The sequence below is a fragment of the Amycolatopsis sp. lyj-23 genome, assembly GCF_046549135.1.
GTDB lineage: Bacteria > Actinomycetota > Actinomycetes > Mycobacteriales > Pseudonocardiaceae > Amycolatopsis.
Genome location: NZ_JAJPWN010000003.1, coordinates 1 through 110,267, shown reverse-complemented (window position 1 = coordinate 110,267; position 110,267 = coordinate 1). Strand labels below are relative to the sequence as shown.

General features: G+C 72.1%; 120 protein-coding genes and 1 pseudogene (1 of these 121 running past the window's edge). 74 read left to right on the top strand and 47 right to left on the bottom strand.

Going from position 1 to position 110,267, the window contains the following annotated elements:
* A protein-coding gene (locus ACLJPY_RS06540; protein ID WP_410587122.1) for an EAL domain-containing protein crosses the window boundary here: on the bottom strand, positions 1–447 show its 5' portion. It extends 1,875 nt beyond the left edge of the window; the window shows 447 of its 2,322 coding nt (coding positions 1–447); its start codon is at positions 445–447; the stop codon falls past the left edge of the window.
* 67 nt (positions 448–514) lie between these two features.
* Positions 515–1,240, bottom strand: coding sequence for a rhomboid-like protein (locus ACLJPY_RS06535; RefSeq protein WP_410587121.1), 726 nt, complete (start codon positions 1,238–1,240; stop codon positions 515–517).
* 169 nt (positions 1,241–1,409) lie between these two features.
* Between ACLJPY_RS06535 and ACLJPY_RS06530 the strand changes: the two genes are divergently transcribed.
* The gene (locus ACLJPY_RS06530; protein ID WP_410587120.1) at positions 1,410–1,949 is read left to right on the top strand and encodes a hypothetical protein; all 540 of its coding nucleotides are present in this window, start codon (positions 1,410–1,412) and stop codon (positions 1,947–1,949) included.
* Here ACLJPY_RS06530 and ACLJPY_RS06525 read toward each other — a convergent pair whose 3' ends face one another.
* Positions 1,950–2,396, bottom strand: a complete 447-nt coding sequence (locus ACLJPY_RS06525; RefSeq protein ID WP_410587119.1) for a pyridoxamine 5'-phosphate oxidase family protein — start codon at positions 2,394–2,396, stop codon at positions 1,950–1,952.
* Positions 2,397–2,482: 86 nt separating this feature from the next.
* On the opposite strand from ACLJPY_RS06525, the gene ACLJPY_RS06520 reads away from it, so the two are divergent.
* A complete protein-coding gene (locus ACLJPY_RS06520) occupies positions 2,483–3,022 on the top strand; it encodes a TetR/AcrR family transcriptional regulator (RefSeq protein WP_410587118.1) in 540 nt (179 codons plus the stop codon).
* Here ACLJPY_RS06520 and ACLJPY_RS06515 read toward each other — a convergent pair.
* Entirely contained in the window at positions 3,009–4,340 is a 1,332-nt protein-coding gene (locus tag ACLJPY_RS06515; protein WP_410587117.1) for a nucleobase:cation symporter-2 family protein, read from the bottom strand. The genes ACLJPY_RS06520 and ACLJPY_RS06515 overlap by 14 nt on opposite strands.
* 129 nt (positions 4,341–4,469) lie before the next feature.
* Here ACLJPY_RS06515 and ACLJPY_RS06510 point away from each other — a divergent pair, with 129 nt between their 5' ends.
* The 4 genes from ACLJPY_RS06510 (at position 4,470) to ACLJPY_RS06495 (ending at position 8,042) form a co-directional block, all read left to right on the top strand.
* Positions 4,470–5,609, top strand: coding sequence for a 5-methyltetrahydropteroyltriglutamate--homocysteine S-methyltransferase (locus ACLJPY_RS06510; RefSeq protein WP_410587116.1), 1,140 nt, complete (start codon positions 4,470–4,472; stop codon positions 5,607–5,609).
* Entirely contained in the window at positions 5,609–5,929 is a 321-nt protein-coding gene (locus tag ACLJPY_RS06505; protein WP_410587115.1) for an NIPSNAP family protein, read from the top strand. The genes ACLJPY_RS06510 and ACLJPY_RS06505 overlap by 1 nt, the downstream gene beginning before the upstream one ends.
* A gap of 96 nt (positions 5,930–6,025) precedes the next feature.
* Positions 6,026–7,249 carry an NAD(P)/FAD-dependent oxidoreductase gene (locus tag ACLJPY_RS06500; RefSeq protein WP_410587114.1) on the top strand — a complete coding sequence of 408 codons (1,224 nt, stop codon included), beginning with the start codon at positions 6,026–6,028 and terminating at the stop codon, positions 7,247–7,249.
* 52 nt (positions 7,250–7,301) lie between these two features.
* Positions 7,302–8,042, top strand: a complete 741-nt coding sequence (locus tag ACLJPY_RS06495) for a Clp protease N-terminal domain-containing protein (protein ID WP_410587113.1) — start codon at positions 7,302–7,304, stop codon at positions 8,040–8,042.
* A 96-nt stretch (positions 8,043–8,138) separates the two neighbouring features.
* Here the strand turns inward: ACLJPY_RS06495 and gndA are convergent, their stop codons facing one another.
* A complete protein-coding gene (gene gndA, locus ACLJPY_RS06490; RefSeq protein WP_410587112.1) occupies positions 8,139–9,578 on the bottom strand; it encodes an NADP-dependent phosphogluconate dehydrogenase in 1,440 nt (479 codons plus the stop codon).
* Between the two features lie 85 nt (positions 9,579–9,663).
* The gene (locus tag ACLJPY_RS06485) at positions 9,664–10,584 is read right to left on the bottom strand and encodes an MBL fold metallo-hydrolase (RefSeq protein ID WP_410587111.1); all 921 of its coding nucleotides are present in this window, start codon (positions 10,582–10,584) and stop codon (positions 9,664–9,666) included.
* A gap of 235 nt (positions 10,585–10,819) precedes the next feature.
* On the opposite strand from ACLJPY_RS06485, the gene ACLJPY_RS06480 reads away from it, so the two are divergent.
* From ACLJPY_RS06480 to ACLJPY_RS06465, 4 genes are all read left to right on the top strand, one after another.
* Entirely contained in the window at positions 10,820–11,683 is an 864-nt protein-coding gene (locus tag ACLJPY_RS06480; protein WP_013222333.1) for a helix-turn-helix domain-containing protein, read from the top strand.
* A 102-nt stretch (positions 11,684–11,785) separates the two neighbouring features.
* Positions 11,786–12,637, top strand: coding sequence for an SAM-dependent methyltransferase (locus tag ACLJPY_RS06475; RefSeq protein WP_410587110.1), 852 nt, complete (start codon positions 11,786–11,788; stop codon positions 12,635–12,637).
* Positions 12,609–13,457, top strand: a complete 849-nt coding sequence (locus ACLJPY_RS06470) for an SAM-dependent methyltransferase (RefSeq protein WP_410587109.1) — start codon at positions 12,609–12,611, stop codon at positions 13,455–13,457. The genes ACLJPY_RS06475 and ACLJPY_RS06470 overlap by 29 nt, the downstream gene beginning before the upstream one ends.
* Entirely contained in the window at positions 13,454–14,062 is a 609-nt protein-coding gene (locus tag ACLJPY_RS06465; protein ID WP_410587108.1) for a class I SAM-dependent DNA methyltransferase, read from the top strand. Before ACLJPY_RS06470 ends, ACLJPY_RS06465 begins: the two co-directional genes overlap by 4 nt.
* Positions 14,063–14,123: 61 nt before the next feature.
* Here the strand turns inward: ACLJPY_RS06465 and ACLJPY_RS06460 are convergent, their stop codons facing one another.
* Positions 14,124–14,378 (bottom strand): hypothetical protein, encoded by a 255-nt coding sequence (locus tag ACLJPY_RS06460; RefSeq protein ID WP_410587107.1) that lies wholly within the window; start codon positions 14,376–14,378, stop codon positions 14,124–14,126.
* Between the two features lie 4 nt (positions 14,379–14,382).
* Positions 14,383–14,508: a hypothetical protein gene (locus ACLJPY_RS06455; RefSeq protein ID WP_410587106.1), complete on the bottom strand. Its 126-nt coding sequence runs from the start codon at positions 14,506–14,508 to the stop codon at positions 14,383–14,385.
* A gap of 299 nt (positions 14,509–14,807) precedes the next feature.
* Between ACLJPY_RS06455 and ACLJPY_RS06450 the strand changes: the two genes are divergently transcribed.
* Positions 14,808–15,062 (top strand): DUF397 domain-containing protein, encoded by a 255-nt coding sequence (locus ACLJPY_RS06450; protein ID WP_410587105.1) that lies wholly within the window; start codon positions 14,808–14,810, stop codon positions 15,060–15,062.
* Between the two features lie 141 nt (positions 15,063–15,203).
* Here ACLJPY_RS06450 and ACLJPY_RS06445 read toward each other — a convergent pair whose 3' ends face one another.
* From ACLJPY_RS06445 to ACLJPY_RS06425, 5 genes are all read right to left on the bottom strand, one after another.
* A complete protein-coding gene (locus ACLJPY_RS06445) occupies positions 15,204–15,749 on the bottom strand; it encodes a hypothetical protein (RefSeq protein ID WP_410587104.1) in 546 nt (181 codons plus the stop codon).
* The gene (locus tag ACLJPY_RS06440) at positions 15,742–16,884 is read right to left on the bottom strand and encodes a hypothetical protein (protein WP_410587103.1); all 1,143 of its coding nucleotides are present in this window, start codon (positions 16,882–16,884) and stop codon (positions 15,742–15,744) included. The genes ACLJPY_RS06445 and ACLJPY_RS06440 overlap by 8 nt, the downstream gene beginning before the upstream one ends.
* An 11-nt stretch (positions 16,885–16,895) precedes the next feature.
* Complete coding sequence (locus ACLJPY_RS06435) at positions 16,896–17,288, bottom strand: FixH family protein (protein ID WP_410587102.1); 393 nt, start codon at positions 17,286–17,288, stop codon at positions 16,896–16,898.
* A complete protein-coding gene (locus tag ACLJPY_RS06430; protein ID WP_410587101.1) occupies positions 17,285–18,682 on the bottom strand; it encodes a hypothetical protein in 1,398 nt (465 codons plus the stop codon). The genes ACLJPY_RS06435 and ACLJPY_RS06430 overlap by 4 nt, the downstream gene beginning before the upstream one ends.
* Before the next feature lie 95 nt (positions 18,683–18,777).
* The gene (locus ACLJPY_RS06425; protein ID WP_410587100.1) at positions 18,778–19,632 is read right to left on the bottom strand and encodes an alpha/beta fold hydrolase; all 855 of its coding nucleotides are present in this window, start codon (positions 19,630–19,632) and stop codon (positions 18,778–18,780) included.
* A 54-nt stretch (positions 19,633–19,686) separates the two neighbouring features.
* Between ACLJPY_RS06425 and ACLJPY_RS06420 the strand changes: the two genes are divergently transcribed.
* Positions 19,687–20,238: a CGNR zinc finger domain-containing protein gene (locus ACLJPY_RS06420; RefSeq protein ID WP_410587099.1), complete on the top strand. Its 552-nt coding sequence runs from the start codon at positions 19,687–19,689 to the stop codon at positions 20,236–20,238.
* Positions 20,239–20,302: 64 nt separating this feature from the next.
* Here the strand turns inward: ACLJPY_RS06420 and ACLJPY_RS06415 are convergent, their stop codons facing one another.
* From ACLJPY_RS06415 to ACLJPY_RS06405, 3 genes are read right to left on the bottom strand one after another with little or no spacing between them, the layout of a single operon-like run.
* Positions 20,303–21,169 carry an oxygenase MpaB family protein gene (locus tag ACLJPY_RS06415; RefSeq protein WP_410587098.1) on the bottom strand — a complete coding sequence of 289 codons (867 nt, stop codon included), beginning with the start codon at positions 21,167–21,169 and terminating at the stop codon, positions 20,303–20,305.
* Complete coding sequence (locus ACLJPY_RS06410; protein WP_410587097.1) at positions 21,169–21,744, bottom strand: TetR/AcrR family transcriptional regulator; 576 nt, start codon at positions 21,742–21,744, stop codon at positions 21,169–21,171. Before ACLJPY_RS06410 ends, ACLJPY_RS06415 begins: the two co-directional genes overlap by 1 nt.
* On the bottom strand, positions 21,711–23,087 hold the full coding sequence (locus ACLJPY_RS06405; protein WP_410587096.1) for an amidase: 1,377 nt from the start codon (positions 23,085–23,087) through the stop codon (positions 21,711–21,713). Before ACLJPY_RS06405 ends, ACLJPY_RS06410 begins: the two co-directional genes overlap by 34 nt.
* 85 nt (positions 23,088–23,172) lie before the next feature.
* On the opposite strand from ACLJPY_RS06405, the gene ACLJPY_RS06400 reads away from it, so the two are divergent.
* Positions 23,173–24,201, top strand: a complete 1,029-nt coding sequence (locus ACLJPY_RS06400; RefSeq protein ID WP_410587095.1) for a D-cysteine desulfhydrase family protein — start codon at positions 23,173–23,175, stop codon at positions 24,199–24,201.
* Between the two features lie 78 nt (positions 24,202–24,279).
* On the opposite strand, the pseudogene ACLJPY_RS06395 reads toward ACLJPY_RS06400, so the two are convergent.
* Positions 24,280–24,846 (bottom strand): annotated as a pseudogene (locus ACLJPY_RS06395) (DUF998 domain-containing protein); the annotation flags it as partial.
* 34 nt (positions 24,847–24,880) lie between these two features.
* Complete coding sequence (locus ACLJPY_RS06390; RefSeq protein ID WP_410587094.1) at positions 24,881–25,666, bottom strand: protein phosphatase 2C domain-containing protein; 786 nt, start codon at positions 25,664–25,666, stop codon at positions 24,881–24,883.
* Positions 25,667–25,757: 91 nt separating this feature from the next.
* Here ACLJPY_RS06390 and ACLJPY_RS06385 point away from each other — a divergent pair, with 91 nt between their 5' ends.
* Both ACLJPY_RS06385 and ACLJPY_RS06380 read left to right on the top strand, forming a co-directional pair.
* Positions 25,758–25,967 (top strand): sigma factor-like helix-turn-helix DNA-binding protein, encoded by a 210-nt coding sequence (locus ACLJPY_RS06385; protein ID WP_004559389.1) that lies wholly within the window; start codon positions 25,758–25,760, stop codon positions 25,965–25,967.
* Positions 25,967–26,506 carry a Clp protease N-terminal domain-containing protein gene (locus ACLJPY_RS06380; RefSeq protein WP_410587093.1) on the top strand — a complete coding sequence of 180 codons (540 nt, stop codon included), beginning with the start codon at positions 25,967–25,969 and terminating at the stop codon, positions 26,504–26,506. The genes ACLJPY_RS06385 and ACLJPY_RS06380 overlap by 1 nt, the downstream gene beginning before the upstream one ends.
* On the opposite strand, the gene ACLJPY_RS06375 is transcribed toward ACLJPY_RS06380, so the two are convergent.
* The gene (locus ACLJPY_RS06375) at positions 26,503–27,144 is read right to left on the bottom strand and encodes a YczE/YyaS/YitT family protein (protein WP_410587092.1); all 642 of its coding nucleotides are present in this window, start codon (positions 27,142–27,144) and stop codon (positions 26,503–26,505) included. The two genes, ACLJPY_RS06380 and ACLJPY_RS06375, sit on opposite strands and share 4 nt — an antisense overlap.
* 61 nt (positions 27,145–27,205) lie before the next feature.
* Here ACLJPY_RS06375 and ACLJPY_RS06370 point away from each other — a divergent pair, with 61 nt between their 5' ends.
* Complete coding sequence (locus ACLJPY_RS06370; RefSeq protein WP_410587091.1) at positions 27,206–28,654, top strand: PLP-dependent aminotransferase family protein; 1,449 nt, start codon at positions 27,206–27,208, stop codon at positions 28,652–28,654.
* Between the two features lie 501 nt (positions 28,655–29,155).
* Here the strand turns inward: ACLJPY_RS06370 and ACLJPY_RS06365 are convergent.
* Positions 29,156–30,505: a hypothetical protein gene (locus tag ACLJPY_RS06365; RefSeq protein ID WP_410587090.1), complete on the bottom strand. Its 1,350-nt coding sequence runs from the start codon at positions 30,503–30,505 to the stop codon at positions 29,156–29,158.
* A 751-nt stretch (positions 30,506–31,256) separates the two neighbouring features.
* The gene (locus ACLJPY_RS06360; RefSeq protein ID WP_410587089.1) at positions 31,257–32,432 is read right to left on the bottom strand and encodes a pyridoxal phosphate-dependent aminotransferase; all 1,176 of its coding nucleotides are present in this window, start codon (positions 32,430–32,432) and stop codon (positions 31,257–31,259) included.
* 29 nt (positions 32,433–32,461) lie between these two features.
* Between ACLJPY_RS06360 and ACLJPY_RS06355 the strand changes: the two genes are divergently transcribed.
* Positions 32,462–33,760: a DUF445 domain-containing protein gene (locus ACLJPY_RS06355; RefSeq protein WP_410587088.1), complete on the top strand. Its 1,299-nt coding sequence runs from the start codon at positions 32,462–32,464 to the stop codon at positions 33,758–33,760.
* Positions 33,761–33,972: 212 nt separating this feature from the next.
* Here ACLJPY_RS06355 and ACLJPY_RS06350 read toward each other — a convergent pair whose 3' ends face one another.
* On the bottom strand, positions 33,973–34,437 hold the full coding sequence (locus ACLJPY_RS06350; RefSeq protein ID WP_410587087.1) for a CGNR zinc finger domain-containing protein: 465 nt from the start codon (positions 34,435–34,437) through the stop codon (positions 33,973–33,975).
* An 83-nt stretch (positions 34,438–34,520) separates the two neighbouring features.
* On the opposite strand from ACLJPY_RS06350, the gene ACLJPY_RS06345 reads away from it, so the two are divergent.
* The 3 genes from ACLJPY_RS06345 to ACLJPY_RS06335 are packed head-to-tail and all read left to right on the top strand — an operon-like array spanning position 34,521 to position 35,881.
* Positions 34,521–34,889, top strand: a complete 369-nt coding sequence (locus ACLJPY_RS06345; protein WP_410587086.1) for a VOC family protein — start codon at positions 34,521–34,523, stop codon at positions 34,887–34,889.
* A 52-nt stretch (positions 34,890–34,941) separates the two neighbouring features.
* On the top strand, positions 34,942–35,268 hold the full coding sequence (locus ACLJPY_RS06340) for a zf-TFIIB domain-containing protein (RefSeq protein ID WP_410587085.1): 327 nt from the start codon (positions 34,942–34,944) through the stop codon (positions 35,266–35,268).
* Position 35,269: 1 nt separating this feature from the next.
* Positions 35,270–35,881 (top strand): nucleoside kinase, encoded by a 612-nt coding sequence (locus ACLJPY_RS06335; protein WP_410587084.1) that lies wholly within the window; start codon positions 35,270–35,272, stop codon positions 35,879–35,881.
* On the opposite strand, the gene ACLJPY_RS06330 is transcribed toward ACLJPY_RS06335, so the two are convergent.
* Entirely contained in the window at positions 35,878–37,023 is a 1,146-nt protein-coding gene (locus tag ACLJPY_RS06330; RefSeq protein WP_410587083.1) for a methyltransferase domain-containing protein, read from the bottom strand. The genes ACLJPY_RS06335 and ACLJPY_RS06330 overlap by 4 nt on opposite strands.
* A 144-nt stretch (positions 37,024–37,167) precedes the next feature.
* Here ACLJPY_RS06330 and ACLJPY_RS06325 point away from each other — a divergent pair, with 144 nt between their 5' ends.
* The 7 genes from ACLJPY_RS06325 to ACLJPY_RS06295 all read left to right on the top strand — a co-directional run bounded on the left by ACLJPY_RS06325 (position 37,168) and on the right by ACLJPY_RS06295 (position 42,234).
* The gene (locus tag ACLJPY_RS06325) at positions 37,168–37,584 is read left to right on the top strand and encodes a helix-turn-helix domain-containing protein (RefSeq protein WP_410587603.1); all 417 of its coding nucleotides are present in this window, start codon (positions 37,168–37,170) and stop codon (positions 37,582–37,584) included.
* The gene (locus ACLJPY_RS06320) at positions 37,581–38,270 is read left to right on the top strand and encodes a hypothetical protein (RefSeq protein ID WP_410587082.1); all 690 of its coding nucleotides are present in this window, start codon (positions 37,581–37,583) and stop codon (positions 38,268–38,270) included. The genes ACLJPY_RS06325 and ACLJPY_RS06320 overlap by 4 nt, the downstream gene beginning before the upstream one ends.
* Positions 38,271–38,354: 84 nt before the next feature.
* On the top strand, positions 38,355–38,648 hold the full coding sequence (locus ACLJPY_RS06315; RefSeq protein ID WP_410587081.1) for a DUF2516 family protein: 294 nt from the start codon (positions 38,355–38,357) through the stop codon (positions 38,646–38,648).
* Positions 38,649–38,661: 13 nt separating this feature from the next.
* The gene (locus ACLJPY_RS06310) at positions 38,662–39,204 is read left to right on the top strand and encodes a YbaK/EbsC family protein (protein ID WP_410587080.1); all 543 of its coding nucleotides are present in this window, start codon (positions 38,662–38,664) and stop codon (positions 39,202–39,204) included.
* Positions 39,201–40,208, top strand: coding sequence for an ornithine cyclodeaminase family protein (locus tag ACLJPY_RS06305; RefSeq protein ID WP_410587079.1), 1,008 nt, complete (start codon positions 39,201–39,203; stop codon positions 40,206–40,208). The genes ACLJPY_RS06310 and ACLJPY_RS06305 overlap by 4 nt, the downstream gene beginning before the upstream one ends.
* A complete protein-coding gene (locus ACLJPY_RS06300; RefSeq protein ID WP_410587078.1) occupies positions 40,205–41,653 on the top strand; it encodes an aromatic amino acid lyase in 1,449 nt (482 codons plus the stop codon). Before ACLJPY_RS06305 ends, ACLJPY_RS06300 begins: the two co-directional genes overlap by 4 nt.
* 17 nt (positions 41,654–41,670) lie before the next feature.
* Positions 41,671–42,234, top strand: a complete 564-nt coding sequence (locus tag ACLJPY_RS06295) for a cadmium resistance transporter (protein ID WP_410587077.1) — start codon at positions 41,671–41,673, stop codon at positions 42,232–42,234.
* A gap of 16 nt (positions 42,235–42,250) precedes the next feature.
* Here ACLJPY_RS06295 and ACLJPY_RS06290 read toward each other — a convergent pair whose 3' ends face one another.
* Entirely contained in the window at positions 42,251–43,105 is an 855-nt protein-coding gene (locus ACLJPY_RS06290) for a LysR family transcriptional regulator (RefSeq protein WP_410587076.1), read from the bottom strand.
* 94 nt (positions 43,106–43,199) lie between these two features.
* Between ACLJPY_RS06290 and ACLJPY_RS06285 the strand changes: the two genes are divergently transcribed.
* Positions 43,200–44,075 (top strand): aldo/keto reductase family oxidoreductase, encoded by an 876-nt coding sequence (locus ACLJPY_RS06285; protein WP_410587075.1) that lies wholly within the window; start codon positions 43,200–43,202, stop codon positions 44,073–44,075.
* Between the two features lie 37 nt (positions 44,076–44,112).
* On the opposite strand, the gene ACLJPY_RS06280 is transcribed toward ACLJPY_RS06285, so the two are convergent.
* Entirely contained in the window at positions 44,113–44,823 is a 711-nt protein-coding gene (locus tag ACLJPY_RS06280; protein ID WP_410587074.1) for an ABC transporter permease, read from the bottom strand.
* Positions 44,820–45,518: an ABC transporter permease gene (locus ACLJPY_RS06275; RefSeq protein ID WP_410587073.1), complete on the bottom strand. Its 699-nt coding sequence runs from the start codon at positions 45,516–45,518 to the stop codon at positions 44,820–44,822. The genes ACLJPY_RS06280 and ACLJPY_RS06275 overlap by 4 nt, the downstream gene beginning before the upstream one ends.
* A gap of 138 nt (positions 45,519–45,656) precedes the next feature.
* On the opposite strand from ACLJPY_RS06275, the gene ACLJPY_RS06270 reads away from it, so the two are divergent.
* The gene (locus ACLJPY_RS06270; RefSeq protein ID WP_410587072.1) at positions 45,657–46,580 is read left to right on the top strand and encodes an ABC transporter substrate-binding protein; all 924 of its coding nucleotides are present in this window, start codon (positions 45,657–45,659) and stop codon (positions 46,578–46,580) included.
* Position 46,581: 1 nt separating this feature from the next.
* Here the strand turns inward: ACLJPY_RS06270 and ACLJPY_RS06265 are convergent, their stop codons facing one another.
* From ACLJPY_RS06265 to ACLJPY_RS06230, 8 genes are read right to left on the bottom strand one after another with little or no spacing between them, the layout of a single operon-like run.
* A complete protein-coding gene (locus tag ACLJPY_RS06265) occupies positions 46,582–47,361 on the bottom strand; it encodes a class I SAM-dependent methyltransferase (protein ID WP_410587071.1) in 780 nt (259 codons plus the stop codon).
* 29 nt (positions 47,362–47,390) lie between these two features.
* Positions 47,391–47,861, bottom strand: coding sequence for a MarR family transcriptional regulator (locus ACLJPY_RS06260; protein ID WP_410587070.1), 471 nt, complete (start codon positions 47,859–47,861; stop codon positions 47,391–47,393).
* Positions 47,862–47,871: 10 nt separating this feature from the next.
* The gene (locus ACLJPY_RS06255) at positions 47,872–50,544 is read right to left on the bottom strand and encodes a fumarate reductase/succinate dehydrogenase flavoprotein subunit (protein ID WP_410587069.1); all 2,673 of its coding nucleotides are present in this window, start codon (positions 50,542–50,544) and stop codon (positions 47,872–47,874) included.
* Positions 50,541–51,260, bottom strand: a complete 720-nt coding sequence (locus tag ACLJPY_RS06250) for an ABC transporter ATP-binding protein (protein WP_410587068.1) — start codon at positions 51,258–51,260, stop codon at positions 50,541–50,543. The genes ACLJPY_RS06255 and ACLJPY_RS06250 overlap by 4 nt, the downstream gene beginning before the upstream one ends.
* Entirely contained in the window at positions 51,257–52,090 is an 834-nt protein-coding gene (locus ACLJPY_RS06245) for an ABC transporter permease (RefSeq protein WP_410587067.1), read from the bottom strand. Before ACLJPY_RS06245 ends, ACLJPY_RS06250 begins: the two co-directional genes overlap by 4 nt.
* Positions 52,087–53,475, bottom strand: a complete 1,389-nt coding sequence (locus ACLJPY_RS06240) for an ABC transporter substrate-binding protein (RefSeq protein WP_410587066.1) — start codon at positions 53,473–53,475, stop codon at positions 52,087–52,089. The genes ACLJPY_RS06245 and ACLJPY_RS06240 overlap by 4 nt, the downstream gene beginning before the upstream one ends.
* The gene (locus ACLJPY_RS06235; RefSeq protein ID WP_176173465.1) at positions 53,472–53,699 is read right to left on the bottom strand and encodes a ferredoxin family protein; all 228 of its coding nucleotides are present in this window, start codon (positions 53,697–53,699) and stop codon (positions 53,472–53,474) included. Before ACLJPY_RS06235 ends, ACLJPY_RS06240 begins: the two co-directional genes overlap by 4 nt.
* An 11-nt stretch (positions 53,700–53,710) precedes the next feature.
* On the bottom strand, positions 53,711–54,427 hold the full coding sequence (locus ACLJPY_RS06230; RefSeq protein ID WP_410587065.1) for a GntR family transcriptional regulator: 717 nt from the start codon (positions 54,425–54,427) through the stop codon (positions 53,711–53,713).
* 198 nt (positions 54,428–54,625) lie between these two features.
* Between ACLJPY_RS06230 and ACLJPY_RS06225 the strand changes: the two genes are divergently transcribed.
* A complete protein-coding gene (locus ACLJPY_RS06225; RefSeq protein ID WP_410587064.1) occupies positions 54,626–55,060 on the top strand; it encodes an SRPBCC family protein in 435 nt (144 codons plus the stop codon).
* A 93-nt stretch (positions 55,061–55,153) separates the two neighbouring features.
* On the top strand, positions 55,154–56,161 hold the full coding sequence (locus ACLJPY_RS06220; protein WP_410587063.1) for an NADP-dependent oxidoreductase: 1,008 nt from the start codon (positions 55,154–55,156) through the stop codon (positions 56,159–56,161).
* On the opposite strand, the gene ACLJPY_RS06215 is transcribed toward ACLJPY_RS06220, so the two are convergent.
* Together ACLJPY_RS06215 and ACLJPY_RS06210 are read right to left on the bottom strand one after the other, a co-directional pair.
* On the bottom strand, positions 56,158–56,781 hold the full coding sequence (locus tag ACLJPY_RS06215; RefSeq protein WP_410587062.1) for a haloacid dehalogenase type II: 624 nt from the start codon (positions 56,779–56,781) through the stop codon (positions 56,158–56,160). The genes ACLJPY_RS06220 and ACLJPY_RS06215 overlap by 4 nt on opposite strands.
* Positions 56,782–56,800: 19 nt before the next feature.
* Positions 56,801–57,394 (bottom strand): TetR/AcrR family transcriptional regulator, encoded by a 594-nt coding sequence (locus ACLJPY_RS06210; RefSeq protein WP_410587602.1) that lies wholly within the window; start codon positions 57,392–57,394, stop codon positions 56,801–56,803.
* 104 nt (positions 57,395–57,498) lie between these two features.
* Here ACLJPY_RS06210 and ACLJPY_RS06205 point away from each other — a divergent pair, with 104 nt between their 5' ends.
* Complete coding sequence (locus tag ACLJPY_RS06205) at positions 57,499–58,548, top strand: NAD(P)-dependent alcohol dehydrogenase (RefSeq protein WP_410587061.1); 1,050 nt, start codon at positions 57,499–57,501, stop codon at positions 58,546–58,548.
* 20 nt (positions 58,549–58,568) lie between these two features.
* Here the strand turns inward: ACLJPY_RS06205 and purU are convergent, their stop codons facing one another.
* From purU to ACLJPY_RS06180, 5 genes are all read right to left on the bottom strand, one after another.
* Positions 58,569–59,444, bottom strand: coding sequence for a formyltetrahydrofolate deformylase (gene purU / locus ACLJPY_RS06200; protein WP_410587060.1), 876 nt, complete (start codon positions 59,442–59,444; stop codon positions 58,569–58,571).
* A 15-nt stretch (positions 59,445–59,459) separates the two neighbouring features.
* Positions 59,460–60,029 carry a maleylpyruvate isomerase family mycothiol-dependent enzyme gene (locus tag ACLJPY_RS06195; protein ID WP_410587059.1) on the bottom strand — a complete coding sequence of 190 codons (570 nt, stop codon included), beginning with the start codon at positions 60,027–60,029 and terminating at the stop codon, positions 59,460–59,462.
* Positions 59,926–60,627 (bottom strand): DedA family protein, encoded by a 702-nt coding sequence (locus tag ACLJPY_RS06190; RefSeq protein WP_410587058.1) that lies wholly within the window; start codon positions 60,625–60,627, stop codon positions 59,926–59,928. The genes ACLJPY_RS06195 and ACLJPY_RS06190 overlap by 104 nt, the downstream gene beginning before the upstream one ends.
* 204 nt (positions 60,628–60,831) lie before the next feature.
* The gene (locus ACLJPY_RS06185; RefSeq protein ID WP_410587057.1) at positions 60,832–61,632 is read right to left on the bottom strand and encodes a class I SAM-dependent methyltransferase; all 801 of its coding nucleotides are present in this window, start codon (positions 61,630–61,632) and stop codon (positions 60,832–60,834) included.
* Positions 61,611–62,117 (bottom strand): DUF2505 domain-containing protein, encoded by a 507-nt coding sequence (locus ACLJPY_RS06180; protein WP_410587056.1) that lies wholly within the window; start codon positions 62,115–62,117, stop codon positions 61,611–61,613. Before ACLJPY_RS06180 ends, ACLJPY_RS06185 begins: the two co-directional genes overlap by 22 nt.
* 24 nt (positions 62,118–62,141) lie before the next feature.
* On the opposite strand from ACLJPY_RS06180, the gene ACLJPY_RS06175 reads away from it, so the two are divergent.
* The 7 genes from ACLJPY_RS06175 (at position 62,142) to ACLJPY_RS06145 (ending at position 69,288) form a co-directional block, all read left to right on the top strand.
* The gene (locus tag ACLJPY_RS06175; RefSeq protein ID WP_410587055.1) at positions 62,142–63,194 is read left to right on the top strand and encodes a UDP-N-acetylmuramate dehydrogenase; all 1,053 of its coding nucleotides are present in this window, start codon (positions 62,142–62,144) and stop codon (positions 63,192–63,194) included.
* Between the two features lie 159 nt (positions 63,195–63,353).
* Positions 63,354–64,532 carry a L,D-transpeptidase gene (locus ACLJPY_RS06170; protein WP_410587601.1) on the top strand — a complete coding sequence of 393 codons (1,179 nt, stop codon included), beginning with the start codon at positions 63,354–63,356 and terminating at the stop codon, positions 64,530–64,532.
* Between the two features lie 3 nt (positions 64,533–64,535).
* Positions 64,536–65,351, top strand: a complete 816-nt coding sequence (locus ACLJPY_RS06165) for an alpha/beta fold hydrolase (protein ID WP_410587054.1) — start codon at positions 64,536–64,538, stop codon at positions 65,349–65,351.
* Between the two features lie 22 nt (positions 65,352–65,373).
* On the top strand, positions 65,374–66,678 hold the full coding sequence (gene mshA / locus ACLJPY_RS06160) for a D-inositol-3-phosphate glycosyltransferase (RefSeq protein ID WP_410587053.1): 1,305 nt from the start codon (positions 65,374–65,376) through the stop codon (positions 66,676–66,678).
* Positions 66,675–67,187: a YbjN domain-containing protein gene (locus ACLJPY_RS06155; protein WP_410587052.1), complete on the top strand. Its 513-nt coding sequence runs from the start codon at positions 66,675–66,677 to the stop codon at positions 67,185–67,187. The genes mshA and ACLJPY_RS06155 overlap by 4 nt, the downstream gene beginning before the upstream one ends.
* Positions 67,188–67,257: 70 nt before the next feature.
* A complete protein-coding gene (locus ACLJPY_RS06150; protein WP_410587051.1) occupies positions 67,258–68,118 on the top strand; it encodes a DUF4349 domain-containing protein in 861 nt (286 codons plus the stop codon).
* A gap of 420 nt (positions 68,119–68,538) precedes the next feature.
* Positions 68,539–69,288, top strand: a complete 750-nt coding sequence (locus tag ACLJPY_RS06145; protein ID WP_410587050.1) for a phosphoglyceromutase — start codon at positions 68,539–68,541, stop codon at positions 69,286–69,288.
* Positions 69,289–69,342: 54 nt separating this feature from the next.
* Here ACLJPY_RS06145 and ACLJPY_RS06140 read toward each other — a convergent pair whose 3' ends face one another.
* Positions 69,343–70,215 carry a hypothetical protein gene (locus tag ACLJPY_RS06140; protein WP_410587049.1) on the bottom strand — a complete coding sequence of 291 codons (873 nt, stop codon included), beginning with the start codon at positions 70,213–70,215 and terminating at the stop codon, positions 69,343–69,345.
* Positions 70,212–70,850, bottom strand: a complete 639-nt coding sequence (locus ACLJPY_RS06135) for a DNA-binding response regulator (RefSeq protein WP_410587048.1) — start codon at positions 70,848–70,850, stop codon at positions 70,212–70,214. The genes ACLJPY_RS06140 and ACLJPY_RS06135 overlap by 4 nt, the downstream gene beginning before the upstream one ends.
* A gap of 67 nt (positions 70,851–70,917) precedes the next feature.
* On the opposite strand from ACLJPY_RS06135, the gene ACLJPY_RS06130 reads away from it, so the two are divergent.
* The 12 genes from ACLJPY_RS06130 to ACLJPY_RS06075 all read left to right on the top strand — a co-directional run bounded on the left by ACLJPY_RS06130 (position 70,918) and on the right by ACLJPY_RS06075 (position 82,660).
* Positions 70,918–71,778 carry an aldo/keto reductase gene (locus ACLJPY_RS06130; protein WP_410587047.1) on the top strand — a complete coding sequence of 287 codons (861 nt, stop codon included), beginning with the start codon at positions 70,918–70,920 and terminating at the stop codon, positions 71,776–71,778.
* A 146-nt stretch (positions 71,779–71,924) separates the two neighbouring features.
* Positions 71,925–73,166 (top strand): sensor histidine kinase, encoded by a 1,242-nt coding sequence (locus ACLJPY_RS06125; RefSeq protein WP_410587046.1) that lies wholly within the window; start codon positions 71,925–71,927, stop codon positions 73,164–73,166.
* Complete coding sequence (locus ACLJPY_RS06120; protein WP_125310281.1) at positions 73,163–73,852, top strand: response regulator transcription factor; 690 nt, start codon at positions 73,163–73,165, stop codon at positions 73,850–73,852. Before ACLJPY_RS06125 ends, ACLJPY_RS06120 begins: the two co-directional genes overlap by 4 nt.
* A gap of 111 nt (positions 73,853–73,963) precedes the next feature.
* Positions 73,964–74,947 carry a Ppx/GppA phosphatase family protein gene (locus tag ACLJPY_RS06115; protein WP_410587045.1) on the top strand — a complete coding sequence of 328 codons (984 nt, stop codon included), beginning with the start codon at positions 73,964–73,966 and terminating at the stop codon, positions 74,945–74,947.
* Positions 74,948–75,104: 157 nt separating this feature from the next.
* Positions 75,105–76,796, top strand: coding sequence for a hypothetical protein (locus ACLJPY_RS06110; protein ID WP_410587044.1), 1,692 nt, complete (start codon positions 75,105–75,107; stop codon positions 76,794–76,796).
* A gap of 78 nt (positions 76,797–76,874) precedes the next feature.
* The gene (locus ACLJPY_RS06105) at positions 76,875–77,687 is read left to right on the top strand and encodes a sugar phosphate isomerase/epimerase family protein (protein WP_410587043.1); all 813 of its coding nucleotides are present in this window, start codon (positions 76,875–76,877) and stop codon (positions 77,685–77,687) included.
* 144 nt (positions 77,688–77,831) lie between these two features.
* Complete coding sequence (locus ACLJPY_RS06100) at positions 77,832–78,650, top strand: thioesterase family protein (protein ID WP_410587600.1); 819 nt, start codon at positions 77,832–77,834, stop codon at positions 78,648–78,650.
* Between the two features lie 157 nt (positions 78,651–78,807).
* Positions 78,808–79,620 (top strand): pyrroline-5-carboxylate reductase, encoded by an 813-nt coding sequence (gene proC, locus ACLJPY_RS06095; protein WP_410587042.1) that lies wholly within the window; start codon positions 78,808–78,810, stop codon positions 79,618–79,620.
* Positions 79,621–79,813: 193 nt separating this feature from the next.
* Positions 79,814–80,029 carry a helix-turn-helix domain-containing protein gene (locus ACLJPY_RS06090; protein WP_013222402.1) on the top strand — a complete coding sequence of 72 codons (216 nt, stop codon included), beginning with the start codon at positions 79,814–79,816 and terminating at the stop codon, positions 80,027–80,029.
* A gap of 155 nt (positions 80,030–80,184) precedes the next feature.
* Positions 80,185–80,286: a 30S ribosomal protein bS22 gene (locus ACLJPY_RS06085; protein WP_007030867.1), complete on the top strand. Its 102-nt coding sequence runs from the start codon at positions 80,185–80,187 to the stop codon at positions 80,284–80,286.
* A gap of 257 nt (positions 80,287–80,543) precedes the next feature.
* On the top strand, positions 80,544–81,587 hold the full coding sequence (locus ACLJPY_RS06080; protein WP_410587041.1) for an NAD-dependent epimerase/dehydratase family protein: 1,044 nt from the start codon (positions 80,544–80,546) through the stop codon (positions 81,585–81,587).
* A gap of 98 nt (positions 81,588–81,685) precedes the next feature.
* Positions 81,686–82,660 carry a lysophospholipid acyltransferase family protein gene (locus tag ACLJPY_RS06075; protein WP_410587040.1) on the top strand — a complete coding sequence of 325 codons (975 nt, stop codon included), beginning with the start codon at positions 81,686–81,688 and terminating at the stop codon, positions 82,658–82,660.
* A gap of 32 nt (positions 82,661–82,692) precedes the next feature.
* Here ACLJPY_RS06075 and ACLJPY_RS06070 read toward each other — a convergent pair whose 3' ends face one another.
* From ACLJPY_RS06070 to ACLJPY_RS06060, 3 genes are all read right to left on the bottom strand, one after another.
* Entirely contained in the window at positions 82,693–83,595 is a 903-nt protein-coding gene (locus ACLJPY_RS06070) for an HAD family hydrolase (protein WP_410587039.1), read from the bottom strand.
* 93 nt (positions 83,596–83,688) lie between these two features.
* Complete coding sequence (locus tag ACLJPY_RS06065; RefSeq protein WP_410587038.1) at positions 83,689–84,768, bottom strand: DUF5667 domain-containing protein; 1,080 nt, start codon at positions 84,766–84,768, stop codon at positions 83,689–83,691.
* 115 nt (positions 84,769–84,883) lie between these two features.
* Positions 84,884–85,576, bottom strand: a complete 693-nt coding sequence (locus ACLJPY_RS06060; RefSeq protein ID WP_410587037.1) for a sigma-70 family RNA polymerase sigma factor — start codon at positions 85,574–85,576, stop codon at positions 84,884–84,886.
* 314 nt (positions 85,577–85,890) lie between these two features.
* Here ACLJPY_RS06060 and ACLJPY_RS06055 point away from each other — a divergent pair, with 314 nt between their 5' ends.
* The 15 genes from ACLJPY_RS06055 (at position 85,891) to ACLJPY_RS05985 (ending at position 100,630) form a co-directional block, all read left to right on the top strand.
* Positions 85,891–87,402 (top strand): AMP-binding protein, encoded by a 1,512-nt coding sequence (locus ACLJPY_RS06055; protein ID WP_410587036.1) that lies wholly within the window; start codon positions 85,891–85,893, stop codon positions 87,400–87,402.
* Between the two features lie 10 nt (positions 87,403–87,412).
* A complete protein-coding gene (locus ACLJPY_RS06050; protein WP_410587035.1) occupies positions 87,413–87,652 on the top strand; it encodes a glutaredoxin family protein in 240 nt (79 codons plus the stop codon).
* Between the two features lie 57 nt (positions 87,653–87,709).
* On the top strand, positions 87,710–89,266 hold the full coding sequence (locus ACLJPY_RS06045) for a molybdopterin-dependent oxidoreductase (protein WP_410587034.1): 1,557 nt from the start codon (positions 87,710–87,712) through the stop codon (positions 89,264–89,266).
* A 241-nt stretch (positions 89,267–89,507) separates the two neighbouring features.
* Positions 89,508–90,422, top strand: a complete 915-nt coding sequence (locus ACLJPY_RS06040; RefSeq protein ID WP_410587033.1) for a redox-sensing transcriptional repressor Rex — start codon at positions 89,508–89,510, stop codon at positions 90,420–90,422.
* Positions 90,419–91,726, top strand: coding sequence for a glutamyl-tRNA reductase (locus ACLJPY_RS06035; RefSeq protein ID WP_410587032.1), 1,308 nt, complete (start codon positions 90,419–90,421; stop codon positions 91,724–91,726). The genes ACLJPY_RS06040 and ACLJPY_RS06035 overlap by 4 nt, the downstream gene beginning before the upstream one ends.
* A gap of 20 nt (positions 91,727–91,746) precedes the next feature.
* Positions 91,747–92,676, top strand: coding sequence for a hydroxymethylbilane synthase (hemC, locus tag ACLJPY_RS06030; RefSeq protein ID WP_410587599.1), 930 nt, complete (start codon positions 91,747–91,749; stop codon positions 92,674–92,676).
* A 119-nt stretch (positions 92,677–92,795) separates the two neighbouring features.
* Positions 92,796–94,328, top strand: a complete 1,533-nt coding sequence (locus tag ACLJPY_RS06025) for a uroporphyrinogen-III synthase (RefSeq protein WP_410587031.1) — start codon at positions 92,796–92,798, stop codon at positions 94,326–94,328.
* Positions 94,329–94,461: 133 nt separating this feature from the next.
* Complete coding sequence (hemB, locus tag ACLJPY_RS06020; protein ID WP_410587030.1) at positions 94,462–95,433, top strand: porphobilinogen synthase; 972 nt, start codon at positions 94,462–94,464, stop codon at positions 95,431–95,433.
* A 17-nt stretch (positions 95,434–95,450) separates the two neighbouring features.
* The gene (locus ACLJPY_RS06015) at positions 95,451–95,987 is read left to right on the top strand and encodes a hypothetical protein (RefSeq protein ID WP_410587029.1); all 537 of its coding nucleotides are present in this window, start codon (positions 95,451–95,453) and stop codon (positions 95,985–95,987) included.
* The gene (locus tag ACLJPY_RS06010) at positions 95,984–96,424 is read left to right on the top strand and encodes a hypothetical protein (protein WP_410587028.1); all 441 of its coding nucleotides are present in this window, start codon (positions 95,984–95,986) and stop codon (positions 96,422–96,424) included. Before ACLJPY_RS06015 ends, ACLJPY_RS06010 begins: the two co-directional genes overlap by 4 nt.
* 13 nt (positions 96,425–96,437) lie before the next feature.
* A complete protein-coding gene (locus tag ACLJPY_RS06005) occupies positions 96,438–96,776 on the top strand; it encodes a hypothetical protein (RefSeq protein WP_410587027.1) in 339 nt (112 codons plus the stop codon).
* Positions 96,777–96,838: 62 nt separating this feature from the next.
* Positions 96,839–98,128, top strand: a complete 1,290-nt coding sequence (locus ACLJPY_RS06000; protein WP_410587026.1) for an efflux RND transporter periplasmic adaptor subunit — start codon at positions 96,839–96,841, stop codon at positions 98,126–98,128.
* Positions 98,125–98,838: an ABC transporter ATP-binding protein gene (locus ACLJPY_RS05995; protein ID WP_410587025.1), complete on the top strand. Its 714-nt coding sequence runs from the start codon at positions 98,125–98,127 to the stop codon at positions 98,836–98,838. The genes ACLJPY_RS06000 and ACLJPY_RS05995 overlap by 4 nt, the downstream gene beginning before the upstream one ends.
* Positions 98,835–100,037 carry an ABC transporter permease gene (locus tag ACLJPY_RS05990; protein WP_410587024.1) on the top strand — a complete coding sequence of 401 codons (1,203 nt, stop codon included), beginning with the start codon at positions 98,835–98,837 and terminating at the stop codon, positions 100,035–100,037. Before ACLJPY_RS05995 ends, ACLJPY_RS05990 begins: the two co-directional genes overlap by 4 nt.
* Positions 100,038–100,048: 11 nt before the next feature.
* The gene (locus ACLJPY_RS05985) at positions 100,049–100,630 is read left to right on the top strand and encodes a hypothetical protein (RefSeq protein WP_410587023.1); all 582 of its coding nucleotides are present in this window, start codon (positions 100,049–100,051) and stop codon (positions 100,628–100,630) included.
* On the opposite strand, the gene ACLJPY_RS05980 is transcribed toward ACLJPY_RS05985, so the two are convergent.
* Positions 100,627–101,103, bottom strand: coding sequence for a TspO/MBR family protein (locus ACLJPY_RS05980; protein ID WP_410587022.1), 477 nt, complete (start codon positions 101,101–101,103; stop codon positions 100,627–100,629). The two genes, ACLJPY_RS05985 and ACLJPY_RS05980, sit on opposite strands and share 4 nt — an antisense overlap.
* Positions 101,104–101,163: 60 nt before the next feature.
* Between ACLJPY_RS05980 and hemL the strand changes: the two genes are divergently transcribed.
* The 8 genes from hemL to ACLJPY_RS05940 all read left to right on the top strand — a co-directional run bounded on the left by hemL (position 101,164) and on the right by ACLJPY_RS05940 (position 109,931).
* The gene (gene hemL / locus ACLJPY_RS05975) at positions 101,164–102,465 is read left to right on the top strand and encodes a glutamate-1-semialdehyde 2,1-aminomutase (protein WP_410587021.1); all 1,302 of its coding nucleotides are present in this window, start codon (positions 101,164–101,166) and stop codon (positions 102,463–102,465) included.
* Positions 102,462–103,088, top strand: a complete 627-nt coding sequence (locus ACLJPY_RS05970; RefSeq protein WP_410587020.1) for a histidine phosphatase family protein — start codon at positions 102,462–102,464, stop codon at positions 103,086–103,088. Before hemL ends, ACLJPY_RS05970 begins: the two co-directional genes overlap by 4 nt.
* Entirely contained in the window at positions 103,085–103,648 is a 564-nt protein-coding gene (locus ACLJPY_RS05965; protein WP_410587019.1) for a TlpA family protein disulfide reductase, read from the top strand. Before ACLJPY_RS05970 ends, ACLJPY_RS05965 begins: the two co-directional genes overlap by 4 nt.
* An 11-nt stretch (positions 103,649–103,659) precedes the next feature.
* Positions 103,660–104,430 carry an aminoglycoside phosphotransferase family protein gene (locus ACLJPY_RS05960; RefSeq protein ID WP_410587018.1) on the top strand — a complete coding sequence of 257 codons (771 nt, stop codon included), beginning with the start codon at positions 103,660–103,662 and terminating at the stop codon, positions 104,428–104,430.
* 638 nt (positions 104,431–105,068) lie between these two features.
* The gene (locus ACLJPY_RS05955; protein ID WP_410587017.1) at positions 105,069–105,842 is read left to right on the top strand and encodes a cytochrome c biogenesis CcdA family protein; all 774 of its coding nucleotides are present in this window, start codon (positions 105,069–105,071) and stop codon (positions 105,840–105,842) included.
* The gene (locus ACLJPY_RS05950; RefSeq protein WP_410587016.1) at positions 105,839–107,434 is read left to right on the top strand and encodes a cytochrome c biogenesis protein ResB; all 1,596 of its coding nucleotides are present in this window, start codon (positions 105,839–105,841) and stop codon (positions 107,432–107,434) included. The genes ACLJPY_RS05955 and ACLJPY_RS05950 overlap by 4 nt, the downstream gene beginning before the upstream one ends.
* Before the next feature lie 3 nt (positions 107,435–107,437).
* Entirely contained in the window at positions 107,438–108,406 is a 969-nt protein-coding gene (gene ccsB, locus ACLJPY_RS05945) for a c-type cytochrome biogenesis protein CcsB (RefSeq protein WP_410587015.1), read from the top strand.
* Between the two features lie 76 nt (positions 108,407–108,482).
* Positions 108,483–109,931, top strand: coding sequence for an AAA family ATPase (locus ACLJPY_RS05940; protein WP_410587014.1), 1,449 nt, complete (start codon positions 108,483–108,485; stop codon positions 109,929–109,931).
* Positions 109,932–110,267: the final 336 nt, after the last annotated feature.

Here is a 110,267-nt window from a genome sequence, read left to right as displayed (position 1 = left end):
CGGGTTCCAGCTGGTCACGACGCCTTCGCCGGTGGTCGCGATCAGCGCGTCGCTGACGTGCGACACGAGCGCAGCCTGGTAGCGGAGGGCGTCGGCGGCGGCCTTCTTCGCCGTGATGTCGCGCATGACGACCTGGTACGCGGCCCCGCCGAGGCGCACCAGCACCGTCTCGACGGCGAACTTGCTGCCGTCCAGCCGGGACATCAGCGCTTCAAGCGGCTCGCTGGCCTGGCCCGGTTCCGTCAGTTCCGCCAGCTTGCCGAGCAGCACGGCCCGGGCGTCTTCGGCGACGAGGTCGCTGAACCGGCGGCCGACGACCTCCTCGGCCGAACGCGCGGCGAACGCCTCCAGGGCGGCTGCGTTGGCGTAGGTGAGCACGTCGTGCTCGTGCACGCAGATCGCGTCCGGACCCAGCTCGACCAGTGCGGCGAGCGAGTCGGCCTCCATGTGCGTCCCGTCCCCCGGTGAAGTCGGCGTGTGGCTCGTCGATTACACCACCGACTCCGGTCCGTGCCTACCCGGCGGAATCCGGGCTCGGCCTGCGGATGCCTTCCCGCAGCCACGGTCCGCAGACCAGCAGCCCGAAGTGCGCGGCGAACGCGTGGCCGAGCAGCGTGACGACCGAGTCGAGGCTCGCCGGGTCGTCGCTCAGCCAGATCGCGGCGATGAACGCCTCCGTCGCGGCCAGCGCGGCCAGGCGCACGCGGCCGGGCAGCAGGAACACCAGCGCGCCGGCGGTGGTGAAGAAGCCGTAGCTGACCCCGATGTCGAGCCAGTGCCCGGCCGAATTCGGCAGCACGTGGGCATTGATCAGCGCCATCACCGGCAGTTCGGTGGCGAGCGTGGCGACGATGTGGCCGGCGAAGAAGACCAGCGCCGTGCGGCGGGCGCCGAACCGGCGTTCCAGCGGCGCGACGGCGACCGCGAAGATCAGGGCGTAGGGCAGCCAGCTTTCGCCGGGCAGCCAGATCGCGCTGCTCAGCAACGAGGTCAGCGGCCGTCGCCACAGGTTGTGGGCGTCGGTGCTGGACAGCTGGAGCAGCCGGTCCGTCACCACCGGGTCGGCGAACACGAGCACGAGCGTGGTGGCCAGCAGGACGACCAGGTAGCCGAAGGTGAACGGGGTCGTCTTCGGGTTGGGGAGGTACCGGAGCATCGACCGCGGGCTGCGGCGCGCGAACGCGATCGAGGTGATCGGCCGTTCGGCTCTCAGCAGCATGGACTGAGCTTCGGTCGTCATGCTGGGAGTATCACGAGTGTCAGCTTAGAAAACGCTGTGGATGTCACTCACCGTCAGATCTTGCGTTACGTGACGAATTTTTGCCGCCCCTTCACCCGTTCGGGGGGCTTTTACGGTAAGAATACGGCCACGCTGTCGGCCGAAAGGCCTTTCGGGAGGGTCTGCCGGGGTGAACGACGAGGTATCGGTCGCCGAGCTGCTCGTGCGCGAGGGCTGGGGCGACCGTCCGGGACCGGGCCAGTCACGTTGGCGCGTGGTCGCGGTGATGCTCGCCGTCATCGTGGGCTGCGGCGCCGCGGCGGCCCTGGTCGCCTTCGGCGGCAAAGAACGCCAGGACGCCTCGCCGGTCGACCAGATCCAGGTCATCCCCTTCCCGCAGCGCACCACCGGGCTGGGTGGCGCCGACCAGGCCACGGACTCCCCGCCCGACGGCGGGATCGGCGGCGGCACCGGCGGCGACGTCGTCACGGCGGCGAACGAACACCGCGGCACCGTCACCGAGGTGCCGGGCCGCGACCCGGCCACCGGGAGCAGCAGCGCCGCCACCGCGACCCCGACCGCCACGTCGTCCGGCGCCGCCCCCTCGACCACGGGCAACGCGACGACGACACCGCCGGGGAACCCGCCACCGCCGTCCGGCGGGCACACGCCGACCCCGACCCCGACACCGCCTCGGCCGACGACGTGCTTCCTGGTCATCTGCTGGTGATCAGGCCAGCTGTTCGGTGAGGTCGCTGAAGTCCGAGGTGTTCCAGCGCTCCGGCCGCATCACGATGGCGATGTTGTTCCCGTGGGCTTCGTCGGTCGCGTCCGTGTAGGCCTCGCTCACCCCGGGCGGCAGGTAGCGGGCCGCCATCTCGTGCCGTTCCGCCTTGGTCATCGGCCACGACTCCACGACCGGACCCTCGACCGAGACGTACTTGTAGACCCCCTCCTGCTGCTGGACGCACAGCGCGAACCGGCCGGCCGCCTCGATCAGCCGGGCCTTCCGCGCGCCGGGTGACGTCATCACGACGACGTCGCCGCCCGGCTCGTAGCGGTACCAGATCGGCGTGGTCAGCGGTGCCCGCCCGGCTTCGGCCGCGACGCTGAGCACGCCGACCTGCGGCTGGGCGAGGAACGCTTCGCGCTCGTCCTTGGTCATCTTGCGGGCCATTCCGACTCCTTAAGGCAAATCGATTTGACTTAAGAGTAGCCGGGAGTCGCATCCTAAAGCAAGCAACGTTGCTTTAAGATGCGGTCATGACCCGACCCGGCGGCCGCAGCGCCCGTGTCCGCGACGCGGTGCACGACGCCGTCGTCGAGCTGCTCGCCGCCGGCGAGATCGACGCGGCGATCCCGAAGATCGCCGAACGGGCGGGCGTCAACCCGACCAGCATCTACCGGCGCTGGGGCAGCCGCGACGCACTGCTGCTCGACGCCGCGGTGACGCGCCTGCGGTCGACGTCCCCGATCCCGGACACCGGTTCGCTGCGGGGCGATCTGCTCGGCTGGGCCGAAGGTGTCGAGCGCGCGATGCGCGACCGGCACGGCCAGATCCTCCTCCGTGCGCTCGTCGCCACCCTGCGCCCGGACGAGAAGCCGATCGAATACCTGCGGGCCCGCGGCGAAGACCTGCAGGCCGCCCTCGACCGGGCCGCGGCCCGCGGCGAACCGGTGCCGTCGGTCGACGAGGTGCTCGACTACGTGCTGGCCCCGCTCTACCTGCGCGTGCTGTTCCGGCGCCCGGTCGAGCCGGGCACCGCGGCCGAGCTCGTCGGCCGGCTGCTCAAGGCGCGTTGAGCAGGTCCGGCTCCGCGCGCCGGCCGAGGTGGTTGAACAGCAGGTTCAGGACGAAGGCGAGCACCGCCGCCACGGTGATCGAGCTGCCGCAGATCGTCTGCAGCCACGCCGGGAAGTGCTTGAAGAAGCCCGGTGCGAACGCCGGCAGCAGGCCGACGCCGAGGGCCACCGCGACGACGAAGGTGTTGTGGTTGCCGGAAAACTCGACCGTCCGGAGGTTCTGGGCGCCGACGGCGGCGACCATCGCGAACATCACGACCGCGACCCCGCCGACCACCGGTTCCGGGATCGCCGCGATGAACGCGCCGACCTTCGGCACCAGGCCCATCAGCACGAGGATCCCGCCGGTCACCGCGACGACCCAGCGGCTGCGCACGCCGGTCATCCGCACCAGGCCGACGTTCTGCGCGAACGCCGTGTCAGGGAAGGAGTTCATCACCCCGCCGAGCACGGCCGAGACGCCGTCGGTGGCCAGGCCGCGCGCGAGGTCGGCGTCGGTCGGCGGGCGGCCGGTGATCTCGCCGACGGCGATCATGTCGGCGGTGGACTCGGTGAACGTCACCAGCATGACCACGCACATCGACAGCACCGCGGCGACGGGGAACGTCGGTGCCCCGAAGTGGAACGGCGAGGCGAGCCCGAACCAGCTCGCCGCGCGCAGGCCGTCCCAGTGCACCAGCCCCATCGGGATCGCGGCGACCAGCCCGATCGCCAGCGCCAGGAGCGGCCCGATCTGGTTGGCGAACCCCCGCAGCACCCGCGTGAACAGCACGAGCAGCGCGAGCACGCCGAACGCGAGCAGGATGTGCGACAGGGCCGCGTAGTCGGACGCCGTCGGGTCGTTGCCCGCGATCAGCCCCGCGCCCGGGCCGAGCAGCGAGACGCCGATGACCAGCAGCAGCGTCCCGGTGACCAGCGGCGGGAAGAACCGGATCAGCTTCGCGAACGGCTTCGCGATGAGCAGCCCGAACACACCGGAGGCGATCATCGCGCCGTAGACGGCGGGCAGCCCGTACTGGGACGCGATCAGGATCATCGGGTTCACGACGCTGAACGTCGCGCCCGCCACCACCGGCAGCCGGATGCCGAGCAGCTTCCCGATGCCGACGGCCTGTATGAGCGTCGCGATGCCCGCGACCAGCAGATCGGCGTTGACCAGCAGCCCGATCGTGGCCGGGTCGAGCTTGAGCGCGCTGCCGACGATCAGCGGGACCGCGACCGAGCCCGCGTACATGATCGACATGTGCTGGAGGCCGAGCAACGCGAGCCGGCCGGCGGGCAGGCCCTGGTCGACCGGGTGGACCGCGGTTTCCGTCATGAGTGCCCCCGTTCGTCGAACGCCCCGGTGGCACAGCCAACGCGGTGCCGGTGACCGTAGCAAGTCCCGGACGTGATGATCGTGTTTCGGGGGGCGGCGCGAAGGCCGGGAATGTGTGACCATCGGTGCATGACTTCGGGTGGCAGTTCCCAGGTGGGCCCGCCGTTTCGCGCCGATCACGTGGGGAGCCTGCTGCGGCCCCCGGTGCTGCGCGACGCACGGAGGCGGCACGAAAGCGGTGAGATCAACGCGGAGCAGCTCCGCGCGGTCGAGGACGACGCGATCCGCGACGTGATCAAGATGCAGAAGGCGGCCGGGCTGAGCTCCGCGACCGACGGCGAGTTCCGCCGCGCGTCGTGGCACATGGACTTCATCTACGCGCTCGGCGGCATCTCCAAGAGCGACCAGCGGCTGCACGTCAAGTTCCACAACCTGGCTGGTGACCTCGAGTTCAGCCCGCCGGGGCTGCAGGTCGACGGCAAGGTGCGGCTCGAGGAGCCGATCTTCGCCGACCACTTCCGGTTCCTGCAGTCCCATGTGGACCCGGGCGTGACGCCGAAGCTGACCATCCCGTCGCCGAGCATGGTCTACTACCGCGGCGGCCGGGCGGCGGTCAGCGAGAGCGTCTACCCGGACCTCGAGGAGTTCTTCGCCGACCTCAGCGCCGCCTACCGGCAGCAGGTCTCCGCGGTGCACGGCCTCGGCTGCCGGTACCTGCAGCTCGACGACACGAGCCTCGCCTACCTCAACGACCCGGCGCAGCGGGAGCTCGTCGCGCGGATGGGCGGCGACCCGGACACCCAGCACCTGCGCAACATCGCGACGCTGAACGCGGCCCTCGAAGGCCGTCCCGGGGACCTCACGGTGACGACCCACCTGTGCCGCGGCAACTTCCGGTCGTCGTGGGCCGCCGAAGGCAGCTACGAGTTCGTCGCCGAAGCGCTCTTCGGCGAGCTCGCCGTCGACGGGTTCTTCCTGGAGTACGACGACGAACGCTCCGGCGGGTTCGAACCGCTGCGGTTCGTGCCGAAGGACAAGAAGGTCGTCCTCGGGCTGGTCACGACCAAGCGGCCGGAGCTGGAGGACCCCGACGTCCTGGTGCGGCGGATCGAGGAGGCTTCGCGGTACGTCGACGTCGACCGGCTCTGCCTGTCGCCGCAGTGCGGGTTCTCCTCGACCGAGGAGGGCAACGACCTGACCGCGGACGACCAGCTGCGCAAGCTGGAGCTCATCGTCGCGACGGCCGACCGCGTCTGGGGCGGCCACTGATGATCACCTGCGTCGTCGACTACGTCATCGACCCCGCGAAGCTCCCCGACTTCGAACGCTTCGCCGCGGCGTGGATGCGCCTGGTGCAGCGCGAAGGCGGCGTCCACCACGGGTACTTCCTGCCGGCGGAGGGCGCGAGCGACGAAGCCCGGGCGCTGTTCAGCTTCGAGAGCCTGGCGGCGTACGAGCGCTACCGGGGGCTGTTCGGCGTCGACCCGGACTTCATCGAGGCGGACAAGATCCGCGACGAAACCGGGTGCGTGGTCCGGTACCGGCGGACGTTCATGCGCCCGCTGCTGCCGGACGACGAAGAAGTGTGAGACACGCGCGCGGCGGCCGCCCGCCCGGAGCGGTGCTGCGCGAGAGCGCGATGCCCTTCCTCGACGGCTCGCGGTCGTTGTGGTCGGATGGCAGGCATGGGTGTACAGAACACGGTGCTCGTCGTCGGGGCGGGGCAGAGCGGGTTCCAGGCCGTGGCTTCGCTGCGGGACCGGGGGTTCGACGGCCGGGTCGTGCTGGTCGGGGACGAGCCGGGCGTGCCGTACCAGCGGCCGCCGCTGTCGAAGGCCTACCTGGCCGGGACCGCCGGGCTCGAACACCTGCACCTGCGCGGTGAAGACTTCTTCGCGGAGAAAGAAATCGAGCTGGTCGAGGGCCGGGTCGGGACGATCGACCGCGCCGGGCGGAAGGTCCGGCTCGAGGACGGCCGCGAACTGGACTACGACCACCTCGTCCTGGCCACCGGTGCCCGCAACCGGACGCTGCCCGTACCGGGCGCGGACCTCCCGGGCGTGCTGACCCTGCGCACCCGTGCCGACGCCGACCGGCTCCGGGCGTCGCTCGAACGGGCCGAGCACGTCGTCGTGGCCGGTGGCGGGTTCATCGGGCTGGAGTTCGCCTCGCACGCGGGCCGTCCGGTGACCGTCGTCGAGGCGCAGGACCGCCTGCTCAACCGCGTCGCGACGCCGGAGATCTCCGCGTACTTCGCCGCGTTGCACCGCGAAGCCGGGCACACGGTGCTGCTGGGCCAGGGCGTCACGGCGTTCCACGGCGACTCGCGGGTGCGCGAAGTCGAGCTGTCCGACGGCCGCCGGCTGCCCGCCGACCTGGTCGTCGTGGCCGTCGGGGTCGTGCCCGAGACCTCGCTCGCCGAAGCCGCCGGGCTGCCGGTGGACAACGGCGTGGTCGTCGACGCGCACCTGAGGACCGCCGACCCGGGGATCTTCGCGATCGGCGACTGCGCCAACTTCCCGTGCGTGCAGGCGGGCGTGGCGACCCGGCTGGAGTCCGTGCAGAACGCCGTCGACCAGGCCCGCTGCGTGGCCGCGGCGATCACCGGCACCGAAGAGCCGTACGCGAGCCTGCCCTGGTTCTGGACCGACCAGGCGGGCGCGAAACTGCAGATCGCCGGAATCCTCTCCGGCGCCGACCGGACCGTGGTGGCGGGCGACCGGGCCACCGGCAAGTTCTCGGTGCTGTCGTTCCGCGACGACGTGCTGATCGCGGTGGAGTCGGTGAACAAACCCGCGGACCACATCGCGGCCCGCCGCCTGTTCACCGCCGAGCCGAAGCCCGCGTACGCCGACCTCGAAGCCAGCGCGTTCGACCTGAAGGCGCACGTGAAGTCGCGAGCCGCCTAAGATCGTCAACCCATGGTTGACGACGGCGTATCGTCAACCTAGAGTTGACGACATGACGCTTCCCGAATACTCCGTCAAGCTCGACGACCTCATCTCCGCGATCAAGAGCAACAACGACAAGGACGCGCTGGCTCAGCTGTCCGATGCCGTCTACATGGGTGAGCACCTGGGCGAAGTGGCCGACCACCTGATCGGCCACTTCGTCGACCAAGCTCGCCGGTCCGGCGCCTCCTGGACCGAGATCGGCCAGAGCATGGGCGTGACCAAGCAGGCGGCGCAGAAGCGGTTCGTGCCGAAGGTCGACCCCGGCGGCGACCCGGCCGGGACGATCGAACGGGTCTACGGCCGCTACACCGACCGGGCGCGGCACGTCGTGGTCGAGGCGCAGAAGGCCGCCGTCGACCACGGCAGCCCGCACATCGACACCGTGCACATCGTGCTGGGCCTGCTGACCGAGCCCGCCGCGCTGGCGGCCGGGGCGATCCTGGCCCAGGGCGTGCAGCTGGACGCTGTCCGCGAAGCCGCCGAAGCGCGGCTGCCCGAGGCGGTCGTGCCCGTGCCGAACCCGATGCCGTTCAGCGGCGCCGCCAAGAAGACCCTCGAGCTGACCCTGCGCGAAGGGCTGCGGCTGGGCCACAACTTCATCGGCACCGAGCACATCCTGCTGGCGCTGCTGGAACAGCGCGAAGGCACCGGCTTCGAGGTGCTCGACGGCCTCGGCGTCAAGAAGGACAAGGCCGAAGCGAAGATCCAGGAGGTGCTGGCGGAAATCCTCGCCGCACGCGGGCAGTGAGACTCCTCCTGGCCGCCGTGCTCCTCGCGGTGCTGCTGGTGACGCTGCTCTGATCGGGATGGACCAGGGGGTTTTCCCGATCAGAGCAGCACCGGCTCAGGCGTCGGACTCCGGGCGGCCGTCGGCGGCCCAGGCCGTGTGGAACGAACCTTCGCGGTCCACCCGGCGGTAGGTGTGCGCACCGAAGAAGTCCCGCTGGCCCTGCACCAGCGCGGCCGGCAGGCGGTCGGCGCGGAGGCCGTCGTAGTAGGCCAGCGCCGTCGAGAAGCCCGGCGTCGGGATACCCAGCTTGACCGCCGTCGAGATCACCGAACGCCACGAATCCTGCGCGTCCTCGACCGCCTTGCGGAAGCCGCCCGACGTCAGCAGCGTCGGCAGCTGGGGCTCGTCGGCGTAGGCCGCGGTGATGTCGTTGAGGAACTTCGCGCGGATGATGCAGCCGCCGCGCCAGATCGAGGCGACCTTGCCCAGGTCGATGTCCCAGCCGTACTCGGTCGCGCCGGCCTGGATCTGGTTGAAGCCCTGCGCGTACGCGACCACCTTCGACGCGTACAGCGCCTGCTCGACGTCGTCGGCGAAGCGCTCCAGCGAAGAGCCCGACAGCGGCGCGGCCGACGGACCGCCGAGGCCGCGGGCCGCCGCGCGCAGCGACTTCGACCCCGACAGCGAACGCGCGAAGACGGCTTCGGCGATGCCCGAGATCGGCACCCCGAGGTCGAGGCCGATCTGCACGGTCCAGCGGCCGGTGCCCTTCTGCTCGGCCGCGTCCTCGACGACGTCGACGAACGGCTTGCCGGACGCCTGGTCGACGTGCGCCAGCACCTCGGCGGTGATCTCGATCAGGTAGGAGTCGAGCCGCCCGGTGTTCCACGTGCGGAACACGTCGGCGATCTCGGCCGGAGCGTAGCCGCCCGCGTGCCGGAGCAGGTCGAACGACTCCGCGATCAGCTGCATGTCGGCGTACTCGATGCCGTTGTGCACCATCTTGACGAAGTGGCCGGCCCCGTCCGCGCCGATGTGCGTGCAGCACGGCTCGCCGTCGACCTTCGCCGAGATGTCCTCGAACAGCGGGCCGAGCGACTCGTACGACTCCTTCGAGCCGCCGGGCATGATGCTCGGCCCGTGCAGCGCGCCTTCTTCACCGCCCGAGACGCCGCTGCCGACGAAGTGCAGCCCGCGCTCGCGCAGCGCCTTCTCGCGGCGGCGCGTGTCGGCGAAGTGTGCGTTGCCGGCGTCGATGATGACGTCGCCCTCTTCGAGCAGCGGCGCGAACTCCTCGATGACGGCGTCCGTCGGCCCGCCCGCCTTGACCATGATCACGACCTGCCGGGGCCGCTCCAGCGCGTCGACGAAGTCCTGCGCGGAGTACGCCGGGATGAAGTCGCCCTCGTCGCCGAACTGCTCCACCAGCGCGCGGGTCCGCTCTTCGGACCGGTTGTGCAGGGCCACCGTGTGCCCGTGCCGGGCCAGGTTGCGGGCCAGGTTGCGGCCCATGACCGCCAGGCCGGTGACCCCGATGCTCGCCTTCTTGCTCATCCGCATCCTTCCAACGACTCATTCGATTCAGACACTAGTCCGATCGACGCCTCAAGGGAGGCCACGGAGGAGCAGCTCACCTAGTTCAGGAGAAGCAGCGGATGGGTCCCTTGTTGTAGGCGAGCATGTCGGTGATCGCCGCGACCAGGTCGATGTCGGCGCCCCACTCGGCGCCGTCGAGCTCGGCGTACGCCCGGTGCAGGTTGCCCGGCAGCCGCTCCTGCTCGCTCAGCGACGCGAAGTCGCCCAGGTCGGTCTCCTTCGCGACCTCCAGCGGCGACAGTCCGGCGGCCTTCCCGCGCTCGGCCGTCTTCTGGACGAACTGCAGGTACTCGTCCACAGTGTCCACGACGTCGAGCCCGCACGGGCCGCCGTGACCAGGCAAGATCACTTCTGGCGAAAGCTCCCGGATGACGTCGAGGCCCTTGCGCCACCCCGCCACCGAGCCCATCAGCGCGAACGGGCTGCCGCCGTGGAACACCAGGTCACCGGCGTAGAGGACGCGCTGCGCGGGCAGCCAGACCAGCACGTCGTTGGTCGTGTGCGCCGCGTTGCCCGGGTGGATCAGCTGGATCTCGACGTCCCCGGCGTGGAGGGTGAGCCGGTCGTCGAAGACGATCTCGGGCGGCCGCGACTCCAGCGTGCCCCAGTCGTTGCCGACGAAGACGCCCTCGTAGGTCTGGATGCCCTCGGCGACCATCAGCTCGCGTGTCTTGCGGTGGCCGATCACCGTCGCGCCTTCGACCAGGTAGTTGCCGTTGGTGTGGTCGCCGTGGTGGTGGGTGTTGACCAGCGTCGTCACCGGGCGGCCGGTGGCGCCTTCGACGGCCTCCAGCAGGGCGCGGGTGCGGCGCTCGGTCGCGCAGGTGTCGATCAGCACGGTGTGGTCGCCGGCGTCGACGAGCCCGCAGTTGTTGATGTACCAGGAGCCGTCCGGCTGGACGTAGCCGTGGGCCTGGTCGGCCAGCCGGGTGACGGCGGCGGCGGAGGGGGAGCGATCGGTCACGGCGTCACTATGCCCGAGACCGGGCTCCGCCGGTTGGCGGAATAATTCGGAATTTCACTGGTCCAGGCGAGTGATACCGCAGGTGACTGGCATTCTGCGGCGTTTCCTGGAACGCTGCGCGATGTCATCATCGAGATCCGCAAGGTGAAGCACTAGCCTGGGTGGGTTCGATAGTTCGCGTGCGACGGCGGCCGGTGGCCGCCGTTGCTTGGTAGTGGTCCGGGAGAGCAGGGCGATGGCCAGCACCGTCACCTCGCGCCGGAAGCAGCTCGGGAACGAGCTCCGGCATGCCCGCACCGCGGCGCGGATGACACAGCAGCAGGTCGCCGAGGTCCTCGGCTGCACCCAGGGCAAGGTCAACAAGATCGAGTCCGGTGCCGTCGGGGTGAAGCTCGGGGATGTGCGATCCATGCTGAACGCGTTCGGGATCAACGGCGAAGAAGCCGACACGCTGATGAACCTGGCGCGGGCCGCCGCCGGGCAGCGCGGCCACTGGTCCGGCTACCGGTCGGTGGTGCCGCACTGGTTCCGCACCTTCACCGACCTGGAGCCCGCGGCCGCGGAGATCCTCACCTGGCACGGTGAGCGCATCCCGGGGCCGCTGCAGTCCGAGCACTACATGCTCAAGCAGTTCACCGAGGCCGGGGCGACCGACGTGACGTCGCTGGTCCGCAACCGCCTCGACCGCAAGGCGGTGTTCGAGCAGCAGCAGCCGCCGTACTACCGCTTCATCATCAGCGAAGGCGCGCTGCGCCGGGCACCCGGCGGGTACGCACCCGCGGTGATGCTCGACCAGGTCGAGCACCTGCTCTCGCTCGAGAAGCACCCGCGGGTCTACGTGCACGTACTGCCGTTCGGCGCGCGGCTGGCCGCGGTGCCCAACGACTTCACGATCATGCGGTTCCCGGACCGCACGCGGGACTTCGTCTACATCGAGCACTCGGCAGGCGGGCTCTACCTCGACGACGTCAAGGACTTCAACATCTTCGTCGACTCCTGGGACCGGCTGCGCGGTGCCGCGCTGGAGCGCCAGGAGACCCGGCAGTTCCTCAAGGAGCTCGCGGAGGGTTACCGCGCGCAGATGCAGCAGCTCCAATAGGGCGAATGGCCGTGTGAAGTGTCCCGGCGTGTGAACAACTTTCGGTAGAGTCACTGCGTTGCGCCTGAATCCACCGGAAAGTTGCCGCTCGAAGGGGACGTCGTGGACCCCGACTTCCTTCCCGATGTCATCGATCTGGACCGCCCGAGCGTGGCCCGCATCTACGACTGGGCGCTGGGCGGCACCGCGAACTGGGCGATCGACCGGCAGTACGGCGAGCAGGCGCTCAAAGTGTTCCCGCTGGCGAAGACCCTGGCCCGCGCCAACCGCGACTTCCTCGGCCGGGCCGTCCGCTACTGCCTCGCCGAAGGCATCACGCAGTTCCTCGACCTCGGCTCCGGCATCCCGACCGCGGGCAACGTGCACGAGGTCGCCGACGACTACGCCGACGACAGCCGGTGCGTCTACGTCGACTGCGAGCCGGTCGCGGTCGCGCACGGGCGGATGCTGCTCGAAGAGGCCGGCGATCCGGAGCGGCACGCCGTGCTGCACGCCGACCTGCGGGACGCCGGCGAAGTCTGGGACGCCGCGCTGGCCACCGGCGTGCTCGACCCGGACCGGCCGATCTGCCTGCTCACCGTGGCGGTGCTGCACTTCCTGCCGGACGTCACCGGTGTCCGCGAAGCCATCCGCGACTACCGGACCCTCCTGGCGCCCGGGTCGGCGTACGTCCTTTCGCACGCGACCGAGTCCGGTGTCGAAGGCGAAGAGCTGGAGCAGATCCGGCGGCTCGTGAAGCTCTCCGAACAGTCGAGCTCGCCCGCGGTTTCCCGGTCCCTCGCCGAGATCGCCGCGTTCTTCGGTACCTTCGACGTCGTCGAGCCCGGGATCGTGCCTGTGGGAGAGTGGCGCCCCGAGCCCGGCGCCGCCACGGTCCCCCTCGCGAGCGTGGTCGGCGGTGTCGGCCGCAAGCCTGGAGGACGCAATGACGACGCAGGACCCCGAAGCCCCTGAAGGCGTGGACCTGGACCGGCCGAACGCGGCGCGCATCTACGACTGGTTCCTCGGCGGCGACGCCAACTGGGCCATCGACCGGCAGTTCGGCGAGCAGGCGGTCAAGACCTTCCCGATGATCAAGACGGTCGCCCGCGCCGGCCGCGACTTCCTCGGCCGCGGCGTGCGCTACCTGGCGCGCAACGGCATCGACCAGTTCCTCGACCTCGGCTCCGGCGTCCCGACGGTCGGCAACGTCCACGAGGTCGCGACGGCGGTCAACCCGGACGCCCGGTGCGTGTACGTCGACAACGAGCCGGTCGCCGTCGCCCACTCACAGATCCTGCTGGAGCGGGAAGGCGTCGCGGGGCGGCACGCGGTGCTGCAGGGCGACCTGCGCGACCCGGCCGACATCTGGAAGCGCGCGCTCGACACCGGCGTCCTCGACCCGAACCGCCCGATCGGCCTGATCATGGTGGGCGTCCTGTACTTCCTCGGCGCCGACGAACCGGTGGCCCAGACCATCCGGAAGTACCTGTCGCTGCTGCCGGCCGGCTCGTACTTCCTGTCCTCGCACCTGACCAGCGACGGCCTGCAGCAGATGGCCGACGCCGACAGCCGCGAGACCATCATGAAGCAGTACAACCGGTCCAGCACGCCGATCCACCTGCGCACGCGGGCGGAGTTCACGTCGTTCTTCGAAGGGCTGGAGCTCGTCGAGCCGGGCATCGTCTACCTGCCCGAGTGGCACCCCGAGGAGATCGAGTCCAAGGCGACGAAGAAGCTCGCGAACGACCCGGCGTTCGTCGGCCACCTCTGCGGCCTGGGCCGCAAACCGTGACAGCGGCCGCCTACGACGCGATCGCCGTCAAGTACGCCGAATTCGTCGCCGGAGCCTGGGACAAGCACCCGCTGGAACGGGCGGTGTGGGCGGCGTTCGCGGATTCCGTGCGCGGCCGCGGCCCGGTCGCCGACCTCGGCTGCGGGCCCGGGCACCTGACGGCCCACCTGCGTTCCCTCGGCCTCGACAGCTTCGGTGTCGACCTGTCCCCGGTGATGGTCTCCCTCGCCAGGGCCGCGCACCCGGACCTGCGGTTCGAGGTGGGCTCGATGGCGGCGCTGGACATGCCGGACGCGTCCCTCGCCGGAATCCTGTCGTGGTACTCGCTGATCCACACGCCGCCCGCGGAAATTCCGGGCTGCTTCGCCGAATTCGCCCGAACGTCGGCGTCCGGCGGTCACGTTCTGCTGGGCTGCTTCGAATCCGGCGGCGGCCCGCTGGTGCCGTTCGACCACAAGGTGACGACGGCCTACAGCTGGCCGCTGGACGAACTGGCCGGGCTCGCCGCCGCGGCCGGGTTCACCGAGGTGGGGCGCGTGTACCGCGAGCCGGGCGCGGGGGAACGCCCGATGCGGCACGGCTGCCTGCTGCTGCGGAAACCGTAGCCGCGCAAGGCAAGAGCCCCGGTTCCGCAGGAAACCGGGGCTCTTTCGCGGTGGTACGGGTTCAGGCGCGCGAGCCGATGCGGCCGCGCATCAGCGGCGTCAGGTCGATCGAAGCTTCCAGCGGGCGGGTGGTGCGGACCCCGTCGGCGTGGCGGCGCAGCGGGAGGTCCTGGTCCGTGGCCCACGTCGTCGTCTTGCGCAGCGGCGCCTGGATCAGGCTGAAGCCGAAGCGGTTCCGCAGCTCGTTGCCGATGCCCCGGCGGCCACGGTGGGCTTCGTCTTCGCGGCGGAAGAGCGAGTTCACCCGGACGGCCATTCGTCTACACCCCCTGCTCTCGTCGCGGTGACCGGGCGGGTTCGCCGCCGGTCAGGTGCGTGCGGATCAGCTGGTGGTGGCCGTGGCGGCTGCCCGTCCGGAAGACGCGAGGCCGGTCCTCGACGATCACGCTGATCCTCCCCCGTGAGGTCGTGCGGTTCGGGTTTACCGGTGCCGGTTCCGGTCACTCCGGCACTTCGGCCCGCGCCGACGACCGTCTGCCGCGGGCAGCGAGTCGTTCACCGACACCGACGCCCCCGGCCGATGCGATTAATCCTACTCCTGGAATAATCTTCATGTCGAGGCCGGAACTAGTTGATCACCCGCTTGGCCCTGTGGCTTGGGCCATTGAGACACTGAGTAGCCGGGAGCGGGTGCCATCGGACCAGTTCGCGGCCGCGACCACATCGATCCTCGGAGGTACGACCCATGGCGGATTATCCGTCGTTCGCGGATTACGATCCGAACACGGCCGTGACCCTGTTCGAAGAGGCCGCCTGGGAGAAGTCGTTCGCCAGCGAGCCCAACGGCGGCAACTGCGTCGAGGTCAACCTGGGCAAGGACGGCCTGATCGGCGTCCGCGACACCAAGCTCGCGACCAGCCCCGTCTTCGTGTTCGACACCGCCGAGTGGGAAGCGTTCCTGGTCGCCGTCAAGGCCGGGCAGTTCGACCTGCCCGCCTGAACCCCGTCCCGCCGCCGGCTGGGCCGCGGAAGCGCCGTACCCCGGAAAGCAAATGGCGAAGGCCCCCTTCCCCGTCCTCTACGGTGAAGGAGGCCTTCGCGACGGCCCGAGTACGTCCGGACGCCGAATGTGAGCGGAATCTCACCCGGTTGCCGGAAGCTCACCCCCGCGCAACCGGCCGCGGGTCCGGCGCCAGGCCACCACGACGAGCACCACGAGCCCGATCAGCGGCAGCGTGCTGATCGCCCAGCTCACGCCCATCGGCGGCCCGGGCTGTTCCAGCACCTGGAGCGCCCGCAGCTCGCCGGTGCCGGAGCCCGCGGGGCCGTTGACGGTGAAGCGGAACGTCCACTCCCCGGCCCGCGGCATCGACCGGACGTCCAGGCCCCAGACCTCGCGTTTGCGCGGGTGCCGCACGAGCGGCTGGGCCCGCCGCTGCGCGCCTTCGGGGCCGGACATGGCGAGCGTGCCGGTCTTGTCGCTGATCCCGCCGTCGGGGATGAAGGTGAAGTCCAGCGACTGCATGGCTTTCAGCGGCCAGGTGCTGAACCCGACCGTCAGCCCGTACGGCCCGGCCTGCACCCGCTCGGTGTGCACGATGTTGACCGGCTCGTAGGCGTTCGCCGGCGCCGCGGTGGCGAACAGCAGCCCGGCCACGGCGGCCAGGGCCGAGAGCGTCTTACGCATCAGCGGTTTCCCCCTTCTTCGCGGGCGCCAGCAGGCACAGCATCCCGCCGAACCGCCACCCGGCGAACCCGCCGAGCAGCCCGAGCAGGCCGCTGAGCACGGCCGTCGTCGCCAGGTACCAGCCCGGCGGCAGGTGCGCGCCGGTGTGGAGCAGCGTCCGCTGCACCGGCAGGCTCACCCCGAGCAGCAGCCCGGCGATCCCGCCGGCGACCACGGACACCCGGCCCGCGCGCCACCCCCGGCGTCGGCCGGCCAGGTAGACCAGTTCCATCAGCGCGGCCACCGGCAGCAAGGCCATCGGTGCCAGCGACGGCATCGCCGGCACGCCGGAAACCGCGTCCCGCAACGGCAGGCCGACGAGGTCGGCGTAGGCCTTCGCCGCCCACGGCGAGAACCACCAGAACACCGCCTGCACGACCGCGACCAGCGCCGCGGTGCCGACCGCGCCACCCGGACGGCGCAGGAAGCCGGCCCCGACGGCGACCAGCAGCACCGCCATCATCGACGTCCCGATCGTGACCGGGTCGGCGTAGTCGCCCGGCACCTGCTGCAACCCCAGCGCCAGTACCGGCCCGAAGGTGAGCAGCACGGTCAGCGACGCCAGCGTGCCGAGCCGGCCCCAGCGGTGCTCGCGCGCCGCGGCGAACACCGCGGTCGTGCCGATGAGCGACACCGTGATCGACAGCAGCAGCCCGATGTGCGGCGGCGAGTCGATGACCGCGTCGAAGCCGTACAAGCCGTGCCACCACTGGTCCCACAGCCCGTAGAGCAGGAACATCGCGGCGCCGACGCCGGAGACCAGGTAGCCCAGCGGTGCCGCGAACGTCCGGCCGAACACGTTGACCACGCGCCCGCCGACCCGCGGGTCGACCGGCCGTCCCGCGCGCCGCGCCGCCGTCGTCAGCAGCACGACGGCGAGGCTCGCCAGGCCGACGACCGCGCTGCCCGCGTACAGGAACAGGTGCGGCAGCGTGAAGAACGTGTCCGGCCCGACGTCGTCGTGCCACTGGATGTCCCAGGTCAGCCCGACCAGCGACAGCAGCGACCCGCCGAGCACGACGTTCGCCGGCAGCAACCCCGGCCGCGCCTGTTTCGCCACCGACGTGGTGCGCACGCCGGATGCGGTGAGGTCCATTCCCCCTCCTCCTACTTGACCAACAACGGAAAGACGACCTGCGCGGGCCCGCCGGGGCCGCGCAGCGAAACGGTGATCTCCCACTGCCCGGCCATCGGCAGCGCGACGTCCGCGGCGCGGAAGCGGCCGGGCCCGTCCGGCCCGGCGGGCACCGGCGTGAGCGCGTGCCCCATCTGGGCCATGACCGGGGCGACCGTGACGGCTTCGGGAGCGGGCCCGGTCACCGCCACCGCGAACGTGTTGCCGCCGATGCGGGGCCGGTCCGCGGAGAACTGGACGGTGTAGGGCCCGGAAACCGCCTGCTGCGTCGAGGGTTTCGCGGCGCCGCCGCCCCAGAACAGCCACGCGGCACCGGCCGCGACGACCAGGGCGACGACGGCGATCAGCAACGTCGGGCGTTTCACCGGCCTGCTCCCGTCGCCGGGACGTCGACCACGGCGGGCACGGTGAGCACCCGGTAGCCGCGTTCGGCCTGCAGCCAGATCCGGTACCGGCCCGGCGCGGCGAAGGTGTAGGTGAAGCCGACGTCCGGGCCGTAGGCGGCGACCGTCTCATCAGGACGGTCGAGCTGGCCCGCTACGGGCGGGATCATCGCGTGGACGTGCGCCCACGTCGGTGCCTTCGCGGCGCTTTCGCCGACCGGTCCGGTGATCGGCCCGGCGATGATCAGGTGGCCCAGCATGCCGAGCCACGGCTGGAGGTCGGCGGTGCGGAAGTGCGCGGTGATCGTCGACGGCGAACCCGGGGTGATCGTGAGGTCCACCGGGGTGCCGTCGACCGTCCGCGCTCCGGCGCCGGTGGGCTCGGGTGCGGGCGCGGCGGTGCCGTGCAGGTCCACAGTGGACCGGACCAGCTGGACCCCGCCGCCGCGCCGGGCGAGTTCCGCGGCGACGGCGTACGTGCCCGCCTCCGGATCGGCGACGTGGACGCGGTAGTCCCCGGGCCCGACGCGCACCGGGTGCAGGTGGCTCAGCCGTCCCGACGGCGAAACCAGCACCAGGTGCACGAGGGCGTTGTCGTGGACGAGCAGGTCGTCGGCCGGGCGGCCGGTGGCGCCGTCGGTGAAGGCCAGCCGCAGGCCGTCGGGTTCCGGGCGGACCGCGAGGTTCACCGGCGGCCGGGAGTAATCCACTGTGGACAGCGGCAGGTTTCCGTACGGGTCGGTGACGTTGTCGGACGTCGGATCCAGCTGGCTGCCGGGCGCGGGTGGCGGGGGAGTGCTCGCCGACAGCAGCGCGCCGGTGACGGCGACGGCGATCGCCGCGACCGCGCCGCCGGCCGGGATCAGCGCGAACGCCGTCCGCCGGGCCCGCAGGCCCACGGCCAGGGCGATGAGCAGGAACGCGCCCGCGGCGACGAACCCGCCGTAGGTCGCCCGCTCCCACGGCGGGACCACCCGCGCGGGCACGACGAACGGGATCGTCGCCGGTGCGCCGGTGCCGTCGCTCAGCGAGAGTTCCCACGGTCCCGGTTTGTCGACTTGGAGGTTCCCCGCGTAGACCCCGGGTGCGGCGCCCAGGACCACGTCGGTGCGCGAACTCGGGACGCCGCCGGCCGCGACGGCCAGGTGCAGCGTGCCGGGCGCGGTGCCCTGGTGCGTCACGACGTCGACCCGCAGTGGCGACGGTGTCGTGTCCACGCGGCGGATGATCACGGTGAGCTCGCGCGCGCCGAGCGTCTGGGCGATCTGGATGTCGGTGCCGCTCGGTGCGCCGTCGGCGTGCGCGGTCCCGCCGCCGGCCGCGATCCCCAGCGCGACCAGCAGCATCAGCAGTGCTGCTTTCGGTTTGCTCCCCATTGTGCGCTGAACCTAACCGGCGCAGCCGGTGGCGGGCGTCACGGCGGCGAGGGAATTCCGGTCCCCAGTTCGGGGGACCGGAACCCCCGGGAGACTCAGGGATCGAGGAACCGCCGCAGGTGGGCGACGACTTCGCCGGGCTGCTCCTCGGGGAGGAAGTGACCGCACTCGGCGAGGGCTGCGCCGGTGACGTCGTCGGCGTACTCCCGCCAGATCTCGAGGGTGGGGAGGGTGCCGAGCAGGCCGTTCGCGCCCCAGAGGGCGAGCAGTGGCCGGGTGAGCCGCTTCCCGGCCGCGAAGTCGGCGTCGTCGAGTCCGGCGTCGTCCGGGAAGGAGGCGCGGTAGTCGTCGAAGCCGGCCCGCAGCGCGCCGGGCTGGGAGAAGGCGCGGACGTACTCGGCCTGCGCGTCGGCGTCGAGGGCGTGGCGCTGGTGGGTCCAGCGCTCGAAGAAGTAGCCGAGGTAGGCGGCGATGTCCCGGCCCGCCAGCAGTTCCGGCAGGTCGGGCTGGAGGTGGAAGAGCCAGTGCCAGTACGCCTTGGCGATGCCGGCGTCCATGCGCTGCCACATCGCGCGGGTCGGGGCGATGTCCAGCACGGCCAGGCGGTCGACCTGGTCCGGGCGGTCGAGGGCCCAGCGGTGGGCGACCCGGCCGCCGCGGTCGTGTCCGGCGACCGCGGTCTTCGTGAAGCCCAGGTGGTCGGCCAGCGCGGCGATGTCGGCGGCCATCGTGCGCTTGTCGTAACCGGCGGGCGGCTTGTCGCTGCGGCCGTAGCCGCGCAGGTCGGGGGCGATGACGGTGTGCGTCTCGGCGAGCGGGGCCAGGACCTTGCGCCAGCAGTGCGACGTCTGCGGCCAGCCGTGCAGCAGGAACAGCGGCGGGCCGTCGCCGGCGCGGAGGTAGTGCAGGCGGATGCCGTTCACGGTGGCGATGTTCTCTAACCGGTTCATGGGGTTAGACGATAGCGCTGCCTCTAACTGTCTTCAAGGGTTAGAATGACGGGCATGGAGTGGGTCTTCGACGGCGGACGGCCGTGCCTCGACCTCGTCAACACGCTGCGCAGCCGGCACGACGAGGCAGTCGAGCTGCTGACGAGCCCGGACGCGCTGGCGGAGTGGCTGTCGCGCGCCGGGTTCACGACGGGCCCGGTGCCGGTGACGGCGGGCAACGTGCTGGCGGCGAAGGCGCTGCGGGAGGCGATCGACCGGGTGCTGCTGCCGCCGGAAGAGCTGTCGAAGATGGACGTCGAGCTGGTCAACAACGCGGCCGCCTCGGCACCGGCGCCCCCACCGCGGCTGGCGCTGGCGGACGGCGTCCTGCGGCGCGAGGTCCCGGCCCCGAAGGACCCGGTGGCGGCGGCGTTCGCGGCACTGGCGGCGGACGCGATCGACCTGGCGACGAGCGACGCGGAGGTCCGCATCTGCGCGGCCGACGACTGCGGCCTCCGGTTCTGCGACGCCTCCCCGCGCCGGAACCGCCAGTGGTGCTCGATGTCCCGCTGCGGCAACCGAGCCAAGGCCCGCGCCCACTACGCCCGAACCCAAACCCGCGACTGACCCCGGTTCTCCCGTGACCGGAGAGATGCCGCTCCAATCACGTGTGATGCCCCTGCCGACTCGGTCAGAGGGTCGGCTTTGCGCCCGGGCCGTCGCCGCGGGTCAGTGCGCGGTACACCTTCGGGTGCGCGCGGAACCACACGTTGAGCCTTCCGACCCACCGCATCGGCCCCGTTCGCAGCGCCGCCGGGATCGGTGTGCTCACCCACCGCACGCGGGCCGCGAACCGAGCGAACTTCCGCTGGTCCACGTCCGTCCACTGCAGACCCAGTGACTCCCGCAACGAAGGCGGCAAAGTGGCCCGTACCAGGAACATCTGCCCCCGCCGAAACCCCTGCCACCACGACGACGGCAGCCACCGGAACGGCTTCGGCACCGTGCGGATCGTCTCGAACAACGTCCCGATCGCCTCATTCAGCCCGAACCCGGCCACCATCTCGGCGTAGTACCGCTCGAACGCCGTCCAATCCGACGGCAGGTCCCGCTCCCGGACCCCGAGCAGGCGCCCGACGTCGCACATCTGCTGGTAGTACTCCGCAAGCTCCACATCGGACAGTGGCACCCCGAAGAACCGCTGCGCGTCAACAGGAGCCTTCATCAACGTCGCATGCACCCACGCGTACGCCGCCGGCTCCAACGCGCTGTAACGCCGTCCGTCCGCCAACCCCGTGAACGACCGGTGCAACGCCCGCAACCGCGCCGCTTCCACGCGCGCTCCCGCCGGGCCGCCGTACACGTAGATCGACAGCGACCCCACCGTCCGCAGCAGGCGCGTCCACGGGTCCGCCGTGTAGCCCGAATGATCCCGCACACCCGCCGCGACGACCGGGTGCGCCACCTGCAGCACCAGGACCTGCTCGGCCAGGAACGCGGCGCGGAAGTCGCCGAAGTACCGCCACACCGCCGTTCCGCGGACGATCGGGCGGGCCATCAAGCTCCGCGGAGCAGCATCATCAACGGCTCGGCCACCGGCGTGTCCGTCTCGCCCGTCGCCAGGCGGCGCAGCTGGAGGCCGGCGATCAGCGCCACCACCGGGCCCGCCAGCCGCCGGGGGTCCGGGACGCCCAGCGCGGCCAGGATCGTCACGGCCAGCTCGTCGTACGCCGCGAAGCAGCGCGACGAAGCTTCGTGCAGCTCGGGGTCGCGGGCGGACTGGAGGTACAGCTCGTGCGCGCCCAGCTCGTCGGTGCCGAACGGCAGCTGCGCGATCACCTGCTCGACCACTGACGCGGCCTGCTCCACGCTCAGCCCGGCCGCTCGGTAGCCGTCGACGATCGCGCCGAGCTTCGCCGTCTCCTCCTCGACGAACAGCAGCATCGCCTCGCGCAGCAACGCCGTCTGGCTCGGGAAGTGGTACGTCAGCGTGCCGAGCGAGACGCCCGCCGCGGCGACGATCCGGCGGTTGGTCAGGCCGCCGACGCCGTGCTCGCCGACGACGGTCAGCGCGCCGCGCAGGATGGCTTCCCGGGTGCTTACCAGCTTGTCTCGGGATGCCGCTCCGGCCACCGTTCGACCTCTTCCAGTTGCGCGGCAAGCGAAATCAGCCGCTCCTCGGCGTGCGACGGGCCGAGCAGCTGCGCGCCGAGCGGCAGCCCGCCGTCCGTGAGCCCGGCCGGGACGTTGACCCCCGGCCAGCCCAGCACGTTCCACGGCCAAGCGTACGGGCAGGCGGCGATCATGGCCTGGTCGGTCTCCCAGCCGGACAGCCCGTCGAACGCGCCGACCGGCGGCGGCGGGGTCGCGGTGGTCGGCGTCAGCAGGACGTCGACGCGGCCGAACACCGAGCCGATCCGCCGGTGCAGGCCCGGCTCGAGCGCGCGGGCCAGCCGCAGGGCCGGCCCGGCGAGCAGGCGGCCGTGGCCGGCGTTGCTGCGCGTGCGCGGGTCGAGCCCGGCCCGGTCGGGCACCCGCAGCGTCCAATCGCGGACGCCGGTGAGCGACCGCGGCAGGAACGTCAGCCCGATCAGCCCGTAGTCCGGCTCGACCTCGACGATCTCGTGGCCCAGTCCGGCCAGCGACTCGGCGAGCCGCCGCACGGACGCTTCGACGACCGGGTCGAGCCGGGTCCTGGTGGCGGTGAACGGGATCCGCGTCGACAGCCCGATCCGCAGCCGGCCCGGTTCACGCGCGGCGGCGGTCCGGAACGTGCTTCCGGTGTCCGCGACGACGTCCAGCAGCAGGGCCGCGTCTTCGACGGTCCGGGCGAGCGGGCCGAGCACGGTCAGGCCGTGGAACAGCTCGCCCCCGGTCGGGATCCGGCCGCGCTGGGGCTTGATGCCGACGAGCCCGGTCCACGCGGCCGGGATGCGCACCGAGCCGGCGCCGTCGGACCCGAGCGCGGCCGCGATGGCCCCCGACGCCACCGCGGCCGCGCTCCCGCCCGAAGAACCCCCGGGGGTGTGGCCGGGGTGCCACGGGTTGCGCGTCACGCCGAAGGCCGGGCCCTCGGTGAACGGCCACTGGCCCAGCTCGGGGGTGTTCGTCTTGCCGATGACCACCGCACCGGCCGCGCGCAGCAGCGCGACCGCGGGCGCGTCGGAGGTGGCGCACGGGAACTCGCCGGCGCAGCCGAACGACGTGGGCAGCCCGGTGAGGTCGACGTCGTCCTTGATCGCGACGGGCACGCCGAGCAGCGGCGCGCGCTCGCCGGCGGCCAAGCGGCGGTCCGCTTCCGCGGCTTCCCCGATGGCCTCGTCGTCACGCAGGCAGCGGAAGGCGTTGAGCGTCGGCTGGCTCGCGTGCGCGCGCCCGAGCGCGGTCGCGATCAGCTCGGCGGAGGTGACCTCACCCGTGGCGAGCTGCGCGGCCTGCGTGGTGAGACCGGTGAAGTCCAGGCTCGTGGCGGTCATGGCCCCTCCCGGAGATCCTCGTTCGTTCGGACGAACGATACCGGATACCGCCGGTTTCCGGCCACCCGTGCGGCAGACTGGGTCCATGACCTTCGACTTCGCCGGGTTCCCGGACGCCGCCCTCGCCGCGATCCCCCGGGTCGACCTGGGTGGCTGGCCGACCCCGCTGCAGGCGGCACCCCGGCTCGGCGACGCCCTCGGCCTGCGCAACCTCTGGCTCAAGCGCGACGACGTCCACCCGCTCGGCGCCGGCGGCAACAAGCTCCGCAAGCTCGAATACCACCTCGGCGCGGCCGCGGCGGCCGGCGCCGGCACCGTGATCACCTTCGGCGCGCTCCAGACCAACCACGGCCGTCAGACCGCCGCCGCGTGCGCGAAGCTGGGCCTGCGCTGCGAACTCGTGCTCACCGCGAAGGTCCCGCGCGACGGCGACGCCTACGAACGCGGCGGCAACATCCCGCTGGACAAGCTCTTCGGCGCCACCGTCCACGTCTGCGCCGACGGCGAGGAGACCGGCCGCACGTACGACCGCCTGGTCGCCGAAGCGCAGGAGGAGGGCCGGCAGGTCTTCACCGTCCCCGTCGGCGGCTCCAACGACCTCGGCGCGCTCGGCTACGTCCGCGCCACCCGCGAACTCGCGCAGCAGCTGGCCGAACGCGGCGTCGAGCGCGCCCACCTCGTCGTCCCGCACGCCAGCGGCGGCACCGCGGCCGGGGTGGCGCTGGCCACCGCGCTGCTCGGGAACCTCGGCGTCGGCATCGCCTGCGTCAGCCACCCGCTCGACGAGGCCACGGCGAACCTCCGCGAGCTCGTCGACGGCGCCGCCAAGCTCCTCGGCGTCGAACCGCCGTCGCTCGCGCACACGAAGCTGGGCGATTCGACGCTCGGCCCCGGCTACGGCATCCCGACCGAGGCGGTCTGGAACGCCCTACGGCTCTTCGGGCGCACCGAGGGGGTGGTGCTCGATCCGGTCTACACCGGCAAAGTGGCCGCCGCGCTGGTCGAATGGGCCGGCCACTTCGCCCCGGACGACCACGTGGTGTTTCTGCACACCGGCGGCCTGCCCGGCCTGTACGGCTACGCGCCCGAATTCGCCGCCGCCGTCGAAGGCTGACTCCAGCCGGGTCGCGAGCCACAGCAGCGTGCCGAGCAACGCGATGTCGGCGAGCAGCAGCAGCCGCTGCATGACGCCGATCGGGAAGGCGTCGGAAACCTCGCGGAACGGCTCGATCCCGGCCTCGCTCAGCCGCACGAACAGGAAGCTCAGGGCGAAGAGCGCGAACGCCCCCGCGGACAGCCGGATCGCGCGCACCACCGCGACCCGCTCCGGACGGCCCCGCAGCGGCTCCAGCAGCGAGATCGCCGCGCCGGGCAGGCTGCAGAACGCGACCAGGCACGCGTAGAGGTGGATTTCGCCGCTCACCGGGTCCGGCGCCTCGGGGTAGCTCGCCGGGAAGACCGCCGCCGCGGCCAGCCCGAGCGCCCACAACGCGAGCAGCAGCCGTGTCGTCCGCGAGAGCGGCACCCCCGCGACCTGCAGCGCGCCGAGCACCGCGAGTGACCCGATGGCCAGCGACAGCACGCTCGCCGCGAGCATCCCTTCGCCGCGGTCGGTCACCGTGTAGCTCGACAGCGTGTCGTACACCGGGTTCCGCGAACTGACCACGTGCAGCACCACCGCCGTGAACAGCCCCCACCCGATCGCCGCCAGCGCCACGAGCCGCCACGGTCTCGTGCGCTTCCCCGTTTCCGTCCCCATGGGACCAGGGTGTCGGCAAACGCGACCCGGGTGATCAGGGAAGACCCTGAACAATCCCCGATTCGAAGTCCACGAGGACGAGCGCCTGGTCGTCGTGCCGCTTCGGCCGCGGCCAGCGTTCGCCGTCCGGATCCTGCTTCTCGGCGGTGCGGACGGCCGCCAGGACAGCGTCGGGCCCGTCGGTGCGGGTGATCGCCAGCACCTCGCGCCAGTCGAAGAGCTCGTACTGGTCGACGCCGATGGAGACGCCGTCGCTGGCGAGCAGCACGGCCTCGACGCTCGAACGCGGCCAGCTGCGCCGGACCGAGTGCGCGGCGGCGCCCGGGTCGGCTTCGGCGACCCAGAAGCCGTCGTGGGCGTTGCGCCGGCGCCGGACGTCGGCGCCGGTCTGGAGCAGCCCGCGCCGCCGCAGCCGCGCGAGCCGGTCGTCCGAGACGACGTCGACGCCGAAACCGCCGAAGCCGACCACCGGGCTGTCGGCCAGGACCAGGGCGTCGACGCGGTCGTCGAGCCAGCGCACGGCCGCGACCGTGCTCGACGGCGAACGCTGCGGCCGCAGGCGGTGTTCGGCCGTGACGGCGGCGATGGCGCTGGTCAGGACCTCGGTCAGGTCGGCAGCGGGGGCCGCGCGCAGGTCGTCGGCGAGGCGCCGGGCCAGCCGTTCGGCGTACCAGCCGCCCGGGGGCTGCGCGGGGTCCGACGAAGTGGCGCCGTCCAGGACGAGCACCGCGTTGTCCAGCACGACGACGTGGTCCTCGGTGGGGCGTGGGTGGCCGTCGGCGCCCACCCCGGCCCGCTCGGCGATCACGATCTCGGGCATCACCCGACTGTACGTCGCCCGTCCGGGGTGTTCGCGCTGAGCGTGTCAACCAGAGTTGACATGCTCGGGATGTCAACGTAAGTTGACAAGCATGACGGAGGCAACGGATTTGGCCGCCCGGGCGGGAGACCGCGATCCCCGGGTGGGACTGCGCGCGGTCGCCGCACTCCGGCGGCTGCTGGAACAACTGGAGGCCGTGCAGGTCCGCAGCGCGCGGGTGCACGGCTGGTCGTGGCAGGAAATCGCCGCCGAGCTGGGGGTCAGCCGGCAGGCCGTGCACAAGAAGTACGGGAGGCACTGATGTTCGAGAAGTTCACCCAGGACGCCCGGATGGCCGTCGTCGAGGCCCAGATCCGGGCCCGCGCCGCCAACGCCGGCGAGATCGACACCCCGCACCTGCTGGCCGGGATCGCCAACGTCGCACCCGGCGAGGGCGCCCGGTTGCTGACCCAGCTCGGGGTCACGCTGGCCGACATCGACGCCGACCTCGACCGGATCCGGCGCCGCGGCGGGGTCAGCGACGCGGACGCGGCCGCGCTGACCGAGTTCGGCATCGACGTCGACCGGATCGTCGAACGCATCGAGGAAACCCACGGCCAGGGGGCGCTCGCCGTCGGCCGGGCGCGGCCCCGGCGTGGGCACATCCCGTTCTCCGACCGGGCGAAGAAGACCTTGGAGCTGAGCCTCGGGGAAGCCAAGGGCCTGGGCGACGACTACCTGGGGGCGGAGCACATCCTGCTCGCGCTGACCCGGCAGCAGGGCACCGACGAGCTGCTCGCCCGGCGCGGCGTCGACTACGAGACGCTGCGCCGCACGGTGGTGCAGCGCAAGGCGGGCTAGTGACCCTCCTGCGGCTGCTGCTGTTCCCGCCAGGTCGTCAGGGGAAGCAGTGCCTGGGTGAGCGGCCCGATGGCCAGTGCGTAGAGCACGGTGCCGATCCCGACGGTCCCACCGAGCAGGAACCCGGCCGCGACCACGGTGACCTCGATGGCGGTGCGCACCAGCCGGACCGACCGGCCGGTGCGCCCGGCGAGCCCGGTCATCAGGCCGTCGCGGGGGCCGGGGCCCAGGCGGGCGCCGACGTAGGTGGCGGTGGCGACGCCGTTGAGCGCGACCCCGCCGACCAGCAGGACGATCTGCCAGACCAGGTCGTGCTGGTCGGGGAGGAACGCCCGGACGAGGTCGACCATGACCGAGATGACCACGACGTTCGCGATGGTGCCGATGCCGGGCCGCTGGCGCAGCGGGATCCACAGCAGCAGCACGACCACCGAGATCAGGCCGGTGACCGTGCCGAACGTCAGGCCGGTGTGCTTCAGCACGCCCTCGGCGAGCACGCTCCACGGCTCGAGGCCCAGGCCGGCCCGGGTGACCAGGGCGACGCTGGTGCCGTAGAGGGCGAGGCCTGCGAGCAGCTGGACGCTGCGGCGGACGGGGTCACGGGAGATCCGGACGGGCCGGAGATCGATCTGAGCCACGTCTCCACTATCGGCTTAAAGTGGCCTTGTAAACCATAGCCAATTCCAGGATATTGGCCTTATGGAAGCCGGGCTCCCAGTAGGTGGACGCATCTCAGGACCGCGATTGGCCGTCATGCTGGGTTCCTGGCGGCAAGGCGGCTCGCGGCAGGGCGCGGCCGACCTGGCCGCGGCGATCGAACTGCAGGTGCTGGACGGCCAGCTCCCGCTCGGCACCCGGCTGCCCGCCGAGCGCGAGCTGGCCGACGCGCTCGGCGCCAGCCGGACGCTGATCGGCGCGGCGCTGGACCGCCTGCGCGAGAACGGGTTCGTCGCAAGCCGCCGTGGCGCGGGCTCGTGGATCGCCGCCCCCGGACGGCGCCGCCGCGGGCCGCTCGCGCCGGCCGGCGCCGGCTCGATCGACTTCACCCACGCGTCCTCGCCGGCGGTGCCGGGCACGGCCGCGGCGGTCGACGCGGCCCGCGTCCGCCTCGCCGACCACCTCGGCGACCACGGCTACCAGGAACGCGGCCTGCTCGGCCTGCGGGAACAGATCGCCCAGCGCTACACCGAGCGCGGGCTGCCGACGACACCGGCGCAGCTCATGGTCACCAACGGCGCGCACCACGCGTTCGTACTGGTCCTGCGGATGCTCGCCGGCCCCGGCGACCGCGTGCTGGTGGAGCAGCCGACGTACCCGAACGCCCTGGAGGCGATCCGCGCCGCGCACGCCATCCCGGTGCCGGTGGCGCTCGACCCGAGCGGCGAGCGCGGCTGGGACATCGCCGGCGTCGACGCGGCGCTGCGCCAGGCGTCCCCGCGCTTCGCCTACCTCGTCGTCGACTTCCAGAACCCGACCGGCCTGCGCCTGGACGCCGACGGCCGCGCCCGGCTCGGGACCGTGCTCGCCCGCGCCCGGACACCGGTCGTGGTGGACGAGACGCTCGTCGAGCTGGACCTGGAGGGCGACCCGCGGCACGGGCCGCCGCCGCTGGCCGCGTTCGCCGGCGACCTGGCCATCTGCGTCGGCTCGGCGGCGAAGACGCACTGGGGCGGGCTGCGGCTCGGCTGGATCCGGGCGTCGGAGGACCTGCTCGGCCGGCTCGTCTCGGCGCGCTACGCCGTCGACCTCGGGTCGCCGGTGTTCGAGCAGCTCGTGCTCACCGAGCTGATGGCCGACGGAACCGTGCTGGACCGGCGCCGGGCGGAACTGCGCGGCTACCGCGACGCGCTGGCCGGCGCGGTGCACCGGTACCTGCCGGACTGGACGTTCACGCTGCCGGACGGCGGGCTGTCGCTGTGGTGCCGGATGCCGGAGCCGGTGAGCTCGCGCCTGGCGGTGGCGGCGGCGAGCCACGGCGTCCAGGTGGCGCCGGGTTCGCGCTTCGGCGTCCACGGCGGGCTGGAGCGCTGGATCCGGCTGCCGTTTTCGCTGCCGCCGGACCGGATCGACGAAGCCGTCCGGCGGCTGAGCGCGGCCGAAGCGTCGGTGCGGGGCACCCCGGCTTCCCTGGACGCCCCGATCGCCTAGAAAAGAACGAACCGGTGCGCTGGATGCGAGCCTGCTCCCAGGGATGGGCGGCGTTCATGTGCATCCAGCGCACCGGTTCGTCGTTCCACACACCCGCTCACGGACGTGACCCCGTTCACGGGTGCCGCGGCTTCCCGGCACAGCCCCTCGACGTGCCGGGAAGCCGGCGGCTCAGGTGCGCTCGCGGTACTGCGAACCCTCGCTCGGCGCGGTGAGCGAGGACTCCCGGAGCGCACCCGGTGTGGGTCCCGGCGCCGCGGGGGCAGCGCGGCGCCGGGACCGGGATCCGACCCGGCCGGGCGCGGTCGGCCGGTCGGAAAGTTCGTGGTTTCGCATGGGTTCGCCCCTGGGTGCTTCGGACGCGCGCAAGCGGCGTCACGAGACGTGAAAGAGTCACGGATTTGTGGCTGGAGCTGGGGATTCGTCACGCATCAACGGCGCGCGGGCGCGCTCGGACGACCTGAAAACGGGCGCACTTGTCCCCGGCGGCCCGGTCCGGGGTCAGTCGGGGGAGGTGGTGGGCAGGGCGGCTTCCCTGCCTGCGCCGTCGGCATCGTGGCCGCGGCTGGTACCGATCAGCTTGAGCTGCGTGGTGGTGACGTCGTCGGTGTGGACGGCGAAGGCGTGGCGGGCGCCGCCGGAGCCGTCGTGGCCCGGGGCCGCGGTGGGGGCCGGCGCGCTCGGGGCGGTGGTGCCGCCGGGCAGGCCCGGCGTGGAGTCGCCGCCGCCGCCCGTGGAGGCGTGGGTGCCGGAGTCGCGCGGCTGCTCGTGGACCGCCGGCAGCGTCTCCGCGTGCCGGACGACCGGGTGCGCGACCGCGAACCGGGTGCTCTGCTGGTCCGCCGTCGTCGAATCGGCGGCGACCGGCGCGGACTCGACGACCGTGGCCGGGGCCGGCGTGCCGACGGCCGTCGCGCCCGGGACCGTGGTCACGGCCGTGGCGCCGCTGGTGGCGTTCGCGCCGCCGAGCACCGGGCTCAGGAGGTCGTCGAGGGGCAGCAGCACGGGCGCACCGGGCTGGCCGGCGGGCGGCTGGGTCAGCGGCGCCAGCACCGTGTGGGACAGCGTGTCCGTGACCGTGCCGAGCGTGCCCGCGACGGTGTCGAGCGTCCCGCCGACCACGTCGAGGACGCCGCCGACGAGACCGCCGACCAGGCCGCCGCCGGACGAGGTGGTCTTGGCCGGGGCCGCGGCGGTGTCCTTTGTGGTCGCTCCGGTGACCGCGCCGAGCGTGCCGCCGACGAGGTTGCCGAGCAGGTTCCCGCCGGTGGAGGTGGCCTTCGGTGCTTCGGCGGCCGAACTCGCCGCGAAGGAGGTGGCCTTCGTGGTGGCCTCTGTGGTGGCCTTTGTGGTGGCCGCGGGCTCATCGGTGGCCGGGCTGTCCGGCGTGGCTTCGGCGGACGGACGGTCCGGCGTCGCCGTGGCCTGGTCTTCGGCGCGCGAGGTGTCCTTTGTGGTCTCGGACACAGCGGGGTCGTCCGCCGGCGGCTGCGTGTCCTGCGGCGGCTCGGCGCTGTCGGTCTTCGGCCGCACCGCGCACGTGGGGGCGCCGGTCTCGTGGTGGCTCTTGCGGTGCTTGGCGTGCCAGAGCGGCTTCGCGGCGTGGTCCACAGTGGAAACCACGGGTGCTTCGGGGCACGACGGCGCGGCGGCCGCCGATGCGGTGCTGCCGGAGAGCGCGCCGCCGAGCAGCCAGCCCGCGAGGGTCAGACCGCCGGCGACCAGGATCTTGGCCGCGGGACGCTGCAGCGACGCCGTCCACGGCCGCGGTGCGCGCCCGCGCGCGTGGGAGGCAGCCAGGTCACCCCGGGTGAGCGCAGGACGCACGGGGGCGTCCGCCGTGCTGCTCACCGCCACCACCACCGTCCGCGCCTGAGGCTTCCGCATTCCCCGCTCGAGCCCGTTCCTGCTGAATCTTTCTCCGGCCAGGTCGCAGTTCCCCCGAAGGCTGCACTCGTTCCAGCACCGTTCGGGAGTCTTTCATCTCTCCCGCGTTCGATCCAGCCCGCGAGGCCGAGCGGCCCTACCCGGCAACGCATCTGCGGCCGACGAGTTGATCACTCTCAGTGCCGTTCGGGTGCGGGCTTACGGCCATTCGGACGAGTTCTGCAAATTGCACATTTTCGGCTGACCTGATGTTTCCGCGCGGCCGATGGCAGTCCGTGCCGAGCCGGTTTCGCTCGGTGTGCGTCCCGCGGTTCGGCCGGGCCGCCGGAAATCGGCCCGGGATGGGGTAAGCCCACTGGGCCGAACGGGTTCAGCGCGCGACTTCGCTTGCCTCGCGCGGAAACCCGCGGGGGTCGCCCGTCCGGGAGCCGGCTGCGGTGAGTGATGGCGAAAACGGCGGCCGGTGCGACGCTCCGGGTCGTCCGGCGCGGCGCGGCACCGGCAGGCGGAGGGCCGCGCCGCAGGACTCCGGTGCCCACCTCGGCCGTTGCAGGACGCAGTCACCGGTGTCGCGGAGAGTGACGACTCGGCGTGGCAAGTGGTGGACGTGCCGTGCCGTCCCGCCGGGCTCCGGCGTCCCGCCCCGCGCGCCCCCGGCGCCCGGTGCGGCCCGGGAACGGCCCCGGACGCCGTCTACTCAGCCGGACCGCGGTGATCAGACCAGTTTGCGCAATCGGGTGATGGCCTCGTCGATGACCTCGTTGCGCTTGCAGAACGCGAAACGCAGCAGGTGTTTCCACTCGTCCGGGTGATCGGTGAACACCTTCACCGGCACCGCGGCGACGCCCACCCGGCCCGGCAGCTCCCAGGCCAGGTCGGCGGCGTCGGTGAAGCCGAGCGGCCGCACGTCGACGCAGACGAAGTACGTGCCCGCCGTCGGCCGCACGGCGAACCCCGCGTCCGCGAGGCCGGTCGAGAGCCGGTCGCGCTTGTCCTGCAGCGACGCGCGCAGGCCGTCGACCCAGGGCAGTTCGTGGTCGAGCGCGTGCGCCACGGCCGGCTGCAGCGGGCCGCCCGAGACGAAGGTGATGAACTGCTTCGCCGCCTTCACCGCGGCGACGAGTTCCGGCGTCGAGCAGACCCAGCCGATCTTCCAGCCGGTGCAGTTGAACGTCTTGCCCGCGCTGGAGATGCTCACCGTCCGCGGCCGCATCCCGGGCAGCGTGACCAGCGGGATGTGCTCAACTCCGCTTGACACGTCGAAGACCAGGTGCTCGTAGACCTCGTCGCAGATGGCGATGAGGTCGTGTTCGACGCACAGCGCGGCCAGGGCTTCCAGCTCGGCGCGGGTGAACACGGTGCCGGTCGGGTTGTGCGGGGAGTTCACCAGGATCGCCCTGGTCCGCGGCGTGACGGCGGCGCGCAGGCCGTCGACGTCGAGGCCGAAGCGGCCGTCCGGGCCTTCGACGAGGCCGACGACCCGCCGCTCGGCGCCGGCCATGGCGACCGCGGCGGCGTAGGAGTCGTAGTAGGGCTCGATGACGAGCACTTCGTCGCCCGGCTCGGTCAGGGCCAGCAACGCGGCCGCAATGGCCTCGGTGGCGCCCGCGGTGACGAGGATCTCGGTGTCCGGGTCGTACTCGGTGCCGTAGCGCCGCCGGTGCCGCGCGATGGCCGCCCGCAGCTCGGGCCGCCCGGGGCCCGGCGGGTACTGGTTGGCCCCGCCGAACAGGGCGTTCTTCGCCGCTTCGAGCATGCCGTCCGGGCCGTCGGTGTCCGGGAAGCCCTGGCCGAGGTTGACGGCGTCGTGCCGGACGGCCAGCGCGGTCATCTCGGCGAAGATGGTCGAGGTGAACGGCCGGAGGCGGGGGACGAGAGCAGGTTCGCGCACGATCAGCCATCCTCACGGACAATGGCGGTGTGGAGCAACTGACCCCCGCGAGGGTGACGCCCGCCGACCCACCGGGCGGCGCGGCCGGTGAAGAGGAAAAGCGGCGTGCGCTGCGCAAGATGAAGCTCGTCGCGCTGTCGTTCCTGCTCGGCGCGACGCTGGTGTTCCTGCTGACCAGCTGGGCGCAGTCGGCCGGCTGGCCGGGCTGGGTCGGCTACGTGCGCGCCGCGGCCGAGGCGGGCATGGTCGGCGCGCTGGCCGACTGGTTCGCCGTCACGGCGCTGTTCCGGCACCCGCTCGGGCTGAAGATCCCGCACACGGCGATCATCCCGAACAAGAAGGACGCGCTGGGCAACAGCCTCGGCGACTTCGTCGGCTCCAACTTCCTCTCCGAGGAGGTCGTGCGCGACAAGCTCAAGCGGGTCGAACTAGCGCGGCGCCTCGGCGCGTGGCTGGCGCAGGAGGAGAACGCCGAGCGCGTGACGTCGGAGCTGTCGACGATGGTCCGCGCCGCCGTCCGCGTCCTCCGCGACGAAGACGTCCAGGCGATCATGGAGCAGGCCGTCGCGCGCCGGATCATCGACAAGCCGTGGGGCCCGCCCCTCGGCAAGATCCTGCAGGGCGTGTTCGCCGACGGCGCCCACCACAAGCTCGTGGACCTGATGTGCGACCGCGGCTACGAGTGGGTGCGCGAAAACCACACGACGATGCTGCGCGTGGTTTCGGACCGGGCGCCGAGCTGGTCGCCGAAGTTCGTCGACGAGATGCTTGCGGACAAGGTGTACGGCGAGGTGCTGTCCTTCGCGTGGGCGGTCAAGACCGACGTCAACCACCCGATGCGGCTGGCGCTGGACAAGTTCCTCGGCGAGTTCGCACAGGACTTGCAGACCGATCCCGACGTGATGGCCCGCGCCGAGCAGGTCAAGGGCCAGATCGTGCACCACGAGGAGGTCCAGCGCCTGATCGGCTCGGCGTGGAGCACGGCGAAGGAGATGCTGCTGACGGCGGCCGAGGACCCGTCGAGCGAGCTGCGCCGCCGCGTCCGGCTGGGGCTGGTCTCCCTCGGATCGCGCCTGGTGTCCGACGACCAGCTGCGCGCGAAGGCCGACGGCTGGGTCGAGGGCGCCGCGGCGTACCTGGTCAAGAACTACTCACGCGAGATCACCACGATCATCACGGACACGGTCGAGCGGTGGGACGCGGAGGAGACGTCCCGCAAGATCGAGCTCCAGGTGGGCCGCGACCTGCAGTTCATCCGGATCAACGGCACGGTCGTCGGCGCGCTCGCCGGCCTGGTCATCTACGCCGTGGCGGAGCTGCTGTTCTGACGGCTGATTCCTATACCACACCCGGGGGAGCTCTAAACCAGTTGTCCACAGGAAGCTGAGTTATCCCCGGGGTTATCCACAACTTTTCACGGTGATGGCCTAACGGCTGTCCACAACGTGTGGGGGCGCGGCGGTCGGGGGCGTGGATATGTGGTGCCTCGTCCCCAAGTTGTCCACAACCGTTCGAGTGTCCGCCGCTCGAATGAGGGCTCTCAGCCCGCGGTGGCGGTGCGGGCGCGCCAGCCCCGTGCCTTCTCCCGGTTGCCGCACACCCGCATCGAGCACCACGTCCGCGACCGGTTGCGCGACTCGTCGTAGAACGCCCACAGGCACGTGTCCGCCGGGCAGATCTTCAGCCGGATCCAGTCGCCGCGGACCACCAGGCGGGCGCACGCGACGAACACCGCGCCGACGACGTCGGCCGCCACCAGGGCCGGGCCGTCGGCCGTCAGGGAAATCCGGGTGTCCACGTCGGCGTGGCCGGCCGGGAGGCGGGGGTCGCCGATCGCTGCGCGCAGCGCGTCGCGGGCTGCGCGGGCCTCGGTGGCCGGGTTGGCCGTCAGTGCGTGGGCGGCTGCCCACTCGTGCCACTGCGCGGGGTCTTCGAGCAGGTCGGTGCCCTCTTCGACGTTGACCGTGTTCAGGAAGTCCACCACGAGGGAGGCGTCGGTGTGCACCTGCCGATTGTACGGCGGTTGCCTTTGCGTGGGCTAACCCACATAATCGCTTCACTGGTTACTCGTGATCGAAGGGAGCGACGATGGGTGCGGTACCGACGCTGGGTGTGGTGGCCCTCGACTGCCCGGACCCGGTGGCGCTGGCGGAGTTCTACCGCTCGGTCCTCGAATGGGACGCGCCCGAAGTGGCGGCGGACGGGCACTGGGTGACGCTGACCAACCCCGCGGGCGGGGCGGGGATCGCCTTCCAGCGCGTGCCCGACTACCGGCCGCCCGTGTGGCCCTCGGCGGAGCACCCGCAGCAGCTGCACCTGGACCTGAACGTCACGGACCTGGAAGCGGCGCACGAGCGCGTGCTCGGCCTGGGCGCGAAGCTGCTCGACGACCGGCCCGAGACGTTCCGCGTCTACGCCGATCCGGTCGGGCACCCGTTCTGCCTCTGCGCCTGCTGACGGATTTCTGCGTAAGCTCGGTGGGGTGATTTGTCCGAAGTGTCAGAACCTCATGCGGACCGTCGACAAGAACGGCATCCACATCGACCAGTGCGACGGCTGCCGCGGGATCTTCCTGGACCGCGGTGAGCTCGAGGCGATCGCCGGGGCGGAGAGCTCGTTCTACGGCCACCGGGGGCGTCCCGACTCGCCGCGGCCCCACCGCGGCGGCTACCCGGACTCGCCGCGGCCGCACCGCGGGTACTCGGACTCGCCCCGGCCGTACCGGGGCGGGTACGCCGACTCGCCGAAGCCGTACCGCGGGGGCTACGCCGACTCGCCGCGGCCGTACGGGCACGGGCACCGCAAGCGCGGCTTCCTCGAGAACCTCTTCGACTGACATGGGGCTCGACCTGCGGATCTGCCCGGCGTGCGGCGAGCTGGCCGAACGCCCGGTCGTCGCGGGCGCGGTCATCACCTGCCCGAAGTGCGGGCAGCTGCGGCCGTTCCGGAAGCTGCCCCTGTTCGCGCTGACCGGCCCGAGCGGCGCCGGGAAGTCCACGGTGGGGCCGCTGCTGGCCGAGCGGTTCGCCGGCGACGTCGTCCTGCTCGAGCAGGACATCCTCTGGATCGACGCCCTGCACGACGACGTCGGGACGTTCCGCTCGGTCTGGCTGCGGATGGCGGCGATGGTGCAGCAGAACGGGCGCCCGGTCGTGCTGTGCGGGACGGTCGCGCCGCCGGAGTTCGAGGCGTTGCCGGAGCGCGCGTTCTTCAGCGAGATCCACTACCTGGCGCTGGTCGGGTCGCCGGAGTCGTTGCGCGCCCGGCTGCGCGCGCGGCCCGCGTGGCGTGAGTGGGACGAGCCGCGGATCGAAGAGATGCTGGAGTTCAACGACTGGCTCCGGACCTCGGCCCTCGCCCTCGGCGTCGACCTGTTCGACACCACGGAGGCGTCCACGGAGGCGACCGCCGACCACGTGGCGGCGTGGATCCGCGCGCGGCTTCCTTAGGGCAACGGCCAGGTGCGGCCGGCCGGCGAGTCGAGCCAGAACTCCTGCCGGTCGCCGGTCACCGTCACCCCGAAGCGGTCGCGGTCCGGCTTGCCCAGCTCGCACCACTCGACGAACGCCGCTTCCGCGATCTCCCACAGCGGCCGCGGGCCACCCTGGGCCACTTCGTCCGCGCCGCCGCGCTTGCGGTGGCGGACCCACGAGCCGTCCGGGTGGACCAGCGCGACGCTCGCCGCGTCGCCGCCGCCTTCGCGCACCGGCCGGACGCCGGGCAGCGCCAGCCCGGCGAAGAACTCGAACTGCTTGCGGGGCTGGAGCACCGCCGACATCGGCAGCCTCGTCTGCTCCCAGTCGCCGCGCGAGGGCATCGGCAGCGGGCCGGTCTCCGGCAGCCGGTGCGCGCGCAGCGGCATGAACCGGCCGTCGCGGGCGAGGACGCGGCCCTGCGCGGTGCCGTCCTCGCCCACCACGAGCCGGACGAGCCCGGCGCCGATCGGGCGGTTGAGCGTCGTCACGATCAGCCCGCCCGGCGCGGTCTGCGCGAGCCACGCGGGCGGGATCGAGGACACCGACGCCGTGCACAGCACCCGGTCGAAGACGGTGCCGCCCGGGAAGCCGAGCGCGCCGTCGCCCACCGCGCACGCCGGGTGGTGGCCCGCCGCGGCCAGCCGCTCGCGCGCCGCCGCGACGAGCGCCGGGTCGATGTCCACTGTGGACACCCGGCCGCTGCCGCAGCGGTGGCTCAGCAGCGCGGCGTTGTACCCGGTGCCGGTGCCGATCTCGAGCACGCACTGCCCGTCGCGCACGCGCAGCTCCTCGAGCATGATCGCCATGATCGACGGCATGCTCGACGAGCTCGTCGGCGTGCCCGCGACCGGGCCGGTGCGCCGGGCGAGCTCCCAGTGGGCCGGGTCGTCGTCGAGCTGGGTCACCAGCACGTCGCGGCTGTAGACCGTCTCGAGCCAGCCCGGGTCGCCGCGGTCGACCGCGGCCCACAGGCCGCCTGCGGGCACGAAGAACCGCGGCAGGAAGACGTGCCGCGGGACCGCGCGGAAGGCGGCGATCCACTCCGGGGCGTGCAGGACGTCCTCGTCGAGCAGGTGCTCGACGAGGCGCCGCCGCAGCCGGGCCGAGCGCGTCATGGGACCACGGTAGCGGTGCGCGTCACACCCGATGGTTGCAAGCAGAGTGCTTGCAATAGCTAGCACTCGCGCGTACCGTCGGAAGTGTCGCGAGGAGGTGACCGGATGGCGGAAACCGGTGGGACGGCAGGATCCGGCAGTCCCATGGAGAAGGTCGCGGACATCGCTTCCGACATCGGCGAGTACATCCGCCAGCAGCGCAACACCGCGAAGATCTCGTTGCGCCAGCTGTCGAAGCTCGCCGGCGTGTCCAACCCGTACCTGAGCCAGATCGAGCGCGGGGTGCGCAAGCCCAGCGCGGAGATCCTGCAGCAGATCGCCAAGGGCCTGCGCATTTCGGCGGAAGCGCTGTACGTGCAGGCCGGGATCCTCGACCTGCCGACGGGCGGGCCGGTGGGCGACGCGATCCGCGCCGACGCCGAGCTGACCGAACGGCAGAAGCAGGTCCTGCTCGACGTCTACGAATCCTTCCGCCGGGAGAACGCCGCGGCCCGGCCGGCCGCCGGATCCGCTGCCGCCCCAGAGACCACACCAGCCGCGAAAACCGAGGAGTCAGCATGACCAACCCGAAGACCGAAGACGTCAAGAAGGCCGTCACCACCGCCCTCGACCAGGTCCGCACGCCGCTGCTCGCCGCGCTCGGCGCCGGCAACCTGGCCACCCACGCCGTCACCGACGCCGTGGCGAAGGCCAAGGAGAACGTGACCAAGAGCGGCGAGGTGGCCCGCAAGAACCTGCAGGAGCTGCCGACCGACGTCGAGAGCCTGCGCGAGAAGCTGGACCCGGCCGAGCTGCGCAAGGTCATCGACGAGTACACCGAGGCCGCGCTCAAGCTGTACAACAAGCTGGCCGAGTCGGGCGAGCAGGCGTGGGACAAGATCGCCACCCAGCCGCAGGTCAAGAAGGCCATCGAGCAGCTCGAGGAGGCCCTGACCACCGCGCAGGGCCAGGTCGAGGGCGTCACGACCGAGGTGCGCGAGCGCGTCGACGGCGTGCTGGCGAAGGTGACCAAGCGCACCCGCTCGGCCGGCGAGAAGACCGCCCGCAAGGTGACCGAGGTCGCCGGCGAGACCGCGGACGCCATCGAGGAGCTGGGTGACGACGTCGCCCACGAGACCCGCTCGGTCGCCCGCAAGGCCGCGAACAAGACGGCCCCGAAGACGGCCGCCCCGGCCCGCCGCACGACCACGACGAGCACCACCAGCGCCGCCGCGAAGAAGCCGGCCGCGCCGAAGACCGACAAGTGAAAACGCCGTGAACACCCGGCCCCGCCACCGGACCCCCGGTGGCGGGGCCGGGGTCGTTCGGGTGGTTTGCCGTAAGCTGTCGCTGTGCTAGTCGCCATCTGGATCCTCAACGTCATCCACTGGGGCAGCGCGCTGGTCGGGCTCTTCGCCTTCGTGCACGCGCTGCTCCAGCGCGCCGACGCCTACTCCGCGGCCGACCGCAAGACCAAGCCCGTCTGGATGCTGATCACCGGCGGCGCGACGCTCGCCATGGTGCTGTTCCCGGTGATGGGCCCGGGAATGATCTTCTACGTGCCCGCCATGGCCGCGGCCCTGGTCTACATCGTGGACGTCCGGCCGAAGCTGATCGAGGTGCAGCGCGGCGGCTCCAGCTGGTGATTACTCTGGCGGGGTGACCTGGACGATTGCCGGGAGCCTCACCGTCGTTCCCGCCCCCACGCGTACTGATCTGCTCGCCGAGCCCGTGGCCAAGGCCCTCGCCGCGCTCGCCGACCCGGATGCCGTCGGCGTCGCGGAGATCGATCCCTCGCTCGCCGACACCGCCGCCTTCTGCGAGGCCTACGGCTCGCCGCTCGAGGCGTCCGCGAACTGCGTCGTCGTCGCCGGCAAGCGCGCGGGCGAAGTCCGCTTCGCCGCCGCGCTCGTGCTCGCGACCACCCGCGCCGACGTCAACGGCGTCATCAAGCGCCGCCTCGACGTCCGGAAGGCGTCGTTCGCGCCGATGGACGAAGCCGTCTCGCTGACCGGGATGGAGTACGGCGGCATCACGCCGGTCGGCTTGCCCGCCGACTGGCCCGTCCTGCTCGACAAGCGCGTCGCCGACGCACCCGAGCTCGTCATCGGCAGCGGGATCCGCGGCAGCAAGCTGCTGGTCTCCGGTGCCGCGCTGGCCGCCCTGCCCGGCGCCGAGGTCATCGAGGACCTCGCCCGGTGACGTCCGTCTGGCTCCGGTACCTGACCGGCGCGGACATCGACGCGCTCGGCATCACCGAAGCGGACATCGTCGGCGCGGTCGAGGACGTGCTCGCCGACCACGGCCGCGGTCAGGTCGTCTTCGAGCCGCGGACGCACCTCGTGCCGGACAACGGCGGCAAGGGCCACTTCAACATCCTTCGCGGCCACCTGTCCGCGAAGCAGGTCAGCGGCGTGAAGGTCGTCGGTGACTTCGTGGGGAACTTCGAGCGCGGTCTCCCTTCGGAAATGGCGCTGATCCTGCTGCTCGACCCGGACACCGGCATGCCGCGGGCCATCGTCGACGGCACGATGATCACCGAAGCCCGCACCGGCGCGATGACCGCCGTCGGCGCGAAGTACCTCGCCCGCCCGGACGCCCGGGTGCTCGGCCACATCGGCGCCCGCGGGACCGCCTGGTGGAACGTCGTGCTGCTGGACTCCCTGTTCGACTTCGCCGAGATCCGGGTGACCAGCAAGCGCCCGGAGTCACGCGACGACTTCGGCCGCCGGCTCTCCGAACGGCTCGGCAAGGACGTCCGCGTCTGCGCCACGGCCGCGGAGACCCTGGACGGCGCGGACATCCAGGTCGAGGCCTCCCGGCTGGTCGAGCCCGAGGCGCTGGTGCGCCGCGAGTTCCTCCGGCCGGGCACCTTCCTGGTGCCCTACGGCACGATCAGCGCGCTCGAGCTCACGCTGCTCGACGACATCGACAAGGTCGTGGTCGACGACTGGCGCGAATCGCGGTCCGGCGACCCGCGGTTCGGCGCCCTGCGCCCGCAGCTCAACGCCGGCCTCCTCACCGCCGACGGCGTCCACGCCGAGATCGGCGACGTCGTGGCCGGGAAGAAGCCGGGCCGCGAGCACGACGCCGAACGGATCCTGTTCTGGCACCGCGGACTGTCCACAACGGACGTTGCCGTGGCCGACATGGTCCTCGCCCGTGCCGAGGCTTCCGGCGTCGGCACCATGCTGCCCTACCGATGATCGTCTCCGACAGCGAGTTCGCCGACGGTGAACGGCTGGTTCTGGACGAACCGCTGGTGGCGGCCCTGACGCGGCGCCGGAACGCGCTCCTGGCGGCCCTTGCCGAACCGGGAAAGCCGGTCTACGGCGTCACCACGGGCATGGGCCGCCTCGCCGGGGTCGCGCTGGACGCGCGGCAGCAGGCCGAGCACCAGCGCAACCTGCTGATCGGGCGGGCGGTCGGCGGCCCGCCTTGGCTGCCGCCCGAAGACGTCCGCGCGCTGCTCGTCGTGCGGCTGCGCGACTTCCTGCAGCCGTGGTCGGGGGTGAGCCCGGAGCTGGTGCAGTTCCTGGTGGACCGCCTGAACGACGGCTTCACGCCCGCGGTCCCGCGCTCCGGGCTCGGCAGTTCGGGCGAGATCATCGCGCTGTCCCACGCCTTCCAGACGTTCCTCGGCATCGGCACGGTGCTGGAGGACGGCGTCGAGGTGTCCGCCGCGTCGGCGCTCGCCGCGCGTGGCGCGACACCTTATGTGCTGGGGCCCAAAGAAGGCGCTTCGCTGCTTCAGGGGTCTCCGCTCGCGGTGGTGCACGCCCAGCGTGGCGAGGCCGAGACCCGGCGGCTGATCGACCTGCAGACGCTCACGGCAGCGATGGCGATAGACGTGCTCGGCGCACCGCGTGAGGTGTTTTCCCCGGTCATGGCGGGTGGCGACGACCACCTGCGTGCGGTGCTGCACGAGCTGACCGGGCTGGTGGGCGCCGGGCCGGTGCGGCCGGGTGTGGTGCAGGCGCCGCTTTCGGTGCGGGTGGCGCCGCGGGCGCTGGCGCACGCTTCCCGCGTCCACGCCGACCTGCAGGAGACCCGGCGGCGCTGGGCGACGATGCCGGGCGATTCGCCGTCCTTCGTCGACGGTTCGTTCCTGCCGGGTACCGCCTACCACGCGGTGGACCTGGGGTTGCGCATGGACGCGGTGACGGCCGCGCTGGTGCACCTCGGCGAAATCTCGGTGCAGCGCACGCACCGGCTGCTGGACGAGCGGTCCAGCGGGCTGCCGCCGCAGCTCACGGCCGACCCGGGGCCGCAGGCGGGATTGGTTCCGCTGCACAAGCGCGCGGCCGGCGAACTGCACGCGCTGCGCCGGCTTGCGACGCCGGCCACGCTCGGTTCGATCGACACCTCGGCCGGCCAGGAAGACGTGCAAGCGTTTGCGCCGGCGGCCGGGGAGCAGTTGCGCGCGGCGGCCGCGCACCTGTTCGCGATCACGGCGTGCGAGCTGATCACGGCGTCGCAGGCCCGGAACCTGGCGGGCGGCGAGGGGACGCCGGGACTGCGTGCGGGGTACCGGTGGGTGCGGTCGGTGGTGCCGCCGCTGGACGAAGACCGCCCGCTCGGACCGGAGGTCGAGCGCCTGATCACCGCGTGCCGGGCGGCGCACTCCGGCGACCTGGCGACGCTCGCCTGAGCCCGGCGGAGGTGGGTGTGGACGCCGGGCTGCTCGGGCGCGCGGCCGCGATGTTCGCGGTGACGAACGTCGACGACCTGGTGCTGCTGGCCGTGTTCTTCGGCCAGGCGGCCGGCCGTCGCGGCGAGCTCAAGGTGGTGGCCGGGCAGTTCCTGGGCTTCGCGGCGATCTTGACGGTGTCGGTGGCGGGTGCGCTGGGTGCCGGCCTGCTGCCGGACGGGACGGTCCGCTGGCTGGGTGTGCTGCCGGTGCTGCTCGGCATCCGGGCGGCGTGGCGGGCGCGGAACCGGGACGACGACGAGCCGTCACCGGCGACGGGCGTGCTCGGGATCGCCGTGGTGTGCTTCGCGAACGGCGGGGACAACGTCGGCGTGTACGTCCCGGCGTTCGCCGCCACCGGGCCCGCGGGTCTGGCGGGTTACGTCGTGGTGTTCCTGGTTGGTGTGGCGGTGTGGTGTCTCGCGGGCCGGTTCCTGGCCACCCGGCCGGGCATCGCGCGGGTGCTCGGGCGGTGGGGCCACGTCGTGCTGCCGGTGGTGCTGATCGCGCTCGGTGTGCTGATCCTGACGGGCGCCTTCTGACCCCGTGGTGTGCCGGTCAGAGCCGTGACGCCGACCGGACCAGCCCGGCCAGGGTGCGGGAGCGGCTGTGCGCCGGCCAGACGATGTGCGTGGTGACCGGGGGAGCGTCGGTCAGTGGAACGGCGGCGTGTTCCTCCCACAGCCACGTGCGAGCCGACTCGGGGAACACCGTCATGGTCCGGCCGAGCGCGATCAGCTGGGCCAGCTGCGTCTGGTCGTGGACTTCGGGTCCCGGGCCCGGCGGGTAGCTGTCGTGGCGGGACCAGCGGGCGAGCGGAAGCTCCGGGACGTCCGCGATTTCCGCCATCGACAACGATTTGCGCGCCGCGAGGGGATGTTTCGCGGGCAGGATGGCCACCTGCCCCTCCGTCGTCAGTTCGACGCTGTCGAACCCGGCGAGGGAGTTGAACGGCGTGTGCATCAGCGCCACGTCGGCGCGGCCGTCGCGCAGCATGCTCTCCTGCTCGCACAGGCCACTCGGCAGGACCTCGATCTCGGCCGCTCCCGGCTCGGCCGCGTAGGCGTCGAGCAGCTTGTTCAACAGCTCGTGGAACGCGCCGGCCTTCACCGCCAGCACCAGCCGATCGCGGCCACCGCCCCGATCGCCTGCCCGGCGGGTCCGGCGCACGGCGGCCGCCGCCGCGTCGAGCGTCGCGCGGCCTTCCTCCAGCAGGACCTCGCCGGCGCCGGTCAGCAGCACACCGCGGCGGTTGCGCTCCAGCAGGGTGACGCCGAGGCGCCGCTCGAGCTGCTGGATCGCCCGGGACAGCGGGGGCTGCGCGATGCCGAGCCGCTCGGCGGCCCGCCCGAAGTGCAGTTCCTCGGCCACCGCGACGAAGTAACGCAGCTCCCGGGTCTCCACGGTGTCCATGCCTCATCGTACCTCGCGCTGATACCCCACGAGTATCACAGCTCACCGGATCGGTGTTGGCCGCTGCCCCCGGCCGCGCCGGATCATCGACGCCATGAGCACGAACACCGTTTCCCTGCCCGGCGGGACCTGGACCCTCGGCGACCTGACCACCACCCGGTTCGGCTACGGCGCCATGCAGCTGGCCGGCCCCGGGGTCATGGGGCCGCCGTCCGACCGCGACGGCGCGCTCGCCGTCCTGCGCAAGGCCGTCGACCTCGGCATCACCCACATCGACACCTCCGGCGTCTACGGCCCGCGCGTCACCAACGAGCTGATCCGCGAAGCGCTGCACCCCTACCCGGAGTCGCTGCACATCGTCACCAAGGTCGGCGCGCGCCGCGACGAGCAGGGCGGCTGGCCGCCCGCCCGCCGGCCCGCGGATCTGCGCGAGGCCGTCCAGGAGGACCTGGAAACCCTCGGCCTGGAGCGGCTCGACCTGGTCAACCTCCGGCTCGGCAACGCACTCGGGCCACAGCCGGGCTCGCTCGCCGAGGCGTTCGAAACGCTGGTCGAGCTCCAGCAGCAGGGCCTGATCCGGCACCTCGGCGTCTCCAACGCGACCGCCGAGCAGGTCGCCGAGGCCCGGTCGATCGCGCCGATCGTCTGCGTGCAGAACATGTACAACCTCGCCCACCGCCACGACGACCACCTGATCGACGAACTGGCCGGCGACGGCATCGCCTACGTTCCGTTCTTCCCGCTCGGCGGCTTCAGCCCCCTGCAGTCCTCGGCGCTGTCAGCCGTCGCCACGCGCCTGAACACGGCACCGATGTCGGTCGCCCTGGCCTGGCTGCTGCAGCGCTCGCCGAACATCCTGCTCATCCCCGGCACCTCGTCGGTGACGCACCTGACGGAGAACGTGGCGGGTGCGGGGATCGCCCTGTCCGACGACGACGTGCGCGAGCTGGACGAGATCGCCGCCGGATAACCGCCGGCGCCGCGGGCCCGGCCCGGATCGGGCCCGCTCAGCCGCGGCGCGCGTTCTGCAGCGCGAGGCCGCGGGGGGTGGCCAAGCGGGTGAGCAACGCGAACGCGCCGTCGCACGCCAGCGCCAGCACCACGGCCGCCAGGCCGCCCGCGAAGATGGCTCCGTAGCCCTGCGCCCCCAGCGCGAAGCCGTCGACGATGTAGCGGCCCAGTCCGCCGCCGTCGTTGACGATCGCGCCGATCGCCACCGTCGCGATCAGCTGGAGGAAGGCCACCCGGGCGCCCGCCAGGAGCACCGGGGACGCCAGCGGGAGCTCGAGGCGCAGCATGATCTGCCACTCGCGGTAGCCCGTTCCGCGGGCCGCGTCGATCGTCTCCTGCTCCAGCGTCACCACGCCCGCGTACGTGTTCGTGAACAACGGCGGCATCGCCAGCGCGACCAGGGCCAGCAGCAACGGCCAGAACGTCGTGTCGACCTCCCAGCGGCTCGCCAGGAACCAGAACAGGATGATCAGCCCGAAGCTCGGGATCGCACGGCCGATGTTCACCGCGCTGCTCGCGAGGAACGCGCCGCGGCGGTAGTGGGCCAGCCACAGCGCCGCCGGGATCGTCAGCACCGCCGCGATCAGCAGGGCCAGCAGGGAAAACCTGAGGTGCTCCAGCGTGCGGTAGGGGACGCCGGCCTTGTCGGTCCAGCTCCAGCGGTTCGGGTCCGCGAGCCACGCGTTCAGCTGGTCCAGGAAGCTCATCGCGCCCGCACCTTCCGCGACCACGGCGCCAGCACGCGTTCGCCCAGCCACAGCACCAGATCGACCGCCACCGCCAGGACGACCGACAGGGCCATGCCGACGATGATCTCCGTCGGGTTGGGGGTCGCCGTCTGGATGCCCGCGCGGATGAAGTAGCCCAGGCCGCCGAGGCCGAGCATCGAGGTGACCGTCACCAGGCCGATCGTGGTCACCGCCGCGACGCGCAGGCCGGCGATCACCACCGGCAGGGCGAGGGGCAGCTCGATCTGCCACAGCAGCCTGCCGCGCGTGTACCCCATGCCGACCGCCGCCTCGCGGACCTCGTTCGGCACCTGGTCGACGCCGGTGACGATGTTGCGGACCAGGATGAGCAGCGTGTACGTCGCGAGCGGGATCATCGCGGTGAGGAACGTCAGCCCGAAGAACGGCACCAGCACCGCGAACGCGCCCAGGCTCGGGATCACGTACAGTGCGCCCGCTGTGCCCAGGATCACCGGGTACGACCAGCGGTAACGCAGGGAAAGCACGGCGAGCCCGACGGAGACCACCAGGCCGACGCCGAGTGCGGCACCGGTCAGCGAGATGTGCTCGACGAAGCGCTGGACGATGGCGTCGGCGTTGCGGTCCACCCACCTCCACTGGAAGATCGGCGGCCCGCTTTCGGCGGCCAGCGGCGTCACCGCGGTCACGTGCACGGCCCGACCCTACCCCGATCGGGCCCAAATATTCCGCGGAGTGGGAATTCCGCGGTCAATCTCCCACGATGTGGATTCTTGTCGGAGAGCGGCGCTAGGGTCCTTTCGTCTGTTCGAGTGACGAGGGAGTGGGGATTCGTGCGCTGGTTCCGGAACGCGTCCGTGGTGGCGGTGGCCGTCGCGGCGACGCTGGGCTTGGCCGCCTGTGGTGGCGGCAGCGACAGCGGTGACAAGCCCGCCGCGCAGAGCAAGGGCGGGGCGCCGATCGTCGTCGCGTCCTTCAACTTCACCGACAGCCAGATCCTCGCCGAGATCTACGCGCAGGCGCTGGAGGCCAAGGGCTACCCGGTGACGCGGAAGCTGAACCTGGGTTCGCGGGAGCTGATCTACCCGTCGCTGAAGTCCGGTGAGCTGCAGTTCATCCCGGAGTACCAGGGTGCGGCGATCACCACCGGCTTCGGCAAGGAGGCGGGCAAGACCGCGCAGGAGGAGCACGAGCAGCTGGCGAAGCTGTTCGAGCCCACCGGCGTCGGCCTGCTGAACTTCGCGCCCGCCGAGGACAAGAACACCTACATCATCAAGTCCGACCTGGCCAAGGAAAAGGGCATCGCGTCGATCAGCGACCTGAAGAAGCTCGACAAGGTCGTGATGGCGGGCCCGCCGGAGTGCGAGAAGCGCCTCCCGTGCTTCAAGGGCTTCACCGACGTCTACAAGCTGACCAACATCACCTTCCAGACGATCCAGGAGGCCGGGCCGCGGGTCCAGCAGCTCAAGTCCGGGGCCGTCACGGTCATCCCGGTCGACTCGGTCAGCCCGCTGACCGGTGACTCGAACTACACGGTGCTCAAGGACGACCAGAACATCGTGCCGACCGAGAACGTCGTGCCCGCGGTGAACAAGAAGGTGCTCGACGAGCGCGGAGCGGACTTCGCCACCGTCGTGAACGCGGTCAGCGCGAAGCTGACGACCGACGTCATGCGTGACCTGAACAAGCGCGTCGACTCCGACGGCGAACGGGCCGAGGACGTCGCGAAGGACTGGCTGGGCAAGGCCGGGCTCTGAGCTAGGCGGTCCCGCTGACGACCCAGGCCCGGGCCGTCAGCGGGATCGAGCCGTCCGGGTTCGCCGGCAGGCGCTCGCGCAGCAGCTCGCGGATCCGGTCGCGCCGGGCCTCGGGGAGCGTCGCCAGGTAAACCGGCGCCGGGCCCTGCGCGCCGAGGAACGGCTGCCAGTAGTCGTCGAAGTCCCGGAACACCGTCGGGATCGTGATTTCGCCGACCGACACCGCCGCGAAGCCCGCCTCCGTCCAGAGCCGGCGCAGCGGCTCCGGGCGGCACAGCGTGAACTTGCGGCCCTCGTCCAGCTCGGCGACCGGCTCCGGGTCGAGCTCGGCGGCCGCGTCCCAGAACCGCCGGATCAGCTCCATGCCTTCGGCGAGGTCCCAGAAGTACGCCGCGGCCCGGCCGCCCGGCGCGGTGACCCGCGCGATCTCCGCCGCCGCGCGGGCCGGCTCGGGGACGAAGTTCAGCACCAGGCCCGAAACGACCACGTCGAACCGGGCGTCCGGGAACGGCAGCGAGCGCGCGTCGGCGAGCGTGAACGTCGCCCGCGGATCGGTCACGTCCGCGCGAGCCGTCGTCAGGAACCCCTCGGACGGGTCGGCGCCGACGACTTCGGCCGGGTCGGCCGCCGCCAGCACCGCCGCCGTCAGCGCGCCCGTGCCGCAGCCGACGTCGAGCCAGCGGCGGCCCGCGGGAGCGCCGAGCTGCCGGACGAACGTCGGCGCGATCCGGCGGCTCCACCGTCCGATGTAGGCCTCGTAAGCGCCGCCTGACTCCCACATGGCACGCAGTACAGCACAAAAACCGCTGGTCAGTCCTTCGCGAGGTCGTCGGTGGCGGTGTGACCGGCTGACGTCGTCCGGCGCAGGAACCCGGCGATCAGCTCGAGCTCGTCCTCGCTGTAGCCGGCGCAGAGCTCGTCCATCGCGGTGTTCATCCCCGCGTACAGCCGGAACAGCTCCCCGGTGCGGCCACGGACCGCCCGCACGGTGACCGACCGCCGGTCGGCCGCCTCGGGGTCGCGTTCCCGGACGATCCAGCCGCCCTTCTGCAGCCGGTCGAGGATGCCGGTCATCGTCGCCGGGTGCAGCCCGGCCCGGCGGGCGAGCGCGCTCGGGCCGAGCGGGCCGTGCCGGGCGATCAGCTCCAGGCAGTCGAGGTCGACGTCCTTCAGCGCCAGCTGCGCGCTGACCTGGTGGTTCAGCAGCGAAAGCTGGTTGCGCAGCTCGCGCAGCGCGTCCTTCACCGCCACGGTCGACCGGCGGTGCGCTCCCGAACCCATGCCGGGCAGCCTAACCGCCGAGCGCCATCCGCGTGTACGCGCGGACGTCGGCGTCCGAGTCGGTTCGGCGGCCCCGGAGCTGCTCGGCCACCGACGGCTCGGCCGCCCACTTGCCCAGCGCCTGGACGGCCGCGCGCCGCACGTTCGGGTGCTCGTCGGCCAGCGCGGCCAGCAGCGGCTCCGACGGCGACGCCAGTGCGCCCAGCGCCGTGGCCGCCCCGCGCCGCACCTGCCAGGCGGGGTCGGCGAGCGCCGCCGCCGCGAGGCCCGCGAGGCCGCCGCCGCACCCGAGGTCGGCCGCCGCGGTCAACGCGGCCGCGCGGACCAGCGGGTCCGGGTCGGCGGCCAGTGCCGAGACCGTGCCGGTCGAGCGCGGGTCGCCGATCGTGCCCAGCCCGGCCGCCACCGCGACCCGGACCTCACGCGCGGCGTCCGCGGCCGCGTGGGCCAGCGCCGAAGCGGCGTCGAGGGACACCAGCCCCCGCACCGCTTCCAGCCGGACCGCGACCGCCGGGTCCGCGAGCGACGCCGAGAACCGCGGTTCGTCGCCGAGCCGCAGCGCGCGCAGGACGTCGAGCGCGACCGAGCGCACGTCCGCGTCGGCCACCGACAGCGCCGACCGCAGCCCGTCGCCCAGCGCGGACGTCGGCGGCAGCACCTCCACCAGCTCCCGCAGGCCGGCCGCCGCCGCGGCGCGGACCCGCGCGTCGACGTCGTGCAACGCCGTGACCAGCGCCGGCCCGAAGCCGTCCGGCGCCGACTCGGTGAGCACCGCGATCGCCGTGGTGCGGACCTCGGCGTCCGCATCGGACAGGTAAGAAGACAGCACGGCGAGCGAAGGCTGCTCCTCGGCCAAGGCGACGACTTCGAGCACCCGCGGTGCCGAGTGCGTCCGTGCCGGAGCGACCGTGGCCACGTCCGGGGGCGTGTGCCCGCTGAACGCCGTGTGGGTGCCGAGGACCTCGGCCTCGAACTCCGGCACGGCGAACTCCGGCACCGGCACGACGTAGGGCGCCACCGGCCGCTTGACGAACTCCATCTCCCCGGACGGCGTCTTGCGCAGGTCCAGGTGCGCGAGCCAGGAGACGTCGTCGCGGCCCGGGTGGTCGGTGCGGTCGTGGTAGAGCCCCCACCGGCTCTCGGTCCGCACCAGCGACGCCCGCGCCGCCATTTCGGCGCAGTCGCGGATGAACGTCACTTCGGCGCAGCGCATCAGCTCGTGCGGCGTCCGGGCGCCCATGCCCGCGATCTCCGCGGACATCCGCGCGAACGTCTCCAGGGCGATCTCCAGCTTCGCCGTCGTCTTCGGCGGTGCCACGTAGTCGTTGACGAACCGGCGCAGCTTGTACTCCACCTGCTGCTGCGGCGGCCCGTCCGGAGTGGACAGTGGCCGGTAGATCAGCTCGTGCGCCGCGGCCACCTGGTCCTCCGGCAGGGGAACGAGCGGCCGCAGGGAACCCGAGGCGTGCGCGCCGGCGAGGTCGCCGTAGACGAAGGCGCCGATCATGTAGTTGTGCGGCACGCAGGCGAGGTCGCCCGCGGCGTACAGGCCCGGGACCGTCGTCGCGCCGTTCTCGTCCACCCGGACGCCGGACGCCGAATGGCCGCCGCACAGCCCGATCTCCGAGATGTGCATCTCGACGTCGTGCGTGCGGTAGTCGTGGCCGCGGGTGGCGTGGAACGTCCCGCGCGTCGGGCGTTCGGTCGTGTGCAGGATGTTCTCCAGCGCGCCGAGCGTCTCTTCGGGCAGGTGCGTCAGCTTGAGGTAGATGGGCCCGCGCGCCGACGAGATCTCGCGGGCGACCTCGGCCATCATCTGCCCGGACCAGTAGTCGCAGTCGACGAAGCGGTCGCCGGCCGCGTTGACCTGGTAGCCGCCGAACGGGTTGGCGACGTAGGCGCAGGCCGGTCCGTTGTAGTCCTTGATCAGCGGGTTGATCTGGAAGCACTCGATCCCGGACAGCTCGGCGCCCGCGTGGTAGGCCATCGCGTACCCGTCGCCGGCGTTGGTCGGGTTCTCGTACGTCCCGTAGAGGTAGCCGCTCGACGGCAGGCCCAGCCGTCCGCACGGGCCGGTCGCCAGGACCACCGCGGACGCCGAAACCGTGACGAACTCGCCGGTCCGGGTGTTGAAGCCGGCGGCGCCGACCGCGCGCCCGCCCGAGGTGAGCACCCGCACCGGCATCACGCGGTTCTCGATCGTGATGCGCTCGCGCATGTGCTTCTGCCGCAGCACGCGGTAGAGCACCTTCTTGATGTCCTTGCCCTCCGGCATCGGCAGCACGTAACTGCCGGACCGGTGCACGCGCCGGACGGCGTACTCGCCGTACTCGTCCTTTTCGAACTTGACGCCGTACTTCTCCAGCCGCTGCACCATGGCGAACCCGCGTCGCGCGGTCTGGTACACAGTGGACTGGTCGACGACACCGTCGTTGGCCCGGGTGATCTCGGCGACGTAGTCCTCCGGTGTCGCCTTGCCCGGGATGACCGCGTTGTTCACGCCGTCCATGCCCATGGCCAGCGCCCCCGAGTGCCGGACGTGCGCCTTCTCCAGCAGCAGCACGTTCGCGCCGTTCTCGGCGGCGGTCAGCGCGGCCATGGTCCCGGCCGTGCCGCCGCCGATGACCAGGACGTCGGTCTCGAAGTGCGTCCGGGTGGACAGCGGGGGAGCTTCGAACGTCATGCCGCCACCAGCCCGTCCAGGACCTCGGCGCGTTCGGCGGGCACGGCGGGCTCGGCCGTCCGCGGCCGCGACGACTCCACGACCTTCGCCAGCCGCCCGTCGCGGGTCAGCACCGCGACGCGGTCGGCCAGGAACAGTGCTTCGTCGACGTCGTGGGTCACGAACACCACGGTCGTCGGCCGCTTGCGCCAGACGTCCACGAGCAGCCGCTGCATCGCCGTGCGGGTCTGGGCGTCCAGCGCGCCGAACGGCTCGTCGGCCAGGATCACCCGTGGCGACCCGGCGAGCGTGCGGGCCAGCTGGACGCGCTGGCGCATGCCGCCGGACAGCTCGCGAGGCAGGTGGTCCTCGTAGCCGGTCAGGCCGACCTGGGACAGCCAGGACTCGGCTTCCACGCGCCGCCGCGCCCGCGGGACGCGCCGGATGGACAGCGGCAGTTCGACGTTCCGGCGCACCGAACGCCACGGCAGCAGCCCGTCGTCCTGGAACACCAGCGCCCGCTCGGCGGACGTGCCGGTCACCGGCGTGCCCGCGCTGAGCACGCGCCCGGACGTCGCCGGGAGCAAGCCCGCGAGCGTGCGCAGGAGCGTCGACTTGCCACAGCCCGAAGGCCCGGTGACCGCGAGGATCTCGGCGTCGGCAACGGCCAGGTCGATGCCGGCGAGCACCGCCCGCTGTCCGTAGTGGACGGTCAGGTTCTCGATGCGCAGGCTCATGCGTTCTCCCCTCGCGGCAGCCAGCGGGTGGCGCGGCGGCCCAGCAGTTCGACGGCGGCCGAGGTGACCCAGCCGAGCAGGCCGATGGTGAGCATCCCGACGATCACGCCGGGGTAGTCGACGACGGTGTAGGCCTGCCAGGTCCGGTAGCCGACGCCGAACTCGCCGGAGATCATCTCCGCCGAGATCACGCAGATCCACGAAACGCCCATGCCGACGGACAACCCGCCGAACACGCCGGGCAGCGCGCCCGGCAGCACGACGTTCCACAGCACCCGCCGCCGCGAGCCGCCCATCGTGCGGATCGCGTCCTCCCAGACCACCGGCAGCGCGCGCACCGCGTGCCGCGTGCTCACGACCACCGGGAAGAACGCGGCGACGAAGGTGATGAAGACGATGCCCTGCTCGTTGCTGGGGAACAGCAGGATCGCGATCGGGACCATCGCGATGGCCGGGATCGGCCGCAGCACCTCCAGGAGCGGCTGGACGACGTCGGACGTGCCGCGCGAGCGGGCGATCGCCGTGCCGAGGCCGATCCCGAACACCGCGGCCAGCGCGAAGCCGGTGACGATCCGGCGCAGCGAGTCGAGCAGGTCCTGGTAGTAGACCGCGGTGCCGAGCTGGTAGCCGAAGTCGCGGGCCACCTCGACCGGCGTGGGCAGGCGGTCGAAGTGCAGCCACAGGTCGACGTCGAACGCCGTCAGCAGCTCCCACACCACCAGTGCGGCGACGATGCTGCCGGCCCGGACGGCGAGCCGGCTGAACCGCCGTCTCGGTGGCGCTGGTGGGGCTTCCGTGGTGGCGGGTTCCTGCTCGAGGGTCTGGGTCATCGGGACTCCTCCACGGCTTGCGCGTAGCTGACGATCGCGCCGGGGTGTCCGGCGAGGTGGACGCGGGCGCCGTCTTCGGTGGTGAACGGCAGCAGCGCGCCGCCCGCGTCGCGCACCCAGACGGCCTTGTCCGCGAACCAGCGGGTGCCCGTGGCCGCATCGGGGACGTAGGCCGCGCGGACCGCTTTTCCGGCGTGCGCCACGGCTTTGAGCAGACACGCCGGCGTCGCCGCGGGGTGCGTCGCGGTCTCCCCGGCGAGCCACAGCTCGCCCGCGGTGCGCGGATCGGTGACCGGTTCCGAGCACGTCGTGTCGAAGCCCGTCACCGGGGCCGGGTTGTCCAAAGAGGACACCGCGGTGTCGTAGGCCGGGCCGTAGACCTCCCGCAGGTAGCGGTCGTCGACGAACGCGCCGAGGTCGAGCCGCTTGATGTTGCCGATCGAGCGCAGGAAGGGCGCGTCGGTCTCCAGGGCGCTGAGCAGCGGGCGCTTCAGCGGCAGGTCGAAGGTGACCAGGCCGCCGGCGCCGTTGTAGAGGTAGACGACCTCGGGCGGCAGCTTCGTGGCGGACGCGACCTTCAGCGCCGCGTCCATCGGGTGCCGGTGCAGGTAGTCCGTCGCGTCGCGCTGCGCGCGCAGGAACTCCGCCACGACGTCGTGGTGACTGTCCGCATAGGACTCGCGGACGACCACGCCGTGCCACGTCGGCAGGTTCAGCGCCGAGCCGTCGTAGAGCAGCCGCGCCTGGTTCGCGAAGACCAGCTGCCCCGGCCACGCGACGAACTGCCCGAGCGCGTCGACCGAGCCGGACAGCAGCCCGGACGCGCCGACCGCGGGCGCCTGGTTCTGCAGGTGGACGTCGCCGGTGCCGATGCCGATGTTCTGCAGGGCGTGCACGGTGGTGCCGTGCCCGGCCGAGCCGGTGCTGGCCGAGATCTTCTTGCCGCGCAGGTCGGCCAGGGTGTGCGCGGGCGAGTTCGGCGGCACGACGACCATGTTCAGCGCGCCCAGCAGGTTGTACCCGGTGGCCGCGACCAGCTTGGTGTGGCCGTCGCCGAACTCCTGGGTGCGGGAACCGTTGATGAGCAACGGGTAGTCGCCCATCGAGCCGATGTCGATCTTGCCCGCGACCATCTGCGCGGTGATCGGGGCGCCGGTCGAGTAGTCCTGCCAGGTGACGTGGTAGCGCTTGCCGTCCCGCTTGCCGAGTGCGGTCAGGCGCTGCTCGAAGTACCCCAGGGAGCGCAGCAGCGTGCCCGCGGTGACGGTGTTGATCGTCTTCGACTGGTAGCCGAGCACGACGTCGACATCGGTGGCCGACGCCGCGTTCGCGGTGCAGCCCGCGGCCAGCAACGCGGCGGCGAGCAGGAGCCGGGCCCCTTTCACCGCAGCAGGTAGGGCATGTTGATGGTCACCGCGCCGGTCGGGCACCGGGCCGCGCACGGCCCGCAGTACCAGCACTCGTCGACGTGCATGTACGCCTTGTCGGTGTCCGGGTCGATGGCCAGCGAGTCGAGCGGGCACATGTCGACGCAGAGGCGGCAGCCGTCGAGGCACTTCGACTCGTCGATCGTCACCGGGACGTCGACCCGGCTCGGCACGAGGGGCATGGCGGTCTCCTTCAGGAACGGTCGAGGCGGGCGCGCATGGTCAGGCGGTCGCCGCGCAGGCGGATGTACTCGAGGTCGACGGGCCGTCCGTCGGCGAAGTGCGTCAGGCGTTCCCACCGCAGCAGGGCGGCGCCCGGCGGGACGTCCAGCACGGCCGCGGTTTCCGGGTCGGCGTTGAGGGCTTCGACGTCGATGTCGGCGTAGCCCAGCCGCTGCCCGGAGGTCTCCTCGATGAGCGCGAAGACGTCCCGCCCGGCGAGGTCGTGGTCCAGCAGCGGCTTCCCGATCTCCGGCAGCAGGTAGGTGAGGTCGAGCGAGAGTGGGACGCCGTCGAGTCTTCGCAGCCGCTCCAGGTAGACGACCTCGGAGCGCTCGGGCACGCCGAGCCGGTGCGCCACCTCGGCGGGGGCGGGTACCAGGCCGGCCGTCCGGACGTCGTTGGTGACCACGCCGTGCTCCCGCAGCACCTCGGCCAGCCCGGCCAGCCGGTTGAGCCCGTGCGGGTACTTGTGCCCGACCACGACCGTGCCGACCCCGGGCTGGCGCGCGATCAAGCCGTCGTCGCGCAGCAGCGCGAGGGCTTCCCGCACGGTGTTGCGGGTCACCGAGAACTCCACCGTGAGGTCCTCCTCGCACGGCAGCGGCTCTTCGGCCAGCACCTGACGGCGCAGCAGGTCGGCGAGCTGCCGGGCGCTGTCCGAGCGGGTCCGCCGGGGTGTGGAAGGCATGGCGGCGAGGATGGCCAGCGTTCGTTAACGCCGTGTTACGCCACTTCCGGCCGCCTTGGCAGGCTCCTGACCTGCGGAAACCGGTGTCCAGACCGGACTTCCGCCGCTCACTATCTGAGACGTCCGAGGGCGCCCGCCGGTGGTGCGGTGCGCGGTGGAATCGTGGACCCTGATCTGTACGCCGGGAAGAGGAGTGAAATGGGAAAGGTCACGGCCACCGCGGAGCGCACCATCGACGCCCCGGCCGACAAGGTCCGCGCGCTCGTCGCCGACTACGCCGAGACGCGGCCGAAGCTGCTCACCGAGCACTACCGCGACTACCAGGTGACCGAGGGCGGCGTCGGCGCCGGCACCAAGGCCCGCTGGAAGCTGCAGGCGACCTCGAAGCGCGTGCGCGACGTCGCCGCGACCGTCACCGAGCCTCGCCCGGGGACGCTGGTCGAGACGGACGCGAACTCGAGCATGGTCACCAGGTGGACGGTCACCGAAGCGGGTGAACGCAGTGTGGTGAAGATCGAGACCACGTGGGACGGTGCCGGTGGCATCGGCGGCTTCTTCGAGAAGACCTTCGCGCCCGGCGGGCTCAAAAAGATCTACGACGGGGTGCTGGGCAAGCTCGCCGAGATCGTGTGACGAGTCACAATCGGAATCTGCGCCCCGGTTAGCTGGTTACATCGGGTGGAATCCGGGGCGCTTGCCCCGCTTCGAGACTGGAGAGGATCCACGATGAGCACGGCGACCGAAATCCGGCTGGCTTCGCGTCCGGAAGGCGTGCCGACGCACGATAACTTCGAGATCGTCGACACCGAGGTGCCGACGCCGGGCGCGAACCAGATCCTGGTCCGCAACCTGATCATGAGCGTCGACCCGGCCATGCGCGGCCGGATGCGGGACGTCAAGTCCTACGCGCCGCCCTTCCGGGTCGGCGAGGTCATGTCCGGCGGGGCGGTCGGCGAGGTCGTCGAGTCGAACGTCGACGACGTCAAGGCCGGGGACCACGTCCTGCACCAGGCCGGCTGGCGCACCCACGCCGTGCTCGACGCGGGCCGGTACGTCAAGGTCGACGGGTCCGCCGCGCCGCTGTCGACGTACCTCGGCGTGCTCGGCATGCCGGGCCTGACCGCGTACTCGGGCCTGCTGGAGTCGGCCGAGTTCAAGCCGGGCGACACGGTGTTCGTCTCGGGCGCGGCGGGCGCGGTCGGTTCGCTGGTCGGGCAGCTCGCGAAGCTGAAGGGCGCGAAGCGCGTCATCGGCTCGGCGGGTTCGGCGGAGAAGGTCCGCCACCTGATCGACGACCTCGGCTTCGACGCCGCGTTCAACTACAAGGACGGCCCGGTCGCCGACCAGCTGCACCAGGCGGCGCCGGAGGGCATCGACGTCTACTTCGACAACGTCGGCGGCGAGCACCTGGAAGCCGCGATCGACGCGATCACCGTGCACGGCCGGATCGCCGTCTGCGGGATGATCTCGCAGTACAACGCGACCGAACCGACGCCGGCGCCGCGCAACCTCGCGCAGGTCATCGCCAAGCGGCTGACCATCCGCGGCCTGCTGGTGATCGACCACTGGCACCTGCAGCAGCAGTTCGTCAGCGAGGTGGCGCCGCTGGTGAACTCCGGCGAGATCAAGTACTCGGAGACCTTCGTCGACGGCATCCGCAACGCGCCCGAGGCGTTCCTCGGCCTGCTGTCGGGCGCCAACACCGGCAAGATGCTGGTCCGGATCGCGGACTAGAGCAGTTCGGCCAGCTCGGTCAGGGCCGTGATCGTGTAGGTCGGCTCGGGTGAGCCGGGCAGCGGGCGAACGCCGGGGCGGGCGAGCAACGCCGTCCGCAGCCCGGCCGCCTGCGCGCCCGCGACGTCCCAGTCGTGCGCGGCGACCATCACCGCGGTTTCGCCGGGATAGGCGGCGGTGACCTGGCGGTACGGCTCCGGCGCCGGCTTGAGCCTGCCGACCTGCTCGGCCGAGAAGATCCGGTCGAGCAGCGGCGCCAGCCCGGCGTTCTGCAGCTGCGCCTCGGCCGTCGCGAGCGGCGAGTTCGTCAGCGCGACGACGGTGTGCCCGGCTTCGCGCAGCTTGGTCAGCCCGGCTTCGACGTCCGGATGCGCCGGCAGGCTGCGCAGGCCCGCGGCGATCGCCCCGAGATCGGCCTCCCGCCCGTGCCGGGCGGCGACCTCGATGGCGGCGTCGCCGGCGATGCCCGCGAAGTCGCGGTAGCCGCCGGTGGCGGTCACGGTCAGGACGGTGTGGATGGCCAGGCCGAACCACTCGCGCCGCAGCTCGGGACCGCCGACGGTGGCGTCCAGCGCGGCCAGGTCGAGCAGGGTCTCGTTGACGTCGAAGACGCACAGCATGGGTTCAGTATCCGCGTGATCACCCCGCCGCGGCCCGGCCCGCGATCACGATCCGCGCGGCCTCGGTGGATTTCCGCACCACCAGGTCGACCGAGTACCCGTGCTTGACGAAGACGCCGTCGAGCTGGAACGTGCCGTAGCCATGCGCTTGCGTGAACAGCTGCTCCATCAGCTCCAGCCCGGTCGCCGGGTCCGGAGCGACCGCCAGGCAGCGCAGGAGGAACTCGTCGGTCAGCCGCCGGGTCTGCTCGTGCAGGCCGACGTGCTCCGGACCGTGCAGGCCTTCGGCGTAGAGGACGTTCATCCCCGCCCGGCGCTCGATCAGGTACCGCGTGTACGCGCCCGCGGCTGCCGCCAGTGCTTCGGCCGGGTTCTCGTGTTCGGCGGCCGCCGCGGCGACCCGGTCCGCCAGCTGGCACGCGATGTGGCACGCGACTTCGGCGAGCAGCGTCTCGCGGTCGGCGAAGTGCCGGTACGGCGCACCGGGGCTGACCTTCGCCCGCCGCGCGACCTCCGCGACCGAGAAGCCCTCGAGGCCGTGCTCGGCGATCAGGTCCAGGGAGACGCGCACGAGCTCGCCGCGGAGGTCGCCGTGGTGGTACTTGCCGCCCATGACCTGGTTCACATCTTTCGCTCGGAATATGTAAGAGGCCTCTTACGTCGGACATGTATGAGACCTCTTACGAGGGCCAACGGTACTTGAACTTGGAGGGTTCCATGAGCACGACCACGCACGCCATCGCCGTTCCGGCGCCGGGCGCGCCGCTGGCGCCGACCACGATCGAGCGCCGTGACCTGCGTCCCGACGACGTGCTGATCGACATCGCCTACGCCGGCATCTGCCACAGCGACATCCACCAGGCCAAGGAGGACTGGGGCCAGGCGATCTTCCCGATGGTCCCGGGCCACGAAATCGCCGGCGTCGTCGCCGCGGTCGGCTCGGACGTCACGAAGTACCAGGTCGGCGACCGCGTCGGCGTCGGCTGCATGGTCGACTCCTGCGGCGAATGCGAATACTGCCTGGCCGGCACCGAGCAGTTCTGCGTCAAGGGCAACGTCCAGACGTACAACGGCGTCGGCTTCGACGGCGAGAACACCTACGGCGGCTACAGCAACCAGATCGTCGTGAAGGACGCCTTCGTCTGCCGCATCCCGGAGGGCATCGACCTCGACGTCGCCGCGCCGCTGCTCTGCGCGGGCATCACCACCTACTCGCCGCTGCACCACTGGGGCGCCGGCCCCGGCAAGAAGGTCGCCGTGATCGGCCTCGGCGGGCTCGGGCACATGGCCGTCAAGATCGCCGCCACGATGGGCGCCGAGGTGACCGTGCTGAGCCAGAGCCTCAAGAAGCAGGAGGACGGCCTCAAGCTCGGCGCTTCCGAGTACTACGCCACCAGCGACGAGTCGACCTTCGACGTCCTGCGCGGCAAGTTCGACATCATCCTCAACACCGTGTCGGCCAAGCTGCCGGTGGACGCCTACCTCGGCCTGCTGCGGGTCGGCGGCGCGATGGTGAACGTCGGCGCGCCCGGCGAACCGCTGGCCTACAACGCCTTCTCGCTGCTCGGCGGCAACAAGGTGCTGGCCGGCTCGATGATCGGCGGCATCGCCGAGACCCAGGAGATGCTGGACTTCTGCGCGAAGCACGGCATCGGCGCGGAGATCGAGACCATTTCGGCGGACAAGGTCAACGAGGCCTACGAGCGCGTGGAGAACTCCGACGTGCGCTACCGGTTCGTCATCGACGCGTCGACCATCGGGGCGTGATCCCGGGCACGGCAACCGCGTCAGAACACCACGGTGCGGTTGCCGTGCACCAGCACGCGGTTCTCCAGGTGCCACCGGAGACCGCGGGCCAGCGTCACCTTCTCGATGTCCCGGCCCTTGCGGACCATGTCCTCGACCGAGTCGCCGTGGCCGACGCGGATGACGTCCTGCTCGATGATCGGGCCCGCGTCGAGGTCCGCCGTCACGTAGTGGCAGGTCGCGCCGACCAGCTTGACCCCGCGCGTGTGGGCCTGGTGGTACGGCTTCGCGCCGATGAACGACGGCAGGAAGCTGTGGTGGATGTTGATCGCCCGCCCGGCCCACTCGCGGCACAGGTCCGCGGGCAGGATCTGCATGAACCGGGCCAGCACCACCGCGTGCGGGTCGTGCTCGTCGACCAGCTTGCGGACCTGCTCGAACGCCGCTTCCTTGCCGCCGGCGGGGAACGGCACGTGGTGGAACGGGATGCCGTGCGCGCGGGTGATGTCCGCGAGCGAGTCGTGGTTGCCGATCACCGCGGCGACGTCGACGTCGAGCTCCCCGGAAGCGACGCGGCCGAGCAGGTCGTACAGGCAGTGCCCGGCCTTGGAGACGAGGATCACCGCGCGGCGCCGCTCGCCGGTGTCGCTGACCTGCCAGCTCGACTCGGCCGACAGCTCGGCGGCCACCTCGCCGAAGCGGGCGCGCAGCTCGTCGGCGTCGAACGGCAGCGAGTCGGCCCGGACGACCTGGCGGGTGAAGAACCAGCCCGTGTCCGGGTCGGTATGGTACGCCGCCTCGACGATCCAGCCGCCGTGCTCGGCGAGGAACCCGGAGATCCGGGCGATGATGCCGGTGCGGTCGGGGCAGCCGAAGGTGATGACGTAGCGGCGTTCGGGAGCGGTCACGCCCGACATTCTCCCTGGTACTGGTCAGACGGCCGGGAGCCGGTCCCCGCTGATCGCCGCCGAGTGCGGACGGCCCCACACCGCCCGGTAGACGTCGTCGGCGTCGCCGGTCACTTCGGTCCGCGGGGTGCCGACCGTCCACGTCCGCTCCGGCGTGGTGATCCGCACGCCGATGGCGAAGCCGCGACGCGGGACGACGAAGGTCAGGAACTCGTCGATGCCGTCGTTGGCGAACTCGGGGGAGAAGCGGGTCTCCGGCGGGTCTTCGAGGGCGGATTCGGCGTCGAGGCGGTGGATCGCGGTCTCGTGGGCCATCCGGCGGGTCCACGGCGCGTCCGGGTTGCGCGCCAGTGCTTCGCGCAGGGCCAGGCGCCGGCCGTCCCACCACCCGAGGACGTCTTCCCAACCCGACGGCGGCTCGGGGTGCGGCGGCCGGCCCATCGCCAGGCTGGTGCTGGTGTCGTGCACGAACGCGATGTGCGTCACCAGGTCATGGACAGTCCACTTCGGACAGTTCGGCACCGGTGCCGACGGCCCGGCCGCCAGCGCCGCCCGCTTGAGCCCGTCGGCGTGGACGTCGATCGCTTCGAGCATGCGCCGACCGTAGCCGCCGCCCGGCCTCGATGGCGAACACCAGCCCCAGGCCGAGGCTGAACGACAGCAGCAGGCCCTTGCCCGGCTCGTCGGCGAAGGCGGACCCGCCCGCGAGGCCGATCAGGACGCTGTACACGGCCCAGATCGCGGCCCCGGCGGCGTCGAGGGCGGCGAACTTCGGCAGCGGGTAGCCGAGGCTGCCGGTGGCGAGCGCGCTGGCGACCCGGCCGCCCGGCAGGTAGCGGGCCGCGATGATCAGCAGCCCGCCGTTGCGCCGCACCTGCTGCCGCGCCCATTCGTAGCGCCGCCGTCCTTCCGGGCCGCGCTGCAGCCGCGCGATGGCCTGCGGCCCGGCGGCCCGGCCGACGGCGTACCCGAGGCAGTCGCCCGTCCACGCGCCCGCGGCCGCCACCGTGGCGAGCAGGGCCAGCTGCGCGGGGTCGGGTCCGAGCAGGACGGCGACGGTGACGACGGTGGTTTCGCTGGGCATGAAGGGCAGCAGCGCGTCCAGCCCCGACACGGCGAAGACGACCACCCACAGCCACGGCGAGCCGAGCGCGCCGCGCAGCAGCTCGGTGACCTGCGCCAGGAGTTCCACGGCTCAATGGTGATCACCGCAGGTCACTTCGGGGTGACGCAGCGGGGGTGCCCCGGTGAACACAGCGCCCCAATGTGGCCTTCGGTGCGTTGAATCAGCACTGCGGCGCGGAGCGCCTCCGTTGAGGGTGGCGGCGGGGGCATGGATGGAGCACCCAATGTGGCCTTCGGTGCGTCACACGCACCCAAGGCCGCCTTGGGGCGCTCAGGCCGGGGCGACCGACGCCCAGGGCACCGTCAGCTCGCCGAGGCGGATGCGGGACGGCGGGCCCAGCACCGGCCAGCCCCGCGCGGCCAGCAGCCGGACCGTCTCCAGCCAGCGCGACCGCACCCCGAACGCCTGGTGCGGTGCCGCGGTGGCCCAGCAGGCGTCCAACGCCGACAGCAGCGCGTGGACGCGCTCGCCGGGCACGTTCCGGTGGATCAGCGCCTTCGGCAGCCGCTCGGCCACGGTCGACGGGCGGTCCAGTCCCGCCAGCCGCATCGAGAGCGTCAGCGAGACCGGGCCGGACCGGGCCACCAGTACCCAGGAGGACAGCCGGCCTATCTCGTCGCACGTGCCCTCGACCAGCAGACCCTCGGCGGGCATCGAGTCCAGCATCAGGTCCCACGCGCCCGCGACTTCGTCCTCCGCGTACTGCCGCAGCACGTTGAACGCCCGCACCAGCACCGGCCGGGTCCCGGCCAGCTCGAACCCGCCGCGGCGGAAGTCCAGCGACGGCGGTGACGCGGCGGACTGCGCAAAAGCCACCCGCTCCGGATCCAGCTCCAGCCCCAGCACGCGGACGTCCGGACGCACCCGGCGCAGCCACCGCGCCAGCTCGACCGTCGTCACCGGGGACGCGCCGTAGCCGAGGTCGACGACCAACGGCGGATCGGCCGCGCGAAGCAGCCGCGAAGTGCGCGGCGAGAAGGCGATCCAGCGGTCGACCCGGCGCAGGCGGTTCGGGTTGGTGGTGCCGCGGGTCGGCGCGCCGACCGGGGTCAGTTTGCTTCTGTGAGCCACTTCGCGGTGAATTCGGCTTCGCGCTCCAGCAGTTTCGTGACCTGCTCGGCGATCACGCTCTCCAGCTTCCCGCCGAACAGCGGGATCCGGACCGTGACCTCGCCGCTGGTCCGGTGCACCGTGCGGTCGCCGTTGGCCAGCAGCGCCGTCCGCGCGGCGATCTCGCCCGGGACACCGCCGACCTCGACCGTCGCGTTGCCCTGCCGCCCGGTGCCGTCGTTGCTCACGCGCCAGGTCTGCGTGCGGGTCACCACCAGGTCGCCCTTGTGCAGCGTGCGGACCGCCTGCGGCAGCTTGTCCGCGCTGATCCCCTGCCGCAGCGAGTACCGCAGGTCCGTGCCGGACTCCTCGTACGACAGCAGGGCCGCGTCGTGCCCGCCGAGCTCCGCCAGGCGTGCCCGCAGCGCGTCTTCGCCGGCGACGGCCGCGTACGTGGCCGCGACGTCGGCAGCGAACTCAGCGCGGTGCTCGATCCGGGATCCCATGGACCGAACAGTACCGTCAGGCGGGTGGACACCCGTACTTCCGAACTCCCGAAGCTCTCCGCGTACACCACGCTGCGCCTCGGCGGCCCGGCCCGCCGCTTCGTCAGCGCCGTGACCAGCGAAGACCTCGTCGCAGCGGTCCGCGATGCGGACGCGGCGGGCGAGCCGGTGCTGCTGGTCGGCGGCGGCTCCAACCTGGTGGTCGGCGACGCGGGGTTCGACGGCACGCTCGTCGAGGTGGCGAACACCGGCTGGCGCCGCGAGGGCGACACCGTCGAGGTCCAGGCCGGCCAGAACTGGGACGCGTTCGTCGCCGGCCTGGTCGAGGCCGGGCTGGGCGGGCTCGAATGCCTCTCCGGCATCCCCGGCAGCGTCGGGGCGACGCCGATCCAGAACGTCGGCGCGTACGGCTGCGAGGTCGCCGAGTCGATCGTCTCCGTCGAGCTGTACGACCGCGGGACGCGCGAAGTCCGCACGCTCAAGGCCGAGGAGCTCGGCTTCGCCTACCGCACCAGCGTCCTCAAGGGCACCGACACCGGCGTCGTCCTCTCGGTCCGGTTCGAGGTCCGCGAAGACGGCCTCTCCGCGCCCATCCGCTACGCCGAGCTGGCCCGCACGCTCGGCGTCGAGATCGGCGCGCGCGTTCCGGCCGCCGAAGCGCGCGAAGCCGTCCTCAAGCTGCGTCGCGGCAAGGGCATGGTGCTCGACCCGGCCGACCACGACACGTGGAGCGCGGGCTCGTTCTTCACCAACCCGATCGTGCCGAGCGCCGAGGCCGAGGCGGTCCTCGCGCGGATCACCGGCGTCGTCGGCGCGGAGGTGCCGCAGTACCCGGCCGACGGCGGCGTCAAGCTGTCCGCGGCCTGGCTGATCGAGCGCGCGGGCTTCGGCAAGGGGTACCCCGGTCCGGGGAACCGGGTTTCGCTGTCGACCAAGCACACGCTCGCGCTGACCAACCGCGGCGACGCGACGACCGAGGACCTGCTGGCGCTGGCCAGGGCGGTTCGCGACGGCGTCGAGCAGCGGTTCGGCGTCCGGCTGCACCCCGAGCCGCTGCTGATCAACTGCGTGATTTGAGCCAAACCGGGCAACCCGTACGTGTGACAGACGTCTTTGTCGACAAAGAGGTCTGCCACCTGAACGGTTGGTTTTTGCCTTCCGGCGGGTAACGTCGGCCGGGTGACCAGCGCTGAAGGCGGGTGCCCGCTGGTCGGCGGGGGATTCCAGGAGGTTTCGGTGATCGAACGGCGTACGGTCTTCAAGGCTGCCCTGGCGGCTGGGGCCGCACTGGTCGCCGCCGCGTGTTCGAGCGAGAACGGCGGCAACGCGCTGCCCACCGGCGCGGCCGGGGCCGATGGCGAAGGCGGCGCCCAGTCCGTGGCGAAGATCACAGCCGAGCCGGCCGCCGACGCCAAGGACGTCCCGGTGCTCAAGCCCGCCGTGCTGAAGGTCGCCGACGGCAAGCTCACCGAGTGCAAGCTGAGCGCCGACGGCGGCAAGGAGGTCAAGGGCGACCTCACGCCGGACGGCCTCACCTGGACCAGCTCCGAGCCGCTCGGCTACGGCAAGACCTACACCTACGCGGCCAAGGCCACCGGCTCCGACGGCAAGCCGGTCGAGTTCAAGGGCAGCTTCACCACGGTCAGCCCGGCCAAGCAGGTCCGCGCCACGCTCAACCCGGCCGACAACCAGACCGTCGGCGTGGCCATGCCGATCAGCGTCAAGTTCGCGTCGCCGGTGAAGAACCGCGCCGCGGTCGAGAAGGCCCTGTCCGTGAAAACGGACAAGGACGTCGAAGGTGCCTGGGGCTGGCTGTCCGACAGCCAGGTCGACTACCGGCCGAAGGAGTACTGGCCGCAGAACATCACCGTGAACGTCGAGGCGAAGCTGTACGGCGTCGAGCTGGGTGGCGGCGCGTACGGCAAGGCCGACGTCACGACGAAGTTCAAGATCGGCCGCAACCAGGTGGTCAAGGTCAACACCCCGGACCACCAGATGCGCGTCTACCGCAACGGCTCGCAGGTCAAGAGCTACCCGTGCGCGAACGGGCTGGACGCCGAGGTCGACCGCAACACCCCGAACGGCACCTACATCATCATGACCCGGGAGCCGACGGCCGTCTTCGACAACGCCCGCTACGGCTACACGAACGTCAACAAGAAGTGGGCCTGCCGGTTCTCCAACCACGGCGAGTACATCCACGAGAACCAGGACAACGCGGCCAACATCGGCAAGAACAACAACTCCCACGGCTGCGTCAACCTGCTCGAAGCCGACGCCAAGGACTACTTCGACTCGGCGCTGATCGGCGACCCGGTGGAGATCACCGGCTCGAAGCTGTCCCCGCCGATGGCCTCGGACGTCAAGGACTGGAACTACAGCTGGGCGGCCTGGCAAGGGCTGGGTGCGAAGTAACCCGTGCGCACCGAAGTCGTCGGGCACGGCGGGGTCCGGCTCGGCCTGCGGGTCGAGGGCACCGAGAACAACAGGCCGATCGTGTTCCTGCACGGCTGGGCGCAGTCGGGCGGCTGCTGGGCCGCGCAGCTGGCCGACCCGGCCCTGACCGAGCGGTTCCGCCTGGTCGCCGTGGACCTGCGGGGCCACGGCGCTTCGGACGTCCCGGCCACCGGGTACGACAACCCTCAGGTCTGGGCGGACGACCTCGCCGCGGTGCTGGACTTCGCCGGCCCGGACGCGATCGTCGTCGCCTGGTCCTACGGCGGCCTGGTGCTGACCGACCACATCCGGGTGCACGGCACCGCACGGCTGCGCGGGGTGGTGCTGGTCGGGGCGATCACCGAGATCGGCCGCGACCGGCCGGGTGGGCGGGTCGGCGCGCTGATGCGCGAGCACATGCGGGCGATGCTTTCCGACGATCCGGACACCGCGGTGCCGGCGCTGACCGCGTTCAGCCGCGGGATGACGGCCGGTCCGGTGCCCGGCGCGCAGGTCCAGGCCCTGCTCGGCGCTTCTCTCAGCGTGCCGCCGTCGGTCCGCTCGGCGTTGTTCCGCCGGGACGTCGGCAGCGAGGACGTGCTGGCCGGGATCGACAAACCGGCCCTGGTCGTGCACGGCACGGCCGACCGCGTGATCGAGCCCTCGGTGGCCGAACACGCCCTCGGGAAGATTCCGGGTGCCGTCGGGCGTTGGTTCGTTGACGGGGGGCACGCGCCCTTCGCCGAGTCCGCGGCCGAGTTCGACGCGGTGCTCCGGCAGTTCGCCGAGGAAAGCTGACGTACGCAGGAGACGTGACCAGGTGACCAGCAACACCCGAAGGTTCCGCGCTGCGCCGCGCCGGATCGCGGTGCTGTCCGTGCACACATCCCCGCTCGAGCAGCCAGGCACCGGCGACGCGGGCGGGTTGAACGTCTACGTCAGCCAGACCGCGACCGAGATGGCCCGCCGCGGCGTCGAGGTCGAGGTGTTCACGCGCGCGACGGCGTCCGGCCAGCCGCCGGTGGCCGAGCTGGCGCCCGGGGTGACCGTGCGGCACGTGCAGGCCGGCCCGTTCGAGCCGCTCGGCCGCGACGAGCTGCCCGCCCAGCTGTGCGCGTTCACCTCCGGCGTCCTGCGGACCGAGGCCTTCCACGAGCCCGGCCACTACGACCTCATCCACTCGCACTACTGGCTCTCCGGCCAGGTCGGCTGGCTGGCCCGGGACCGCTGGTCCGTGCCGCTCGTGCACACCGCGCACACGCTGGCGAAGGTGAAGAACGCCGCGCTCGCCGAGGGCGACAAGCCCGAGCCGCGCGTCCGCGTGATCGGCGAGGAGCAGGTGGTGGCCGAGGCCGACCGGCTGGTCGCCAACACCGCCGTCGAAGCGCGCCAGCTCATCGAGCTCTACGACGCCGAGCCGCACGCGGTGCACGCCGTGCCGCCGGGCGTCGACCTGGAACGCTTCACCCCGGGCCCCAAGGCCGTCGCGCGGGCCGAGCTGGGGCTGGCCGACGACGACGTCGTGCTGGCCTTCGCCGGCCGCATCCAGCCGCTCAAGGCGCCCGACGTCCTGCTGCACGCCGCAGCCGCGATGCTGCGCCGCCGTCCCGAGCTGGCTTCGCGGCTGGTCGTGCTCGTCGTCGGCGGGCCGTCGGGCACCGGGCTGGAGCAGCCGCAGGCGTTGCGCGAGCTGGCCGTTCTCCTCGGCATCGAGCGGCAGGTCCGGTTCCTGCCGCCGCAGCCGGGCGAGCGCCTCGCCCGCGTCTTCCGGGCGGCCGACGTCGTGGCGGTGCCGAGCTACAACGAGTCGTTCGGGCTGGTGGCGCTGGAGGCACAGGCCTGCGGGACACCGGTGGTCGCGGCCGAGGTCGGCGGCCTGCCGGTGGCGGTGCCGCACGGCGTCTCCGGGCTGCTGGTGCCCGGGCACGGCGCCGACGAGTGGGCGGACGCGCTGGCCGCGGTCGCGCTGCGCCCCGACCGGCGGGCCGAACTCGCCGCCAACGCCGTCGTGCACGCGCGCCGGTTCTCCTGGCGCCGCACGACCGACGCGCTGCTGGACATCTATGCTCAGGCCACCAGCGCGTTCACCCGCGCGCTGGACCTGCGCACGGAGGTGGCGGTGTGAGCCTGGACGAGCTGATCCAGTCTACTTTGGACTCCGCGGAGCTGGAGTACGACAAGCGCGGGCCGGGCAAGTACTTCGTCACGCTGCCGGGAACCAAGAAGCTGCAGACGAACGCGTGGCTGGTCGACGGCGACCACGCGTTCTCCGTGGAAGCCTTCGTCTGCCGCCGTCCCGACGAGTCCCATGAGGACGTTTACCGATTCCTCCTGCGGCGCAACGCGAAGCTGTACGGCGTGCACTACACAGTGGACAGTCTCGGGGACATCTACCTGGTCGGCCGGTTCGGCAAGGAAACGATGTCCGCCGACGAGCTCGACAAGGTGCTCGGCCAGGTGCTGGAAGCGGCCGACGGCGACTTCAACACGCTGCTCGAGATCGGCTTCGCGACGTCGATCAAGCGCGAGTGGGACTGGCGCGTCTCCCGCGGCGAATCCCTGGCCAACCTCCAGGCGTTCAAGCACCTGGTGGCGCCCGAGAAGCCGCACGAACCCGGCTTGACCGAGTCGTGACCCGGGCCGTGCAACGGCCCTGAACCGGACATCCGTCTCCTCGCCAGCCGAAACTGGAGGGAGACGCAGGATGCGGATTCGATGGAGAGCCGGGCTCGCCCTGGCCGCGGTGGCGTTCGTGCTGGCCGGCTGCTCGGCGGCGCAACAGGGGGCGTCCACTGCGGACAGCGCCGGCTCCGGGCCGGTGCCGGCCGCGCCGCAGCAGGGCAGCGGCAAAGCGGGGCAGGAGAAGGTGACCGCGCCGCAACCCGGGGCCACCGATCGCAAGCTTTCGCGCAGTGCCCGGCTCGAACTGACCGCCACCAAGGTCACCGAAGTCGTCGCGCAGGCGCGCGGGATCGCCCAGGGTGCCGGCGGCTACACCGGGCAGGAGAGCACCGGCGACGAGCTGGCGACGCTCAGCCTCGCGGTGCCGGCGGACCGGCTCGACGGCGTGCTCGACCAGCTCTCACACCTGGGCACGAGCCTGGTGAAGCGGGAGCTGAACACCCAGGACGTGACCGAGCAGGTCGTCGACGTCGAAGCGCGGCTGGCGACGCAGCGGGCCTCGGTGGAACGGATCCGCGCGCTGCTCGCGCGGGCGACTTCGGTTTCCGAGATCGCGTCGGTCGAGAGCGAGCTGACGAGCCGCGAAGCGACGCTGGAATCACTGGAACAGCAGCGGAACTCCCTGGCGGGCAGCGTCGCGATGGCGACCGTGGCGATGACCGTCCGCAGCGTCGCCGCCCCGCCGCCGCCCGGCGAGGACCACAGCGGGTTCCTCGGTGGCTTGGCCGGCGGCTGGCACGCGTTCGTGGTCTTCGGCGGCGGCCTGCTGACCGTGCTGGGCGCGATCGCACCGTTCCTGCTGTTCCTGTTGCCGCTGGGCTGGCTCGGCTGGTGGCTGCACCGGCGTCGCCGCGTCCCGGCGGTGGAGCCGGGCGAGGGCTGAGCGGAACAGGCGGGACGGCTCGAGGGAGGGGGAGTCGCGATCTCGAGCCGCCCCGCTGAAGTTCCCGCCGATCAGGACCCGGTGACGAGGGGGGTGTCAACGGGGCCGGCGGGCCGCGGCTCGGCAGGGGGGAGACGAGCCGCGGTCAACGCCCGAATCCGGCCGGGGAGTGCGTGGAATCCGGCCGCTCGGGACGTAGTCAACCTGTCAGATCCCGGCCGGTAATCACAAGACTACTGGCTAGCCCGTTCGAGTGAATTTTCGAAATGTCGATAACAGTGTGCAGTCTCCGGTGGAATTTTTGCGCGTTGTTGGCGAGCGGACTTGTCGAAGAGTGAGCTGTTACTTCGGAGTAACACACTCTCGGTAGGACGGAGGTCACCAGTCGGCCGCGCGGTCCGTTCTGGCAGGCTGTTGCCCATGGCCGAGATTGGGACGTTGGTGCTGCTGCGGCACGGGCAGAGCACGTGGAACGCGGAAAACCTGTTCACCGGCTGGGTGGACGTACCGCTTTCGGAGCAGGGCGAGGGCGAGGCCCGCCAGGGCGGCCGGCTCCTGGCCGACGCCGGGCTGCTCCCGGACGTGGTGCACACCTCGCTGCTGCGCCGCGCGATCTCCACCGCGAACATCGCGCTGGACGCCGCCGACCGGCACTGGATCCCGGTGAAGCGCGACTGGCGCCTCAACGAGCGCCACTACGGCGCGCTGCAGGGCAAGAACAAGAAGCAGACCCTTGACGAGTTCGGCGAGGAGCAGTTCATGCTCTGGCGCCGGTCGTACGACACCCCGCCGCCGTCGATCGACCCGAAGGACGAGTGGAGCCAGGCCGGCGACGCCCGTTACGCGAACCTCGGCGACGACGCACCGCTGACGGAGTGCCTGAAGGACGTCGTCGAGCGGCTGCTGCCGTACTGGGAGTCCGAAATCGTGCCGGACCTGCGCGCGGGCAAGACCGTGCTGGTCGCCGCGCACGGCAACTCCCTGCGCGCGCTGGTCAAGCACCTCGACGGCATCTCCGACGCCGACATCGCGGGCCTGAACATCCCGACCGGCATCCCGCTGCGCTACGACCTCACCGAGGACCTGCAGCCGGTGAAGCCGGGCGGCGAGTACCTCGACCCCGACGCCGCGAAGGAAGCCGCCGCCGCGGTGGCCAACCAGGGCCGCTGACCGCACCTTTCGCGAAGGCCACCCCGAGGTTCTCGGGGTGGCCTTCCCGGCGTTTCAGGCGGCCGTGACCGGGCGGACGGCGGTCGCCTTCCAGGTGGATCCGGCGCGGACGACGTCGAGTTCGGTCGTGAAGGGACGGCCGGTCACGCGGCCCGCCGCGTCGGTGACCTGCAGGGTCGTGAAGAACAGCACGGTCGCCCGGCCACCCCCGAGGGAGAGGGCCGCGGCCATCGGGTCCGGCCCGAGCGCGACCTTCGTGCCGCTCTTGCGGATCGCTTCGACGTAGGTGGCCTTCTTCGCGCGGTAGTCGTCCAGCAGCGGCCCGGTCACGACCGCTTCCGCCCGCGCGTAGCTGCCCGCCGGGTCGCTGCTGTCGGTCGTGAACAGCGCGCCCGCCGCGGCGCGGGCACCCGCCAGCGCCGCGTCGCGCAACCCGCCGGTGCTGCCGTCGTCCGGCTGGGGTGCCGGCGCCGGTTGCGCCGGGTTCACCGCGATGTCGGAGAGCCGCCAGCGCCCGCCGTCCCGCAGCGCGGTGAAGGCGACTGTGGCCAGGCCGTTCGTGCCGCTGCTGTCCTGCTGGAGCACGGCCAGGTCCCGGACCCGGTCGCCGGTGAACTCCAGCGCGGCCGCCTGTCGCACCCGCGTGACCAGGTGCACCGGCTGCGGGCTCTTCCTGACCTGGTCGAACAACTGCGTCAGCTGGTCCTTCGCCGCCCCGGTGACGTTCGCCGCGACGGCCTGGTCGAAGGCGCCCGGGTTCCCGGAGTCGTAGCTGAGCACCGCCTCGGCGGCCGCCTTCACCGCGTCGAGGGCCGCGCTCGTGCGGCCGGCGTCGACCAGCGCGAGGTTGCCCCCGACCGGCACGGCCGTGCCGGTCACCGTGCACGCCGACGTCAGCAGGACCAGCGCGGGCAGCGCCCGCCTCACAGCAGGCCGGCCTCGCGCGCCCGGGCGCCCGCCTGGAAGCGCGAGGACGCGCCGAGGAGCTCCATCAGCTCCGCGACCCGCCGCCGGTAGGTGCGCAGGCTCACGCCGAGGGCGCGGGCCGCCGTCTCGTCCTTGCAGCCCGAGGCCAGCTGTTCGAGGATCTCCCGCGCGCCCAGCTCGGTGAACCGGGCCTGGTACGACTCCAGGTCGGTGGCGCCGTGCCAGGCCGCTTCGAACAGCGACTGGATGCCCTGGACCAGCGCCGGGCTGCTGATCACGGTGTAGCCGCGGACGCCGCCGACGTGGTCGCCGGCGACGATCGCGATGCGGCGGTCGAGCAGGATCGTCTCGTTGATCTCGCGTTCGGTGATCCGGATCCGGGCGCCGTGTTCGCCCATCAACCGCAGGTGATCGGCCAGCACGGGGTCGAGCAGCACGCCGGGCTGGTAGATCTTGCGCACGGTCATCCCGCGCACGGACTGCTCGCGCTCGGGCGCGCTCGGGTGCGCCACCGACCACGTGTGCAGGTCGCGGGCCGCGCACGAGATCTCCGTGGCGAGCTCGAACAGGTGCGACGTTCGTTCGAACAGCTCCGCTTCGCCGCGCACCACGACGACGTCAGTCACCTTCTCCACGCATTCCAGTGTGGCAGCAAACTGCCAAACCCGGAGGTCACCCGGGCGCCGCCGGAAAGCTGGAGCCATGACCACGAACACGCTCCCCGCCGCCGCGGCGGGCACCTGGAAGCTCGGCTCCTTCGAAGTCAACCGCCTCGGGTTCGGCGCGATGCGCCTGATGTCCACCACCGACGGCGGCATCCGCGCCCGCGAGACGTCGCTCGCCGTGCTGCGCCGCGCCGTCGAGCTCGGCGTGAACCACTTCGACACCGCTGCCTTCTACTTCGCCGGGCCGCGCTCGGCGAACGAACTGCTCAACAGCGCCCTCTCGCCCTACGACGACCTGGTGCTCACCACCAAGATCGGCCCGGGCCGCGACTTCGAGGGCAACTTCTACACGGCCCGGCCGGACCAGCTGCGCGCCCAGGTCGAAGAGAACCTGCGCGAGCTCGGCCTCGACCACCTCGACGTCGTCAACTACCGCATCGGCCAGAGCCTCGACCGCGGCACCGGCTCGCTCGCCGAGGGCTTCGGCGTGCTCGCCGAACTGCGCGAAGCCGGGCTGATCCGCGAGCTGGGCATCTCCAACGTCGGGCCGGAGCACCTGACCGAGGCCCTCGGGATCGCGCCGGTCGTCTGCGTCCAGAACCAGTACGGCCTGAGCGCCCGCCGCGAGGACGACGAGCTCGTCCGGATGTGCGCCGAACGCGGGATCGCGTTCGTGCCGTTCTTCGCCGTCGCGAGCGGGACGGGGGAGGACGAGCGGGTCGCCGAAGTGGCCCGCCGGCACGACGCCACCCCGGCGCAGGTGCGGCTCGCGTGGACCCTCCACCAAGGACCGCACGTGCTCGCCATCCCGGGCACCGGCGACGTCGGGCACCTCGAGCAGAACGTCGCCGCGGCGGCGCTCGAGCTGACCGAAGAGGACTTGGCGGCGCTCGGGTGAATTCGCCCGGAATGTCTCGCCACGGAATCGATCGGGTGAACGCCGCCTGAAGCCGCGGCGAACATGTCCTCCGCAGGTGTCGCGGTGCTCACGACAAGGCGGACAACGCTAGGCCGCAAGCCCACTTCTCAGCTTACGATCGGCCCGTGACCACGCCTGTTTCACTCGCACTGGCCATCGGCGCACTGGTGGCCGGTGCGGTGGCCGGCTACTTCCTGGCGCGGGCGCGCACCCGCCGGGAGGTCGCCCGGCCGCCGGGCCCGACCGTCGCGGAGCTCCTCGAACGGCTGGTCCGTTCCTCGAACAACGGCATCGTCGTGCTCAACAGGTTCGGCGACATGGTGCTGCACAACCCGCGGGCCTACGAGCTCGGCCTGGTGAAGGTCAACCAGGCCGACCCGCGGGCCCGCAAGGCCGCCGAGCAGGTCGTCGAGACCGACGAACCGCTCGAAATCGACCTTTCCCCGCTCGAAGCGCGCGGCCGCCAGCCGGAGGCGGTCCTCGGCCAGGTCCGGCCGCTCGGCGACGGCTTCACCGTCGTCGAGGCCGTCGACCACTCCGAGGCCATCCGGCTGGAGGCCGTGCGCCGCGACTTCGTCGCCAACGTCAGCCACGAGCTCAAGACCCCGGTCGGCGCGATCGCGCTGCTCACCGAGGCCGTGCTCGACGCCGCCGAGGACGTCGAGGAGGTCCGCCGCTTCGGCGGCAAGATCCTGCGCGAGTCCACCCGCCTGGGCCAGCTCGTCACCGAGCTGATCGCGCTGTCCCGGCTGCAGGGTGCCGAACGGCTGCCCGACCTCAACGTCGTCGAGGTCGACGCGGTCGTCCGCGAGGCGCTGGGCCGCACGACGCTCTCGGCCGAGTCCGCCGACATCCGGATCACCACCGACAGCCCCAGCGGCCTGCTCATCGAAGGCGACCGGACGCTGCTGGTCACCGCGTTGTCGAACCTGCTGGAGAACGCGGTCAACTACTCGCCGGCGGGCAGCCCGGTTTCGATCTCCCGGCGGCTCGCCGACGGCATGGTCGAGATCGCCGTCACCGACCGCGGCATCGGCATCGCCGAAGAAGAGCAGCAGCGCGTGTTCGAGCGCTTCTACCGCGCCGACAAGGCCCGCTCCCGCGCCACCGGCGGCACCGGGCTGGGCCTGGCGATCGTCAAGCACGTCGCGGCCAACCACGGCGGCTCGGTCGGGCTCTGGAGCCGTCCCGGCACCGGCTCGACGTTCACCCTGCGCATCCCCGCGCACGTCAGCCCGGAACCGGCCACCGAGCCGGCCCGGGCGGCCAAGACCTCGCCGGCACCGCGGCAGGAGAAGACCCCCGAGCGCACCCCGAGGCTCGTGGTTACCGGGCAGGACAGCCCAGATCATGGAGGAAACCTGTGACCAGGGTTCTCATCGTCGAGGACGAGGAGTCGTTCGCCGACCCCCTCGCCTTCCTGCTGCGCAAGGAAGGGTTCACCGCGGCCGTCGCCGGCACGGGCCAGGCCGCGCTGGAGGAGTTCGACCGCAACGGCGCCGACATCGTGCTGCTCGACCTCATGCTGCCCGGGATGAGCGGCACCGACGTCTGCAAGCAGCTGCGCCAGCGCTCGGCCGTGCCGGTCATCATGGTGACCGCCCGCGACAGCGAGATCGACAAGGTCGTGGGCCTGGAACTGGGCGCGGACGACTACGTCACCAAGCCGTACTCGGCCCGCGAGCTGATCGCCCGGGTGCGGGCGGTGCTGCGCCGCGGCGGCGAGCCGGGCGCGGAGGGCGAACTGGCCCCGCTGGTGCTGTCGGCGGGCCCGGTCCGGATGGACGTCGAACGGCACGTGGTGACCGTCGACGGCGCCGAGGTGTCGCTCCCGCTCAAGGAGTTCGACCTGCTGGAGTACCTGCTGCGCAACGTTGGCCGGGTGCTGACGCGCGGGCAGCTGATCGACCGGGTGTGGGGCGCGGACTACGTGGGCGACACGAAGACCCTCGATGTCCACGTGAAGCGCCTGCGCTCGAAGATCGAGCCGGACCCGGGTTCGCCGCGGCACCTCGTCACGGTCCGGGGCCTCGGCTACAAGTTCGAGACGTAAGCGGCGTCCTGGCGGTACCGCTCCCGTGGAGGCGCGCCGGGGCGGTACCGCACCGAGTGTTTTCGGTTACATGTTCGAGACCTGGCGCCGGGGCCGGTACCCTGGACCCCCGTGCGCCTAGGGGTACTCGACGTCGGTTCCAACACCGTCCACCTGCTCGTGGTCGACGCCCACCGTGGCGCCCACCCGACGCCGATGCATTCCGAGAAGTCCGTGCTGCGGCTGGCCGAGCAGATCACCCCCGGTGGCGAGCTCTCCAAGGCCGGCGCCGACGACCTCGTCACGGCGGTCGAATCCGCGAAGGACGCCGCCGCCCGCCTGGGGTGCCAGGAGGTCATGGCGTTCGCCACGTCCGCGGTCCGCGAAGCCAAGAACTCCGCCAAGGTGCTCGCCCGCGTGGCCGACAAGACCGGCGTCGACCTGCAGGTCCTGTCCGGCACCGACGAAGCCCGCCTGACGTTCCTGGCCGTCCGCCGCTGGTACGGCTGGTCGGCAGGCCAGCTGCTCGTGCTCGACATCGGCGGCGGCTCCCTCGAGATCGCGATGGGCCGCGACGAGGAACCCGTCCTGGCCGAGTCGCTGCCGCTGGGCGCGGGCCGCACGACGCGCACCCGGTTCAAGCACGACCCGCCGACGCGCTCGGAACTCGTCGCGACGTCCGCGTGGCTCGACGACCAGCTCACCGACCTCGCGCGCAAAGTCACCAAATGGGGTGAACCCGATCGGGTCGTGGCGACCTCGAAGACGTTCCGCTCGCTCGCCCGGCTGACCGGCGCCGCCCCCTCGGCGGCGGGCCCGCGCGTCCGACGTACGCTTTCGGACACCGCTTTGCGCCAGCTCCTCGCCTTCGTTTCGCGGATGCCCTCGGCCGATCTCGCGCAGCTCGAAGGCGTCAGCTCGAGCCGGTCGCACCAGCTGGTGGCGGGTGCGCTCGTCGCGCAGGCCACGATGCGGGCGCTCGGCGTGCCGGAACTCGAGATCTGCCCGTGGGCTCTGCGAGAGGGTGTCATCCTGCGGCGGCTGGACCATTCGAACGGCGCGGATGAGACTGGAGCCGCCCTCGTGGGGCGCTTCGGCGCACAGGAGGACCGGTGAAAGCACACGGCTGGACTTCGCACGCGGAAGATGGGCACGGTGGAGGAGTGACGGACATGCAGAGGACGGCGTACAGCGCGCGCTGCGCCACCGAGCCGCCGTCGGGTACCTCCCCGCGAGGTGCCGAGGACCCGGAGCGCGCAGGGGATTACCAGGTATGACGGACCAGACCGGAGGCGACCAGCCGCCGCAGAAGACCGTGGCTGAGCTGCTCGCCCAGCACGGTGCCCAGGTCGACGGCGGACGCCGTCGCCGACGGCGCGCGGCGGATGACGACGACGAGCCCGGCACCCCGGAGGCCCCGCCCGGCGCGACCGGCTCGCACCGGCGTCCCGGCGTGAGCGACACCGGCCCGCAGGCGATCATCGACCGGGTGGCCGCCGAGGGCACCCCGCCCCCGCCGGCCCCGGCTCCGCCCGCGCGGCCCGCCGGACGGCGCCGCGCCGAGCCGCCGTCCCCGCCGCCGCCCGCGCCCCGCGCGGTCCCGCAGGACTCCCAGCCCCGGCCGGTGCCGCCGCCCCCGGCGCGGCCCGCCCCCGGTGGCGCCGAGTCCGGCCAGTACCCGCGCCCGGTTCCTCAGGAGTCCGGCCAGTTCGCCCGGCCGCCGCAGGAATCGGGCAAGTTCGCGCGTCCGGTCGCGCCGCCCGAGCCCGTGCCGCCGCGCCCGCAGGAGTCGGCGCAGCTGCCGGTGCCGCCGCGCGCGGCACCACGCCGCCAGCCGCCGCCACCGCAGCCCTCCCAGCAGCTGCCGATGCCGCCGCAGCCCTCGCAGCAGCTGCCGACCCCCTCGTCGGCCGAAGAGACCCGGGCCGTCCCGCCGGTCCGGCGCCGCCCCGGTCCGCCGCAGCCGTCCCAGCAGCTGCCGGTGCCGCCCCCGCCGTCGCAGCAGCTGCCGGTGCCCCCGCCGCCGCCCGCCGGTCCGCTGTCGGCCCGGCTCGACGGCCTCAACGGCACCCCGGACGCCGAAATCGACGTCCCGCCGCCCCCGATGGCCAGCGGCACGTTCGGGACGCCGCCCGCGGCTCCCGGCCGCCCGCGCCGGGCGCCGTCCCGCCGTCCGGAGCCGAAGCGCGAGGACTACACCGAGCAGTTCTCGGCGGTCCCCGACGACGAGCCGCCCGCCCCGCCGGTGCCGCCGAAGGGCAAGAAGCCCGAACCGCCGGAGCCGTCCTCGCCCGCCGGCCTGGCGAACTGGCGCAAGCGCCGCCAGAAGGAGCAGATGGAGGACACCGAGATCGGCGTCATGCCGCCGGTGCCCACCGATGCCCCGGACGACGGCTACCCCGAGGACGACTTCGAGCCGGACGGCTTCGCGCCGGAAGGCAGCGGCTACCAGGCCGCCTACGACGCGGGGCCGCCGACCGGCGCGTACCCGCCGCCGATGCCGTTCGCGCCCGGCGACCGGGCCTCGCGGGCGCCGATCCCGGACGACCTCGAGCCCTACGAGCGCGAGTTCGCCGACGACTACCCGGCGGACGGCCCGGACTTCGAGCAGGACGACTACGCCTACGAGCAGGGCGAAGGCTACGAAGACGACGAGTACGACGACGTGCCCGAGCCGGTCGCGGAGCCGGAACCGGCGACCTCGCCCGGCAAGCAGTGGCTGGCACTGGCCGGTCAGCTGGCGATGGGCGTGGTCGGCGGGGCCGCCGTCTGGCTCGGCTTCAACTGGCTGTGGGTGAACATCCCGGCGGCCGCGCTGGTCGCCGCCCTGCTGGTGGTCGTCGGGCTGGTCTGGATCGTGCGGAAGATCCGCCGCGCCGAAGACCTGCAGACCACGGTGCTGGCGGTGCTGGTCGGCTTGGTGGTGACGGTCTCACCGGCGGCCCTGCTGCTCGTCGGCCGCTGACGGGCTGACGCGCGCCGCGTGATTCCGCGTCCCGTTGGCGGCCCGGCGGCGCCCCGCGCCCGCCGCGGGCGGGGCAGGATGGCGCGCGTGACAGACGAGCAGCCGGTCCCCGTCGGACTCAGCACGGCGTCCGTGTGGCCCCTGAAGGCGGGGACGGCCTTCGAGCTGGCCGCCGAGCTCGGCTACGACGGCGTCGAGGTGATGGTCTGGGCCGACCCGGTCAGCCAGGACGTCACGGCGCTGCGGCGCTGGTCGCGGCGCACCGGCGTGCCCGTGCTGTCGATCCACTCGCCGTCGCTGCTGATCACCCAGCGGGTCTGGTCGCCGGACCCGGCCGTGCGGCTGCGGATGTCGGTCGACGCCGCCGTCGAACTCGGCGCGCGCACGGTGGTGGTGCACCCGCCGTTCCGCTGGCAGCGCCGGTACGGGGACGCGTTCGGCGAGCTGGTCGGGGAACTGGAGGAGTCGAGCGGCGTCGAAATCGCCGTCGAAAACATGTTCAAGGTCCGGCCGCCCGGCGGATCGAAGAATTCGCGCGTGTCCGCGTTCCGGCCGTCGATCGATCCGACGGACGTCGGGTTCCGCCACTACACGCTCGACCTGTCCCACACAGCGGCAGCCGAAATGGACGCGCTGGCGCTCGCGCAGCGGATGGGTGAGGGCCTCTCGCACGTCCATCTGGCCGACGGCACGGGCGTCCCGAAGGACGAACACCTGGTACCCGGCCGCGGCGGCCAGCCCTGCGCCGAACTGCTCGAGAAGCTGGTCAGCAACGGTTTCGCCGGGCAGATCGTGCTGGAGATCAACACCCGGCACGCCGTCACCGCGGCCCAGCGCGTCCGCGATCTGGCCGAGGCCCTGTTGTTCGCGCGGTTCCACCTCGGGCAATAGCGCTGTCCTTTCCCGTGCCGACACCGCTGGTCCCGAGTGCGTTTCCGCCGGTCCAACCCGTAAAGTTCGGACCGTGAACCCGTCGCTCTCGTTGCTCTTCACCCATCCGGATTCCCGAAATGGCGCGGACCGTTCGTGAGCGGAATCGACGGCACCGCCGTGTCCTTCGACACGGCGAGTGCGGCGCGGTCGCTGGGGGACGGCACCTTCACCGCGGTGCTGCGTGCGGAATGGGCCATCGGCTCGCACCCGCACGGGGGTTTCCTGCTCGCCCTCCTGGCCCGGGCGGCGGTCTCCGCTCTGCACGAGCGCGGTGAGCCGCACGCGGAGCCGCTGGTCGTCAGCGCGGAGTTCCTGCACGCGCCCGCGCTCGGCCCGGTGCTGCTGCGCACGGACGTCCGCAAGGTCGGCCGGCGCGCGACGGTGGTCGAGGTCCGGCTCGAGCAGCGCGGCCGCAGCTGCGTCGAGGCGAGGGTGACGACGGGCCGCCTGCCGATGCGGCGCCCGGAGTGGACCGACGTGCCGTCGATGCCGGCCGAGCCGCCCCCGGGGGCGCTGGCCATGGCCGAGACCACCGAGGGGCCGTTCAACCTGGCGAAGGGCTGCGAAGTCCGGCTGGACCCGGCGACGGCGGGGTACCTGACGGGCCGCACGGGCGAGCCACCCCGGATGCGGCTGTGGGTCCGGCCCCGGCACAGCCTGGTGGACCCGTTCTTCTCACTCCTGGCGTCGGACGTCAACCCGCCGGTGGTGATGAACCTCGGCCGCATCGGCTGGGCCCCCACGGTCCAGCTGACGGCGCTGCTGCGGACGCGCCCGGCACCCGGGTGGCTGCGGGTGGTGGTGGAGTCCCGGTCGGTCAACGAGTCCTGGTTCGACTCGGACGCCACGGTGGTGGACGCCCAGGGCCGGCTGGTGTGCCAGGCCCGCCAGCTCGGCCTCGCCCCGGCCCCGGGCGCCTGAAGCCCCGGCCGACCCTCCAGGTACGCGAACCGACCCTCCAGGTACGCGAACCGACGCTCCAGGTACGCACACCGACCCTCCGGGTACGCGAACCGGCCATCGGAGTACGCGCGCCCCGGCACCGGGCCGCTCGGCTCCGTTTGGCACGCTCTACCGCATGACGGTCATCGCGGTGCTGGGTGCGGGCAAGATCGGTGAGGCGTTGCTCTCGGGGCTGCTGCACGGCGGCCACGACGCCGGCGACCTCCTCTTCACCGAGCGGTACCCGGCCCGCGTCGAAGAACTGACCGGCCGCTACGGCATCCGCGGCGTCGAGGTCGAGGACGCCGCCAAGCGGGCGGACATCCTGGTCGTCGCCGTGAAGCCGCAGGACATCGAGCCGGTGCTCGACGAGCTCGCGCCGCTGCTCGGGCCGTCGTCGCTCGTCGTCTCGCTGTGCGCCGGGCTGCCCACGTCGCTGTACGAGCGGCGGCTCGCCGAGGGCGTGCCCGTGGTGCGGGTGATGCCGAACACGCCGATGCTGGTCAACGAGGCCATGAGCGCGATCTCCGCCGGCCGGTACGCCACCGCCGAGCACCTCGCCGTGGTGCGGGACCTGCTGTCGCACGTCGGCAAGGTCGTCGAGGTGCCGGAAGCCCAGCAGGACGCCGTCACGGCGCTGTCGGGGTCCGGGCCCGCGTACTTCTTCTACCTGGTCGAGGCCATGATCGACGCGGGTATCCTGCTGGGCCTGCCGCGGGCGCTGGCCGGCCAGCTGATCATCCAGTCGGCCGTCGGCGCGGCGAAGATGCTCGCCGAATCCGACGAGCACCCCGTGCTGCTGCGCGAGGCGGTGACCTCGCCGGCCGGCACGACCATCAACGCCATCCGCGAACTCGAGAAGCACGGCGTCCGGGCGGCGCTGCTGGCCGCCATCGAGGCGGCCAAAGACCGGTCCGTGGAGCTCGGCAAGGCGCACGACGAGGACTGATTTCGCCGAAACGGGCGATCGCGGGGATCTTGCACGCGCGGGTGCTTGTGCGTTAGCGCAGGTGAGAGCCCATCTCGGTGACAGGCGTCGCATTAGCCCCACCAGTCCCGCTACCCTCGATAGAGCACGTGCGTGTCGATACCACAGGTGGGGAAGCCTCGTGGCGCGACACGTGTCGAAGGACGCGGTAAACATGTCGCCGAACAAAAAGGAGGATTTGCCCGCAGTCGGGCAGGTCCAGTTCCTGACGGTCGCCGAAGTGGCCACGCTGATGCGGGTCTCCAAGATGACCGTCTACCGTCTCGTGCATTCGGGTGAGCTGCCCGCCGTCAGGGTCGGGAAGTCCTTCCGGGTGCCGGAGAAAGCAGTGCACGAGTACCTGCAGGGCGCGTACTACGACGTGGGCTGATCCGGTCGCCGGGCACGGGTGCACAGCGCTACACCGTGCCCGCTGACCGGCCCGCGCCGGGTGACGGGTAACCTGGAAAACCGCTCGTGCCTGTGCGCTCCACCCGTTGGACGCTGCGCCGGGCAGCGTGACCGACGACGACCTAAGGAGCGCCCATGGGCTCTGTGATCAAGAAGCGCCGCAAGCGCATGTCGAAGAAGAAGCACCGCAAGCTGCTTCGCCGTACGCGCGTCCAGCGTCGTAAGGCCGGCAAGTAAGCCTGCCGAGTGTGACCGTGGCCCGTCCAGTCTCTGGACGGGCCACGTCCATGTGGTGGGCACGTCCGCCCGTTCGAGTGAGGCGTTCGTCGCTTTCCGGGGGAGCCGGCGTCAATAGCACGTGAGACGGCCCGGAGCTACCACTGAAGAGCGGTAACATCTCAATGGCGTCCGCGCGATGCTTCCAGTGAGTGCAGGTTCGCGCGCCTCGGGTGATCGTCCACCCCCCACACGCCCTACGCGCCGCAGGGAGTCGCATGCCGTCGAACATCGTGCTCGTCACCGGGGTCGCCGGGGAACTGGGCGGGAAACTGCTCGCCCGGCTGGGCAACAACCCCGACTTCGAACGGGTCATCGGTGTCGACACGGTCCCGCCGGACAAATCGGTCCTGCAGCGCATGGGGCACGCGGAGTTCGTCCGCGCGGACATCCGGAACCCGCTGATCGCCAAGGTGATCAGCACGGCCGCGGTCGACACGGTGGTGCACGCCTCCTGCACCGCGCACCCGGCCGGCCCGGGCCGCCGCACGGCGATCAAGGAAGTCAACGTCATCGGCACCATGCGGCTGCTCGCCGCCTGCCAGCGCTCGCCGCTGGTCCGGAAACTGGTGGTCAAGTCGACGGCGGCGGTCTACGGCGCCGGCGCCCGCTCGCAGGCCGTGTTCACCGAGGATTCCGAGCTGATCCCGACGTCGACCAGCGGGTACGCGAAGGACGCCGTCGAGATGGAGGGGTACGTGCGCGGCCTGGTGCGACGCCGCCCGGACATCACCACGACGCTGTTCCGCTTCGCCAACATCATCGGCCCGGAGACCGACACCGTCCTGGCGCGCTACTTCGCGCTGCCGGTGGTGCCGACGGTATTCGGCTACGACGCGCGCATCCAGCTGCTGCACTCCTCGGACGCGCTGGCCGTGCTGGAGCGGGCCACCCTGCAGGACGAGCCCGGCGTGTTCAACGTCGGCGCGGAGGGGGTACTCACCCTTTCGCAGGCGATCCGGCGAGCCGGCCGGGTCGAGCTGCCGATGCCGCGGAGCGTGGTGCCGTCGGTCGGCAAGGTGCTGCGCGGCGCACGCGTCGTGGACTTCTCCGCCGACCAGGTCCGGCTGCTGAACTTCGGCCGGGTCGTGGACATCGCCAAACTGAAGCAGGAGTTCGGGTACACCCCGCGGTGGACGACGCGGGAGGCGTTCGACGACTACATCGCCGGACGCGGGCTCCGCCCGGTGCTGGACGGCGGCAAGCTGGCCGGCCTGGCGAGCAAGGTGCTGGTCGCCGCGGCGACGGGGCAGAGCCGATGACCACGTCTTTTGGCGGTCCGGGTGGCGGAGCCCCCGGCCCGGGGCGAAGCCCCGGTGGTCACAGGCCGCAGGACTACTTCGGAAGCGAGGCGGAGACGGTGGGCGGTGCCGAGGCGCAGGTCATCCCCCTGCACGGACCGGGCCGGGAGAAGCCGGAGACGCGGGAGGCCGACGTCCGCGAGCAGGAGGGCGCGCCGGTCGTCGCGTTCCCCGGCGCGGACCGGCCGGCCCCCGAGCCGCTTTCCGACGCCGCGCGCTCGGCGCTCGGCTTCATCCGCGACCGGCTGACGGGCGACTACACGGTCGACGAGTTCGGCTTCGACGCGGAGCTGACCGAGGCGGTGTTCCTGCCGCCGCTGCGCGCGCTGTACAAGAAGTGGTTCCGCGTCGACACTTTCGGCGTCGAGAACCTCCCGACGACCGGCGGCGCGCTGCTGGTGTCGAACCACTCGGGCACCATCCCGCTCGACTCGCTGATGACAGCGGTGGCGGTCCACGACGAAACGGGCGGCCGCCACCTGCGCGGCCTTGGCGCCGACCTGGTGTTCCAGGTGCCGCTGGTGGGGTCGTTCGCCCGCAAGTCCGGCCAGACGCTGGCCTGCCACGCGGACGCCGAACGCCTGCTGCGCAAGGGCGAGCTGGTCGGGGTGTGGCCGGAGGGGTTCAAGGGCGTCGGCAAGCCGTTCGCGTCCCGCTACAAGCTGCAGCGCTTCGGCCGCGGCGGCTTCGTCTCGGCCGCGCTGCGGGCGGGCGTCCCGATCATCCCGGTGTCGGTGATCGGCGCGGAGGAGATCTACCCGAAGCTGGGCGACATCAAGGTGCTGGCGCGCATGCTGGGCCTGCCGTACTTCCCGGTGACGCCGTTCTTCCCGATGCTGGGCCTCGTGGGCGCGGTCCCGCTGCCGACGAAGTGGAGCATCGAGTTCGGCGCACCGATCGCCACGGATTCGTTCGGCCCGGACGCGGTGGACGACCCGATGCTGGTGTTCCAGCTGACGGACCAGGTGCGGGAGTCGATCCAGCAGACGTTGTACCGGCGGCTTTCGCAGCGGAAGTCGGTCTTCCGCGGCTGAGTCCGTCCGGGCACTGCTGGGAACGGCCGCGCTCAGCGGCGGCGGTAAGCCATCCCCGCCGCCACGGCGCCGGCCAAAGCACCCGCCCCCAGCACCGAAGGCACCCCGATCTTCGCCGCCTTGCGACCCGTCCGGAAGTCCCGGATCTCCCACCCGCGCGCCCGTGCCACGTCTCGCAGGCCGCCGTCCGGGTTGACCGCTACCGCAGTTCCCACCGCCGACAGCATCGGGATGTCGTTCGCCGAGTCCGAGTACGCCGTGCAGCGCTTGAGGTTCAGGCCTTCGCGGGAGGCCAGCGCGCGGACCGCGTGGGCCTTCGCGCGGCCGTGCAGGAGGTCGCCGACCAGGCGGCCCGTGTACACGCCGTCGCGGGTCTCCGCCACCGTGCCCAGTGCGCCCGTCAGGCCCAGGCGGCGGGAGATGATCGCCGCCAGCTCGATCGGGGTGGCCGTCACCAGCCAGACGCGCTGGCCCGCGTCCAGGTGCATCTGGGCCAGTGCGCGCGTGCCCGACCAGATCTTGTCCGCCATCAGCTCGTCGTAGATCTCTTCGCTGATCGACGTCAGCTCCGCCACCGTACGGCCGGCCACAAAGGACAGTGCGCGTTCGCGGTGGGTCTTGATGTCTTCCTTGTTCTCGCGGCCGCCGAGGCGGAACTTGATCTGGCCCCACACGAAACCGGCCAGGTCCGCCGACGTGAAGAACTTGCGCGCCGCCAGGCCGCGGGCGAAGTAGAAGATCGACGCGCCCATCATCATCGTGTTGTCGACGTCGAAGAACGCGGCCGCGGTCAGGTCCGGGGGCGCCGGCGGGGCGGGGGGCGCGGCGGCTTCGGAGACCACCCGGGCGTGGGCGGCCTCGGCCGACGCCTCACCCGCGAGCGCGGCGAGCCGCTCCAGCTCCTGACTCTTGTCCCTGCCACGCCAAGCTGACACGCACACCGCCTCCACGTCACTTCCCGGCGGCCGGGAAAATCCGGGTCCTTTGCACAGCGTAGCGAGCCGCCCACCGCCCCGTCGCAGGTGACCTCAGCCGATCACGATCGGCGGCAGGCCCGGCAACAGCGGCGGGAGCGAAATCAGCGGCGGCTGGGACGACGTGGTCGTCGGCGCCGGTGGCCTGGTCGTCGGCGACGGCGGGCCCAGCACCGGCGGCGGTGTCACCCCGCCGGTCGGCGCCGGGATGCCCGGTGTCGCCGCGGCGTCCGACGGCGGCAGCTGCGTGCCCGTCGGCGCCGGCGAAGTGCTGCCGGCCGGCGGGGGCGCGACCGACGCCGAGGCCGACGTCGGATGGTCACCGGACGCCGGGCCGGCGGGCCGCTGCGTGCACTCGCCGCTCGCCGGGAGCGGGCCGAGCTCGTCCGACGCGCCCGTGGTGATCTGGTAGCAGCTCATCCGCGCCACCAGGCCGCTCGCGCGCTCCTGGACCTTGCCCAGCAGGTCGCGGACGTTGCCGAACACCGGCGCCGCGTCCGCCGGGAGCGGCTGCGCGAACAGCCTCGACGCCTGGTTGCGCGCCCACAGCCGGACGTCGGACAGCGCCTGCGTGCCGCCGCCGTCGCTGGTCGCGGCGGCCGACATCTCGGCGACGCCGGCCCGCAGATCGGCGGCGAAGTCGTCGTAGGCGGTCCGGTAGTCGGCGGCGCCGGCGCCTTCGGCGGCCAGCTCGCCCAGCTCGGTGATCCGGTTGGTCGCGAACTCCAGGTGCTTGCGCGCCTTTTCCTGGTCACCGAACGTCAGGCTCAGCGCGGTCGACTCGCCGGCCCGCTTGACGCCGTACAGCGGGTCGCCGGGCAGCGCCGTGCGTGAGAGCACCAGCGTCAGCCCCGCGAGGACGAGGAAGAGGAAGAGCGCGGCGGCCACCAGGTCGGCGGTCCGCGGCCGCCACCTCCGACGTGGGGTGGTGGCCGCCGCCGTCTCGAGGCGGCCCGCGATCTCCGCGCGGATCCGCTGCCGCGTCTCCAGGTCCGGGGCCCCGGCCGCGCCGAGGTCGCGCAGGGCGCCGACGAGGGCGAGCTCGTCGGCGAACTCGCTGTCCCGGCGTACCGGCGACGGTTCCAGGGCACGCGCGAACCGCTCGCTCTCGGCACGCTCACGCGCAAACCTCACGGCGCTGCTCTCCATCCCGGGCCACGGCCGGTCCTGACACCGGTCTGCGTGGGGTAACGATCCAGCAGCCGTGAGGGTTACCGGTTTCGGCCGACGAACGGAAAAGTTCGCGGGTTCAGCGCAATCCGGTGGGCAGCAGTTGTGCCAATCGGCGTACGGCGCGGTGCTGCAGCGCCTTGATCGCCCCTTCGTTGCGGTTCATGATCTCGGCCGTCTCGGCCACCGACAGGCCCTGCAGGAACCGCAGCACAATGCATTCCCGCTGGTCATCGCCCAGTTCCGCGACGCAGCGCAGCAGCTCGGCGCGGGTGGCGCGGCTGATCGCCTCCTGCTCGGGGCCGACCTGGGTGGCCGCGCCGACGCTGAACGGCGCCGAACCGGGCTCGGTCACCTCGTCGGTGACCACTTCGAGCTTGAACCGGCTCGACTTGACGTGGTCGAGCACGAGGTTGCGGGCGATGGTGACGAACCAGGCACCGACGTCACGGCCCTGGTAGCTCACCGACGTGATCCGGCGCAGCGCGCGCAGGAACGTCTCGCTGGTGACGTCCTCGGCGAGGTCGCGGTCGCCCAGCCGGAACAGCACGTACCGGTAGACGACGTCGACGTACCGGTCGTAGAGGCGGCCGAAGGCGGACGAGTCGCCGTCCTGAGCGGCCCGCACCAGGTCCCACGCCTCGGCCTTCGCCGCCTCGGCGCGCTCGTCGTCGGCCGCCTGCCTGCTCAACGGCACGGCGGACGTCCGGCCGAAGACGCGCTCGGCGAACATGAAGACGGGCCCGCGGCTCACGGCGGTCGGGACGGTCATCGGGCGGCACCTCCGGCGGCGAAGCTGGCCCTGCGGGCCACGGAACCCCCGGAGCACCGGCGAGCAGGGGCCTGCCGGCTCGCGTGCCCCACGACCTCGTGGGCAGGCAAGTTCCTCACGGCGACTCCCTCTCTCCGGTCGCGGCGGTGATCAACGACACCGGCGCGACGCAGTGCAGCATACGTGTTGTTACCGCGAAGTAGGTAGTGGTTCCGGGGTTGCGCAGACGCGACGCTCGCGGTCGGCACCCATGACGTCGCTTCAGATGACAGACTTGCAACGGTTCACGCCAGGCGAAGGAAGGCAGGTCGCGGGTGAGTGCTCCAGAGGGGACGCAGCCGGGGGTCGGCGGGCTGCTCACACGGGCCGCGGCGACGTGGCCGGAGCACCCGGCCGTGCTCGAAACCGGCACCGGACGCGGCCTGACCTACCGCCAGGTCGACGCGGCCGCCCAGGCCCAGGCCCGCGCGCTGGCGGACGCCGGGGTCGGGCCCGGCGACCGGGTCGCGCTGCGGCTGCCGACGTCGGTGGACTTCGTGGTCGCCTTCTTCGGCGCGCTGCGGGCCGGTGCGATCGTCGTGCCGCTGTCGCCGCAGGTACCCGGGCCGGAGCTCACGAAGCTGCTCGAGCACAGCGGGGCGAAGGTCGTCGTCCAACGCGACGCCGAGGACGAGCTCCCGGACGGCGTGAGCGGTCTCACGCCCGCGGGTGACCCGGACGGAGTAGCCGAATTCGTCGATGCCGGCCGCTCGGGCGAGGACATCGCGGTCGTTTCGTACACCTCCGGCACGACCGGGCCGCCCCGCGGCGTGATGCTGTCGCACCGCGCGCTGCTGGCCAACCTCGAGCAGATCAGCGGGGTCGACGGCGTCCTCGAACACGACGACCGCGTGCTGATCACCATCCCGCTCTTCCACGTCTACGGCCTCGGGCCCGGCCTCCTGCAGGCCACCGCCGCCGGGGCGACCGCGGTCCTTTCGGAGCGGTTCGAGGCGCAGCGCACGCTGGACGACTGCGCCGAACACCGCGTCACCTCGATCACCGGCGTCCCGACCATGTACGGCGAGTTCGCCGCGCTCGGCGCCGACGAGCTCCGCCGCGGCCTGGCCACCGTGCGCCGGCTGACCTCGGGCGCCGCGCCCCTGCACCCGAAGGTGCTGACCGCGATCCGGGAGGCCGCCGGCCTCGACGTCTACGAGGGCTACGGCCTCACCGAGTGCGCGCCGGTGGTGACGTCGACGCTGGTCACCGGCTACCCGAAGCCGGGCTCGGTCGGGCGCCCGCTGCCCGGGATCGAGCTGCGGCTGGTGGACAGCGACGGCACCGACCAGGCCGTGCCGCTCGACCCCGACGACGTCGACGACGTCTTCGAGGCCGAAGGCGAGACCGGGCTGGTGTCGATCCGCGGCGCCAACCTGTTCTCCGGCTACTGGCCCGACGGCGACCACGGGCCCGACGCCGAGGGCTGGTTCCGCACCGGCGACGTCGGCTACCTCGACGTCGACGGCGACCTGCACCTGGTCGACCGGGCCAACGACCTGATCATCGTCAACGGCTTCAACGTCTTCCCGCGCGAAGTGGAAGCGGTGATCGACGAGCTGGCGGAGGTCGCCGAGGCCGCCGTCGTCGGCGTGGTCGACGAGCGCAGCGGGGAGGCGGTCAAGGCCGTCGTCGTGCCGGCGGCCGGGGCGGCGCTGTCCAAGCAGCAGGTCGTCGACCACTGCGCCGCCCACCTGGCCGGCTACAAGGTGCCGCACCTGGTCGAGTTCGCCGAGTCGCTGCCGCATTCGGCCACCGGCAAGCTGCGCCGCCTGCGGTTGCGGTAGTAAGGACGCCATGGCGCACGAAGTGACGGTGATGGGCCGGGACGGTTGCCACCTCTGCGAGGTCGCGGAGGCCGACGTCGCCCGCATCTGCGGCGAGCTCGGCGTCGCCTGGAAGGCCGAGGACGTCGACACCGACCCGGAGTGGCGCGCGGAGTACGGCGACCGCGTCCCGGTGATCCTCATCGACGGCGCCGAGCACGGGTACTGGCGCGTCGAGGAGGACCGGCTGCGGCGCGCGCTGCAGCCGTAACACGTCCGTAAGCCGGATCGGGCAGCCGTCCGGCGGCGCCGCTCCGAAGATGGAGGCGTGAGCACTCTGCAGGAAGCGCCGCCCGAAGCACCCCGTCGGCTTTCGCTGCCGGTCGCGACGCTGATCGGGCTCCTCGCCCTGGCCGCGGCGCTCGGCGTCGGGCACCTGGTCGCCGGCTTCGTCGGGTACACGGCGTCGCCGTTCATCGCGGTGGCGAACTACGTCGTCGACCACAGCCCGACGGCGATCGTGAAGTGGGCCGAGCGGACGCTGGGCACCTGGGACAAGCCGGTGCTCAAGATCGGGCTCGCGGTGGTGCTGGTGCTGCTCGCGCTGCTGGCCGGGCAGCTCTCGCGCCGGACGCCGCGGGCCGGGCAGGTGCTCGTCTTCCTGCTCGGCGCGGCCGGGGTCGCCGCGGTGTACGCGCGCAGCGACCTCGGGCAGATTTCGCTGCTGGCGCCGATCGCCGCCCTGGTCGCCGGGCTCGCGGTGTTCACCGGGCTGCACCGGATCGCGCTACCGGTCGACGTCGGCCACGACCGGGGCTTCGACCGGCGGAAGTTCCTGCGGGCCGGGGTCGGGGTCGCCGCGGGGTCGGGGCTCGCGGCCGTCGTCGGCCAGGTCGCCGGGACCAGCTCCGACGCCGAGGACTCGCGGGCCGCCATCGGGCCGCTCGTCCCCGCGCGCACCGCGCCGCCGCTGCCCGCGGACGCCGACTTCGCCAAGCTCGGCTCGCCGCCGTTCCTCACCCCGAACGCGGACTTCTACCGCATCGACACCGCGCTGGTCGTGCCGCAGCTGCGCACCGAGGACTGGAGCCTGAAGATCCACGGGATGGTCGACCGCGAGGTCACCTTCTCCTACGCCGACATCCGCAACCGGCCGCTGGTCGAGCGCCGGGTGACGCTGACGTGCGTGTCCAACGAGGTCGGCGGCCCGCTGATCTCGAACGCGGCCTGGCTCGGCGTCGACCTCGCCGACCTGCTCGACGAAGCGGGCGTGCAGGCGGGCGCGCAGCAGATGTTCGCCACCAGCGTCGACGGCTGGACGTGCGGCACCCCGGCGAACGTGGCCCTCGACCGGACCCGCGGCGCGATGCTGGCGATCGGGATGAACGGCGAACCGCTGCCGGTCGAGCACGGCTTCCCGGCGCGGATCGTCATCCCCGGCCTGTACGGCTACGTGTCGGCGACGAAGTGGGTCCAGTCCCTCGAATTCACCCGGTGGGATGACCGGCAGGCCTACTGGCTGAGCCGCGGCTGGGCCGAGCAGGCGCCGATCAAGACCGAATCGCGGATCGACACGCCCAAGGGGTTCGCGGGCGTCACGGCGGGCAAGGTCCGGCTGGCCGGCACGGCCTGGGCGCAGCACACCGGCATCGCGAAGGTCGAGGTCCGGCTGGACCAGGGCGAGTGGCGGGAAGCGACGCTGTCGGCCGAGGTGAGCAAGGACACCTGGCGGATGTGGTGGATCGAACTCGACGTGCCGAAGGGCACGCACCAGGCATCCGTGCGGGCGACCGACCAGGACGGCTACACGCAGACGGAGAACCGCGCGGACCCCGTCCCGGACGGCGCCACCGGCTGGCACTCGGTCACCCTCGACGCCCGCTGAGGCGCGCGAACCGCTTGCCGGACAAGGATTCTGACGCGGTGTCGTGATCTCCGGCGCGTGCCGACGGCCCCGGAACCGCCTCCGACCTGTGACTTTGTGCCTGCGTTCACAAGTGGTCTACCGTAGGGCCATCGCCCCCGGGCGTCCGGCATCGAACCGGACTCCGAGACCGGGGTCAAGACACAGTTCGGTACGGCCGTGGCGATGGCCGCCGGGTGCACAGCGGGCAGGAGACGACGGCGTGGTGACAGAGCGGGGGAGGCGCGACGCGGCGGACTCCCCGGGCCGGGCGCCCCGGCGCTCCCGCCGTCCGGCCGGCCCGGACGCCGACAACGCCCCGACCGCCGAAATGCCCGCGGTACCCGCGGGTGAGCCGGGCCGCAACGGGGACGCCCCCGAGGCCGTCCGGGCGAAGTCCATTCCCGAGGCCGCCGTCGCGCGGCTCGCCGTCTACCTCCGCGTGCTGTCCGGGATGTCCGAACAGGGCGCGACGACCGTTTCGAGCGAAGAGCTGTCGCAGGCCGCCGGCGTCAATTCCGCGAAACTGCGCAAGGACCTCTCGTACCTGGGCTCCTACGGCACGCGCGGCGTCGGCTACGAGGTCGGCGTGCTGGTCAGCCAGATCGAACGCATCCTCGGGCTGACCCGGCAGCACAAGGTCGCCGTGGTCGGGATCGGCAACCTGGGCCACGCGCTGGCCAACTACGGCGGCTTCCCGGGGCGCGGCTTCCCGGTCGAAGCGCTGTTCGACCTGGACCCGGACCTGATCGGCGTGCCGGTCGGCGGCCTCCCGGTCTCGCACATGGACGACATCCCGCGCATCTGCGCCGAGCGCGGGATCTCCATCGGCGTGATCGCCACCCCGCCCACCGCGGCGCAGTCGGTGTGCGACCGGCTGGTCGCGGGCGGTGTCCAGTGCATCCTCAACTTCGCGCCGGTCGTGCTGCAGGTTCCCGCTCACATTGAGGTTCGGAAAGTAGATTTGGCCGTGGAGCTGCAGATACTCTCGTTCCATGTGGCCCGCCGCGCGGATGACGCCGCCGGGAATCAGGGCAATTCCGGACTACCCGGTGCGGTTCTCCCAGCCGAGAATGGGAACGGCAGGCGGAACGGCTCGGGTCCGGACGGCGGACGGGAAATGGTGGTGCGCTCATGAGCGTCTTGGCGGTCGGTCTTTCGCATCGGAGTGCGGAGCTGAGCACGCTCGAGCGCGTCGCGATCCCCGCGCCCGAGATCGGCAAGGTGCTCGACGAGCTGCAGCAGGCCGAGCACGTCAGTGAGGTCATGCTCGTCTCGACGTGCAACCGGATCGAGGTCTACGCGGTCGTCGAGGCCTTCCACGGCGGGCTCAACGACGTCTCCGAGGTGCTGGCCCGCCAGGCCGGGATGGCGCCCGCCGAGCTCTACGACAGCCTGTACGTGCACTACGCCGGCGCCGCCGTCGAGCACCTGTTCTCGGTCACTTCGGGCCTGGACTCGATGGTCGTCGGCGAGACGCAGATCCTCGGCCAGATCCGCTCGGCCTACGCCACCGCCCGCGAAGCCGGCACGGTCGGCCGCACCCTGCACGAGCTGATCCAGACGACGCTGCGCGTCGGCAAGCGCGTGCACTCCGAGACCGGGCTGGACCAGCTCGGCGCGTCGGTCGTGTCCGAAGCGCTCGCCGCGGCCGGGGACGTCACCGGCAAGCACGCCGTCATCGTCGGGGCCGGTTCGATGGGCGCGCTGAGCGCGTCGCAGCTGCGCAAGGCCGGGATCGGCGAGATCACCGTGGCCAATCGCACCGACGCCCGCGCCCGCCGCCTCGCCGCCAACGTCACCGAGCAGGGCGTGCCGGCCCGGGCGGTCCCGCTGTCCGCCGTGGCCGACGCGGTCCGGGACGCCGACGTCGTGATCTGCTGCACAGGCGCGCAGGACGCCGTCTTCACCCCGGAGCACGTGCTGCCCCGCGGCGGCCGCGCCCTCGTCGTCTGCGACCTCGGCCTGCCGCGGGACGTCGACCCGGAGGTCGGCGAGCTGGCGGACGTCCGGGTCGTCGACCTGGCCACCGTCCAGCGCCGGATGCGGGAGGCGGGCACGCCGACCACCGAGCGCCAGACCGCCAAGGCGACCGGGATCGTCCTCGACGAGGTGCGCGACTACCTCGCCGGGCAGCGCAGCGCCGAGGTGACCCCGACCGTGACGGCGTTGCGCCGCCGCGCCGCCGAGGTCGTCGACGCCGAGCTCCTGCGCCTGGACAACCGGCTGCCGGACCTGGACGGTGCCGTCCGCGAGGAGGTCGGCCGCACGGTCCGCCGGGTGGTCGACAAGCTGCTGCACGCACCGACCGTGCGGGTCAAGCAGCTGGCCGCCGAGACGGCCGAAACCGACTACGCGAACGCCCTTCGCGAACTGTTCTGCCTCGACCCGCAGGCCCCCGCCGCGGTCGCGAGCCCCAAGCCCCCCGCAGAGAAGAAGTAGTGGTGACCAGAGTCATTCGCATGGGCACGCGCGGTTCGAAGCTCGCGCTCACCCAGACCGGGATCGTCGCCGACGCCCTGCGCGCCACCGGCGTCGAGGTCGAGATCGTCAAGGTGACCACGCCCGGCGACAAGTCGCTGGCGCCGATCGCGACGATCGGCGTCGGCGTGTTCACCTCCGCGCTGCGCGAAGCCCTGCTGCGCGGCGAGGTCGACGTCATCGTCCACTCGTACAAGGACCTGCCGACCGCGCCGGAACCCGGCATCACGCTGGCCGCCGTGCCGCCGCGCGAGGACCCGCGGGACGCGTTGATCGCGCGGGACGGGCTCACGCTGGGTGAGCTGCCGCCGGGTTCGAAGGTGGGTACGGGCGCGGCGCGGCGCACCGCGCAGCTGCACGCGCTGGGTCTCGGTTTGGAAATCGTGCCGATCCGCGGCAATATCGACACCCGCATGCGGAAGGTGACCGACGGCGAGCTCGATGCCGTGGTGCTGGCGCGTGCCGGACTGGCCAGGGTCGGACTGGTCGAGGTGATCACCGAGACCCTCGACCCGATCCAGATGCTGCCCGCGCCCGCCCAGGGCGCGCTGGCGGTGGAGTGCCGGACCGACGACGTGGACCTCGAGCAGCTGCTCCGGTCCACTCTGGACGACGAGGGCACGCGGGCCGCGGTGACGGCCGAGCGGGCCCTGCTGGCCGCGCTCGAGGCGGGGTGCAGCGCGCCGGTGGGCGCGCTCGCCGAGATCGTCGAAGATCTCGACGCCGAGGGCAAGGTCGTGGAACGCATCTCGCTGCGCGGCACCGCCGCCGCGGAAGGCGAGAACGGCGCGGTGGACATGGTCCGGGCCTCCGCGCTGGCCGACAAGGACCAGGCCGCCCAGCTGGGCAAGGACCTGGCCGCCGAGCTGCTGGACCTGGGCGCCGGAGTCCTGTCCGGCCCTGCTCGATAGCGCTCTCGCGAGCGCTTTTCCAAGGCGGTAGCTCTGAAAAGAGTGCTTCGAAAAGACATTTGTAGGAGACCTGCGGCCTGGCGATCGGGCACGGCCGCCGCAAGAGGAGAAACGCACAGATGACCCCCGCGCGAAAGACCACCGGGCGCGTCGCGTTCGTGGGCTCCGGCCCCGGCGACGCCGGCCTGCTCACGGTCCGTGCCCAGGAGCTGCTGACCAAGGCCGAGGTCGTGGTGACCGACCCCGACGTGCCGCAGGCCGTGCTGGCCATGGCCGCCGAAGGCGCCGAGGTCCGGCCCGCCGTCGGCGAGGCCGCCGAGGTCGCCAAGGACCTGACCACCGAGGCCAAGGCCGGCCGGCTGGTGCTGCGCCTGGTCGCGGGCGACCCGCTGACCACCCCGGCCGTGGTGGCCGAGGTCCAGGCGGTCGCGCGCACGAGCGCCGTGTTCGACGTCATCCCGGGGGTTTCCCCGGCCGCGGCCGTCCCGGCGTACGCGGGCGTCGCGCTGGGCGGCACGCACACCGAGGTCGACGTCCGCGGCGACGTCGACTGGGCGGCCCTGGCCGCCGCGCCCGGCCCGCTGGTGCTGCACGCGTCGTCGGCGCACCTGGCCGAGGCCGCGTCGGCGCTGACCGGCAACGGCGTCCCGGCGTCCACCCCGGTCGCGGTGACCGCGAACGGCACCATCAACACCCAGCGCACCCTCGACACGACGCTCGAGAAGCTGGCCAACGACGCCGGCGAGCTCGTCGGGCCGCTGATCGTCACGATCGGCCAGGCCGCCGGGCAGCGCTCGAAGCTGTCGTGGTGGGAGTCGCGGGCCCTGTACGGCTGGAAGGTCCTGGTGCCGCGCACCAAGGAGCAGGCCGGCGAGATGGCCGAGCGCCTGCGCGGCCACGGCGCGACGTCGCACGAGGTGCCGACCATCTCGGTCGAGCCGCCCCGCAGCCCGGCGCAGATGGAGCGCTCGGTCAAGGGCCTGGTCGACGGCCGCTACCAGTGGATCGTCTTCACCTCGACCAACGCGGTCCGTGCGGTGTGGGAGAAGTTCGAGGAGTTCGGGCTCGACGCGCGTGCGTTCTCCGGCGTGAAGATCGCCTGTGTGGGTGAATCGACGGCGGCGAAGGTGCGTTCGTTCGGCATCATCCCGGAGCTGATCCCGTCGGGTGAGCAGTCGTCCGAGGGGCTGCTGGCCGAGTTCCCGCCGTACGACGACGTGCTGGACCCGGTCGACCGCGTGCTGCTGCCGCGGGCGGACATCGCCACCGAGACGCTGTCGGCGGGCCTGCGCGAGCGCGGCTGGGAGATCGACGACGTGACGGCGTACCGCACGGTCCGGGCCGCCCCGCCGCCCGCCGAGACCCGCGAGATGATCAAGACCGGCGGCTTCGACGCGGTCTGCTTCACCTCGTCCTCGACCGTGCGGAACCTGGTCGGCATCGCCGGCAAGCCGCACACCCGCACGCTGGTCGCGTGCATCGGCCCGAAGACCGCCGAGACCGCGGTGGAGTTCGGGCTGCGGGTCGACGTCCAGCCGGAGAAGGCGGACGTCCCGCACCTGGTGGACGCCCTGGCCGAGCATGCCGCCCGGCTTCGCGCGGAAGGCGCCCTGCCGCCGCCGCGCAAGGCGAAGCGGGCCCGCCGCTCCTGAAGTCTCAAGCGCCCCAAGGCGGCCTTCGGTGCGTGTGACGCAACCAAGGCCGCCTTGGGGCGCTTTGGTCCGGGCGGGCTAGTGGGCACCCTTGCGGAACCCGGGCGATCAGCGCGGGAGTAACTTGGTAAGGGTGTTCCCCGAGCATCGTCCCCGCAGGCTTCGCACCACCCCGGCCATGCGCAGGCTGGTGGGCGAAACGACGCTGCGGCCACGCCAGCTGATCCTCCCGATGTTCGTCGCCGAAGGGATCGACGCGCCGCGGCCGATCTCGAGCATGCCCGGCGTCGTGCAGCACACCCGCGACACGCTGCGGAAGGCCGCCGTCGACGCGGTCAACGCCGGCGTCGGCGGCCTCATGCTGTTCGGCATCCCGGCGAAGCGGGACGCCGAGGGCTCCGGCGCGGTCGACGAGAAGGGCATCCTCAACGTCGCCCTGCGCGACCTGCGCCACGAGCTCGGTGACGCCACCGTGCTGATGGCCGACACGTGCCTCGACGAGTTCACCGACCACGGCCACTGCGGCGTCCTCGACGCCGACGGCGTGGTCGACAACGACGCCACCCTGAGCATCTACGCGCAGATGGCCGTCGCGCAGGTCGAAGCCGGGGCGCACGTGCTCGGGCCGTCCGGGATGATGGACGGCCAGATCGGCGTCATCCGCCGCGCGCTGGACGAGGTCGGGCACAAGGACGCGGCGATCCTCGCCTACTCCGCGAAGTACGCCAGCGCGTTCTACGGCCCCTTCCGCGAGGCCGTCGACTCGCAGCTCAAGGGCGACCGCAAGACCTACCAGCAGGACTCGGGCAACGGCCGCGAGGCGCTGCGCGAGATCGAGCTGGACCTCGCCGAGGGCGCGGACATGATCATGGTCAAGCCGGCGCTGTCCTACCTCGACGTGATCAAGGCGGCGGCCGACATCTCGCCGGTCCCGGTGGCGGCGTACAACATCTCGGGCGAGTACGCGATGGTCGAGGCCGCCGCGGCGAACGGCTGGCTCGAGCGCGAGCGGACCGTCCTCGAGGTGCTGACGTCGATCCGCCGCGCGGGCGCCGACCTGATCCTCACCTACTGGGCCGCGGAGGCCGCTGCCTGGCTGGACTGACCCGTTAGAGTCCACGCGTGGAAGACGAAGCGGACCTCACCGGTCTGACCGACGACGAACGGCGCAAGCTCGGCCGCTCACCCGATCCGGTGCTGCCCGGTGCGAAAGCCCCGAAGGCCAAGCCGCCGCGTCCGGTGGCAGTGTCGTTCTGGCTGTGGCTCGCCGGCGGGGTGCTCCTGGTCCTCGGGTACGTCCAGCTGATGGCGGGCAAGTCCGCGGTCATCGACCGGTACGTCAAGGGGACGACCGACCCGAAGATCTCGCCGCAGATGATCGCGGACGGCGTCACGGCGATGCTGTGGTTCCTCCTCGCCGGCTCGGTCGTGTTCACGCTGCTGTTCCTGCTCTTCGCGTACAAGGCCCGCGAAGGCACCCGCTCGGCCCGGACGGTGCTCACCGTGCTGCCGATCGTGATGGTGCTGCTGATCTTCACCTTCGCGCCGGTGCTCACGTACCTGACGCTCGTCGCGGTGCTGCTGTTCGTCATCGCGCTGGTGCTGCTGTACCTGCCTTCGGTGTCGGGTTACTTCCCCAAGGTCGGCAAGAAGCCGTGAGGCTTTACGCCGAGTCCGGCGTGAGCTGGGGCGCGATCGCCTGGGGCCCGGTGTTCGCGCTGGTGGGTGCGCTCGCGGAGCTCGTCACCGGCGGGCCGGTGCACGTCGTGGGCTGGTTGCTGGTCGGGGTCGGGCTGTGCGTCATCACGATGCCGTGGGTGTACGCGCGGCGCCGGTTCCTCTCGCTCGAGGTGACGACCGAGCAGCTGCGGCAGGGCCGGGAGAAGGTGCCGGCGGCGGAGATCGCGTCGGTGACGGACGTCGGAGCCCCGGTGGGTGCCCGGGTGCTCGGCGGCGGCTGGTCGGTACCGCGGAAGTACGACTCGCTGCCGGTCCGGCTGGCCGACGACACGGTGGCACTGGCGTGGGCGAAGGACATCGAGGCGCTGCGGGACGCGCTCGACCGGCTCGTCCGGGCGACGCCGCGGGAAGCATGAGAAAATCGGTTCCGTGATCGACCTTCCGCAGCCCACCGGGACCGAGCTCTGGCCGCCGGAAGAACCCGGCTCGCCCGCGCGGCTGCACAAACCGTGGCGGGGGCTCGTCGCCGCCCTGGAAGTCCTGCTCGCCGTGGCGGCCGGGTGGGCCGCCTACGCCTGCTGGCACAACAGCGTCGCCAGCGTCGTCACCCGGACCGACGACGGCGCCGTGCTGGAGTCGCACCGGTACTTCGGCGGGCTGCTCGCCGCCGCCATCGGACTGGGCACCGTGGCCGCGTTGCTGCTGGTCGACGCGGTGCGTCAGCTCTCGCTCGCGATCCGTGCGCGGAGTGCCAAGCCCCGCGCCTGATACACAGCTGGCGCACAGGTTACGAACAGTCAATTGCTAAGCACCGGCACCAAAGTTGCCGCATGACGCGCGTGCGTGCCTCGAAGGCATGGCTGATCAACGGAGCTCTGGTGGTAGTGCTGGCCGGGGCGGGATTCGGGATATACCAGGCATTCACCCCGGCACCGAGTTCGGCGCAGGCCCAGAGCCGCACGACCCCGGTCCGCCGGACCACGGTCACCGAAACCGTCTCCGCCGCCGGGACGCTGGCCAGCAGCTACACCGGCGCCGCGAACTTCGCGACGGCGGGCAAGGTCACCTCCATCGACGTCAAGGTCGGGGACGTGGTCAGCGCCGGGCAGAAGCTCGCCACCGTCGACGGCACCCAGGCGTCGAAGCAGCTGCAGGTCGCGAAGGCCAACCTCGCCGTCGCCCAAGACACCCTCGACACCGCGGAGACGGCCGAGAACACCCCGGCCACCGGGCCGAACGCCCAGAACGCCCAGACCAACGCGGCGAACAGCGTCACCTCCGCGCGGGCGAAGCTCGACCAGGCCCAGCTCGACGTCCAGACCGCACAGCAGGCCCTCGACAACACGGTGCTGTACGCGCCCGGCGCCGGCACGGTCACCGCGATCAACGGCGCCGTCGGGCAGCAGTCGTCCAGCGGCTCGTCCGCGGCGCAGTCGTCGAGCACCGGCAGCAGCGGCAGCGGCCAAGGCGGCCAGGCTTCGAACTCCGGCGCCGCGGCCTCGAGCAGCAGCAGTAGCAGCTCGGGGTTCATCACCATCACGAACCTGACCGGCCTGGTCGTCAACACCTCGGTCGCGGAGATCGACGTCAGCAAGGTCAAGGCGGGTCAGAAGGCCACGGTGACGCTCAACGCCCTGCCGGACAAGCCGATCCAGGCCACGGTATCGAGTGTCAACCTGACCCCGACCACGAGCGGCAGCGTCGTCTCCTACGGCGCCCAGCTGGCCCTGACCAGCCCGCCGGACGGGCTGCGGCCGGGCCAGTCGGCCAGCGTCGTGATCACCGTCGCCGAGGCGGACAACGCGCTGAGCGTGCCGGCCGCGGCGGTGCAAACCGCCGGTGGCACCAACCTGGTCACCCTGCAGGAGAACGGCCAGAACGTCACGCGCCAGGTGCAGGTCGGGCTGCGCGGCGAGGCCACCGTCCAGATCACCTCCGGGTTGTCCGAAGGCGACAACGTCGTGCTCACCGGCACGGCCACGACCGGCACCGGCGGCACCGGGCGCACGGGTGGTACCGGCGGCACCGGCGGGTTCCCCGGTACCGGGGGCACCGGTGGGTTCCCGGGCGGCGGTCAGCGCGGGACGGGCACCGGCGGCGGCTTCGGCGGGCGCGGATGAACCCGGTGATCGCGGTCTCCGGGCTGCGCAAGACCTACGGGGCCGGCGAGACGGCGGTGCACGCGCTGCGCGGCGTCGACCTCACCGTGTGGCCCGGTGAGTACGTCGCCATCATGGGCGCGTCCGGCTCGGGGAAGTCGACGCTGCTGAACATGCTGGGCTGCCTGGACGTCCCGACGTCCGGCCGGTACCTGCTCGACGGGTTCGGCGTCGGGAAGCTGAACGAGCGGCAACTGGCGCTGCTGCGCAACCGCAAGATCGGCTTCATCTTCCAGTCGTTCAACCTGGTGCCCCGGACATCGGCGCTGTCCAATGTGGAGCTTCCACTGGTCTACAGTGGACTACGGCGGGCCGAGCGCCGCCGCCGGGCGCTCGCCGCACTGGAAATGGTCGGGCTGTCCGACCGGGCCAAGCACCTGCCGAGCGAGCTCTCCGGCGGGCAGATCCAGCGCGTCGCGGTGGCGCGGGCGCTGGTCACCGGCCCGGCGATGCTGCTGGCCGACGAACCGACCGGCAACCTCGACCGGCGCAGCACCGAGGACGTCCTCGGCGTGTTCGACCGGCTCAACTCCCTCGGCCGGACCATCGTCGTCATCACGCACGAGGACGAGGTCGCCGAGCACGCGCACCGCGTGGTCCGGGTCGACGACGGGCTGATCGTGTCGGACGAAGTGACGCGCACGACCGGCACCGTCGGAGCGGTCTCGTGAACCTCCTCGAAATCCTGCGGTTCGCCGTCCGCGGCCTCACCGCGAACAAGCTGCGCTCGGCCCTCACCACGCTCGGCATCACCATCGGCGTCGCCGCGGTGATCCTGCTGGTCGCGGTGGGCAACGGCGCGTCGGCGGCCATCGCGGCGAGCATCCAGGGGCTCGGCACCAACGTCGTCAACGTCTCGCCGGCGCGCGGTGGCGGGCAGGGTGCGACGGCCCGGCCGCTGACCGTCCAGGACGCGCACGCGCTCGTCGACCCCGTCGGCGCCCCCGACGTCAAGGCCGCCTCGCCGGTGGTCAACACGACGGCGACCGCGACCTACGGGCAGACGTCCTACGACATCTCCAGCGTCGCCGGCACCGAACCGGCGTACTTCACCACGACCAACCGCGAGCTCGCACAGGGTCAGCTGTTCACCACCGAGGACGTCAGCACCGCGCGGAAGGTCGTCGTCCTCGGCCCGACCACGGCGGAGTCGATCTTCGGCACCGCCGACCCGGTCGGCAGGAACGTGCTGCTGAACAGCATCCAGTTCACCGTGATCGGCGTGCTGCAGGCCCGGGGCAGCACCGGCCTCCAGAACGCCGACGACGTCGCCATCGCGCCGATTTCGGCCGTCCAGAACTCCCTCGCCGGGTACGGCAACCTCAGCCAGATCGCCGTCCAGGCCACCAGCGCGGACTCCGTCTCGCTGGCCCAGTCGGAGATCACCGCGATCCTGAACGCCCGCCACGGCATCCGGCTCGGCGGGACGCCGGACTACCAGATCCAGAACTCCGAGCAGCTGCTCGCGACCCGGACGTCGGCGACCCAGACGTTCACCGTGCTGCTGGCCGCCGTCGCGGCGATCTCGCTGCTGGTCGGCGGGATCGGTGTCACCAACATCATGCTCGTCACGGTGACCGAGCGGATCCGCGAAATCGGCATCCGCAAGGCCATCGGCGCCCCGCGCTCGGCCATCCTCGGCCAGTTCCTCGCCGAAGCGACCATGCTCAGCCTGTTCGGCGGGCTGCTCGGCGTGGCGATCGGGCTGATCGGCAGCCGGTTCACCATTTCGGGGATCAAACCCGTCGTGGTGCCCTCCTCGATCCTGCTCGCCTTCGCGGTGTCCGCCCTGATCGGCTTGTTCTTCGGCAGCTTCCCGGCGAACCGGGCCGCCAAGCTGAGGCCCATCGACGCCCTGCGTCACGAATAAGGAGTTCCCGCATGTCCACCCACACGACGACCCCGCCGGGGGACGAGCCGACGGCGATCCTGCCCGCCGTGAAGCCGGCCGCGGAGCCGACTGCCGAGCAGATCGTCGCCAGCCCGGCCGTCGAGGGCGACCTCAACGCCGAGATGCGCCGCGCCGCGAAACCGTTCTCGCGCACCACGCTGGTGCTCGCCGGGCTCGTCGTGCTCGCGATCGCCTTCGGCGGCGGGGCCTGGACGCACGCCGCGTTCGGCTCCTCGACGCCGTCGGCACCCGGCCGCCAGGGCAGTGGCTTCGGCGGTGCCCAGGCGGGCGGGACCGGCCAGCAGGGCGGCACCGGCCAGCAGGGCGGCGGGTTCCGCGGGGGCCGCGGCCCCACGGGCACGGTCGACCACGTCGACGGCACCACGGTGTACGTGAAGACCGCGCAGGGCACCGACGTCAAGGTGTCCACATCGGACTCCACCACGGTCGGGGTCACCCAGCCGGGCAAGCTGGCGGATCTCGAGCCGGGCGCGACGGTCGTCGTCCAGGGCCAGGCGGGCAGCGACGGCACGGTGACCGCGCAGGCCATCACCCAGCAGGCCGGCCGCTAGTTGAGGACGACGATCGCGGTGTTGAGCGCCGTCGCGTAGAGGAGCCAGCCGAGGTAGGGCACCAGGAGCGCGGCGGCGGCCTTCGACCGGCGGCCGAACAGGGCGATCGTCACCACGACCACGACGTCGAGCAGCACGATGTCGGCCAGCGCGACCCTGGCCGCGCCGCTCTCGAAGAACAGCGGTGTCCAGAGCAGGTTGAACAGCAGGCCGATGCCGTAGGCGGCGAACCCGCGCGTTTCGCCGTCGGTCCGCCAGTACAGCCAGCCGGCCACCGCGATGGTGAGGTAGAGCACCGTCCACACCGGACCGAACAGCGACGGCGGCGGCGCCCACGACGGCTGCTCGAGCCGCGCGTAGACCTCCCGCGCCGACGTCGCGGCCAGCGCGCCGACCACGGCCACCACGGTGACGACGCCCACGAAGCCGGCCAGCACGACCCACTGGTTGCGGTGCGGGGCGCGTTCGGTCACCGGTTGTTCCCCTCCCGGGCGGCTGCCCGCCATCTTAGGCGGGTTTGGGACACTGAACAGGTGAGCACTGGAACCGAGCAGTCCAAGGCGTGGTTCGACCGCGCGAAGACGGCCATCCCGGGCGGGGTGAACTCGCCGGTGCGGGCGTTCAACTCGGTCGGCGGCACCCCGCGGTTCATGGTCCGCGGCGAGGGCCCGCACCTGTGGGACGCCGACGGCCACCGCTACGTCGACCTGGTGTCGTCGTGGGGCCCGATGATCCTGGGCCACGCGCACCCGGCGGTCGTCGAGGCGGCGCGCACGGCGGCGACGTCCGGGCTGTCGTTCGGCACGCCGACGATCGGCGAGGTGGAGCTGGCCGAGGAGATCATCGGCCGGGTCGAGCCGGTCGAGCAGGTCCGCCTCGTCAACTCCGGCACCGAGGCCACGATGAGCGCCATCCGGCTGGCCAGGGGGTTCACCGGCCGGACGAAGATCGTGAAGTTCGCCGGCTGTTACCACGGTCACGTCGACGCGTTGCTCGCCCAGGCAGGCTCCGGCGTCGCGACGCTCGGGCTGCCGACGTCGCCGGGCGTCACCGGCGCCCAGGCCGCGGACACGCTGGTGCTGCCCTACAACGACCTCGACGCCGTCCGGAAATCCTTTGTGGACAACCCGGGCGAGATCGCCGCGGTGATCACCGAAGCGGCGGCGGGCAACATGGGCGCGGTCGCGCCCGCCGACGGCTTCAACGCGGGGCTGCGCGAACTCGCCCACGAGCACGGCGCGCTGCTGGTCATGGACGAGGTGATGACCGGGTTCCGCGTCTCGCACGCGGGCTGGTTCGGCCTCGAAGGCGTGGCCGGCGACCTCTACACGTTCGGCAAGGTGATGTCCGGCGGGCTGCCGGCCGCGGCGTTCGGCGGCCGCGCCGACGTGATGGCCAAGCTCGCTCCGGGTGGCCCGGTCTACCAGGCCGGGACGCTGTCGGGGAACCCCGTCGCGGTGGCCACGGGCCTCGCGACGCTGCGCGCGGCCGACCACGCCGTGTACGCGGCGCTCGACGCCAACGCGAAGCGCCTCGGCAACCTGTTCCACGCGGCTCTGAGCGAAGCGGGGGTTGCGCACAACGTCCAGTACGCGGGCAACCTGGTCAGCGTGTTCTTCGGCGACGCGCCGGTCCGTGACTACGCCGGCGCGCAGGCGTCCGAAACGTGGCGCTACCCGGCGTTCTTCCACGCGCTGCTCGACGGAGGCGTGTACGGCCCGCCGAGCGCGTACGAGGCGTGGTTCGTCAACGCGGCGATGGACGACGAAGCGTTCTCGGTGATCGAAGCGGCGCTGCCCGCGGCGGCGCGCGCGGCGGCGGGGGCCGTTCAGTGACCACCGTCGTCCACATGCTGCGTCACGGCGAAGTGCACAACCCGTCGAAGATCCTGTACGGCCGCCTGCCCGGCTACCGGCTCTCCGAGCGCGGGCAGCGGCAGGCGCTGACGGTCGCCGAGGCCGTCGCGGGGCACGACCTCGTGCACGTCGTGGCGTCGCCGCTGCAGCGGGCGCAGGAGACGGCGGCCCCGATCGCGGCGGCCCACCGGCTCGACATCGCGACCGACGAAGGCCTGATCGAGGCGGGCAACCAGTTCGAAGGCCTGCACGTGGCGGTCGGCGACGGCGCGCTGCGGGAGCCGCAGCACTGGCCGAAGCTGGTGAACCCGTTCAAGCCGTCGTGGGGCGAGCCCTACATCGAGATCGCCCACCGGATGCTCGGCGCGGTCCACCGGGCGCGCGAAGCGGCGCTCGGCCACGAAGCGCTCTGCGTGTCGCACCAGCTGCCGATCTGGACGCTGCGGCGGTTCCTCGAGGGCAAGCGCCTCTGGCATGACCCGCGGCGCCGCCAGTGCTCCCTGGCGTCCCTGACGTCGCTGGTGTTCGAGGCCGACGAGCTGCGCGAGATCGTCTACAGCGAGCCAGCGGGCGCCACCGACCCGAAGGTGACCGGGGCATGAAACGGCTGGTCGCCGGCTTGGCCGCGGCGCTGGCCCTGGCCGGCTGCAGCGCGGGCAAGGACGCGGTGGTGCAGGGGAGCAGCTTCAGCTTCGTGTCCCCGGGCGGCAAGATCGACATCACGTACGAGGCGGCAGACCGCCAGACGGCCCCGGTCCTCGCGGGCGAGGACCTGATGAACGAGGGCAAGCAGCTGTCGCTGGCGGACTACGCGGGCAAGGCCGTGGTGCTCAACCTGTGGGGCCAGTGGTGCGGGCCGTGCCGGACCGAGGCGCCGGAGATGGAGTCGCTGGCGAAGCAGGGCGCGCAGGTGGTGGGCATCGACGTCCGCGACCCGGCGCGCGAGGTGGCCCAGGACTTCGTCCGCGACCGCGGGTTGACGTACCCGTCGATCTACGACCCGGACGGCCGGGTGCTGCTGAAGCTGAGCGGGTACCCGCGCAACATCATCCCGTCGACGATCGTGCTGGACAAGCAGCACCGCGTGGCGGCGGTGTTCCTGCGACCGGTGCTGGCCCAGGACGTGCTCCCGGTGACCCAGCGGCTGGCCGCCGAGGCCTGATCGGGGGTCGCATGGCGACCGAGGAAGTGCTGCAGGACAACCCGCACCGGCGGGTCGTCCGCGTCGGCGACACGGTCCGCCGTCCGGTGCACCCGTGGACACCCGCGGTCCACGCGCTGCTCCGGCACCTGGCGGAGGTCGGCTTCCCCGCCGCGCCCCGGGTGCTGGGCATCGACGACGAAGGCCGCGAAGTGCTGAGCTACCTGCCGGGCGAGTCCGGCCCGGACGGCTGGGCCAAGGTCGTCGGCGACGCCGGCCTGACCGCGTTCGCGCGGCTCCTGCGTGACTACCACGACGCGGTGGCCGGCTTCCGGCCGCCGGCGGACCTCGCGTGGTTCACCGGCGCGACCGCCATCGGCGACGACGAGGTGATCTGCCACGGCGACTTCGGCCCGTGGAACACCGTCTGGCGCGGCGACCGGCCGGTGGGGATCCTCGACTGGGACTACGCCCGCCCGGGCGCCCGGCTCCACGACGTCGCCTACGCGCTGGAGTACGTCGCACCGTTCCGGGACGACACCGAATGCCGCCGCAGCCTCCGTCATCCGGCACCGCCCGACCGGCGCCGCCGGCTGGAGCTGGTCGCGGCGGCCTACGGCCTCTCGTCCACGACGGGACTGGTCGACGCGGTGCTCGACGTCGAGCGGACCGGGGCGGCGGAGGTCCGGCGGGCGGCGGAGCGGGGTGATCAGCCGCAGGCCGGGTGGGTGGCGGAGGGCTACCTCGACGAGCTGGCGGCCCGGTGCGAGTGGAGCCGGACGCACCGGCACCTGTTCGAATGACTCGCCGGCTCGAGCGGCCTGGGAGGGCGGGCAGCGCGAGGGCGGTGTCGTGGATCAGGAGCGGTGGGCTGGATTGGCTGGGCTGGTCCCGATCGGCGCGGGCAGCACGCGGACGGCGTCGTGGACTGAAGCGGCGAGGCCGGATTGGCTGGGCTGATTCCGGTCGGTCCGGGCAGCGCAAGGACGGTGTCGCGGATCAAAACCGGTGAGGCCGGCTCGGGCGCCCGGGCAGCTGAGGGCGGTGTCGTGGATCAGAGCCGGTAAGCCGGATTGGCCGAGCTGATTCGGTCGGTCCGGGCAGCGCGAGGACGGCGTCGTGGATCAAAGCGACGAGGCGGATCCGCCAGGCGTATCCGGTCGACCCGGGCAGCGGCGCCCGCCCTTCCCTTGGGGGAGCCGCCCCGGTCCAGTCTATCGGCGGGACACGACAGAACCCGCGAATCGCGGGCCGGACGACCCAGCTGTCCACAACCTGGCCACGCTGTGGAAGAACCTGCACCCACCCGTCGACCCGCGCCCGGCAAACCGCCCGAATGCCGGCGGCACCAGCGGGACCAAGGTCCTGAAGTGCTGTGACCGAGGTCCTGTGAGGCGGCCCCGGCGTTCTCACCAGGACCTCACTGCCTACCCTCAACGGAGTGAACTCCGTGACCGAGCTGGCGATCTCCGGACCGCTGCTGCTCGCGGCCGGGGTTGCGCTGCTGGCCGGGGCCATCTCCTTCGCCTCGCCGTGCGTCGTGCCGCTCGTTCCCGGCTACCTCGCCTACCTCGCCGCGCTCGTCGGGGCCGATGCGCCCGCCGTCCGGGCCGGTGAAGAGCGCAAGAATGGCCGGTGGGCCGTCGTCGGGGCCGCTCTGCTCTTCGTCCTCGGGTTCACCGTCGTCTTCGTCGCCACGCTCGGGACGCTCGTCTGGCTGACCGCGACCCTCACCCTCAACCAGGACCTCCTGCAGCGCATCGGCGGCGTCCTCACCATCGCCATGGCGCTCGTCTTCCTCGGCTGGATCCCCGGCCTGCAGCGCGAGGTGCGCTCGCACCACGTCCCGCGCGGCGGGATCTGGGGCGCGCCGCTGCTCGGGGCCGTCTTCGGCCTCGGCTGGACGCCGTGCATCGGGCCGACGCTGTCCGCCGTCACCACCCTGGCCAGCGCCACCGGCGGGGCCGCGGCGCGCGGGTACCTGCTGATCGCCGTCTACTGCCTCGGGCTCGGGCTGCCGTTCCTGCTCATCGCGCTCGGCGCCCGGTGGGCCGTGCGGGCCACCGACTGGGTGCGCCGGCACGGGCGGCAGGTGCAGATCTTCGGCGGGGTCCTGCTGATGATCGTCGGGATCCTGCTGGTCACCGGCGTGTGGGGCGACCTGATGGGCTGGCTCCGCAACGAACTCGCGGTCAACCTGGAGCTGCCGCTGTGACGACCACGGAAGCGCCCCCGAAGGCACCGCAGGGCCCGACGCCCGCGAGGCGCACCATCGCCTTCCTCCGCAACACCTGGCGCGGCCTGACGTCGATGCGCACCGCGCTCGTCCTGCTCTTCCTGCTCGCGCTGGCCGCCCTGCCCGGCGCGCTGCTGCCGCAGCGGAAGCTGAACGCCCCCAAGGTCGACGAGTACATCACCGCCCACGGGTGGTGGGGGACGCTGCTCGACAAGCTCGAGTTCTACGACGTCTACTCCAGCATCTGGTTCTCGGCCATCTACCTGCTGCTGATGGTCTCGCTCGTCGGCTGCCTCACCCCGCGCAGCTTCGAGTACGCCAAGGCGATGCGCGCCAAGCCGGTGCTGACCCCGCGCAACCTGGCCCGGATGCCGCACTACCGGCTCGGCCGGGGCAAGACCGACGTCACCGCCGAGATCGCCGCCGTCCACCAGCAACTCTCCGGCTGGCGCCGCGTCGAGCGCGAAGAAGCCGATGGCGTCCGCACCATCTCGGCCGAACGCGGCTTCCTGCGCGAGACCGGCAACCTGCTCTTCCACTTCAGCATGCTCGGCCTGATCGTGTTCTTCGCCCTCGGCAAGCTCTACGGCTACGAGGGCCAGGTCATCGTCCAGGCCGACGGCAGCACCTTCTGCAACGCCGGCATCTACAACTACGACTCCTTCAACGCGGGCCTGCGCGTCGACGGCACCGACCTCGACCCGTTCTGCGTCAAGGTCAACGACTTCACCGCGCGCTACACCGAGTCCGGCCAGCCGGACTACTACCACTCGAACATCGAGTACCAGTCGGGCGCGGACCTGGACACGAACACCTGGCGGCCGTACGGCCTCGAGGTCAACTCGCCGCTGCGCACCGCCGGCGATCGCGTCTACCTGCTCGGGCACGGCTACTCGCCGAAGTTCACGGTGACCTTCCCGGACGGGTCCCAGCGCACCCAGGACACCCAGTGGCGCACGGTCGACCCGACCACGATGCTCGCCGAGGGCGCGACCAAGTTCGACCAGCCCGGCATCACCGACGAGGTCCAGCGGCGGACCCGGCAGCTGGCCGTCACCGGCCTGTTCGCGCCGACCGCGTTCCTGCACGGCAGCGTCCTGACGTCGTCGGCGCCGGAGGCCAAGGACCCCGCGGTGGCCGTCGACGTCCTGCGCGGTGACCTCGGCCTCGACGCCGGGCGCGGCCAATCCGTGTTCCAGGTCGACCAGTCGCTCGTCGACGACGGCAGGCTGAAGAAGGTCGCCCGCCAGAACCTGGAGGTGGGCCAGGAGATCAAGCTCGACGACGGCACGAAGGTCCGCTTCGACGGCGTCGGGCAGTGGGTCTCCCTGCAGGTTTCCCACGACCCCACCCAGGGGTTCGTGCTCGGTTTCGCCATCACGATGTTCCTCGGCCTCGGCGCTTCCCTGCTGGTCAAGCGCCGACGGCTGTGGGTGCGGGTGAAACCGGGGACCGCGGACGACCCGGGTACCGTGATCGAGGTCGCCGGGCTGGCCCGCACGGACCAGGCCGGGTACGGCGAAGAGTTCCACCGGGTCAGCGAACGCCTGATCAGTGGGCAGAAGGGCTGAGGCATGCCGATCAACGAGACGCTGTCGACCTACAGCGACTGGCTGTACACCACCGCCGCGGCGATCTACGTCGTCGCGCTGATGTTCACCCTGATCGAGCAGGGCTTCGGCGCGAAGGGACGGCTCGCCACCGAGCGCGCCAAGCTGCGGGCCCGCGAGCTCGTCGGCGCCGGCGGGCCGCCGGTCGAGGACGTGCCGGCCGCGCAGCGCGAGGTCGGCCGCCCCGAGCGGATCGGCCGGATGGGTGCGTCGCTGCTCGTGCTCGGCGCGCTGCTGCAGCTGTCGGCGATCGTGCTGCGCGGGCTCGCCGTGCACCGCGCGCCCTGGGGCAACATGTACGAGTACGGCATGGCCGTCACCTTCATCACGGTGCTGACCTGGCTGATCGTCATGTCGAAGTTCCCGGTCCGGCACCTCACCGGCTTCCTGCTGCTGCCCGTCGTCATCCTGATGTTCATCAACGGCACGCTGCTGTACACGACCGCGGCGCCGGTGCAGCCCGCGCTGCAGTCGTACTGGCTGGTCATCCACGTCTCGGCGGCCATCATCGGGTCCGGCGTCTTCCTGGTGCCGGGCGTCGCGAGCGTGCTGTACCTGTTCCGCGCGGCCCACGAAAAGGACGCCACGAAGTTCGCCCGCTTCGCCTCGAAGCTGCCCGCGGCTGACGTCCTCGACCGGATCGCCTACCGGACGACCATCTTCGCCTTCCCGGTGTTCACCTTCGGCGTCCTCTGCGGCGCGGTGTGGGCCGAGTCGGCGTGGGGCCGGTTCTGGGGCTGGGACCCCAAGGAGACCGTCGCGTTCATCGCCTGGGTGGTCTACGCGGCCTACCTGCACTCGCGGGCGACGGCGGGCTGGCGCGGCGCCCGGGCCGCGGCCATCAACATCGTCGGGTTCGCCGCGATCGTCTTCAACCTCTTCTTCGTGAACCTCGTCACCGCGGGCCTGCACTCCTACGCCGGGGTGGGCTGAGCACCCCGCGCGAACGCCGACTACCGTCGACACCGGGGGACCGAGTGTCAGGCGGAGCGCGTGGAGGTTTTCACCGGTGACCGGACCCAGCGAAGAATCGGCTCCTGGCCACCGCGAACAGGCTGACCCGGCCGTCGCCGCGCCGCAGCCGGGCCTGTTCGCCGACGATCGGACGGACTCGCACCCGCACCCCGAGGCGTCGGGGGCGTTCGACGTGCAGCCGACGCAGGCCGTGGCGCCGCCGCCCAACCCGGCGGTGTCCGGCCCGCACCAGGTGCCCAACCCGGCGGTGTCCGGCCCGCACCAGGTGCCCAACCCGGCGGTGTCCGGGCCGCATCAAGTGCCGAACCCGGCGGCGTCGGGGCCGCATCAGGTGCCCAACCCGGCGGTGTCCGGCCCGCACCAGGTGCCGAACCCGGCCGTGTCCGGGCCGCACCAGATGCCGTACGGCTACGACCAGAACCTGCCGCCGCTGCAGCCGCAGTACGGCGACCCGGCGCAGCAGTACCAGGCGCACGCCCAGTACCCGCAGCAGCCGTCCGGGCTGCCGCAGCCCCAGGGCGGTCGGCACGCGGCCCCGCAGCCGGGGCACGGCCACGACCTCTCGACCGCCCACCTGGTCAAGCAGACCCGGCGGCCCCCGCAGTCCGGCTGGCGCAAGGCGCTCTACGTCGGCACCGGGAAGCTGGTCAACCCGGGGGAGAGCCCGGCGGACACCCGCCGCCGCGAGCTGATCGCGCGGGTCAACCAGCCGCTGCGCGGGTGCTACAAGATCGCGATGCTGTCGCTCAAGGGCGGCGTCGGCAAGACCACGGTGACGACGACGCTGGGCTCGACGTTCGCGTCCCTGCGCGGCGACCGCGTCGTCGCCGTCGACGCCAACCCCGACCGCGGCACGCTGTCGCAGAAGATCCCGCTGGAGACCACCGCGACCGTGCGCCACCTGCTGCGTGATGCCGCGCGCATCACGCGGTACAGCGACGTCCGGTCGTACACGTCCCAGGGCTCGAGCCGGCTGGAAATCCTGGCCAGCGAGCAGGACCCGGCCGTGTCGGAGGCCTTCTCGGAGGACGACTACCGGCGCACGGTCAACCTGCTGGAGCACTTCTACAACATCGTGCTCACCGACTGCGGGACCGGCCTGATGCACTCGGCGATGAAGGGCGTCCTGGACGGCGCGGACGCGCTGGTCGTGGTCTCCTCCGGCTCGGTCGACGGCGCCCGCAGCGCCTCGGCGACGCTGGACTGGCTCGAGGCCCACGGCTACGGCGAGCTGGTCAAGCGCTCGGTCGCGGTGATCAACTCGGTGCGGCCCAAGGGCGGCTCGGTCGATCTCGACAAGCTCTCGGCGCACTTCGGCGCGAAGGTCCGGGCGGTCTGCAAGGTGCCGTTCGACCCGCACCTGGAGGAAGGCGCGGAGATCGAGCTGGACCGCCTGTCCGGCGACACCCGCCTGGCCCTGCTGGAACTGGCGGCCACGGTCGCCGACGGCTTCGCCACCCCGCTCTCGCAGGGCTACCGCTGACCCGAACCCGCGTGATCGAAGCCGTAACCCGCGTGATCAGGCCCGTGACTCGCGTGATCAGGGACGTAACTCGCGTGATCGGGGCCGGAACTCGCGAGTTACGGTTCCGATCACGCGAGTCACGGCCTGAATCACGCGAGTCACGGGCCCGGTCACGGTGGTGACGGGCCGGATCACGCGGGTTCCGGGTCCGGTGAAGGTAAAGGGCGGCCTAGGGCCTGTATCGAAGTGGGTCAGAGCCATTCGTTGATGGCGGCGATGTGGATGGTGGCTTCGTAGCGGGCGGCGAGTTTGTCATAGCGGGTGGCCACCCCGCGGTGGCGTTTGAGGCGGTTG

Excerpts from the sequence above, each read along its gene's own strand:
- ACLJPY_RS06535 (WP_410587121.1), bottom strand. The coding sequence starts at position 1,240 with ATGACGACCGAAGCTCAGTCCATGCTGCTGAGAGCCGAACGGCCGATC.
- ACLJPY_RS06525 (WP_410587119.1), bottom strand. The coding sequence starts at position 2,396 with ATGGCCCGCAAGATGACCAAGGACGAGCGCGAAGCGTTCCTCGCCCAG.
- ACLJPY_RS06520 (WP_410587118.1), top strand. The coding sequence starts at position 2,483 with ATGACCCGACCCGGCGGCCGCAGCGCCCGTGTCCGCGACGCGGTGCAC.
- ACLJPY_RS06515 (WP_410587117.1), bottom strand. The coding sequence starts at position 4,340 with ATGACGGAAACCGCGGTCCACCCGGTCGACCAGGGCCTGCCCGCCGGC.
- ACLJPY_RS06510 (WP_410587116.1), top strand. The coding sequence starts at position 4,470 with ATGACTTCGGGTGGCAGTTCCCAGGTGGGCCCGCCGTTTCGCGCCGAT.
- ACLJPY_RS06505 (WP_410587115.1), top strand. The coding sequence starts at position 5,609 with ATGATCACCTGCGTCGTCGACTACGTCATCGACCCCGCGAAGCTCCCC.
- ACLJPY_RS06500 (WP_410587114.1), top strand. The coding sequence starts at position 6,026 with ATGGGTGTACAGAACACGGTGCTCGTCGTCGGGGCGGGGCAGAGCGGG.
- ACLJPY_RS06495 (WP_410587113.1), top strand. The coding sequence starts at position 7,302 with ATGACGCTTCCCGAATACTCCGTCAAGCTCGACGACCTCATCTCCGCG.
- gndA (WP_410587112.1), bottom strand. The coding sequence starts at position 9,578 with ATGAGCAAGAAGGCGAGCATCGGGGTCACCGGCCTGGCGGTCATGGGC.
- ACLJPY_RS06480 (WP_013222333.1), top strand. The coding sequence starts at position 10,820 with ATGGCCAGCACCGTCACCTCGCGCCGGAAGCAGCTCGGGAACGAGCTC.
- ACLJPY_RS06470 (WP_410587109.1), top strand. The coding sequence starts at position 12,609 with ATGACGACGCAGGACCCCGAAGCCCCTGAAGGCGTGGACCTGGACCGG.
- ACLJPY_RS06460 (WP_410587107.1), bottom strand. The coding sequence starts at position 14,378 with ATGGCCGTCCGGGTGAACTCGCTCTTCCGCCGCGAAGACGAAGCCCAC.
- ACLJPY_RS06450 (WP_410587105.1), top strand. The coding sequence starts at position 14,808 with ATGGCGGATTATCCGTCGTTCGCGGATTACGATCCGAACACGGCCGTG.
- ACLJPY_RS06445 (WP_410587104.1), bottom strand. The coding sequence starts at position 15,749 with ATGCGTAAGACGCTCTCGGCCCTGGCCGCCGTGGCCGGGCTGCTGTTC.
- ACLJPY_RS06440 (WP_410587103.1), bottom strand. The coding sequence starts at position 16,884 with ATGGACCTCACCGCATCCGGCGTGCGCACCACGTCGGTGGCGAAACAG.
- ACLJPY_RS06430 (WP_410587101.1), bottom strand. The coding sequence starts at position 18,682 with ATGGGGAGCAAACCGAAAGCAGCACTGCTGATGCTGCTGGTCGCGCTG.
- ACLJPY_RS06425 (WP_410587100.1), bottom strand. The coding sequence starts at position 19,632 with ATGAACCGGTTAGAGAACATCGCCACCGTGAACGGCATCCGCCTGCAC.
- ACLJPY_RS06420 (WP_410587099.1), top strand. The coding sequence starts at position 19,687 with ATGGAGTGGGTCTTCGACGGCGGACGGCCGTGCCTCGACCTCGTCAAC.
- ACLJPY_RS06415 (WP_410587098.1), bottom strand. The coding sequence starts at position 21,169 with ATGGCCCGCCCGATCGTCCGCGGAACGGCGGTGTGGCGGTACTTCGGC.
- ACLJPY_RS06405 (WP_410587096.1), bottom strand. The coding sequence starts at position 23,087 with ATGACCGCCACGAGCCTGGACTTCACCGGTCTCACCACGCAGGCCGCG.
- ACLJPY_RS06400 (WP_410587095.1), top strand. The coding sequence starts at position 23,173 with ATGACCTTCGACTTCGCCGGGTTCCCGGACGCCGCCCTCGCCGCGATC.
- ACLJPY_RS06390 (WP_410587094.1), bottom strand. The coding sequence starts at position 25,666 with ATGCCCGAGATCGTGATCGCCGAGCGGGCCGGGGTGGGCGCCGACGGC.
- ACLJPY_RS06385 (WP_004559389.1), top strand. The coding sequence starts at position 25,758 with ATGACGGAGGCAACGGATTTGGCCGCCCGGGCGGGAGACCGCGATCCC.
- ACLJPY_RS06380 (WP_410587093.1), top strand. The coding sequence starts at position 25,967 with ATGTTCGAGAAGTTCACCCAGGACGCCCGGATGGCCGTCGTCGAGGCC.
- ACLJPY_RS06370 (WP_410587091.1), top strand. The coding sequence starts at position 27,206 with ATGGAAGCCGGGCTCCCAGTAGGTGGACGCATCTCAGGACCGCGATTG.
- ACLJPY_RS06345 (WP_410587086.1), top strand. The coding sequence starts at position 34,521 with ATGGGTGCGGTACCGACGCTGGGTGTGGTGGCCCTCGACTGCCCGGAC.
- ACLJPY_RS06340 (WP_410587085.1), top strand. The coding sequence starts at position 34,942 with ATGCGGACCGTCGACAAGAACGGCATCCACATCGACCAGTGCGACGGC.
- ACLJPY_RS06335 (WP_410587084.1), top strand. The coding sequence starts at position 35,270 with ATGGGGCTCGACCTGCGGATCTGCCCGGCGTGCGGCGAGCTGGCCGAA.
- ACLJPY_RS06330 (WP_410587083.1), bottom strand. The coding sequence starts at position 37,023 with ATGACGCGCTCGGCCCGGCTGCGGCGGCGCCTCGTCGAGCACCTGCTC.
- ACLJPY_RS06325 (WP_410587603.1), top strand. The coding sequence starts at position 37,168 with ATGGAGAAGGTCGCGGACATCGCTTCCGACATCGGCGAGTACATCCGC.
- ACLJPY_RS06320 (WP_410587082.1), top strand. The coding sequence starts at position 37,581 with ATGACCAACCCGAAGACCGAAGACGTCAAGAAGGCCGTCACCACCGCC.
- ACLJPY_RS06300 (WP_410587078.1), top strand. The coding sequence starts at position 40,205 with ATGATCGTCTCCGACAGCGAGTTCGCCGACGGTGAACGGCTGGTTCTG.
- ACLJPY_RS06290 (WP_410587076.1), bottom strand. The coding sequence starts at position 43,105 with ATGGACACCGTGGAGACCCGGGAGCTGCGTTACTTCGTCGCGGTGGCC.
- ACLJPY_RS06285 (WP_410587075.1), top strand. The coding sequence starts at position 43,200 with ATGAGCACGAACACCGTTTCCCTGCCCGGCGGGACCTGGACCCTCGGC.
- ACLJPY_RS06280 (WP_410587074.1), bottom strand. The coding sequence starts at position 44,823 with ATGAGCTTCCTGGACCAGCTGAACGCGTGGCTCGCGGACCCGAACCGC.
- ACLJPY_RS06265 (WP_410587071.1), bottom strand. The coding sequence starts at position 47,361 with ATGTGGGAGTCAGGCGGCGCTTACGAGGCCTACATCGGACGGTGGAGC.
- ACLJPY_RS06260 (WP_410587070.1), bottom strand. The coding sequence starts at position 47,861 with ATGGGTTCGGGAGCGCACCGCCGGTCGACCGTGGCGGTGAAGGACGCG.
- ACLJPY_RS06255 (WP_410587069.1), bottom strand. The coding sequence starts at position 50,544 with ATGACGTTCGAAGCTCCCCCGCTGTCCACCCGGACGCACTTCGAGACC.
- ACLJPY_RS06250 (WP_410587068.1), bottom strand. The coding sequence starts at position 51,260 with ATGAGCCTGCGCATCGAGAACCTGACCGTCCACTACGGACAGCGGGCG.
- ACLJPY_RS06245 (WP_410587067.1), bottom strand. The coding sequence starts at position 52,090 with ATGACCCAGACCCTCGAGCAGGAACCCGCCACCACGGAAGCCCCACCA.
- ACLJPY_RS06235 (WP_176173465.1), bottom strand. The coding sequence starts at position 53,699 with ATGCCCCTCGTGCCGAGCCGGGTCGACGTCCCGGTGACGATCGACGAG.
- ACLJPY_RS06230 (WP_410587065.1), bottom strand. The coding sequence starts at position 54,427 with ATGCCTTCCACACCCCGGCGGACCCGCTCGGACAGCGCCCGGCAGCTC.
- ACLJPY_RS06225 (WP_410587064.1), top strand. The coding sequence starts at position 54,626 with ATGGGAAAGGTCACGGCCACCGCGGAGCGCACCATCGACGCCCCGGCC.
- ACLJPY_RS06220 (WP_410587063.1), top strand. The coding sequence starts at position 55,154 with ATGAGCACGGCGACCGAAATCCGGCTGGCTTCGCGTCCGGAAGGCGTG.
- ACLJPY_RS06215 (WP_410587062.1), bottom strand. The coding sequence starts at position 56,781 with ATGCTGTGCGTCTTCGACGTCAACGAGACCCTGCTCGACCTGGCCGCG.
- ACLJPY_RS06210 (WP_410587602.1), bottom strand. The coding sequence starts at position 57,394 with ATGGGCGGCAAGTACCACCACGGCGACCTCCGCGGCGAGCTCGTGCGC.
- ACLJPY_RS06205 (WP_410587061.1), top strand. The coding sequence starts at position 57,499 with ATGAGCACGACCACGCACGCCATCGCCGTTCCGGCGCCGGGCGCGCCG.
- purU (WP_410587060.1), bottom strand. The coding sequence starts at position 59,444 with ATGTCGGGCGTGACCGCTCCCGAACGCCGCTACGTCATCACCTTCGGC.
- ACLJPY_RS06195 (WP_410587059.1), bottom strand. The coding sequence starts at position 60,029 with ATGCTCGAAGCGATCGACGTCCACGCCGACGGGCTCAAGCGGGCGGCG.
- ACLJPY_RS06180 (WP_410587056.1), bottom strand. The coding sequence starts at position 62,117 with ATGGGATCCCGGATCGAGCACCGCGCTGAGTTCGCTGCCGACGTCGCG.
- ACLJPY_RS06150 (WP_410587051.1), top strand. The coding sequence starts at position 67,258 with ATGCGGATTCGATGGAGAGCCGGGCTCGCCCTGGCCGCGGTGGCGTTC.
- ACLJPY_RS06145 (WP_410587050.1), top strand. The coding sequence starts at position 68,539 with ATGGCCGAGATTGGGACGTTGGTGCTGCTGCGGCACGGGCAGAGCACG.
- ACLJPY_RS06130 (WP_410587047.1), top strand. The coding sequence starts at position 70,918 with ATGACCACGAACACGCTCCCCGCCGCCGCGGCGGGCACCTGGAAGCTC.
- ACLJPY_RS06110 (WP_410587044.1), top strand. The coding sequence starts at position 75,105 with ATGACGGACCAGACCGGAGGCGACCAGCCGCCGCAGAAGACCGTGGCT.
- ACLJPY_RS06105 (WP_410587043.1), top strand. The coding sequence starts at position 76,875 with ATGGCGCGCGTGACAGACGAGCAGCCGGTCCCCGTCGGACTCAGCACG.
- proC (WP_410587042.1), top strand. The coding sequence starts at position 78,808 with ATGACGGTCATCGCGGTGCTGGGTGCGGGCAAGATCGGTGAGGCGTTG.
- ACLJPY_RS06090 (WP_013222402.1), top strand. The coding sequence starts at position 79,814 with ATGTCGCCGAACAAAAAGGAGGATTTGCCCGCAGTCGGGCAGGTCCAG.
- ACLJPY_RS06085 (WP_007030867.1), top strand. The coding sequence starts at position 80,185 with ATGGGCTCTGTGATCAAGAAGCGCCGCAAGCGCATGTCGAAGAAGAAG.
- ACLJPY_RS06080 (WP_410587041.1), top strand. The coding sequence starts at position 80,544 with ATGCCGTCGAACATCGTGCTCGTCACCGGGGTCGCCGGGGAACTGGGC.
- ACLJPY_RS06060 (WP_410587037.1), bottom strand. The coding sequence starts at position 85,576 with ATGACCGTCCCGACCGCCGTGAGCCGCGGGCCCGTCTTCATGTTCGCC.
- ACLJPY_RS06050 (WP_410587035.1), top strand. The coding sequence starts at position 87,413 with ATGGCGCACGAAGTGACGGTGATGGGCCGGGACGGTTGCCACCTCTGC.
- ACLJPY_RS06035 (WP_410587032.1), top strand. The coding sequence starts at position 90,419 with ATGAGCGTCTTGGCGGTCGGTCTTTCGCATCGGAGTGCGGAGCTGAGC.
- hemC (WP_410587599.1), top strand. The coding sequence starts at position 91,747 with ATGGGCACGCGCGGTTCGAAGCTCGCGCTCACCCAGACCGGGATCGTC.
- ACLJPY_RS06025 (WP_410587031.1), top strand. The coding sequence starts at position 92,796 with ATGACCCCCGCGCGAAAGACCACCGGGCGCGTCGCGTTCGTGGGCTCC.
- ACLJPY_RS06000 (WP_410587026.1), top strand. The coding sequence starts at position 96,839 with ATGACGCGCGTGCGTGCCTCGAAGGCATGGCTGATCAACGGAGCTCTG.
- ACLJPY_RS05995 (WP_410587025.1), top strand. The coding sequence starts at position 98,125 with ATGAACCCGGTGATCGCGGTCTCCGGGCTGCGCAAGACCTACGGGGCC.
- ACLJPY_RS05985 (WP_410587023.1), top strand. The coding sequence starts at position 100,049 with ATGTCCACCCACACGACGACCCCGCCGGGGGACGAGCCGACGGCGATC.
- ACLJPY_RS05965 (WP_410587019.1), top strand. The coding sequence starts at position 103,085 with ATGAAACGGCTGGTCGCCGGCTTGGCCGCGGCGCTGGCCCTGGCCGGC.
- ACLJPY_RS05960 (WP_410587018.1), top strand. The coding sequence starts at position 103,660 with ATGGCGACCGAGGAAGTGCTGCAGGACAACCCGCACCGGCGGGTCGTC.
- ccsB (WP_410587015.1), top strand. The coding sequence starts at position 107,438 with ATGCCGATCAACGAGACGCTGTCGACCTACAGCGACTGGCTGTACACC.